Genomic DNA, 115,343 nt, shown 5'->3' on the forward strand with positions numbered 1-115,343 from the left:
GACCTTTGGCCAGTCTGGTGCTACAGATGTTTGCGCCATGGCAGGCACACTTAAGCCGCTGCTGACACCGACGCAAAACGTCATAATCGCACATAAAAACAGGAATTTAGCAGTATGCATAAGGGTGCCTTGGCTGTGTTAGCGCAATTTTGCCCTCCCTCTGGCGATTGCACAACCGCGTAAATACAATGCAACGCAAAAGAAAAGCGCGATCCATAAGACCGCGCTTTTCCGACCCCATATCGGGGCACTTCCCCCACCCAGAAGAAATCCTTCGGGTGCTGTTAAGGCAAACCGATTGCCTTATTAAGACTGTGACAGACCAAGATCACTGGTTACCAAATCGGCCCATTTATCGGGTTCACGCATATCGATGTTGCGCAATTCCGGGCGGCGCATCCGGGCCTTGTTAAACATTTGCAACCGATCACCGGGCGACATCCGGCGCAGACGCATCAAGGCCTTGCGTACTGCATCGTTGGCCGGTCCGGTCGGACGCTGGAAACTTTGTTCGACCACTTCAAGTCGGCGTTCAAGCCAGTTGCGGCTTGCCACAACCTGCTCGATCAGGGCTTTGAATTCGCGCACAACCGGGAAATGATCCATATTAAGGTGGGCAGTTGAAACCGCAGCCCGCCAGACTTGGCGCTCAACCCCTTGCAGATAGCGCCAGTAAATTTTCACCTTGGCGTCGATTTCCACTTTGGTTTGGTCCGGGCCGGGCAAATGCCGGGAAAGTTCGCTCAGTCCCCGGTGAAGTTCCTCGAAGCTCACCGGAAGATGCTGGCCATTAAACCGTTCGCGCACACTCAAAACAGCCGGGATCGCACCCCGTGCAGGACGATAGCGTCCTTGCCCGTGCAAATCGGCACGCAACCAATGTGGAATATCGCAATCGGCAATCAGGAAATCGATGATGTCCGTATGCCCGGTATGTCCGGGCAAGGGGGTCTGCGCATAGTCAGGCAGCCTGACATCAGGTCGAACGCTGGTCGTCTTTTCCATCGCGGCCTCCGAACTCTTTGATCGGTCTGCGTTCCCGCGCAGGCGATCCGAATGGGGTGCCCCGTCCCTCACAACTTATTAATAGTTGGTTAATAGAGATATGGTGCGTAAACGAAACGTTTCAACTGCCGATAATGTTCCCGTGGTAAATTTGTTGTGAGTCTGATGTGTGGTGGTATCCCTTAGGCACGGTCACCCAGATCGACCGAAACACTGTTGCGCCGTGGCTGCCACAAACCGCGCTCAATCGCTTCACGCAGGCGATCGCGGATATCGCGCAAGGCATCTGGATTGTGCTGATCAATAAAGTCCCGCACCGTCTCATCACCAAGATATGCGTCATAGACCAGATCAAAATGATGATCGGCCACACAGCGGGCAGTCGCCGCAAAGGCAAACAGATAATCAACCGTTGCAGCAATCTCGAACGCGCCCTTATAGCCGTGGCGCATCACCCCGTTGATCCATTTCGGATTGACCACGCGGGCCCGCACCACACGGGCGATTTCTTCTTCCAGGGTGCGGATTTTCGGGCTTTCGGGGCGAGAATGATCGCTGTGATACACCACCGGCTGCTTGCCCGACAGGCTGCGCACCGCTGATGTCATTCCACCTTCGAATTGATAATAATCATCCGAATCCAGAAGGTCATGCTCGCGGTTATCCTGATTATGGACAATCGCATCAACCTTCGACAATCGGGTTTCAAACAGCCCGCGCGCTGCCTCACCCTCGGCTCCGTTGCCATAGGCATAACTGCCCCACGCCAGATAGGCATCGGCAAGATCGTCTTCGTCTTCCCACAGTTTTTCGTCAATCATTGCCTGCAAACCGGCACCATAGGCCCCCGGTTTGGACCCAAACACCCGAAATGTCGCCTGTCGTTCGGCCTGTGCATCATCAAGCCCCTGATCGCGCAGTTTTTGCCTTTCCTGCGCGACCCGCGTGGCAATCGGATTGCTTTCGGCGGGTTCATCGGTCTGGGCCGCCACCGCACGCACCGCACTGTCAAACAGGTCAATCAAACCGGGGAACGCATCACGGAAAAACCCTGAAATCCGCAACGTCACATCGACACGTGGACGCCCCAAAACCGATGCTGGCATGATTTCAAACCCGGTCACACGGCGCGACGCACTATCCCACGTCGGGCGCACCCCCATAAGGGCCAAGGCCTGCGCAATATCATCACCGCCCGTACGCATATTGCTCGTCCCCCAGACCGAAAGCCCAAGGGCGGCGGGCCATTCGCCGTTATCCTGCACATGACGTTCGAGCAAAAGTTCGGCCGATTTCCACCCCAACTGCCACGCAGCTGGTGTCGGCACGGTGCGGGTATCAACCGAATAGAAATTCCGCCCGGTCGGTAAAACATCGGGCCGCCCACGGGTCGGTGCCCCCGATGGGCCGGGTTCGACAAACTTGCCCGCAAGCCCACGCAAAAGCCCCGACACCTCAGCATCGCCACAGCTGACAACAGCGGGTCGAATATTTGTTTCGATATCGGTTACAACGTCACACACCGCCGACCACAGCGGATCAGGCGTAACAGTGCCATTGACCAGATCACGCGCCAGAAGCTCAATCCGCTCCACCGTATCGCCGGTGGTTCGCCACGGCCCGACATCATCATAATGGGCCAAACTATCGGGTTTTATGCCCGGCCAGAATTCGGCGAAGGCACAATCAAGCGGATCAAACCCGGCATCGCCCAAAATATCCTTGGCAATCGCACGGTGAAGCGATGCCTTCGGTCCGCTGTCCGATCCACGCGGCAACCGCGCCAATGCCACCAAAAGATCGGTCAGAAGATCGCCTTCCGGGGCCTTGCCAAAAATATGCAAGCCATCGCGAATTTGAAGTTCTTTAAGCTCGCACAGATAGTTATCAAGTTTGGCCAGCGCACTTTGTTCGTCTTCGCCCGCCTCAATCCCGCAATCGCGGTCCAGCCCGATCTGAATGGCCAACTCAAGAATATCACGTTTCAGGAGCACCAACCGGCGCGGGTCAACGGCTGCGGCCTCAAAATACTCATCAACCAGTGCCTCAAGGTCTTTGAGCGGCCCATAACTTTCGGCCCGGGTTAACGGCGGGGTGAGATGATCAAGGATCACGGCCTGTGCGCGGCGTTTGGCCTGCGTGCCTTCGCCCGGATCATTGACGATGAACGGATAGAAATGCGGGGTCGGGCCAAACACCGCCTCGGGGAAGCATTCCTCGGACAAAGCCAGTGACTTACCCGGCAGCCATTCCATATTGCCGTGCTTGCCAAAATGAATGATCGCATCGACGCCAAATTCATGGCGCAACCAGATATAAAACGCGAAGTAGTTATGCGGCGGCACCAGATCGGGCGAGTGATAACTTTCGAGCGGATCAATGTTATAGCCGCGTGCGGGCTGCAACCCGACCACGACATTGCCCATCGGCAGGATCGACAGCGCAAAGCTATCCTGATCGGCGATATAAAACGGGTCTTTTGTCGGATCACCCCACGCATCAAGCACGTGCGCCTGAATGGAGGCCGGTAAGCCGTCAAATGCCGTTTGATAGGCCGCCCGCGAAAGCGTCACCCGAATTTCACGGTCCGCCAGCGTTTTGAAATCATTGGTCGGCCCGGCCTTGACTGCGTTGATCAAGGCATCGCCATCCGTCGGAATGTTTTCAAGCGCGTAGCCATCCGCCTGCATGGCACGCAGGGTTTCAATCATCCCGGCCGGCGTATCAAGCCCAACCCCGTTGCCTAGGCGAGCATCCTTGTTGGGATAGTTCGCCATCACCATCGCGACCTTGCGCGATGAGGCATCAAGTTGACGCAACCTGACCCAATTGGCCGCAAGTTGGGCGACAAATGCCACGCGGTCGCGCACCGGGATGTATTTCACCAAATCAATCTGGGTCAGCGGATCCTTGCCAGCCGACCCCTTGAACGACACCGCGCGCGATAAAATACGGCCATCCACTTCGGGCAGAGCGACATTCATCGCAATGTCGCGTGCGGCAAGGCCATTGACGCCGTCGCGCCAGCTTTCTTCACTGCCACCGGAAAGGACGAGTTGAAACACCGGTACATCGACCGCATCGAACGGCCCATTTTTTCGTTCTGATCCCGGAACAGAAATCGAGAATCCGGTGGTGTTCAGGACCAAATCTGCCGCTGTTTGCTCCAGCCAGTCACTGACAAGCGCACCCGCCGCCGGATCCTTGAGGCTGGAAACAAAAATCGGCAATGGATTCAGATGATTGTCCTGAAGTTCTTCAACCAGAGCATCAATGACATCAAGATTGGCAGCCTGCACCAATGACCGATAGAAAATAATCGGCGTAACTGGTTGATTTTCAACCCATTGTTGGCGGATTTCAGCCAAATCGACATGCGCATTTCCCGGCCAATATCCCCCGGCCTTGACCAGTGGGGCGGCGGGTTTCCACTGCCAGTTAACAGATGAATTCAACTTTTCATATATAAGACGAAGTAAATTCTCGGAATTTTGTGGCCCGCCTTCAATCAGATAGCGCCAGATATGCTGATAGTCGGCCCCCTTGACGGTCGAAAGCGACAGCAGCTCCGCATCGGGTTGATCATCCCCTGGTAATAGCAAAAGCGGAACGTCATTTGACCGGGCAAAGGCGACAAGCTGCTCGATGCCATACGCCCAATATCCCCGTCCGCCCAAAATGCGCACGATGATAAACTTGGCCTCGCACAACACATCTTCGACATACAAATCGACCGACATATTGTGACCAAGCTGCAAAAGGCTGGCCAGACGCAAGGACGGAACATCACCGCCAAATTCTGCTGTCAGTCGCCCTTGCGCGCCAGCAAAACACGCCAGTTCAGATTCTGCCGCCGACAGGATCACGACATCGCCGGGCTCCTGTCCAAGATCGACGGCTTCACTGCCGTCTGTCACCATTCCGGGCTGTGCTGCCAGCAAATGCATTGAGGTTTCCGTCTCTTTCTTTCGTGTCTGAATCTACTCAGACCGGGCCGAAGACCAACCCGAGGATCACGACCATCGGTATCCGCAATCCGCACGCATCCCCCGACGAGCCAAGCCAAGGCCGGGGAATGCGGGCTTCACGGCGTCATGCAGACGTGAAACACGGCCTTGCACCGATAGGACAAAACAGTGTTTCACGTGAAACAAAACAAGAACAAATGATCTTACGCCGCCTTGATCGCGGTTTCAATCGCCGCACGATCCAAGCCATGCAGGCCAATCACCACAAGTTCAGACCGGCGGTTTTCGCCGTCCGTCCACGGGCGGTCAAAGTACCGCTGGAACCGTTCGCCAACGCCTTGAACCACATGGCGCATCGGTTTGCCCGGCACATCCAAAAACCCCTTGATACGCAGCACATCAAACTGACGTACAACTTCAATCAAACGCTTTTCCAGAACCGCCGGATCGGTGACCGCATCAAGAGACACAACGAAGCTATCAAAATCATCATGGTCGTGTTCATGGCCATCATCATGATGGGACGGGCGGCTATCAAGATCATCCTCGGCCGCGGCACCCAGCCCCAGCAAAATGGCATTTTCAATGCGTGAATGATCGGTTGCGATAATTTTGACTGACGGGCGTTTCAGTTGGGCACGAATGTCGGCTTCAACCTTGGTCCGTTCGACGTCACTCAGAAGATCGGTTTTGTTGAGCACAACCATATCGGCGCAATGCAGCTGTTCTTCAAACAGTTCTTCAAGTGGGCTTTCGTGATCAAGGCTGTCATCAGCTTCGCGCTGAGCCTGAACCGCATGATGATCATGGGCAAACAGCCCGTCGCGCAGCGCCGCACCATCAAGAACGGCAACCACACCATCAACCGTCACACGCGATCTGATTTCTGGCCAGCTAAACGCTTTGACCAGTGGTTTTGGCAGGGCCAGACCAGATGTTTCAATCACGATGTGATCGGGTGGGGTCTCGCGGTCAATCAAGCCCTGAATGGTCGGCAGGAAATCATCGGCCACCGTGCAACAAATACAGCCATTTGCAAGCTCGACCACATCATCTTCGGCGCAGCCTTCAATGCCACAGCCATTGATGATGCCGCGATCAACACCAAGATCGCCAAATTCATTGATGATCAGTGCAATCCGTTTGCCATTGGCGTTTTCCAGCATGTTGCGGATCATGGTGGTTTTGCCTGCACCGAGAAAACCGGTAATCACAGTTGCCGGGATTTTACCCAATTGAGCCATTCTCAAATTCCTTAAATTTCAATTTTTTGTGGGGTTATTTGACCTGCATCGGAATGCCGGCAACCACCAGCGTTACCCTGCCTGCAAGTTCGGCCATACGTTGATGCAGCCGTCCGGCGTGATCGCGAAAGGCCCGCGCCATGGCATTTTCCGGCACGATCCCGAAACCGACCTCGTTTGACACAAAAACAACCGGAATGTCGAGGGTCGGAACCAGATCGCACAGATGATCAAATTCGGCCTCGATATCGCGGTCTTCAAGCATCAGATTGGTCAGCCATAAGGTCAGGCAATCAACCAGAACCGGCTGTGCGCCGGGCTGATTGCATGCGTGAAGGGCGGCACAAAGATCAAGTGGTTCCTCGATCGTGTGCCAAAGGTCGCCGCGTGTTTGTTTGTGAAGGTCGATGCGGTTGGTCATTTCCGCATCCCAGGCCCGTCCGGTGGCGATATAGGTTCCACCTCCGGCTTGTCCGGCCTGTGTAATGAGATTTTCGGCAAACCGGCTTTTGCCCGATCGGGCACCGCCAAGGATCAAATGTATCCCGGCAAGCGGTTCTGTATGGGTCATCGCGTTTTCCTCGCCATGGCCTCCCACCGAGGCCGGGTTGCGTCGCCACTACGCAAGATAGACAAGAATAGTGACACCTTCGGCTGGTTTCCTGGCTGCGGGCATGAAAGCCATCCGCCTTCCCGGTTTCCCGGTGGCTGGCGCAAATGCGCCCGGATCGCCCAACCCGATACAGTTGCGGGGGCAGCATCGGCATTTCACCGATTTCCCATCACCGAACGGTGCGCCGAACCTAACAGCTTTGCCTGTTCTGCCAAAGCGCTATCTCCGACCTAACCATAAGGTCAGTATTTGACAGAATTGCCTGCTTGAGACCCCCGGTCATTTAAGAGAACATAATATTATCACGCTGGAATGAGAGCCATAACAAGCGCCAGCCAGTGTGATGACCGGGGAAAAAAACAATCATAACCCGGTTGGTTGCAGTGACATGCAACTTGGAACTCTTGGGGTTAACTGGATATTTGCAAGATCAGATGGCAATTCATGCGCACCTACACAAAATCCGTGAACTAAAAACGCCAACCTGGATTACCTCATCACGCAAAGACATGTGGCTGGGGCTTCTTGAACGTTTGAACACGCAAGACAGAGCGTTTCATAGATTTCTTGATGACTACGCAACAGATGACGACATCACGCTCGCACGGCGCGATGTGCGTAATATCTTTGCGCAAGATGCCGCAACCGGCGTCATTGCGACCATTTTCTGGTCCCATGCGCGCGGGATGCGTGTGAATGCCTTATCACTCCTTGTCCGCGACCTTCCAACATTGATCACATTGATGTCGGTAGCCGATTTTCGCAATGATGAGTTAAATGAACTGCTGGCCCAGCCCGGCATTTCGGTCCCGACAGCAAGCAAAATGCTGTCTGCCTGTGGCAAAACCTATTGTGGTATGCCCGCTGCGATCATTGATGACACCATCATTCAGGTCATCGAAAACAGCACCTTTGCCAGTGATTTTCCCAACATTGCGGAACTGCGTAACAAATCACGCAGCCGCCCGGTCCCCTATTACGAGGCGTACCTTCGTGATGTGACCGCGCTTTGCGAAAAATACGACATTACCAGTGACATGATTGACCGTTATCTTGCCGAATATGCCTTGGGCAACACGTCGCAAAACGCGGAATTACAATCGGCATAGACATCCTACATGTCTTAGTAGCGCTGATTGACCGCCGTTACGCGCCAGCCGGGTTGATCAACACCGTCAATATATTCCAGTCGTGTTAGCCCAAGTGTATCGATGTGAAACGACAAGGCGGTTTCAAGCGATAGGCCAAGTGCATTGGCAAGCACCGCACGCACAGTCCCACCGTGGATCACGGCGACAATATCGCGTCCCGCCCAATAGCGGTTTAGCCGAGTGAAAATCGGCCCGACACGGGTAACAACATCAGAGAAACTTTCCCCGTTCGGCGGATGCTGACGGGCGAAATCCGTCCAGAATTTTGTTGTTTCGCCTTTGGGTAAATCATTCCAATGCTGCAATTCCCAAGCCCCGAAATGTTGCTCGGCAAGGGCTGTTTCGCGCGTTGGAAGGACGTCTTCGTCAATCAGTTCCTGCAATTTAAGGGCGGTATCAAGTGTGCGCGATAAATGGCTCGTCACCCAGACGGCATCTTTTGGCAAATGGCGGGCCAGAGCACGTAGTGCTTTTTCGTCTGACAAATCAACGGGCATGTCGCTTCGGCCATAGACCAGCCGCTCCGGGTTAAGAACCGGTGCATGACGGACCAGCCACCAGCGTGTTGTTTGACTTTTCATAGTTCCCCCACGGACTGCGTCTTTCTATCGGCCCGAAGATAACGACATCAGATACCTCTTAGATATTGCCCATCGTCGCGACAAATCCAATAGCGACAAACAGTTCAGCCACCATTTGTGTCGCCCCCAAGACATCCCCGGTTTGTCCGCCAATTTGCCATCTGGCGATCCCCCCCATCAAAGCCGTCGCCAGCATCGCAGCCACAACAACCGAAGCCATCACGACAGGCCCGGACAAAAGCCAAACAATCGCGATGGCAATCGCGACACCCAGCATCACATGACGCCATTTGGGTTGACCGGCATTCTTGCCAAGTCCGTTATCACGCGCCGGCGAAAGAACCGTCATTAAAACCGGCATCACACCGCGCGATGCCACCGCCATCACAAGCAAAAGCATAACCGCCTGCCCAGCGTCAGCAGCCCGCACCAGCAACGCAATGCGCAGCCCAAGACACAAGACAAGGGCCACCACGCCATATGTGCCAATACGGCTGTCACGCATGATTTCAAGTTTTCGAGCACGATCAAGCCCGCCACCAAAACCATCGGCGCAATCGGCCAGACCATCTTCATGCATCGCCCCGGTCAAAAGAACCAACGCAAGGACGGCGACAATGGCAAACACCACCGCACTTTCCGTCAAATAAGCTGCCAACTGGGCCGGTATGAGGGCAATACCTGCCAAAAACAGCCCAACCAGGGGCCAGCACCAGACCGACCGGGCAATCAGGGCCGGGCGAAAATCATTGATCCGGAAAACCGGCACCCGGCTGAGCAGCACGAGCGCACGAAAGAAATCAGACACCACCGGAATCTTACCTACAACAAAGGTGCTGTCTTCTGGTGGGTTTTCGGCGCCACCATCAGAACTTTGCATATTTGTTTCGTTTTGATTATGATCTTTAGATGCCGTCATTTTTCGATTTTCGATCTGGTGTTATGGTAACCATAGGCCTAGGTTGAGGCCTCAATTATTTAGAAGGTTTCGTTGTTGTCCAAGGACGGCGGATCAAAACACTTTTCACTGCCAGCTTAAGCTGTTTGTCCCCAAACGACAGCCTATCGCGAAACGTCCTAAGCAATTGGGCTCTCAACCTAATCTTTACCGTAACAGAAGCCAAGCGGAACACGCTTGACGCCACCGCCTGCCAGCCGGAGACCAACATGTTCAACCCGAAGCATCCGCCGCAAAACCTTGACGAAATCCGCGCCCTCCTTGCCGACCTGCCAGCAGCAGACAGTGAGGCACAGGCAGCCGTTTTGCAGCGTGAGCCAACTCTGACAAAACCGGCCGGATCGCTGGGACGGCTTGAAGATTTCAGCCTGTGGCTGGCGGGGTGGCAGGGAACGTCGCGCCCCAATATGTCGCGCCCGCGCGTTACCGTATTTGCCGGCAGCCATGGTGTCGTGACACAGGGTGTTTCGGCCTTTCCGGCCACGGTCAATCAGCAGATGGTTGAAAACTTTATCAATGGCGGGGCCGCAATCAACCAGATTTGCAAATCAGTTGATGCCGAACTGCGTGTGATGGAAGTGGCCCTTGAAATTCCCACCAATGATTTCAGCCAAGAACCCGCCATGGATGACGAAGGTTGTGCGGAAGCCATGGCGTTTGGCATGAGTGCGATTGAAAAGGGGCTCGATTTGTTTGTCCCCGGCGAAATGGGCATTGGCAACACCAGCTCGGCTGCGGCCATTGCGCACGCGCTGTATGGTGGTGAGGCTGCTGACTGGACCGGTCGGGGAACCGGAATTGATGACGAAACCCTGACCCGTAAAACCCGTGTTGTTGGTGATTCCATCATTCTGCATAAAAACCAGATGCATGACGGGCTTGATGTTCTGCGCTGTGTTGGTGGACGTGAAATTGCCGCCATGGCCGGGGCGATTATTGCCGCCCGTTTTGCGCGTGTGCCGGTTCTACTTGATGGATATGTGTCCTGTGCGGCGGCCGCCGTCTTGGCCGCCATCCGCCCCGATGCGCTTGATCACTGTCTGGTGGGCCATGTGTCGGCAGAGCCCGGCCACAGCCGCCTTATTGAAAAGCTGGGCAAGAAGGCGTTGATTGATTTCGGGATGCGCCTTGGCGAAGGATCGGGTGCCGCATTGGCGATCCCGCTTCTACGCGCGGCTGCGGAATGCCACAATAACATGGCGACCTTTGACAAGGCAGGCGTTGACGGCAAGGATTAGGACTTAAAGTCTGAACCCACTGCGCAAAGCCGAACATGCAAGACAATAGCACCGATTAAATCGGTGCTATTTTTTTGTCCGTTCGCTCATCAGGTGTTCAACATGGCGGCCCTGGAACATGGTGATATTGATCCCGTGACCAAATTTGATCGCCCGTTCATCATCACAGCGACACAGGATCACACGGGTATCTCCGGACTCGGCAACCGCATCACGCATGGCTGTTTTATGCTCGTCATCCATGCTTTCCATGTCCGTATCCCAGATCATTTTGATCATATCAACGCCAAGTTTGTTGCGGTTGATATAGGGCAGCGACAGGTGACTGATGCCGTCAATACAGATGCGATAGCCACGATCCCGGCAGAAATCACGCGCAAAGAAAAATGCCCCAAGATCAGCAAAAATATCGATCTTTTGTAGTTCCAGAACAATCGTGCCGCGCTGACCGGCCTTAACGTTACTATCGAACGTCAGAAAATCGGGGGATAACAGGGTCGATACATTCAAATTAATACTGACCGACCCGGTAACCGATGCATCATTGCTCCGCGTGAGCAATGACAGCATGCGACGATCAAGAATTTCGGTCAGATGCTGAAACAGCCAGCGGTTCGACAACACATTGACATCGGGCAGCAGGGTTTCCTGCAGGTCCTTAATCGAAATGAAGAGTTCGTGGAAAACCGGCGTCGGATTGGCATCCCCGACCACCGCACAAATCGCCTGACGGCGCATCAGATTTGATAAATCCGCACGCCGCAGGGATTCGTCAATTCGGCCAAGGATTTTGGGCGTTAACGGCATCCGATCATCACCATAATCGGGATGATCATTGTGACGTTCGGCGGCCTTGCTGACCACACGCGGACGATTGGCGTTTGAACGCACCAATGTCTGGGTCAGATGCAGGAAATCCTTATATTCCTGCCCGACATCGAAATAATCGGTAAAGGTTGCCGGTGCGCCACTTTCATCCTTGCCATCGCTGATCAGCGGATCATCGTTAAACAGGAATTTCAGCCGGAAAATGACCGCATTGACCTCATCCATCTCGGCGGCATCGAAAATGAAAATCAGATCCTGATTGGACAGGGTAAAGATGCGCCCGGTGACTTCAGGAACGATTTCTTCAAACGCGCCAATGGCCGTGCGAATATGATGGTCACGGCGGTTAAACGCCAACAATTTTGAAAAATGCACATGAATAGCCCCCACCCCTTCCTTACGCCGTTCAAGGCGTCGCACATAGTCGACGAGGAAGGCTTCAGGTGATGGAAGTGAGCTATCAGACATAAATGTGATGACCAGATTATTGTTTTGCCGGAAACGGGGCCGTTATCCTGTCCGTTTCATGATAGAGTCTGTCGATTAACATCTTATGTATTTATCATTCCCACCTATTGAAACCAAAGGTGAAAATCGAACAAAATCAGGCAGTGTCATGACAAAGATAAGTCGTAGCTTTCCACTATTCAAACTGATAGTTTCAGCCCGATTTGGCATTCATTGCCACATCATTTCTACAAGCTGATTGCCCAGCATCACTAGTCCCATATCTCAGGATTTGGAAAAAATGGATATCAAAGCCTTTTTCGATGCTGAATTTGACGAGCATCTTGATCTGGTCAACAAGACCCGCGAAGCAACCCGCGATGCATTTATCGAGTTGGTCGAGATTTGCACCGATGCCCTGAATGACGGCAACAAGTTGCTGTTTTTTGGCAATGGCGGATCAGCTGCGGACGCGCAGCATATCGCGACCGAATTTACGGTGCGCTATATTCATGACCGCCGTGCCCTTCCGGCGATTGCGTTGACGACCGATAGCTCTACATTGACGGCAATCGGCAATGATTTCGGGTTTGATCATTTGTTTTCGCGTCAGATTGAAGCACTTGGCAACCCTGATGACGTCGCGATTGGCATTTCGACATCGGGCAACAGCAAGAACGTCAATCTTGGCTTGGCCAAGGCGCGCGAGATGGGACTGGTTGCGACCGGCTGGACCGGCAAGACCGGCGGCGACATGGTTGATCTTTGCGATCCAATCATGATTGTGCCCAGCAATACCACCGCCCGTATTCAGGAAATGCACATTCAGATCGGTCAGATGCTGGTGGGCGCACTTGAGCATACCCTTGGTCTGGCCAAGAAATAATTCGACCCTTTCGCGATAACGACACAGCAAAGACATCAAAAATGACCGATCTCAGCCATCTGGCCCTTCAGGTTGAACAACTCACCAACGCCAAGGTGCTGTGTATCGGTGATGTCATGCTCGATCGGTTTGTCTATGGCTCGGTCAACCGCATTTCCCCCGAAGCCCCGATCCCGATCATTCGGGTCGAGCGCGAAAGTGCGATGCTGGGCGGGGCGGGCAATGTCGCGCGCAATGCCACCGCCCTTGGGGCGGCTGTGCAGTTCTTATCCCTGGTCGGTGATGACCTTCCCGGACGCGAAGTCATGGAATATGTCGCCAATGACGCCGGCGTTGAACCCTATATCCAGACAGAACGCAACCGCCCGACCACGATCAAAACCCGCTATATCGCCAGCGGACAGCAATTATTACGATCTGATAACGAAACCACATCGCCCATTGCAGCAGATACCATCAGCAACCTTTCCGCCCTTGCCGGTCAGCTGTCCCCTGACGTCGAAGCGATCATTCTGTCGGACTATGGCAAGGGTGTCTTGCATCCGGATGTTGTCGCAAGTGCAATCAATGCGGCCCGTGCGGCAGGCAAGCCGGTAATTGTTGACCCCAAAGGGACCGATTACAGCATCTATCGCGGGGCCACGGTTGTGACGCCAAACCGCGCCGAAGCACAGGCCGCCACGGGCATTGCCGTTAACAGCGACGAAGATGCCATTGCAGCCGCCACCAAAATCATCACCGATTGCGGCATTGATAACGTCCTTCTGACCAGAAGCCAGGACGGCATGACACTGGTGACCAAGGACGGTGAGGCCATTCATCTTCCGACCGAAGCGCGCGAAGTTTTTGATGTCTCAGGGGCCGGGGATACAGTTGTTGCCTGCCTTGCAGCGGCGATTGCGGCGGGATCGAGCCTTTCGGATGCGGCGCGCATTGCCAATGTGGCGGCAGGCATCGTGGTTGGTAAAATCGGCACGGCGATTGTCTACCCCGATGAGCTGATTTCCGCCCTGCATCATCATGACCTGATGATTGGGGAAGCCAAACTGATGCCGCTTGACCGTATGGTGGATCGTGCGGAACGTTGGCGGCGTAAGGGATATAAGGTCGGCTTTACCAATGGCTGCTTTGATCTTTTGCATCCCGGTCATCTCAGCTTGCTCAAACAGGCGCGTGCGGCCTGTGACCGGCTGATTGTCGGGCTTAATTCCGATGCATCGGTCAAACGGCTTAAGGGGGAAGCCCGCCCGGTTCAGTCCGAAGCGGCCCGTGCGGCTGTTCTGGGATCGCTTGAAACCATCAGTGGCGTGGTGATTTTTGGTGAAGACACCCCGGTTAACCTGATTTCGGCGATCAAACCCGACATTCTGGTCAAAGGGGCCGATTACACGATTGATAAGGTGGTCGGGGCCGAGATCGTTCAGGGGTATGGCGGCAAAGTCGTTTTGGCCAATCTGGAAGACGGTTTTTCAACCACATCGACCATTGCACGCATGAACAAGGGCAAGGACTGACCTTAAGCGTCATCCGGCCACGGCATCACGCGAAGATCCGGCCAGATGCTTTGCCATCTGGCGGTTTTGGCCTCATAGACCTGACGGATCGGCAAGACCGGGTTGGGGCTAATCGTGCCGCTTAAAACCGCATCCAGCCCAAACGGCGCATACAGACGATATCCGTCGGCATCTTTGCGCAGTCCGATGGCGGTTGTGCGATAGGCAAACCGGTCAATTCCGTCACTGGCGGCATTCACAACACCATATTCAATGCCGTACTTTTGGCGATACCAGATCGGCACGCGGGCCTGATTGCGCACTTCAATCCGGATTGGCAGGTCTGACAACAGCTCGGCAATCGCGGTAATGACGTTATCCTCGGCATCCCAACTGGTATCGGGATCGTAATAAAATAGGTCGTAATCAGCTATTTCGTTTTCCGCCGGACGATTGGTTGATACATTCCAGAGCGATTGCGCCAGACACCCGGCGGTCAGCCACCAATCATCAAACCCAAAATCACAAACCCGATCCAGAATGATGCGATTGAACCGGTTGCGCAAAACCAGATCAAGGAAGGTCTGCCCGTTCGCAACCTGATCGACTGGGACGCCGGTACTCATAGCACAACCCAAAGCGCCTTTAGCGCAACCGGCCATGCCGCATTGATTAGGCAAGATATTGTATAAAGCGAAAGAGCGCGGTCGATATCAGCTGCCGACGCATCGCGCCTGCCCGACCCGATATAGGGATCATCAACGACCTCATCACCATACTGGCGCGGCCCGGCAAGCGATAGACCGAGCGCCCCGGCAAAGGCAGCTTCCTGCCATCCAGCATTGGGGGATTTGTGTTTTTTGGCATCGCGCATCAATGTGTGCCATGCGGCCCGGCCACTGGTTTTTGAGCCCAGTGCGGCGGCCAGACAAATCACCACCCCGGCGACACGGGCCGGGATGAAATTAACCACATCATCAAGCCGGGCGGCAAAGCGACCGAAATACAAATAGCGGGCATTGCGGTGACCGATCATCGAATCAAGGGTATTGATCGCCTTATAGGCACACAGCCCGATGGGCCCACCGAGCACATACCAAAACAGCGGGGCGACCACGCCATCGGAAAAGTTTTCCGCACAGCTTTCAATCGCAGCCCGGCTGACCCCGGCCTCATCCAATGTGTCGGGATCGCGCCCGACAATCATCGATACCGCTGCACGCCCGCCCGAAAGCCCATCCTTTTTCAGCGCGACCGATACTGCCTTAACATGCTGATACAGTCCTTTTTGTGCGATCAAAACCGCCAGCAGGAAAACCTCGGCCGCATAAAAAACATCGCCGATGGCTGAAATCTGCGCAATAACGGCCCCAAACAGGCCCGCCGCACCGATCACCGCAAGGCTGGTGATCGTGCCGCGCACGATCAGGTCCATATTGCTGCGGTCAGACCGGTTCAGGCGTTTTTCGAACCAGCCAATCAGGTTCCCAACCCAGACAACCGGATGGGGCACCCGACGAAACAGCCAGGGAAAATCACCACAGATCGCATCCAACACCAGTGCCAGCACCAGTATTGTGAAAAGCGGGCCGGAAAATCCGGACGTTGGGATCAGAAAATCAGTAAGAAACGCATCCATGGCGGCAATGTGCGCGGTGACAGGCAAACCGTCAATCACAATGAGATTTTCGCATCATAACGGCCTGTAGCTACACCGCGATTTGCAAAATTTGGCTTAGCTTGCTAAAAGAAATTCATACAAAATGAATTTTCTTCATACTATAACTCACTGTCATTTTGATGATCCCGTGATGCGCCTTGTTCGTATCAAATTTAAGTAAAATAAATCCCAAGAGGCATTTCGCACACACAACATCTTTGGCATGCCGATGCATTCGCCACACAATAACTGGTATTTTTCGCAACCGACCCATCTTCGGCACATGTTATGTTACCTGCCGCTTGCATTCCGCAGGCCAATCGGTGAAAACGGGGGTGGCTTCGGGTACCGCGATTGCGAAACCGCATCGCGCAGCACCACCATCAGAGAGAGACAAAGGAGCAGCCTTTTATGTCCCCCAAAGGCGCAGTAATGATTTGCGGTCACGGTTCGCGCGACGAACGCGCGGTTTCACAGTTCAACGCCATGGTTGAAACGATGAAACAAACCCATCTGGCCGACTACGATGTCGAAAGCGGCTTTCTCGAATTTGCGCACCCGATCCTGCGCGATGGCTTTGAAAAGCTCAAAGCCATGGGCCATAAGAAGATTTATGCGCTTCCGGGCATGCTGTTTGCCGCTGGTCACGTCAAAAATGACCTGCCGAGCGAGGTCAATAATTTCGCCAATGAAAACCCAGATATCGACGTAAAATTTGGCCGCGATCTGGCGATTGATCCGAAATTGCTGAGTGCCGCCAAAGACCGCATCGAAGAAGCACTTGCCACGGCTGACGACAGCATCGCGCGCGAAGATACGCTTTTGATGGTTGTTGGTCGCGGCACGAACGACCCGGATGCCAATTCGAACGTCTATAAAGTCGCCCGGATGCTGCAAGAAGGTCTTGGTTTTGGCCGCACCGAAATCAGCTATTCCGGCGTCACCCATCCGCGGGTGAATGCCGGTCTGCGCGAAGCGATGAAACTGGGCTATAAACGCGTTGTCGTGTTTCCCTATTTCCTGTTTGCGGGCATTCTGATCGACCGGATTTATACCCACACCGACGAAGTTGCCGCCGAGTTTGGCGATGTCGAGTTCATCAAGGCCGGGTACCTCAAAGACCATCCGATGGTGCTGGCAAGTTTTGCCGAACGGTTGGCCGAGATCGATACCGGCGATAACAACATGAACTGCCAGCTGTGCAAATACCGCGAACAGATCATTGGCTATGAAGGCGATGTTGGCACGCCGCAGGTTGGCCATCATCACCATGTGATGGGGATCGGCACGGACGGTGGTCATGGTCACGGTCATGGGCACGGGCACGGACATCACCACCACGGTCATGGACATAGCCATGATCATGATCACGGGCACAGCCACGATCATGCCCATGACGACGCGAAATCGACCGGTTCATAACCGGTCGACACGACCACCTGAAAGGCGCGGCAATGTTTGACTATCTGCGTGATCCGCAGGAAATCTATGCCAAAAGCTTTGCCACCATCGAAGCCGAGGCCGACCTTGCCCGCTTTTCAGATGATCAGCGGCCCGTTGCCATACGCATTATTCATGCCTGCGGCATGGTCGAAATAGCCGATCAGATTGCCTTTGGCGGCGATGTCATTGCCAATGCCACCGATGCATTGCGGAACCGCAAACCGATCCTCTGTGATGCGGAAATGGTCCGGCATGGCATCATTTCGCGGCTGCTTCCGGCGGAAAACCCGGTTCTGTGCACCTTAAATGATGGCGATACCCATGGGCTGGCCCGTCAGATGGGCACAACCCGCTCCGCCGCCGCGGTTGAGGCGTGGGCCGATCATATCGAAGGTGCAATAATTGCTATTGGTAATGCGCCGACAGCACTTTTCCATCTGCTTGATGCCATTCATCATGGCCGCATGGCCAAACCAGCCGCGATTATTGGTATGCCCGTCGGGTTTGTCGGGGCGCGTGAAAGCAAGGATGCGCTGATTGAATATGCCGGAGACGTTCCGTTCATCACGCTGCGCGGGCGATTTGGCGGCAGTGCTGTGACCGCCGCCACCGTAAATGCCCTGGCGCGGCTGGCCCGCGATGACGGAGCAACACCGGATGGCACCCCAGGTCGCACGGCAGGGGTATCATCATGAACGAACAATCTCCGTTAAAAGGCCGCATCACGGTGATCGGCATTGGCGAAGATGGCTATGACGGCCTGTCGCCCATGGCGCGCAGCATCCTTGAAAATGCCCGGATCATATTTGGCGGTACGCGCCATATTGCCATGTTGCCCGGAACCAACACCGCAACCCAAAACAAATGGATCACCCCGTTTGAAGCCAATCTTCCGATGATTGAGGATTGCCTTGAACAAAACCCGGTGGTTCTGGCCAGTGGTGACCCGATGTATTTCGGGGTGGGCAATACGCTGATTAAATATTTCGGGACCGAACCAATATATGCCATTCCGGCACCATCAAGCATTTCACTGGCGGCATCGCGGCTGGGCTGGGCGTTGGCCGATTGTGACGTGATTACATTGCATGGCCGCGCCCCGGAAGGGATCCGGTCGCATTTGCGCCCGCACGGCAAGCTGATCGCGCTCAGTGCCGATGGATCGACCCCGGCCTTGGTCGCGGTGATGCTGTGCGAGGCAGGATTTGATCAAAGCCGCATGACGGTTTGCGAACGGCTTGGCGGATCAGAAGAACGCATCACCACCCAGACCGCCCAAACTTGGCAGTCCACCGCAACCTCGATGCCCGATGTCAAACCGGTTGATCCGTTAAACCTGATCATGATTGACCTTCAGGCTGGCCCAAAGGCCCGGCCGCTGCTCAAAGGACCGGGCTTGCCTGATGATGCCTTTATCCATGACGGCATGATCACCAAATCGGAAATCCGTGCGCAGACATTGTCATCATTGGCCCCGTTTGACGGTGGGGTATTGTGGGACATCGGGGCGGGATGTGGATCGGTTTCAATTGAATGGATGCGTATGGGCGGTGTTGCAGTCGCGATTGAGCGCGACGCAGAACGCTGTGCGATGATCGGCAAAAATGCCATTCGCCTTGGTGTCCCGGGCATTGCGGTTGAAGAAAAATCCATCGAAGAAGCCCTTCTGTTCGCAGATCGCCTTCCCGTTCCTGATGCCATTTTCATTGGTGGGGGCATTACCCATGACGGCCTGCTTGAGAAATGCTGGGATGTCTTGCCAGTACACGGACGGCTGGTCGCCAATACGGTGACGCTGGAAGGCGAAGAAAAATTATTACGTTTCTATAATAAAATGGGTGGCACGCTGTCGCGACTGTCGGTATCCCGACTGGTCCCGCGTGGCAATTTTAAGGGCTGGAGCAACCTTGCCCCCGTCACCCACTATGTCGGAGTAAAAGCATGAACCGTGCGGAACCATTATCCGCAAGCCCCCAAAGCCATCCGGTCACCGGAACGGCTTATGGTCTTGGCATCGGTCCGGGGGAGCCCGATCTGATCACGTTAAAAGCCTATAACATCCTGCAAAAGGCCGATGTGATTGCCTATCCCGCCCTTGAAGATGGCGTTAGTCTTGCCCGGCAAATCGTCGATACGCACATCCCAAAAGGCCGCACCGAAATTGCCATTCGCATCGAAATGGGCAAACCGGCTGATCCGATCTATGACGCGGCTGCGCTTGAAATTGGCCAGCATCTGGCGGCGGGTAAAACTGTCGCGGTTTTATGCGAAGGCGATCCGTTCTTCTACGGCAGTTTCATGTATCTGTATGGCCGTCTGGCCGATGCCGGGCATTCGGTTGAAACTGTCCCCGGTGTCAGTTCGATGATGGCCTGTGCCGCACAGCTTGGCGCCCCGCTTGCCGCCAAGAATGACGTTTTACAAGTCATCCCCGGACCACTGGATAAAGACCGCCTGCGCACGCAGCTTGGCAATACCGATGCCGCCGCAATCATCAAGCTTGGCCGTCATTTTACCAAAGTCCGCGATGTGATTAATGAGCTGGGCCTGACGGATCGGGCGCGCTATATCGAACGCGCCACCCTTGATAGCCAGAAAATGGTGCCATTGGCCGATCTTCCAGCCGATGCCACAGCCCCGTATTTTTCGATGATCCTGATCCACCGTCGCGGAGACGCATGGCGATGACTGCTCATAACAGCTCAAACACTCCGGTACCGGCCTTGCCGACCCATCCGATTGCCCCGATTGCGGTGATTTGCCTCACACAGCGTGCCCTTCCGATGGCAAAACGCATTGCCGCCAGCCTGCAGGGCGCGTCAGTTCATGGTCTGCGCACCCGGGTTTCGACCAAGGATGTCGATGTCGCCTTTGACGATACCATTGCGCATCTGCAACGAACATTTTCATCCGATCATGTGATCATTGGCGTCTGTGCATCGGGCATTCTGATCCGCGCACTCGCACCGCTTCTGGCCGGAAAGTGGCAAGATGCCGCCGTGCTTGCCGTTGATGAAGCCGGTAAAACCTTTATCCCGCTTTTGGGCGGACATCATGGCGGTAACCGGCTGGCGCGCGATTTGGCAGACCGCCTTGGTGGCATTGCGGCCATCACAACACCGGGCGATGCCATGCTGGGTCTGGCCCTTGATGAGCCGCCCAAGGGGTGGAAACTCGGCACGCCTGAAACGATCAAGCCCGCGACCGCCGCCCTTTTGGCCGGTGCATCCGCGCGTCTTGAGATTGAGGCTGGGTCCGGCGCATGGCTGACCAACAGTACCCTTCCTCAGTCTGAGGACGGCACCATCCTGATCACGGCAACCGCACGCGAAGGTGCCGATGATGACGCGATCAGTGATGTATCAGATACCGCCATTACATATCACCCGCCGGTCCTTGCGCTGGGTGTTGGATGTGAGCGCGGCTGTCCAATTGATGACTTGTATGATCTTGTCACGGAAACGCTGGCCGGGCAGTGTCTGAGCGTCAAGGCAATTGCCTGTGTCACCTCGATTGATCTTAAGGCCGACGAGGCGTGCGTCCATGAACTGGCCCGCCGCCTTGGTGTCCCGGCCCGGTTCTTTGATGCGCAAACGCTTGAGGCTGAGGCAGACCGGCTTGTCACCCCGTCTGATGTGGTCTTTGCCGAAACCGGCTGTCATGGTGTTGCCGAGGGTGCCGCGCTTGCGACCGTTGGTCCAAATGGCAAACTGATCGTTCCCAAACACAAAACCAAACGCGCGACCTGTGCGGTTGCCTTGTCACAAGATGACATCACACCTGAAACCGTGGGCAAAGCCCAGGGCAAGCTTTCGATTGTCGGCATTGGGCCGGGTCAAACCGGCTGGCGCAGCCCGGAAGCCTCCGACCTGATTGGCCGCGCATCCGATATTGTTGGCTATCAGATGTATCTTGATCTTCTGGGCCCGCTGATTGACGGCAAGGATTGCCATCATTCCGATTTGGGTGCCGAAGAAGCCCGCGCACGCCATGCGCTTGAACTCGCCGCAACCGGCAAGGACGTCGCACTGATCGGGTCGGGCGATGCCGGGATTTATGCGCTGGCAACATTGGTGTTTGAATTGCTTGATCGCGAAGACCGCAGTGACTGGAACCGGGTTGCAGTTCAGGTGTCACCGGGGATTTCCGCCCTTCAGGCAGCGGCATCGCGGATCGGGGCACCGCTGGGCCATGATTTCTGTGCGATTTCGCTATCGGACCTTCTGACCCCGCGCGACGATATCCTGCGCCGTCTTAAGGCCGCTGCCGAGGGCGACTTTGTGATTGCATTCTATAACCCGGTATCCAAACGTCGCCGCGATTTGCTGGCCAAGGCGCGCGATATCCTGCTCGACCACCGCAATGCGGATACGCCCGTGGTTCTGGGCCGTCAACTGGGCCGCCCGGATGAGGAAATTACGGTCGTTCCGCTTTCGAAACTAGAAGTCGATATGGTCGATATGCTGACCACAGTTCTGATCGGGTCCAGCAACAGCCGCCATATCACGCGCGGCGAAAACCAATGGGTCTATACCCCGCGCGGCTACGCCAAAAAGGGCCCGGATGCTGCCAATGCCCCGGTTTCAAGCAGCACGTCCACATCCAAAAACGACAAGGCAGAATAATGACCGTTCATTTTATTGGCGCTGGCCCCGGCGCCCCGGACCTGATCACGGTACGTGGTTTGCGGCTGATCGAAAAATGCCCGGTGTGTCTGTATGCCGGGTCGCTGGTGCCCGAAGAAATCGTCACATCGGCCCCGGAAGGTGCGCGCGTGGTTGATACCGCATCGATGCATCTTGATGAAATCATTGCCGAAATCGAAGCGGCCCACGCCAAGGGCCAGGATGTTGCGCGTGTTCATTCGGGCGATCCGTCGATTTATGGTGCAATCGCCGAACAGATCCGCCGACTGGATGATCTTGGCATTGCCTATGATATTACGCCGGGCGTTTCGGCCTATGCGGCCGTCGCAGCCGAAATCGGGGCAGAGCTGACCCTGCCCGATATTTCGCAAACCGTGATCCTGACGCGCACCGCCATGCGGTCATCAAGCATGCCAGACGGCGAAAGTCTCTCGGAACTTGGCAAATCGCGCGCAACACTGGCGGTGCATTTGTCGATCAACAATCTGGTCAATGTCGTGCGGGACCTGACGCCGCATTACGGCGCGGACTGCCCAGTGGTGATTGCCTATCGTGCGACATGGCCTGATCAGCAATATATCTTTGGCACGCTTGGCGATATCCGTGCCAAGGTCAAAGGCAGCGGCATTACCCGTACCGCCCTGATCATGGTGGGTGACGTTTTCGGGCGAAAAGACTTTACCGACTCCCGACTTTACGCCGCAGACCACACGCATGTTCTACGCCCGGCCAAGGCATAAGAAATCCGGGCGGGCACATGTCCGCCCGTTTTTTGCACAAAGCACCCAAGCACGAAGTTTATTTTTTGCGCAGAACCAACAATTTGCTGAAAAATATGTCATTTCAACCGTGAACATCCTTGACCGCCCCTTGCCCGGACGCCTTTAATCAAAAGGTAACTAAGGGAAGAGTGCATGTTCAATGAGATGAAGATGGACGACCAGATTCGCGAACCTTATCGCGCGTTGGTTGAATGGATGGAAGCAAGCGGCCCCGAGGTTCTTGAACAAAAGCGCCTCGAAGCCGAAACTCTGTTCCGCAAGATCGGGATTACATTTGCCGTTTACGGCGAAGGCGGCGATCCCGAACGGCTCATACCCTTTGATTTGATCCCGCGTATTTTTACCGCTGGCGAATGGCGTAAGCTTGAACGCGGTGTCAAACAGCGCGCGCGCGCGCTCAACACATTTTTGTATGACGTCTATCATAATGCGGAAATCATCAAGGCCGGGATCGTTCCGGCCGATCTGGTTTTCAAAAATGCGGCGTTTGAGCCCGCCGTGATTGGCATTGATCCACCGCGTAAGGTTTATAGCCATATTGTCGGTGTCGATATTGTGCGCACCGGGCCAGAAGATTTTTACGTTCTTGAAGACAACTGCCGCACACCATCTGGTGTGTCGTATATGCTCGAGAACCGCGAGATCATGATGCGCATGTTCCCGGATCTGTTCAAAAGCCTTCGGATCGAGCCGGTCGAAAGCTATCCCGACATGTTGCTCAAGACGCTCAAAAGCATTGCACCCGACAAATGTGATCGCGATCCCAATATTGTGGTCCTGACCCCCGGTGCAATGAACAGCGCGTATTATGAGCATTCCTTCCTGGCCGACCAAATGGGTGTCGAACTGGTCGAAGGACAGGATTTGTTTGTGTCCGACGGCCGTGTTTACATGCGCACCACACGCGGGCCGGAACGGGTTGATGTGATTTATCGCCGCATTGACGATGCCTATATCGATCCACTTTGTTTCCGCCCCGATTCAGTACTGGGTGTGCCGGGCCTGATGAATGTGTATCGATCGGGCGGGGTTGCCATTTGTTCGGCACCCGGAGCGGGTGTTGCTGATGACAAGGCGATCTATACCTATGTCCCCGATATGATCCGCTTTTACCTTGGTCAGGAACCGATCCTTAATAACGTGCCGACGTGGAAATGCGGCAAGCCTGATGATCTGAAATACGTGCTTGAAAACCTTGGTGAACTGGTGGTCAAGGAAGTCCACGGGTCAGGCGGCTATGGCATGCTGGTTGGCCCGGCATCGACCAAGGAAGAACAGGTTGCCTATGCCGAACGCATCAAGGCCGATCCGGGCGACTTCATTGCCCAGCCAACCCTTGCGTTGTCTGCCTGCCCGACATTTGTTGAAAGCGGCATTGCACCACGTCATGTCGATTTCAGGCCATTTTGTCTTGTTGGCGACAACATTCGTCTCGCACCGGGGGGATTGACCCGGGTTGCCATGCGCGAAGGGTCGCTTGTTGTGAACTCGTCACAGGGTGGCGGGGTCAAGGATACATGGATCATGACCGATTAAGGAAAAGGGGGTTTAGAGATGCTTAGTCGTACTGCTGACAACCTTTTCTGGTTGTCGAGATATGTTGAACGGGCTGAGAATATGGCCCGTCTGATGGAAATGGGCTATCGCATGGCGCTGATGCCTGCGGTCGGTGATGGCAATCGATCTGAATGGGAATCGGTTTTGTCGGCGTCGGGCTGCCATGCGGGATACGATCCCAACGCGCCGCTGCGCCAGGAAGAGGTTGCCAATTTCCTGATCTTTAGCCGGGAAAACCCGTCATCGATCATTAATTGCTTTGAAGCCGCAAGGGCCAGTGCGCGCGCCATGCGTACAGCCATTACCGCCGAAATGTGGGATGCTCTCAACAGTTCATTGATGGAGCTTCGCCGCCCATCAATGCACAATCTGGCCAAGAACGAACTTCCCGAGTTTATCGACTGGGTGAAAAAGCAGGGTGCGCTTTTCCGTGGATCAACAGATTCCACCATTTTGCGCAATGACGGCTATGACTTTATCCGTCTGGGCACCTTTATCGAGCGGGCTGATAACACCGCGCGTCTTCTGGATGTTAAATATTACGTTCTACTCCCTGAAACCAGCATGGTTGGCGACGGGGTTGATAACTATCAATGGACCACGGTCCTTCGTGCCGCATCGTCATTGCGCGCCTTTCACTGGGTGTATCGCGATGATTATTCGCCCTATCGCATTGCGCATTTCCTGATCCTTAATCCGTTCAGCCCGCGTTCGCTGGCCCATTGTGCCGAACAAATTACCCAGCACCTTGAAAGGCTGGCCCGTCATTACGGGCAACGCCACCCGGTTCATGGGCAGTCGGTCGAGATGTATTCAATGCTGACCCAAAGCGACATGGAAGAAATCTTCTCGACCGGGTTGCACGGTTTTCTCAGTGATTTTCAAGGGCGTAACCGCGCACTTTCGGCGGCAATTGCCGAAACCTACCATTTCGGGGGACAGTAAAATGCGCCTGACAGTCGAACATCACACCCATTATCGATATGAATCACCCGCGCGTCATGTGGTGCAAAGCCTGAAACTGACGCCGGCACAATTTGACGGACAAAAAATCCTGAACTGGTCGATCAAGGCGGAAGGCTGCCTGATCGGCTCTGAATTCACCGATGGAAATGGCGACATTATCAGCACACTGACCGTCGGCGGCCCGGTCGATGGTATTGATATTTTTGTTTCTGGCGAGGTTGAAACCACCGATACAGCAGGCGTTTTGCGCGGGCACAAGGAACGCGCCTTCCCGGACGTCTTCCTGCGCTCAACCCCGATGACGAAATCAAGTTCAGCCATTCGCAAACTGGCCGAAAAGGCCGCCAAAAAGACAAAAGACTCCTCACTTCTTGACCGCGCGCATGCCTTGGCCGATGCGGTTTCAGACGCGGTTGTCTTTGCACCGGGCACGACGGATGTGCACACCACGGCGGCGGATGCGCTGGCCGATGGTAAAGGGGTTTGTCAGGACCACGCGCATGTGCTGATTTCTGCGGCCCGTCATCTTGGCATCCCGGCGCGCTATGTTTCGGGATATCTGTTTGCCGATCTGCATGGCAAAGCCCACGAGGCATCGCATGCCTGGGCCGAGCTTCATTTACCTGAATTGGGCTGGGTCGGATTTGATGCGGCCAACCGATGCTGCCCAACAGATTATTATATTCGTCTGGGGTCTGGACTTGATGGGCAGGTGGCCACACCTATACGGGGCGTACATACTGGTGGTGCTAACGAGAATTTGGATGTAACAGTGGTCGTTGCGCAATCACAACAATAGCCGGACCCGTTAAGACATGACCTACTGCGTCGGTTTGATGCTGAAAGAAGGATTGGTTTTCCTTTCTGATACCCGCACGAATGCTGGCCTTGATAATATTTCACGCTATCGCAAGATGTTTACCTGGGAAGTTCCGGGTGACCGCGCGATTGTGGCACTTTCGGCTGGCAACCTTGCGATCACACAGGCCGTCATGAGCACATTGCATGAAGCCATTGATGATCCCGATACGAAGCCCGGCGATTGCATCCTTAGCGCGCCCAGCATGTTTTGTGTTGCCGAGCTTGTTGGTCAGGCGATGCAAAAAGTTCAGTTGAAATACCATGACACGCTTGAACAGCATCATGAAAGCAGTGCGGCCTCGATCATGATCGGCGGGCAGCGCAAGGGCGGCGATCAACGCCTGTTTCTGGTCTATGCCGCCGGAAACTTTATCGAGGCCACCGAGGACACGCCATACCTGCAAATTGGCGAGCATAAATACGGCAAACCGATCCTTGATCGTGTGATCACCCCGGACACCCCGATCCACGAAGGGGTTAAGGCTGCCTTGCTGTCGATGGACTCGACCCTGCGTTCGAACCTGTCGGTTGGCATGCCGCTTGACCTTGCCGTTCTGCCCGATGATGCATGTGAATTTTCAGAATTACGCCGGATCGAAGCCGAAGACCCCGGTTTTCATGCGCTGTCATCTGCCTGGTCAACGGCCCTGCGCGATGCCTTTGCCATGATGCCAGACGAACATAGCACCCCGTCAGACGACTAGAGCGTATTGCATTTAATCTGCGTCATTTTGTTTGTTTTTGGCGTGCCGTTTGGCACGGAACAAAGACGTGGAACATGCGCCCCGCCAATAAAATACCGGCGGGGAATTTGCATGCTCGACAAGTGCGTGCATGCAAATTATCTATAAAATCATGAAAAACGAATCCGACACCACGATCACCGGGCGCATCACCCGTGCCTTGGCCGACCGCATTATTTCTGGCGACATCGCGCCGGGCACCAAATTGCGTCAGGATCACTTTGCCGAGGAATTTGGCGCCAGCCACGTACCGGTCCGCGAAGCATTCAGGCGGCTCGAAGCGCAAGGGCTTGTCGTTAGCGAACCACGCCGGGGTGTCCGCGTTGCCAGCTTTGATATCGCCGAAGTGCGCGAAGTTGCTGAAATGCGCGCATCACTTGAAGTTCTGGCCCTGCGCCACGCAGCCCCGCACCTGACCAGCGCGATCCTTGACGAGGCAGAAGCCATCAACCGGGCCGGGGAAAATGCCCCGGATGTCCGGGCATGGGAAGAAGCCAACAAGGCCTTTCACCGCATCATTCTTGAACCGTGCAACATGCCACGTTTGATGGCGACGATTGACGACTTACATGCCGCAAGTGCGCGGTTCCTGTTTTCGGGATTTCGCATGGAATGGGAAGCCCCGACCGATCAGGATCACCGCGCCATTTTACGCGCCCTGCAGGAACATCAGTTTGATGTGGCGGCCGCGACCCTTGCCCGTCACGTCAAATGGATCGGCACCAAAACCGGGGCCAAACGACATATGCGCGCCCCTTCGTAAGCCAAAATTACCCAATTTTCTGGTCTGATGATTGGATGGATGCCACGACCGGCATCTGCCTGAGCCGTATTATGCGTAAATTTTGCATTTTTATAGATAATTTTTAACGTTTAAATTCAATTAGATAGATTTGATCCGACGAGTTACTCCACAAATTTCGCCGTTTAATGAATTTTGGGATTGATTTTAAGCACCAATGACGCCGTAATTAATAGATCAGATTCATTTTTATAGATAATTTTGAATTGCGGTCTTAAGGAGCACGTCATCATCATGGTAAATCCCGTTTCACATGCGACATCTGCACCATTGAACAATCCGGTTTTAGCCGGGGCAAAATACTGCCTGATGGTCGTGCTTGGCGTCGCCTTGATCACTGCAAGTGCCAAAACCACCGTGCCGTTCTGGCCCGTCCCGATGACCTTGCAAACCATGGCGATCATGGCAATTGCAGTCGCCACCGGCCCGCGCATCGCCGTTGCAACCATGCTGGCCTATCTGGCGGCGGGGGCAACCGGCTTACCCGTCTTTGCCGGAACGCCGGAACGCGGGATTGGCATTGCCTATATGATGGGCCCAACGGGTGGCTATCTGGCCGGATACCTGATTGCGGCGGGCTTTGTCGGCGCGCTTGCGCGTGGTCGCGGTGCGGTTGGGCGCTTTGTCGTGATGATGGCGGGCATGGTGCCGGTCTATCTTTTGGGGCTAGCAGGGCTTTCGGGTTTTGTCGCATCGGAAAAGGTTGTTGCGCTTGGCTTCACCCCATTCATTCTTGGCGACACCATCAAGATTGCGCTGGTGGCGCTTGGCGGTGCTGCGATCACGCGCCTGACCAAGCGTAAACCGTCAAACCGCGCTGACGCGGCCTGATCCCATGACAGCAGGATCAACCGATATGGCAACGGCCCACCGCACCCTTTGCGGCGATGCGCCCAAAACCTCATCCGATGCAGCGCGCCATGACTGGACGGTTGAGGCGGTTGAGGCGATTTATCGCAGCCCCCTTCTTGAACTGCTGGGCCGGGCCAATGCCGTGCATCGCATCCATCACGATCCGACGCATGTGCAAAAGGCCAGCCTGCTGTCAATCAAGACCGGCGGTTGCCCGGAAGACTGTGCTTATTGCCCGCAATCGGCCCACCACCGCGAGGTCATACTGGGCAAGGAACAGTTGATGGACCCGGCATCGGTCATTGAAATGGCAACCCGTGCGAAGGATGCAGGCGCGGATCGTTTCTGTATGGGGGCGGCATGGCGCCAAGTGCGCGACGGGGCCGCATTTGACGCGGTGCTTGAGATGGTGCGCGGTGTGCATGATCTTGGCATGGAGGCCTGTGTCACGTTGGGGATGCTCCGCCCCCATCACGCGCAACAGCTTAAACAGGCCGGACTGACCGCCTACAACCATAACCTTGATACCAGCCCGGAATTCTACGACCAGATCATCACCACGCGCACCTATCAGGATCGGCTTGATACGCTGGCCGCCGTGCGCAGCCACGGTATTGATTTGTGCTGTGGCGGGATCATTGGCATGGGTGAAACCATCCGTGACCGGGCATCAATGCTTCAGGTTCTGGCCAGGTTTTCGCCCCATCCCGAAAGTGTGCCGATCAACGCCCTTGTTCCAGTGGCGGGAACCCCACTTGCACATCGCGATCCGATTGATCCGCTGGAACTGGTGCGCATGGTTGCAACCGCACGCATCGTCATGCCGACATCGACCGTGCGTCTTTCCGCCGGGCGCACAGACCTTAACCGCGAAGCACAGATCATGTGCCTGATGGCCGGGGCCAATTCGGTGTTTTACGGTGAAAAGCTTTTGACCACACCCAATCCGGAAGAAGACAGCGACACCGCCCTTTTCAAGGCATTGGGTCCGATCGCGGCCTAAAACAGTTCAACCCCCGAACCCGTACCGCCCGTACGGGTTTCAATTGGCGAAGCTCCTTTAATCCGGGGGCTTCGCCATTTTTTTAATCGGCGGGTATCTATGGACAGGAAAAAGGGATCAGTTGGCTTCGGCCGTTTCGCGGGGCTGATAGATAAAGCCATGGGCCGGATAGATACGGCCAAAGGTGCCAAGCGTGTTCATCATGCGCACTTGCGACCAGTCATTATTGGGCGAAACGTCAACCACGGGCTGACGGTAATGGACTTTGCCGCGTGTGCGCGAATCACCACCCCAGTTGGCCTGATTTACCAATATCTTGCGATCATCAAGAATGGCCGAAACAACCGCAACATGGCCCAGTTTCAAACGTGATGTTTTACGCAAGGTCAGGACCGCACCAACTTGGGGCCGATGTCCACGTGCATAATTCTTGTTGCCAGCCTGCGCCCACCATGTCCAGGCATCACCATAAATCTCGATCCCCGAGACTTCACGGGCATAGGGCACGCATTGCAAAAACTTGCTGGTCGGGGCAAAGCTGTTGAGATGGGAGTTCGGCACGCTAACATTGGTCAGGAGCTGAACCGTATCACTGGGCATCGGCCCATCAGACCGGGAAACCGATTTTGCGGTGGTAAAGCATGCAGACAGCATCAAACACAATCCGACGATCCCGATCAGGCGCATCTCAGTTCCCCAAAAACATCACAATGAATGACCTTAGCCCGACAGGGTTTAAGTAATTGTTTATTGTTGCCCGTCATTGGCATGACATCGGCATTTAACGACGCGCGCCAATCTTGCCAATCCGATACAGCCGCCACAGGCCAATAAGGGCGGTACACAAGATCAAAACGCCTGACCCGCGCGCGGTATATTGAATGTTACCGGCCTCAGATATCGCGCCAAGCAACGTCCCACCCAGCGCCATGCCGCCAAAGCTGGTTGCGCTCCAGAAACTCATTACCCGACCGCGCAGCCGGTTATCAACGGTCAGTTGCAGGGCGGTTTGCGACCCCACCCCGACCAACGTCAAACCCCCACCGGTCAGTGCAACCAGAACAACTGCCATTTCGTACCATGGGGCAAATCCAAGCCCCAGCATCCCGACCGATGCGCCAAAGGCACCATAAATCGTAATGCGCTGATAATCGGCCGCGTTCGATCCGACCCGTGACAGGAAAAAGGTCGATGCCACCGCCCCGACACCGCCCGCAGATGCCAGCATGCCAAGCCCGGTGACACCACGTTCATAGACCGCCTCGGCAAAGACCGGCATCAGTTCGACCATGCCGGTTCCCACCAGCGACACAAAGCATGACAACGCCAATACAGACCGGATCATCGGATGGTGAATGGCATAACGCGCGCCATCGACAAGCGATGCCCAGATGCGCCGACTTTTGGCATCGGGCGCGCGGTCCATATGGATCGTCACCACCGAAATCACAAAGATCATTGGAAGGTAACTGAGCGCATTGATCATAAAGGCCGCACCCGTGCCCCATGTCGCAATCACAACCCCACCAACAGCCGGCCCCACCAGACGCGAAATATTGAAATTCATCGCCGCATAGGCCACGGCCCGGCTCATGAATTCGCGCTTTACAATCACCGGCACCAGTGACAGCCGCACCGGTGTCATTGCACTGCCCAGAATGCCCATGGATCCCGCCAGAACCACCATCCACGGCAGGCTCATCATGTCGGCATAGGACAAACCCATCAGAAGGAACGACACAGCCGCCTGCCCCAGATTGATCACCATGGCGGTACGGCGCAAATCAACCCGGTCGGCCATCACCCCGAAAATCGGACCAAGGAAAAACGCCGGTGCAAAATTCAATGCGGCAATTGTCCCGGTCCAGAATGCCGATCCGGTCAAAGACCATGCCAGCCATGACATGGCGATTTTCTGCACCCACAGGCCTTGGGTCGTGATGCATTGCCCAACCAGAAACAGGATAAAATTACGATCAGAAAAGATCGACTGCGGACGTGTATCGCCCGACGTGGAAACCACGCGCGTTGATGATGGCTCGGATTGATCGGGAGCAGGTGACGGCAAGGAGACTCCAATCGTCAAAAGACAGGCAGATCAGGTTTGGCAAGGACGCAAGGAGGGATGGCACAAAAGCGCCCAAGAAGTCGCACACCGCCAATGATCTATCACAAAGACGATAAGGGCGATTGCCCGATTATACGAAAGACATGCCAGATTGGCATTAATTCTTCGCAATTCATTTGTAGAATACCTTCCCAAAGCAGATCAAAGAACACATATCAAAATCGGGAAACCTGCCGGTCCAAACAGCAAGAAAGCCGGAGAACGTCCTCGAACAGCCATTGTGACAGCGCCGGGGTATCGCACCGAATGAACCAGTCTTTCCGCGAGATCGAACGCGAACAATTCGCTATTAATCCGAAAACGTGCGAGTGGACGCTGCGCGCGATGACCGCCCTTCGCGCCAATATCGACATCAATATCAAGATGCATGGTGCGCAAGACCATCTGGCACAGGGCGATATTTTCATGTTCAACCATTTCGCCCGGTTTGAAACCTTTATCCCGCAGTATCTGATCGCATTGGAAACCGGTGTTTATTGCCGCTCCATCGCTTCGGGCGAGTTTTTTGCGCAGGACAATACCTTTTCACGCTATCTGCGTGCGCTGGGCGGGGTGCCCAACAATTATGAACGGCTGTTGCCCTTTCTGGCCGAGGAAATCCTGCGCGGCGGCAAGGTCGTCGTCTTCCCCGAAGGCGGGATGGTCAAGGACCGGCGCGTCACGCTTAATGATCGCCCGCATCCCAAACGTCCCGATTACAGTGTCTATTCCCGATCCGCCGACGCCAGACGTGCCCACCATACCGGTGCCGCCCTTCTGGGACTTTGTATTGATGGCTTTAAAATCGGTTTGTCCGCGCTGATTGCCAAGGGCGATACGCGTGAACTTGCCCGCTGGGCTGATATTCTTGAGGTCGAAGAGGATGTTCTTCGCACCGTTTTGGCCAAACAAACCTTGATGTTTCCGGCCAACATTACCTTCCATCCGTTGCGTGTTGATCAAAACATCCTTGCCCGGGCGGCGGATATGTTTACTGGCGGGCTGAGCCCGAAAATGGCCGAAGAAATGATCATTGAAGGCAACCTGATGTTCAAACAGACCGATATGGACATCCGTCTGGGCGATCCGGTTGACCCGCGCGGTCAGTTTAACTGGCTTGATCGGCGGCTTCTGGCACGGCGCGTACAACGCGCGGGCAGCATTGATGATTTATTCAAACCGGCCAAAACCCTTGAAACCCTGCCAGACCGGGTTACGCAATATGCCCTGACGCGTCATATCGCGCCGCTTCGCGATCACTGCATGGCGGTGATGTATTCCAACCTGACGATCAACGTCAGTCATCTGGCGTCACGCCTGATTATGATGTGGCTTGATGACGGGGTCACGGAAGTCGATATCGAACATTTTGACCGCACGCTTTATCTAGCGATCAAAAACATCCAGCAGGTCGATACGGTTCATCTGCATCGCGGCATGCTGAACCCGGCCGATTATATCGGCATCTTTGATTTGAAGTGTCCGCAAATCCGGTTCTTTATCGACAGTGCGGTTCAACTGGGCCTGATTGAGCGCCGTGACGGAAAATACTGCTTCCTGGAGAAATTACAGGCCGAAGCCGGGTTTGATCAAATCCGCATGGACAACCCGATCATGGTTTATGCCAACGAAATGTCACCGATCCATGCGGTGTGGCAGGCACTTGAACGCGCGCGTGCCGAAGTTGATAACCTGACAGATCGCGACATTGCCCATCGCCAGTTCGATGATGAAATCCGGGCGTGGCAATGGAACCGCAAAAGATACGAAAAACGCAAGTACGATACGATCAATTCACAGGAAACGGCCACCGCCGACAGCCGCCCTTACTTGAACCTGCCCAACGGAAATGAGCATTTCACACTTGGCATTTTGCTGGTGCACGGGTTTCTGGCATCCCCGGCTGAACTTTATGAACTGGGCGAAAAATTTGCCGCACAGGGACATGCTGTCATGGGGGTACGGCTTGCCGGTCATGGGACATCGCCCCATGAATTACAAAGACGCAAATGGACCGATTGGCTGGCATCTGTGCGACGTGGCTATGACATTCTCGCACCGTTCTGCGACCAGATCATTATCGTCGGTTTTTCCACTGGCGGTGCACTGGCAGCAATCCATGCAAGTTCCCATCCTGAAAAACTGACCGCCTTGGTTCTGGCCGGAACACCGCTTAAGTTCCGCAATCGCAATCTGATGTTTGTGCCGTTGCTGTATGGTGCGAACAAGCTGATGGGCTGGATGCCATCGGCACAGGAAATGCTGAGTTTCCGAACAAACGAGTCGGAACATCCCGAGATCAATTACCGTAACATTCCCATCGGCGGATTGTATCAATTGCGCCAGGCGGTGGCGGAAATGCAGCGTTGCCTGCCCGATATTGAATGCCCGACCCTGATCTTGCAGGGTGATGGCGATCAGGTGGTTGATCCGGCCAGTGCACGCATGATCAAACGCCTTGCCACCGGAATAACCGATCTGGATGTGCAGATGCTGAAATCCGATCGCCATGGCATCCTCAATGAGGATATCGACAATGCGCAGGAACGCATCCTGCAATTCGTCGAACGTCATGTCGAAGCGTCACATCGCATGCCCAAGGCGATTTCGGCAGAATAGCGTCATGGCCTAGCCCGCCACGGCGGGAATAAACCCTCTCAGGTCTGTTTGGACATGGATGAATGTCAGTTGAATGGTGCAAGACACTTCGGCATCAGGGCTTGATATCTTTTGGGCGCCATTTGCGTCATTTGCACCATTGGAAACCTCGATCATCATCATTGCGCAACTTCCACCACCAAGGCATTCTATGCTCCGTTATCCCCACTAACATCGGGGCAAGCCCCATAAACGGAGCCCTCCATGAGCAGCTTTGGCGCAGAAGTTATCTGGACACGTTCGGCAACGGAAAAGTTTACCGACCGCCGGTATTCCCGCGGCCATGTCTGGCGATTTGATGGCGGGGTCGAAATCCCGGCGTCATCATCGCCGCATGTTGTGCCGTTGCCCTATTCGGTTGAGGAAAATGTCGACCCCGAAGAAGCCTATGTCGCCGCACTTTCGAGCTGCCACATGTTGTTCTTCCTGCATTTTGCGTCTGATAGCGGCCTTGTCGTTGACCGTTATGTCGATGCTGCCACCGGGGAAATGGCAAAGATCGATGGTAAAACCATGATCACCAAAGTTGCGCTTAAGCCAAGTGTGACCTATCTCGGCAACGCGCCGGACGCAGACCTTGAAGCCGACCTTCATCATCGCGCACATGAAGCCTGCTTTCTTGCCAATTCGGTCAAAACAGAAATCACGGTGACCCCGGTATCATAACCGGCACCACCGTGTATTCCTGACCTTAGGTATTCGGGCAATCAGCTGATCGGTTTTTGTGCGCATATGGCATAGCGATGCTGTGCGCCGCGCTCCAGCCCCTTGGCAAAGCTGATGTGTTTCTTTTGCGCGCTGTGGATTTGCTTGAGGTCGAAATCAACCGTGATCGGGTCAAACCCGGTTTGGCGGAGCATTGCTGAAACCTCATCGGAGCGTGCGCCACCCGAAAAATGCACGCGGGCCAGAATATCACGATGGGTTTTCATCTGTGGTGCCACCTCAGCCGCTTTGCGCAGACCAAGTGACTGCATGACATCGGCCATCGCCTTATTGAGCTTACTGGCCCAGGTTGATGAAACAAAATCACCATCGACCACCAACAGTTTTCCGCCCGGTTTAAGCACCCGGAACCATTCAACAAATGCTGCCGCCGGATCAACCAGCGTCCAAACCAGATGGCGTGTCACAATCACATCATAACTGTTGTCTGGCTCAAGCGTATTTTCCGCGTCGCCGAGCAGGAACTGGATATTTGAGCCACGCTGTTTTGATTTGGCGCGTGCCTTTTCAAGCATGGTTTCAGACCAATCAAGCCCGGTCACCGCAAACTCAAGATCATGCATCAGATGGCTGATCACAGCGGTCCCACTGGCAAGGTCAAGGGCGCGGCGACCATTCCCTTTTCCAATGTGACGTTCAAAAAGCGCATGCCACGCCGCCCGTTCCGTTTCAGAAAAGATTTCGTGACCGGGTTGTTCGTCAAAAGTCGCCGCACGCATCGACCAATATTCTTTGATCTCGTCACGCAGGGAGTAATTGCTGGCCTCATTCATGGTGTCTTTATGCCCTCAACAGCGGAAAACGCGAGATTTCCGCGATTTGTCTCGATCTCTCACAGATGTTCAAATTGCCATTTCGCAAATAAATCGCATTAGCATTGCGAAAAACATTGATTTGCATTCTCAATAACTGATAATCCCGCATCAGGGCAATCCTAAATGAGGGAACGGGAATGAAAATTTTTGGTGCAATTGCAGCGCTGACGATGTTGGTTGCGGGGTCTGTACAGGCCGCCGAATCGGTTAAAATTACCGACGTCGCCGGGCGGGAAGTTTCTGTAAACCTGCCGGTTGAACGCGTAATCCTTGGCGAAGGCCGCCTGATTTATGGGTTGGCAACGCTTGATAGCGAAGATCCTTTCGCCCGTGTTGTTGGCTGGCGCGATGACCTGAAAAAGGCCGACCCGCAAACCTATGACATCTATGCTGCGAAATATCCGCGCGTTGATGAGATTCCGACCTTTGGTGGCATGAAGGATGGCACGTTCGATGTCGAACAGGCGATCTCGCTGAAACCTGATGTCGTGATCATGAATCTCGAATCCAAAGGTGCCACCGAAGATGGCGGTTTTGATGAAAAACTCGCCGCCGTTGGCATTCCGCTGGTCTATATCGATTTTCGTGAAGCCCCGATCAAGAACACCGAAACCAGCATGAAAATTCTTGGGCAACTGACGGGAAAGGTTCAGAAAGCCGACGAATTCATCACCTTCCGCAGTGATCATATCAACGAAGTCACCGCACGGCTTGCCAAGGCAAATCCGGAAAAACCCAATGTCTTTATCGAACGTGCTGCGGGCTATTCCGAAGAATGCTGCATGTCGTTTGGCAACGAAAACTTCGGCAAAATGGTTGAAATGGCCGGCGGTATAAACATCGCTGCTGCGATCATTCCGGGCACATTTGGCACCATCAACCCCGAACAGGTTGTGGCATCAAACCCCGATCAGGTAATTGCAACGGGTGCCAGCTGGGAAGCCTATTCCCCCGGTGGAGCCTGGGTTGGACTTGGCCCGAATGCCGATATGGTTGAAGCCCATCGCAAACTTGTTGGCCTGACAGAACGCCCGGCCTTTACCGGCATCAAGGCCGTCGAAAACGGCAAGGTTCATGCGGTTTGGCACCAGTTCTATAACAGCCCCTATCAGTTCGTTGTTATCGAACAGATGGCCAAATGGCTGCACCCGGACCTGTTTGCCGATATCGACCCTGAAGCAACCTTCAAGGAACTTCACGACCGCTTCCTGCCGATTGATTATCAGCCGGGTTATTTCATCTCCATTAGCGATACCGTCACAAACTAATGACACCCAAACAAATATCTGTCGAAGCCGGGAGCGTGCACTACAAAGCACGCTCCTTGCGTCGTTTTTTGCTGCTGCTCGCGATGGGCGGGGCATTGTTTCTCTCGTTTGCTGTCGATCTGGCGACGGGACCGGCGAACTATCCGCTGTCTGATGTGATTGCCACCTTGCTTAATCCCGGGGCTGCAAGCGATCAGATGCGCGTGGTGATCTGGGAGATCCGCATGCCGGTTGCGCTAATGGCGCTAACTGTCGGGGCGGCCCTGTCGACGGCTGGTGCACAGATGCAAACCATCCTTGCCAACCCGCTTGCAAGCCCCTTTACGCTTGGCATTTCGGCCGCCGCCGGATTTGGCGCGGCCTTGGCTCTGGTGCTGGGCGTCGCGCTCGTGCCGTCCCTTGTTGAATTTATCATTCCGATCAATGCCTTCATCATGGCCATGGGCGCAGCACTGATCATTCATTTCTTTAGCCGTATGCGCGGTGTCACGGTCGAAACCATTGTTTTGCTGGGCATCGCACTGGTCTTTACCTTCAACGCGCTTCTGGCCCTATTGCAATATCTTGCCAGTGAGCAGGCGTTGGCTGCTGTTGTCTTCTGGACCATGGGTAGCTTGGTGAAAGCCACCTGGACCAAGGTTGCGGTCACTGCCGCCGCCGTTGCGATTGCCCTGCCGCTGTTTACCAAACAAGCATGGGCCTTAACCGCCCTTCGTCTGGGCGATGCCAAGGCAGAAAGTTTCGGCGTCAATGTTCAGGGTCTACGCCTGCGCACCATGCTGATCGTCAGCCTTCTGGCGGCAATCCCGGTATCGTTTGTTGGCACCATCGGCTTTATCGGGCTGGTTGGCCCGCATATCGCCCGCATGCTGGTGGGCGAAGACCAGCGCTTCTTCCTGCCCGCTTCGGTTCTGTGCGGGGCCTTGATCCTGTCGGCCACCTCGGTACTTTCCAAACTGCTGATCCCGGGTGCGATCTTGCCGATCGGGGTGATTACCGCCCTTGTCGGTGTGCCGTTCTTCTTCTCGTTGATTTTCGCAAGTCGGAGGAAATCATGGTAACGCTGCAACTTGAAAATATCGGAGCGCGGTATGGCAAGGTTCAGGTGGTTTCGGGTGTTACGACACCGTTGATCAAACCGGGCACTGTCACCGCCGTCATCGGCCCCAATGCAGCAGGTAAATCCAGCCTGTTCAAACGCATTGCGGGACTGGCCAAGGGGGAGGGCACGGTCGACACCGGGTCTGCGGCCAAACAGCGCAACACCATTTGCTATATGCCGCAGGATACTGGATCAACCGCCGTTTTATCGGTCTATGAGTCCGTCATTCTTGCCGCCAAGCAGGGATCAAGTTTACGCGTGCGTGATGATGAACTGACCCGCATTGATGGCATTCTTGCTGCCTTGCGCATTTCAGACCTGTCGGCGCGCAATCTGGGCGAACTCAGCGGCGGACAACGCCAATTGGTTGCCATCGCCCAGACACTGGTGCGGGACCCGAAAATCCTTCTGATGGATGAACCAACCTCGGCCCTTGATCTGCATCGCCAGATGGAGGTTCTGTCTTTCATGCGTGATATCGCCAAAGGGCAAAACATCATTGTCCTGATCGCCATTCACGATCTGAACCACGCGCTTCAATATTGCGATCAAGCCATGGCGATCCGCGATGGCCGCATGGTGGCTTTCGGCCCCTGTGCCGATGTCATCGACAGCGACCTGTTGCGCGATGTCTATCAGGTCGATGGCCATGTCGAATATAATTCGCTTGGTCATGCTCACGTTGTCTTGCGCGGCCCGCATGATGAAACCAACAGCCGCCATAGCACAGCCGTGATGCATAATCCCGTCTCGGACATGTCACTGGCTGCTCAATAAGCATTCGCGAGAATCTCTGCTGACACGGATACATGGACGTCAGGACAAAACACATCGTTCTGACGTCCATTCTACGCCCTGTACATTGAAGAGACTTGGTATTTATCAGCCCTGCAAGGCGTCCAAGCCATCCGCCACCATGACCGGATCAAATTCCGTGATCGTGTAATCGGCCAGATCATGTTGATGAAACGGATCACGGGTCAGTTCTTCTTCAAGTAGAGCCCGGTCGCCCTTGGCAAGGATCACCCCGCCATCACGCGGAATTTTGCGTCCGGACGCCAGAAACATCCCCTTGGCATAGGCTGATTTCAGCCATGCGATGTGCCCGTCAATATGGGCGTCCACTTCTTCAAGCGGGACTTTGTAGCTCAGCGAAACAACAAACATCTTTCGTCCAGTCCATTATCTTGGAAAACAAGGACGATCAACATACCCGAAAACCGTCAGATATGTGGATCAGGATGACGCTTCACCAACGCGCTCGATCAACCGTTCAATCCGCTGGGCATGGGCATTTTCAACCCGCGCCAGACTTTCAAACCACGCGGCAACGTCATCAAGGCCTTCTTCCCGCGCGATACGCGCCATTTCCGGATAGGTCTGATCGGCTTCAGCCCGTTCTAAGGCCAATGCCGCTTCCAGATTGAGCTTTGTCGTGCCCAATGCCTTGCCGGTCGTCGCATCACCGGTTTTTTCCAAAAATTCCAGATGTCCGAACGCATGACCAGTTTCCGCCTCGGCAGCGGCTCGGAACAGCTCGGCGGCGTCGGTATCGCCTTCGATATCAGCCTGCTGGGCGAAATAAAGGTATCGACGGTTGGTTTGTGCTTCTGCGGCAAAGGCTGCGCGCAGATTTTCCTCGGTACGTGTTCCCTTAAGCGCCATGTGCGCTGTCCTTATATTATTGTTCGCAAAGATCATTTGTGTGGATGCATGCGAAAGGTATCAAACAAAACAGGCGGCAAACCCTTACGGTTCTGCCACCCCTGTATTTGTCCTGAAATCGTTCTGCGTCAAGCAGCATCAAACCAATTTGCACCACCTGACGGCAGATTTCATCAGCCTGTCACCTTGTACCCAAATGCCGAAATTACCCCGCGACCAAGGTGCTGATCACAGCCAAACATACCGGGGCAATCAGGCCGCATTCCGTGTCGCTGAATTGCGTTTCAAGCGGAAAACAAGATCAACCGACTGCAGTTCCGTGCCGCGCGGCATGTTGGGAATACCGGCAATCTGAATGGATTCAGCGGGAATGTCTGACAGCATGCCGTCTTCTTCGCAGTAAAAATGATAATGCGGGGCGGTGTTGGTATCAAAATATGAACGGCCCGAATCAACCACGATCTCATTAAGCAAACCGGCATCGGTAAACTGGTGCAAAGTGTTATAGACCGTTGCCAATGACACCTTGATGGTGTTGGTCATCGCTTCGGAATGAATTTGCTCTGCTGTGATATGGCGATGGCCATCTTCAAACATCAGACGGGCCAGGGCCAGTCGCTGCCGGGTGGGGCGCAGATTGGCCTCTTTAAGGCGATTAAGTGCATTGGTGTATGGACGCCCGGTGGTGGCGGTACGCATGATCTTGCCCCTTCACTTTCCTGACGGGCCAATATTCATTTACGGCCCCGATCAATTCCAAGGCTACCTTAGGGAACCTCTGCGCGCGGTTCTTTGATTTTGATCAACTCCAATCACATCAATCCGCGGCATGCGCCCATAAAAAAGGGCCGGTGAAAAACCGGCCCTTTGAAATGATCTGACAGATCGGTGATCAGTCACCGGTCATGATGCGATCAACAAGCTGTTTGACGCTCGGAATGTTGCCGTTGGCATAGAACGGGTCTTCACCAAACTTGTAGGCATTATGGCCGGCAAACATCAGTTCGTTTTCAACCTTCGCACCGTGCGCAATGTTCTGAAGCGTTTTTTGAATACAGAAAGAACGCGGATCAGCCCGTTTGCCGGTCGTGCCACTGTGCTGTTCCCAGTTGGAGAACTGGCACTGTGACAAACAGCCCATGCAATCGATCTGGTCTTTCTTAACCGTCAATGCGCTTTCAGGTGTCAAAAACACCATGGTTTCATCCGGGGTCGGCATGCCTTCGGTGTATCCGGCATCAAGCCAGCCACGCACCTTATCGGCATCATCTTCGCGGACGTAAATCGGACGCCCACGACGGCCCAGCGGAATACCGACATGCAGGTCTGCTTCGGCAGTACGCGAATAGCGCACCTGACGATCAGACCGCTGATGCAGGTCTTCGAGGAAGGTGTTACGCACCGCCGAGCTATAGAAACCCGTCGGGCTGAATTTATGCAGCGATACATCGCCATCCTGAAGGCTGGTCAGGCGCTGTTTCCACTCGTCGGAAATCTCGCTTTCCTGAGTCAGAAGCGGACGGGTACCAAACTGGAAGGCCACCGGGGCAACTTCCGGATTGTCGATCCAGTCTTCAAAATCACGCAGGAACCAGACACCGCCAGCCATAATGATTGGCACATGGTTCAGGCCAACCGAATTCATGAATGTACGCAGGTCACGGACACGCGGGAACGGATCTTCGGGCACAAGCGGATCTTCGGAATTCGACAGACCGTTATGGCCACCGGCACGCCATGGATCTTCATAAACCACACCGCCCAGCCATTCCGGGGTCTTTTTATACGACCGCAGCCACAATGCGCGGAAAGCACGGGCCGAAGACACAATCGGATAATAGTGAACGCCATAGTGGGCTGAAATCTGGGCAATCTTGTAGGGCATGCCTGCACCACAGGTCACCCCGTGAATAAGGCCTTTGGCACCTTCAAGCACACCCTCAAGGATCGGCTCAGCGCCGCCCATTTCCCACAAAACGTTCATATGCAAACGGCCTTCGCCGTTCCGCATTTCGTGGGCAATCTGAGCCTGTGCAATGCCGCCGCGAATACCGTACGCAATCAGTTCCTGATGGCGGTCTCCGCGGGTTTTTCCTGCGTATTCGATCGGAACCATGTTGCCGTTCTCGTCATACGAGTCAGCATTCACAGCGGAAAAAGTCCCGATACCGCCGGCAGCGGCCCATGCGCCGGAACTTTTGCCCGTCGATACAGCGACGCCTTTGCCACCTTCGATAACTGGCAAGACTTCTTTACCCGACATGACGAGCGGATTAAGGGCTTTCAAGTTCGTCTCTCCCATTCGGCAATTTGCCAGCGACACCCCTGCATCGCTTTGACTGTCGGACGACGTTACATTTTTATCGTCGTCCGGCATCCAATTTGCTTATTCGGCGTCGCCTGCTTCGAGGTCTGCACCGGTTTCCTGGTCGACACGTTTCATCGACAGTTTGATCTTGCCGCGATCATCGAAACCGATGACTTTGACTTTAACTGCATCGCCTTCTTTCACGATATCCGAAACCTGTTTGACACGCTCAGGTGCCAGTTCGGAAATGTGAACAAGACCGTCGCGGGCGCCAAAGAAGTTTACGAAGGCACCAAAGTCGACAGCCTTAACGACCTTACCATCATAGATATGATCCAATTCAGGTTCTGCAACGATTGATTTGATCCAATCAACAGCTTGCTTGCCTTTTGCACCATCGGTATGTGCGACAGTGATCGAACCATCATCTTCGATATCGACTTTTGCGCCGGTCTCTTCGCAGATTTCGCGAATAACCTTACCGCCCGAACCGATGACATCACGAATTTTGTCTTTCGGGATCGAAAACTGGGTAATGGTCGGTGCATTGCCCGATACTTCACCACGTGCTTCCGGAAGCGCCTTGGACATTTCACCAAGGATATGCAAACGGCCGTCACGTGCCTGTTTCAGGGCGATCTGCATGATGTCTGCGGTCACCGAGGTGATCTTGATGTCCATCTGCAGCGAGGTGATGCCGTTTTCGGTACCAGCAACTTTAAAGTCCATGTCACCAAGGTGATCTTCATCACCCATAATGTCAGAAAGAACAGCAAAGTCGTCTGATTCCTTGATCAGGCCCATCGCAATACCCGCAACCGGACGTACCAGCGGAACACCGGCATCCATCATTGCAAGCGAGCTTGCACACACCGTCGCCATCGAAGACGAACCGTTTGACTCGGTAACTTCCGAAACAATACGGGTGGTGTACGGGAAGGTGTCTTTGGTCGGCATCAACGGATGCAGCGCACGCCATGCAAGTTTACCATGACCGATCTCACGACGGCCAGGCGACCCCATGCGGCCAGCTTCACCAACCGAGTACGGCGGGAAGTTGTAATGCAGCATGAAGCTTTCACGGTATTCACCGTCAAGCGCATCAACAATCTGCTCGTCCTGACCGGTACCAAGGGTAACAACAGCCAGTGCCTGCGTTTCACCACGGGTAAAGATCGCAGAACCATGCGAACGCGGCAGAACCGAAACTTCGCCCATGATCGAACGAACGTCAGCACCGCTACGGCCATCAATACGTTTGCCGGTTTTCAGGATCGCACCGCGAACGATGTCTTTTTCCAGATCCTTGATGATCGACGAAACTTTGCCTTTAAGCCCATCAGGAACTTCATCACCAAGTTTCTCGACGATTTCAGCTTTGGCAACCGAAATGGCAGCCGAACGTTCCTGTTTGACAACATGGCTATAAGCTTTGGTCAGGGCATCGGTGCCAAGACCAGCAACTTTTTCGACCAATGCGTCATAGCCTTCTGGCAGTTCAGCAATAGCGCGCGGCTCTTTGGCAGCGTCTTCAGCAAGATCGATGATCAGGTCAAGAACGCCCTGGAACTGATCGTGACCGAATTTAACTGCACCAAGCATGATTTCTTCGGACAGCTCGGATGCTTCGGACTCAACCATCATCACGCCATCGCGGGTACCCGCAACAACAAGATCAAGATCGCCTTCTTTAACCGAGTCGGTCGCCGGATTGAGGATGTACTCACCATCTGCATAACCAACGCGCGCAGCACCAATCGGACCGAGGAACGGCAGGCCAGAAATCGTCAGCGCAGCCGAGGTGCCGATCATGGCAACCACATCCGGGTCGTGTTCCATGTCGTGCGACAGAACGGTACAAACGATCTGGGTGTCGTTGCGATACAGCGGGTGGAACAGCGGGCGGATCGGACGGTCGATCAGACGCGAAACAAGCGTTTCTTTTTCCGAAGGACGGCCTTCACGTTTGAAGAAACCACCCGGGATTTTACCCGCGGCAAATGCTTTTTCCTGGTAGTTAACCGTCAGTGGGAAAAAGTCGACATCCGGGCGCGGCTGTTTGGCGCCAACGGCAGTACAAAGAACAACGGTCTCACCATAGGTGACCTTGACAGCGCCATCGGCCTGACGGGCGATTTTACCGGTTTCAAGGGTCAGAGTGGCGTTGCCCCACTGCATTTCCTTACGGACGACATTAAACATTATTTTCTCTTCCTCTTACAAACATCTGACGGACCCGTAATCATACACGAGTTCCGAACACATTAATTATGAGGCTTTGGTAACAGCTTCATAATTAATGGGTCCGGATTAAGCATCTGGTCGGCCCATCCGACCCTACTTCCCGTGTTCTGATCCATCAGAACAATAAAAAACGACGGCGGAGGTCACCCTCCGCCGTAGTTCGAAATCAGCGGCGAATACCGAGACGTGCAATGACGGCCTCGTAACGCGACTGGTCTTTGCGCTGCAGATACTTCAGCAGGCGACGACGCTGGCCGACCATCATGAGAAGACCACGACGGCTATGGAAGTCGTGTTTGTGTTCTTTCATGTGTTCGGTAAGGTTCTTGATCCGTTCGGTCAGGATTGAAACCTGGACTTCGGGGGAACCGGTGTCACCGTCTTTCTGAGCGTATTCTTTGATCAGCTCGGCTTTGCGTTCAGCAGTAATCGACATCAGGCATCCTTTCGCCTTTAGAGATTAAAAACACGTACGGGCCGAATTTCGCCACCACTTATCTCCGCCAACGCAACAGCGCGGTTATGGAGCATGGCACAGACGATTTCGTCCTGCACGACGGGGTTTTCGAGGGCACTTCGCTTTGCAACCGGCAACAGTCCTACGGACTGGCCAGATGAAAGGCGTTGCGCCTCGACTTCGGTCAGGGCCAGCGCCGGGATGTCGTCCAGCGCGGTCTCAACCGGAAGCATTTTCTTCAACACCTCTTCGGGGTCCATTTCGAGCAGATCCTGCAAGCGAATGGAATCACCCTCCGAAAACGGCCCCGCCGAAGTCCGGCGAAGCGCGGCGATATAGCCAACAGTACCAAGGCGCAGCGCAATATCGCGCGCCAAAGATCGCATATATGCCCCTTTGCCCGATATGACATCGAACACAGCATGATCGCGATCTGGCATATCGACCAGTCGAAGATCCTTGATCAGAATCGGACGTGGTTTTAACACCACCTCTTCATCGCGACGCGCAAGATCATAGGCACGCTTGCCGTTGACCTTGATCGCCGAAAACTTTGGCGGCACCTGCTGAATTTCACCCGTGAATTCATTCAGCACGGCCTTAATTTCGTCTGCGCTCGGACGATGATCAGACGTTTCGATAACGTCGCCTTCTGCATCATCCGTGCTGCGTGCTTCGCCGAACTTCAGCGTAACACGATAACTTTTGCTGCCATCCATGACATAAGCAACCGTTTTGGTTGCTTCGCCAAAGGCAATTGGCAACACACCAGACGCCAATGGGTCAAGTGTCCCGCCATGTCCGGCTTTGGCTGCATCTAACAGACGACGCACCTGATTGACCACGGTTGATGACGTGATCTCCAGAGGTTTGTCGACCGCCAACCAGCCATTAATGCTTTTACCGCGACGACGACGCGCCATCAGTCGTCCTCATTTTCCGGTTCGTTTGAACCACCATCCGCAAGATCCTGAGCAACGTGCGGATCGCGCAACAAAGCTCCGATATGGTCGGCGACATCAAAACTTTTGTCTTCGATAAATCGCAATGCTGGCACATATTTCATGTGAACCTTCTGGGCCACATGATTGCGCAGGTGACCCTTCTGGCGCGTCAGCGCCTTGAGCGAGGCTTCCGCCTCACCCCCGCCAAGCGGCGTGAAGGATACCATAGCATTGCGCATATCCGGTGAAAGACTGACACCCGTAATGGTGACCGGGCGACGGGTCAGTTCCGGTTCGTAAATATCGCCGCGTTCCAACGCCTGCGACAGCGCCTGGCGGATTTCTTCCGCCACTCGGAGCTGTCGCTGACTTGGTGCTTTGGCTGGTTGCTTCGCCATTTCAGATCCTCACCGCCTTACAGTTCGACGGCGATTTCCTCGTTTTCGAAGCACTCAATCATATCGCCTGCCTGCAGATCATTATACTTGGCGAACGACATGCCACATTCATAGCCCTCACGGACTTCTTTGACTTCGTCCTTGAAGCGACGCAGGGTCGACAGCTCGCCGGAGTGAATGACCACGTTGTCGCGCAAGAGACGCACACCTGCACCACGTTTGACGGTACCTTCGGTAACCATACAACCAGCGATCTTGTTGCCAGAGATGGTGAACAGGTCGCGGATTTCGGCGTAGCCCAGGAACTTCTCGCGAACTTCCGGCGACAGCATACCCGACAGCATCTTTTTAATGTCATCAGCAACATCATAGATGATCGAATAATACCGAATATCAACGTTATCACGACGCGACTGTTCGCGGGCCTGCTGGTTTGCACGCACGTTAAAGCCGATGATCAGCGCATTCGATGCACGGGCAAGTGTGACATCCGACTCGTTAATTCCACCAACGCCGCTGTGCAGGACACGAACCGAGACTTCTTCGTTACCAAGCTTCTGCAAGGTCCCGATAAGCGCCTCGACCGACCCCTGAACGTCACCCTTGATGACAATCGGAAGTTCTTTAACTTCACCGCTCTGCGCGAACATGTTCTCAAGTGCGGATTTCTTCATCGCCGCAGCCTGCGTTTCGCGGATACGACGCTGACGGAAATCAGAAACTTCACGTGCTTTTGCTTCGTTTTCAACAACCACGAAGTCATCACCCGCTGCTGGAACACCGTTCAGGCCAGTGACCTCAACCGGCATGCCCGGAATGGCATCGACAACACGGTTACCGTGATCATCAACCAGCGCACGAACACGGCCCCATTCTGCACCCGTGACAAAGATATCACCGGTTTTCAGGGTCCCGCGCTGAACCAGAACGGTTGCGACCGGACCACGGCCTTTTTCCATACGTGCTTCGACAACAACGCCATCGGCAACACGTTTGGGGTTGGCTTTAAGGTCAAGAACCTCAGACTGCAGCAGAATGGCTTCTTCAAGTTCGGTAAGGCCAAGACGCTGTTTGGCCGAAACCTCGACAGCCTGAACGTCACCGCCCATTTCCTCGACCACAACTTCATGCTGAAGCAGCTGGGTTTTAACCCTTGAGGCATCGGCACCCGGTTTGTCGATCTTGTTGATCGCAATAATCATCGGAACACCGGCTGCCTTGGCATGGCTGATGGCCTCGATCGTTTGCGGCATGACCGAGTCGTCGGCTGCAACAACAAGAACAACGATATCGGTAACCTTCGCACCGCGCGAACGCATTTCGGTAAATGCCGCGTGGCCCGGGGTATCAATAAAGGTGATTTTCGCACCGGTTGCCATGGTGACCTGATAGGCCCCAATGTGCTGGGTAATACCACCGGCTTCGCCACCGGCGACATCGGTTGCACGCAGCGCATCAAGCAAAGAGGTTTTACCATGGTCAACGTGGCCCATAACGGTCACGACCGGCGGACGACCAATCAGATTGTCGTCATTTTCATCAACCGATACCAGCGATTCTTCAATATCAGCATCTGAAACACGCTTCATGTTATGGCCGAATTCTTCTACCACAAGCTGGGCGGTATCTGGATCAAGGCTCTGGTTGATGGTCGCCATAACGCCCATGCCCATCAGGGACTTGATCACGTCAGCTGCACGTTCGGCCATACGGTTGGCAAGTTCCTGAACAGTAATGACGTCAGGAACGACCACATCACGCACGACTTTCTCCTTAGGTTTCTGCGGGCCCTGAGCACGGGCCTTGGCTTTGGCCTGCTGGCGTTTGATCGATGCCATTGAACGACGACGACCACTTTCGTCACCGCTCATGGCATTGTTGATCGACAGTTTGCCACGGCGACGGCCATCATCGGTTTTGGCGCGCGCAGCCCCACCCTTTGCTTCTTCTTCGGCACGCTTGCGTGCTGCCAAACGAGCATTTTCCTCGTCGATTTCCTTGCGGCTTTTAGTCTTGGCAGCAGCAGGGGCCGTACGACGACGCTCTTCAGGAACCAGCGGTTCGGCCGGTTCACCAGGCATGATTTCTTCAGCTGCTTTTGGCTTACCAACCGGTTTTGGTTTGGAAGGTTTGCCTTTGGCTGTTGATGCCGCAATCGACTTTTCAACGTCTTCGACAGACATCGAGCCATCTTTAACCGGAGCATCTTCTGCTTTGTCAGCAGCTTCTGCCGCTTTGGCTTCTTCTGCCTTGCGGGCGTCTTCTTCGACCTTGCGCGCAGCTTCTTCGCGTGCACGCACCTCGGCATCCGCTTCATCCTGCTTGCGGCGCTCTTCAGCAGCCTTCAAAGCAGCCATGCGGGTTGCACGCTCACTGTTGGTCAGATTGCCCTGATCTTCAACAACCGGACGCTTTTTTACTTCTTTAACCGGTTCCTTTTTAGCTTCCGGTGCCGATTTGGCTTCCGGTGCTTCTGGCGCCGCCTGTGGCTCCTCGGCAACGAAATCCTTTTTCACTTCACGGAAGCGACCGGATTCGTTCTTTTCGAATGTCCGCTTCTTGCGCACTTCGACGGTCACAGATTTTGACCGTCCATGTGAGAAGTTTTGGCGAACCTGCCCTGCCTCGACCGTCTTGCTCAATTCAAGTTTCGATCTGTTGAGGCTCAGCGGTTTCTTCTCCTGATCGCGATCACTCATAATCCGTCCAACTTCCTCATTTCCTGCGGGATCGACTTCACATGTCGACCCTGTCCTGTCCGTCCGGCGCACGCCTGTTGTCAGACTGCGCGAAATCCTTCAAGCCGCTTCAAGGAGCGACCCAGCCGTTTGGCCAGGCCTCCTGGCGCAACGGCCACATGTACTGCTTTTTCACGACCAAAAGCCGCGCCGATTTCAGCAGCGTTCAGAACGGAATAAATCGGCAGATCCCGGGCCTTGGCCTCGATCTTGGATTTTCCGTCTGCAGCACCATCGCGTGCTGCCAATATCAGAGCCGCACCCTCAGCAATTTGGGCACGTGCTTTTTCAAACCCGGCAACGGCTTGACCGGCACGTCGTGCAAGCGACAACAGATCAAGACATTTCTGCGTTAGCAGCTGCTCGATCCGGTCAGCAAGCTCGGGGTCGATCACGACTTTTTGCCGCGCTGCCCGGGCAAAGGCATTCTTTGCACAGGCGGTATTTATCACATCCCGCGACGGGCACAACCATAATCCCCGTCCCGGCAACCGTTCCTCAAGATCGGGAACAACCGAACCATCTGGTCCGATTACAACCCTGAGAAGATCTTCCTTGGCCCGGACCTCGCCGGTGACAATGCACCGGCGTTCCGGAACCTCGGCTACCTTGCCGCCTTTGCGATGCGACATGGCGTCCTCCGATCGGCCTTAGGCCTGTTCGCTTTCAACTGCTTCGTCAGCAGTCTCAACGGTCTCTTCTTCAAGACCTTCGAACCAGCCAAGCTTGCGACGGGCTTCCATGATCATGTCGTTCGCCTGATCCATGGTGATATTGTCGGCATCGCCGGCAAATTCGATCAGCTCGTCACTTGCCAGATCGGCGAAATCTTCAAGGTTTTTAACCTCGTTCTCGCCAAGACGCACAACAACTGCCAGCGACAGGCCGTTAAATTCGACCAGATCGTCAGCAACCTTAAGTTCTTCGCGGCGTTTCTGAAGACGTTCAGCTTCGTCCGACAGGAAGGTCCGTGCACGGGTACGAAGTTCCTCGGCGATTTCTTCTTCGAAACCTTCGATTTCTGCCAGCTCGGCCAACGGCACATAGCCAACTTCCTCGATCGAGGTAAAGCCTTCGGCGACCAGGAGATGGGCGATAACTTCATCAACATCAAGTGCCTTGATGAACATTTCCGCACGCTTGCGCGCTTCTTCCTGACGACGTTCGCTTTCGTCTTCTTCGGTCAGAATATCGATATCCCAACCGGTCAGCTGAGACGCCAGACGCACGTTCTGACCACGACGGCCAATGGCAAGGCTCAGCTGATCATCCGGCACGACGACTTCGATACGATTGGTTTCTTCATCCAGAACAACCTTGGTGACCTCGGCAGGCGCCAATGCGTTCACAACAAAGGTTGCCGGGTCTTCCGACCACTGAATGATATCGATTTTTTCGCCCTGCAATTCGGCAACAACCGCCTGCACACGCGAACCGCGCATACCGACACAGGCACCGACCGGATCGATCGAGGTGTCTGACGACTGAACCGAGATTTTAGCGCGCGAACCCGGATCACGGGCCACCGATTTGATTTCGATAATACCGTCGTAGATTTCCGGTACTTCCTGGGCAAAAAGTTTGGCCATGAAAGCAGGATGGGTCCGCGACAGGAAGATTTGCGGGCCGCGCTGTTCGCGGCGCACATCCAGGATCACCGCACGAACGCGATCGCCTTGACGTACTGTTTCACGCGGGATCAGCTCTTCGCGGCGCAGGATGGCCTCGGCACGGCCGATATCAACCAGAACGTTGCCAAATTCAACACGCTTGACCAAGCCATTGATGACTTCGTCGGCACGATCTTTGTATTCTTCGAACTGACGTTCACGCTCTGCGTCGCGCACTTTCTGAACGATAACCTGTTTGGCGGTCTGTGCAGCGATACGACCAAAATCAATCGGCGGCAGCGGATCAATCAGGAATTCACCCAGATTGATGTTTTCATCACGGATACGCGCCTGTTCGAGCGACATCTGCGTAAAATCGTTTTCGATGTCATCGGTGACTTCAACGAAACGTGCGAGTTTGATCTCGCCGGTTTTACGGTCGATATGGGCACGGATGTCATGTTCATGGCCATATCTGGAGCGGCCAGCCTTCTGAATGGCCTGCTCCATTGCGCCAAGAACTTCATCACGATCAATGCCCTTTTCACGGGCAACGGCATCAGCAACTTGCAAAAGTTCCGGCCGTGGCATTCCCGAAGTGGCTTCCATATCCAACCTCTATTCTGCGGTGTCGTCAGTCCGGCGTTGGCCGGTGACATGCGCGATCAATTCATCCGTCAACACCAATTTCGACTTCGCGATATCGGCCAGCGGCAACAAGACACGTTCGCCATCAACAATCAGGGCGACCGCATTATCTTCAATCCCATCCAGCAAACCGCTGAAACGGCGACGACCATTTTGGGCCATCGTCAGTTCGACCTTTGCCTCAAACCCCTTCCACACTTCAAAATGCGGTGCACGGGTTAAAGGACGGTCGATACCCGGGGAACTGACTTCAAGGTGATACGCACCTGAAATCGGGTCCTCGACATCCATAAGGGCAGAAACAGTACGGCTGATTTCGGCGCATTCAGTAACATTGATGCTGCCTTTGGCGTCCGCACGATCTGCCATGATCTGCAGGATATTGTGGTCCTGTCCGGTCATGGAGACGCGGACAAGTTCAAAACCCAGCGCGTTGATCGACGGTTCAATAATTTCCGTGACCTTCGCCATCAACGGGTCTTTTAACTGCTGTCCAATCAGTTCGGCCATATAGCGATGCCATACCCCAAAATGCACAAAAGAGCGGGCGCAAGGCCCACTCTTTGTCCGGTTTTACAAAAAGCTTGGCGGCTTTATACAGCCGGTTTGCGCAGAAATCAAGTCGGGATACCCACCAGCAGAGCCTTTCAACCTTGGGATTGCGTGTCAGCCGTGCGCGCGGCCTCGACCATCAGCAGATTACGGAAAAATTCAAAGGCCGCACAGGCACCATCGCGAACCATCTCATCTTCATTCTTTCCAAGTGCCAAGCTATTGACCTGATCGACAAATTCACGCCAATGACGCCCCCGGCCATCTGCATGTGCTGCCAGATGACGCGCCCCGAAATCAGCAGTAAGACCGATCCCCGCAGCCGCCTTTAACAAAAAGGCAGCACCCAGCGATGATCCTTCACAAACATAAAGCCAGCCAACACGCGCCATTCCGATCTGCGCTATATCTTGGCGACTCCTGAAATCAGGAACCTCACATCCCATGTCGGCAATATCCTTTGACACAGCAGCATATCGGCTTCGATCTGCCAGCCCCGGCATCAGTTGGTTCAGGTCATCGGCCACATAAAGCGGCCGCATTGCACGATGAAATATATATTGCAGCCGAAGAAACCGGGTATAGTTTTCCCGACTGTCAAAGGGTGCCATTGCCATCACCATATCATCAACACTCTGATGGTCGGTCCGCGTTGATTGTTTCAGCTCAGCCAATCGCGTCGGCTGGCCTCGCATCGTCTCTGGTTGTGATATCTCGTTCACGTCAAAGCCCCTCGTGACTGTTCTATTTGCCTAAACTGGCTGCTGGTAAACAGCCCATAGAATCTGAAACGATCCGGACCACGCGATATCTGAACGCCGCAATGCTTTCCTGTGACATCGGGATGTTAATCCTCTCGAAAGGCACGCGCGAACTGATCCGACAAAGGTTTAAAAAGATAACTCAGCGCAGAACGTTCTCCGGTTGCCAAAAAGGTTTCAACAGGCATGCCTGGGACAAGCTCCTGCCCATCAAGTTTGGCAAGTTCACCAGCCCCAATACGCACGCGCACCACATAATAACTCTCCCCCGTCAGCTCATCGCGATCCAACTCGGCGGAAATCCGCGACACTTCCCCAGACAATTCCGGCGTTGTCCGCTGGTTAAACGCAGTAAAGCGTAGCATCGCGGTTTGACCAGGCATGACCTGTTCGATATCACGCGGATTAACATGCGCTTCGATCACCAGTTCATCGCGGTCAGGCACAATCCCCATGATCCGATCACCACCGGCAACAACACCGCCCACCGTATGAACAGCCATCTGATAAACCGTCCCATCATAGGGGGCACGAATGTCAATCCGGCGCAGTTGATCATTAAGCGCAATCTGGCGTTGCTGTAATTCGGCAAGCTGCTGATCAATATCGGTCAGTTCGGACAGAACGTCTGTCTGACGGTCACGATCAAGTTGCAAAATCTGCATTTCAGTTTCGGAAATCTGCATATGGGTCGCCGCAATTTGCGCAGTCAGTTCACCATGAGTCCCGTCGAGACTAGCCCGCTCCCTGCGTAACGCCGCTACCCGCGTAATCGGAACAAGTTGCTTGGCATACAGCATCTCTAACCCGCCTAGTTCATCAACAATGTGCCTGCGTTCCTCTTCATTTGCTGATTTCTGTGCCGTTAATCCGACGATTGTTTCGGAAAGCTGGGCCAGTTTTTGCGCAAGCTGTTGTTTTTCACCTTCAAGGCTGCTGCGCCGTGCCGCAAACAGGCGTTTTTCGGCACTTACCAATTCAGAAAGCTTGGCATCCTGCTGTCGACTTTTAAAAGCATCCGGCAGGGACAGCTCATCATTTACATCGCGTTCTGCGACCAGACGCATCCGACGCGCTTGAAAGGCATCAAGCTGGGATTCGACAATGCCAAGACTGGCACGCGCCATTGTATCATCGAGCCGGATCAAAAGATCACCGGCCTTAACCTGATCACCGTCATGGACGTGAATTTCACCAACGATGCCACCATCGGCATGCTGGACATCCTTGACGTTGCTTTCGACCACCATTTTACCAGATGCCACCACGGCCCCGGAAAGCTGGGCAAGAAACAGCCACACCATCAAACCTGCCATCAAGGCAAAGACAATCCCGCCGCCCCAAAACATATGCTTTCTTAATGCCAGTTGTGCCGCAGATAGACCCGTCTGTTGCCGGCCTGCTGCCGAGGGGGATACGGACATCGCACGCACAGATGAAACACCGATCATGCTGTTTCTCCTACCTGTCGGACGGTTTTGCGCAAGATGTCATCGCGCGCACCAAAGGCGACCTGACGTCCGTCCTGAATAATGGTTGTCAGGTTAACCGTCGCCAGTGCACCGGGACGATGCGCTATCAAAACAACAATGGCACCACGTTCACGCGCATCGCGGACTGCCTGCAAAAGCGACTGTTCACCCGCGCTATCAAGATTGGAATTGGGCTCATCAAGCACGATCAGGAACGGATCTCCAAATAGGGCGCGTGCCAAACCAATCCTTTGACGCTGCCCCCCTGACAGAACCACACCACCGGCCCCGACTTTGGTGTCATAACCATTGGGCAGGGACTGGATCAGGTCATGCACACCCGCAGACCGGGCCGCCGAAACGATATCTTCGGATCTGGCATCAGGGATAAGCCGGGCAATGTTGCGGGCAACCGTGTCGTCAAACAGTTCAACATCTTGTGGCAAATACCCGACATGACGCCCCAGCCGTTCAGGATCCCAATGTGATAATTCAGCCCCGTCAATGCGGATGGAACCTCCCCGAATGGTGCCAATGCCGACCATTGCCCGCCCAAGAGTCGATTTTCCCGATCCGCTGGGACCAATGATCCCCAAACCATCTCCGGCCTTAAGCACCAGATCATTAACCCGCAACAATACTTTTTGGGCATGTACAGACTCCCCACCCGACGTTGCCACTACAAGATTTGAGATTGTCAGACCTTGCGTTGGCGCAGGCAACTGCATGCGTTCGGAATGAGCGTCCTGTTTACTGAGAATGTGATCCAGGCGGGTGCGCGCTTGTCGGGCTGCGACAAACCCCCGCCAATTGGCAATGGCCTGCTCGACCGGTGAGAGTGCGCGTGCGGTCAGGATTGATGCAGCCACCATGGCACCGGGCGTGACTTCCTGCCGGATCGCAAGATAGGCCCCAAGGGCAAGCACAATGGATTGCAACGCAAGCCGAATGACCTTGATATAAGCCGAAAATGTTGAATTAACGTCGCCAACGACGGTGTTTTCCCTCAAGTAGCGATCATTTTGCTGACCCCATTGGTGCCGAAAAGCCCCCAACATCCCCATCGCCCGAATGGCTTCGGCGTTACGGCACCCTGCTTCGACCAGATTGCTTCGCACGACTGTTTGCGCATTCATGTGCGCGACCTTCTTACGGGTCACCAGTTCACTGACAAATGTCAGCGTTATTAAAACAATCCCGCCGACCAACGCCAATATGCCAAGCCAAGGGTGGAAAACAAAAACAATCCCCAGAAAAAGCGGCATCCACGGCAGATCACAAATCGCAATAGGACCGGCCCCACCAAGGAATTGGCGAATTTGATCAAGGTCATTGAGTGGCTGCGCCGTTTCCCGACCATTGCGCAAGCGAATGGTAAGCGTCTGTTCCAATGCCTTTGGCCCAATCTGCTCATCAACCCGCCAGCCAATCCGCACCAGCATGCGGGCGCGCAGGGCATCCACACCGCCCAGAAACAAATAAAGACCGATCACAAGACCAATCAACGCCAGAAGGGTCGGGACACTCTGACTGGCCAGCACACGATCATATACCTGAAGCATAAAAAGCGGGCCCGTCAGCATCAGCAGGTTTGAGACACCGCTCAATCCTGCGACAACCCAGAACACACGGCGCAAAGATGCAATCGCGGATCCAATTGGCGATTGGGACGCACCATGCGCAGTGTTTTGGGGGGACATTTTGCCAAACACGTTTTTTATATTCCAAAGATGTTTTATGTTGGGGTGGGTGCCGCTGTTACGCGGCACCCTGCATCAAGACTTTGCGCCCGTTCCGCTGCTTGTGGGACGGGCCGTTTTGTTAAACGAAGTCAGTTGCGTCGATATCGGTGTAATCAACACCGGTCAGCGTGACCGTGCCATTGGCATGGGAGATCAGCGCATTGCCGCTGCCATCATCGGCAACAGTGACCGAGGCATAATCGATATCAAGAAGATCGGTACCGTCGGTAAAATCGGTCACGGTGTCGTCACCGAAATCTGCTGACGTATCGAATTCGAAGGTATCCGCACCGCCATTGCCGGTCAGAACATCATCACCGGCCCAGCCGCCGATGACGTCATCACCAGTGCTGCCGTTGATTTCGACACCTTCAGATGCAAAGACCGACTGCAGTTCCGAACTATCACCACTGAAAAGCCCGGTCAGAACCGTACCGGTTTCACTCGAACTCAAAGCAAGCCCGGAAATATCGACGCTCGAATCGCTCAGATAGTAATCACCATTGGCATCCTGAGCCTTGGTTTCACCGAACGAAAGCTGATCAAGATTACCAACGATCTCATGCGTACTGATGTCATAGCTGAAATCGGTGCCACTGTTGGATGAGGCCAGGAAACCGCCCGTATAGCTCGAACCGCTGTCTTCATCGCTCAAATAATATTGTTCGCCCTGAAACAAACCGTTGCCATTCAGGAACTCACCATAGTTGAACAGACCCTTGGAAAAGTTTGCATCAAAGTCTGAAAGCATACCTTTGAAGTCCACACCGTTTCCTGATCCATCTGCATTCAGATCAATCGTGATCGTCATTTCGGAATCTCCTCGTTGTTTGTCACCCCAACCATTGAAGCAACAAACATGAGAATGACTCTTAGTTTCATAATGAGTCAATATGTTTTTTTGTTTAAAAACAATTAGTTAATAGGAAGCACCAAAACACCGGCCAGGGAATTTCCTGACCGGTTAATGCCATTTAAATTGCCTTGTGACCTAGAAATTACCGCTTAAAGTCACAATCGCCGTCCGTCCCGGTGCAGCCGCATATGTTCCCCCTGATCCCTGAACGTAAGCTTCATCAAGCATGTTGTTCACCGCAAATCGCAGCGAGACATTCTCGTTGACTTCATAGGAGCTGTAGAAGTCGAACACACGATACTTGAAATACTCGCCGACCGACGTTGACAGTGTTGCATGGCCAATATTGTCTTGCGGGTACACAAATGTCGCGCGCATCCCCATGACCAGATCTTGATCAAACAACCTGAAACCGCCATCAAGTGTGTATTTTCGTTTTGGCGGTGCATAAACACCATTAAGGCTGGATGCAGATCCATATTGATCTGCGACCGAAAGGGCTGCTGCGGAGTATGTGGTATCAAGGATGTAGGGGTCATAAGTCCCCTTAAGGTCCATGTCCGAGGTCGTCAGTGTTCCACCGAGAAAATACTCACCGCCATCATAGGCCATCTCAAGTTCGGTACCGTGGATATAGACTGGGTCGGACAGGTTCACCATACCAGCCGCCTGATAGGTCCCGGTCAAACTGGCCAGAAGAAGCGATGGAGTCGGCACATAGCCCATGGTGATGTAGTTATCCACCGTGGTACGATAATAAGCAACTTTGGCCCGGAAACCGTCGCCTTGTTGCAAAACATTGTCGAATTTGAAATTCGCACCAATTTCCTGTGTACGCGACTCTTCAGCCTTAAGATTAGCATTTGAGAAAAAGGAAAGCGGTACACCGCCAAGATGCGAACCTTTCAACATCGTCTCCATCACAGTCGGAGCACGAAAGTTTTCACGATAATTGGCGAACAACTGGATACCATTGACAGGTGTAATGCCGAAACCGAATGACGGGGAAACCTTGTCTTGGACCAAGTCAATATCAAGAGACGCATCATTGTCAGTCGCACATTGATTTGCCGAGCCAAAGAAATTTGGAACCGCTTCACACCAGTAAGAATCTCCATCCAGAGCAAACCGGTCATAGCGAACACCTGCGCTCAGCTCAAACAGATCATTCCAGCCATATGTTCCCGTTAGATAGCCGCCGTAGACATCCCGCTGACCGGCAGGCGTATTGCCTTCAACTTGATAAGGAAGGTCGCCTGAACCACCTAAATCTTCGACTTCCGAACGTGTTGTGGCTTTGTCGTGGAAAAACTCGGTCCCATAGCCTAAACCAAATTCACTAAGCCCATCTCCAAACCGGGTCAGATCAAATTCGCTACGGTTCGCGATATCGCCGCCCGCTGTGTCCACTGTAAAAAGATTGGTGTAAGGATCATGCTCGATCGCGCCTGCCGCGCTGTAGCGGGCGGGCCGATACTGACTGTTTTCGGTGCGCGTCCAGAACAGATTGGTATCAAGATTCACCAAATCCGTTTCCGGGTTCCAGTTATGCTTAGCTGTTAAAGTGTCGGTCTTGGTCTCATTGAAGTCTGTTTTTTCGTTCGCGATGTCATTGGTTTTGGCATAGTTGCTTTTTGATCCGACATATCCAAGATTGAGCTCCTGATCTTCGGTCAAATAGATATTTGCCTTAACCAATCCAGACGTCTGACGCAGAAAAGTGTAGTCGGAACGGGAACTGTCTCGATCGTGGTATGTTCCGTTGCCGGTAACAAACAAACCGGGATTATGTGTACCAGCCCGATAATTCCCTATCACCTTACGGCTGATGGTTGCCGAAACATCAAGTTTCGGTGAAATCCGTGCACCGGCGGATGCGTCACCAGCAAAATCGTAGCTGTTGGTACCGTGACTAATATTGACCTTGCCGCCCCAATCCTCATCATCATCAAGGATATCATTGGTATTCAGTGTCCGCATGGTCACAATACCGGCTGAACTCCCCGCACCACCATTTTGATTAAGGTTAGATTTTTCAATCTCAACTTCTGCCAAAAGTGCTGGATCAAGATAGACGCGCGATGAAGCACCGTGAGAGGCTTGGTTATAGTTCTGTCGTGCCCCGTCGATATTAACGTTTACCCGGCCCATTTCCTGCTGACCGCGGACATTGACGGTCAATCCCGGATCACGGGCATCGTTTGAAATGTCGACACCGGCAACTTGATTGAAAATGTCGCGTGCTTCCCGCACAGGGGATTTGCGCATGCTTTCCTGCGTAATCACGGCAATCGACCCAGGTGTTTCATAAACCTCATCAGGAACGCCGTTTGGGCCCAGATTACGAATTGCTGCCGTTACCGTGATTGGCTCTGTGATATTTGCCGAACTCTGCGCATTGTCCTGCTGTGGATTTGCAATCGAGATGGTGCTTTGGTTGATCACACTCCATGCCAAACCGCTTTGGCGAAGCAAAATATCGAGCGCGCTCGCAGTGGTCATATCACCATTCACACCGGCGCTTGTGGCGCCATCAGGCAGCACACCGTCAAACACAACATCCACGCCGGAAATACGCGAAAAAACAACCAACGCACTGCTTAATGACTGTGCTTCGATATCAAAGCGATGTTGCCCAGCCTGCAATCGAGCCGGTCCAGTATCAGCCTGTGCCAGTTCCGGTCCCTCTCGCGTTTGCAGTAAACTTTCATTTTTGGACTGCGCCTGGGCAACGGCAAAACCCGGCGCAGACATCACGATACCAGCACTCAATATTGCGGCCACGACCAGATGCGAACGCCCCAATGATGTTGTTGCCCCAAGCAAATTTTTATTCATCGTGCTGCACACACGACCCACCCCGTCGGAAGGCATATTCAATTTCTCCTGATTTCTCAGAAATGCAAATGCGTCGCATTCATTTCCTGTTACTTTCTGAGACGAAGAAGAAAATCAGTTATCTGAAATTAAATGATTTATTATGAAAATAATTTTCATTCTCATTTAATTTCAGAGGCTATCCATTGCATGCGGGAAGGTTTTCCAGGGAATTATGCGGCGCGAACAACCGTAAGATAGTCGGTGAATTGATCGACCTTTATCGACAAAACTGTCGAAAGCGCATCCAGAACATGCCGTGACCGGTCGAGATCAACGACAATTGTTACCTTGCGCGATTTCAAGGCGTCTCCAAGGATGACGATCTTGCCATCTTGCCAGCGTTCAAGAATATTGACGACGTCGTCAAGACGCTCGCCAATAAACACAAGTTGTCCATTCCGCCAGGCAAGCGCATTGCCGACATTGACCTTTCTTGGATCGCTGACCCAACCATCGCCATATCGAACTTCCTGCCCGGCCTGAACCGGCTTCATGGTTCCGCCAGCCCGTAAGACAAGACCATTTTGCTCGGCGATCACGGTTGTCGTGCCAGCGTAGTTTGCCACATCAAACCTGCCGCCTTCCGACCAAGTGGCTCCGCCAGTCGCGGCAACAAAAAAGTTTGTCCCTGCAACTCGATGGTCAAACCAGGCCTCACCATGATGAATGGCGACGCCTGAAACACCCTGTTTCGCAACAAGTGACAAGGACGTATCGCTGGCAAGCATCGCTTTAACACCGCCCGGTAGAACCATTTCGCGGCGCTCACCACTGGCTGTTCTGATGTCTGCCAAGGGATGGAACCGATGCGCAGTCCATCCAGCGCCGACAACCATAGCGGCAATTGTGCCCCCCAGAAATGCCCGACGGCCAAGATTTCTGTTGGCGTCAATTTGCAAACTGGAACTACCATTCCACAAACGTTCAATTTCATCGAAAGCATGAAGGTGACTCGGATCTTCGGCGACCCAGCGCGCAAAAGCTTTTCGGTCATTTTCCGTTTCACTGCCATCAAGAAGCAACGCAAACCAATAAGCGGCCTGATCGCTCACGGTTCTTGGCATGGTGTCAAAATGTGTTTCCGGGATCATATCGGCATCGCCGTTCTTTATAAAACTCCCCCGCAAAGACGCAAATATACGCTTTGATGTGCGGGACCTGATAATGAGACGAGCGGGATTTGAGGATTTCTGATCTGGCGATCATTTTTCTTATGGTTTTTCCATCGCCTCTTTGACAACGCCTAAGGCCTTGACCATCCGACTGAACGCCGTTTGGGTCGGAATCCCCAACTGCTCGCCAATCTGGACATATGTTTTGCCTTCGACACGGGCCAAAATAAAGACATCACGCAATGGTCGGGGCAGGGACTCAAGCACCTTTTGAAGGTGACGCAGCTCCTGACGAGACCAGGCAATCTGTTCCGGAGACGGGGCGTCGTCGGCGATGACTTCAAACGCCAGTTCAGAATCCTGCACAAAGGTCAGAATGCGTTCGCGTCTGAAATGGTCAATGACAAGATTGTTGGCAGTTCGATAAAGATATGATTGCGCAAAACATTGCTCAGGCAGGCTCGGTGTTGCAACAACCCGAACAAAAGTATCCTGCACAATATCATCGGCAAGATGCCACGATATCCTGCGCTGCCTCACAAAATGTAACAAGCGCCCGCGATAGGTTCTGAACAGATTATTGACATCCCAGTGCGTCACGGTCTGGACCTTTGGAATTGACCAGCAGCCACAGAAATCCCGTAACATTGGAATGTGGGCATGCGGTAACGTCAAGCAAGTTGAATGCTCTACTTATCGCATATGAAAATCATTCTCAATGAAAATTTGCAACTTTTGATACAGATGACCCACGCTCATTCCCAGTAAAGGCCAGAAAATCACATTTTACTTATTCTGGAAGATCAGACGCAAGGCAGCAAAGAGCCTAAAGCATACTATGCCGCGCGTGGCTTACGCCGGAATCGCAGATAGTTGCATTTCTTGCCCTGACGCAGCGCCTTTTGCTCATAGCGGGTTTTCACCCAGTCTTCGGGTGGTGTGCGCCAGTCATCGGCACCTTCGGCCAGCCATTCAAAATCGGGATGGTTGTGCATGTGTTGCAACGTCCAGGAGATATATTGCATATCGTCACTGGCAACCCGGAACTCGGCACCGTCTTTAAGCAGACGCGCCAGCAGGGCCAAGTTTTTCGGGCCGATAAAGCGGCGTTCGGAATGGCGCTTTTTGGGCCACGGATCGGGAAACAGCAAAAACGCCCGATCAAAGCACGCATCAACAAGCTTATAGAGCAACGGGCGCGAGTCATCGGCGATGATCCGCACATTGGTCAGGCCACGCTCATCAATATGACGGACAAGACTGCCCACACCATCCAAAAACGGTTCAGCGCCAATAATACCGACATTCGGGTTGGCTTGCGCCTGACCCGCCAGATGCTCACCACCCCCAAAGCCGATTTCCAGCCACACCTGATCGGGCGTGTCATCGAAGTAGCTGTTGGGATCAACACCGTTCTGATCAGGATAGCCAATGCCAAACTTGGGCATCAGTCTATCAAGAAGCACACGCCGCGTATCCTTAAGCGGCCGGCTGCCACGGCGGCCATAAAAGTTCGGGCGGTCCGGTGTCGGGATGGGTCGGTTACTGTTGCGCATTATCTTGTCTGTCAGAACGGAAACGAAAAAGTTCGAAGCATTAAAATCAAACGGGCGGCTCCAAAACCGTTCGGAGCCGCCCGCGTCATATCATGTCAGGCAATTTTAGCAAATCGCCCTTTTGCAATGCTGTTGCCTAGGCGCCAAATGCCGACTTGAGATCACCGACCAGATCGGTACGTTCCCAAGAGAACCCGCCGTCTTCGGTTGGCTTACGACCAAAGTGACCATAGGCAGAAGACGGGGTATAGATCGGCTTGCACAGCGCAAGATGTTCTCGAATGCCGCGCGGGCTCAAATCCATCAATTGACGCAGAACACTGCCCAGTTTGATCTCATCGACATTACCCGTGCCGTGGTTGTTGACATACAACGCCAACGGCTTGGATACGCCAATCGCATACGCAACCTGGATGGTGCATTTTTCTGCCAAACCAGCAGCAACCACGTTTTTCGCAAGGTAACGCGCAGCATAGGCCGCAGAACGGTCAACCTTCGTCGGATCTTTACCCGAGAATGCGCCACCACCATGCGGAGCAGCACCACCGTAGGTATCCACAATGATTTTACGACCGGTCAAACCGGCGTCACCATCAGGACCACCAATAACAAAACGGCCCGTCGGGTTGATGTAAATCTCGTCTTCTGCTGGCAACCAGCCACTTGGCAGGGCTGCTTCGACATAGGGCAGAACCAGCGCACGAACGTCGTCCTGGCTCAGGCCATCAGCATGCTGGGTCGACACCACAACCGAGGTCGCACCAACCGGTTTGCCATCGACATAGCGAAGCGTCACCTGGCTTTTGGCGTCCGGGCCAAACTGGGCTGCGACGCCAGAATGACGATCTTCCGCCATGGCACGCAGAATGCGGTGCGAAAACTGGATCGGGGCGGGCATCAATTCATCGGTTTCGTTACATGCGTAACCAAACATGATGCCCTGGTCACCCGCGCCAAGATCTTTTTCGCCAGATGAATCAACACCTTGTGCAATATCCACCGACTGCTCATGTACATGGCACTCGATCTCGGCGGTTTTCCAATGGAAACCTTCCTGCTCATAACCGATGGCGCGAATGGAATCGCGGGCCTTTTCGATCATGACTTCCTTGGTCACACTTTCAGGACCGCGGGTTTCGCCCGCCAGCACCACACGGTTGGTGGTCGCAAGCGTTTCAACGGCAACACGCGAATCTTCGTCTGCGGCCAAAAATGCATCAACAATGGAATCGGAAATGCGGTCACAAACCTTGTCAGGGTGACCCTCAGAAACGGATTCGCTGGTAAAAAGATATTCGGAAAGTGACATTAAGACCTTCTCCGGTAATGGGTTTCCAAAACTGGACCGGAGGGCTCTCAATACATGTCTGTATCGATAGCGCCCACTTAGCCTTTTTTTGTGTGGTGGCAAGCGGTCCAAATCCGTCCACAATCTGCAAGCTTTGTTGAAGCTGCATGACGCTTTTGCCTGATGATCTTTTTAAGGTCAAGCATCATTGACGCAAAAACGTAACCGGAAAATTGCATCGCGTGCATGCGATCCGGGGCTACAAAGAAAAAGACGCATTCCCGATGACTTTGGAATGCGTCCTTGAATTTGGGCAGGTTGTCAGATCGACTTACTTCTGGTCAGGCTCGACCGCGGCAATTGTGCCCATCGATTTGACCAGTTCAAAGACTTTCTTGCGCTGGTTCGGATCAGTAATCCGGTAGTAGGCACGCACAAGTTCGAGCGTTTCACGCCGGTTCATCGGATCATTGTCAAACGGGTCCGGGCTTTCGGACATCTCGCGGCGCTCGTGAACCGATTTCGACGAGATTTCATCGGGCATATCATCAAAGAAGAACGATACCGGCACTTCAAGAACACGCGACAGATCATAAAGGCGCGACGCCCCGACACGGTTCGCACCACGTTCGTATTTCTGAACTTGCTGGAAGGTCAACCCAATGGCTTCGCCCAGTTTTTCCTGGCTCATCCCCAGCAGCGTTCTGCGCAACCGAACGCGTGCACCAACATGAATATCAACAGGATTGGGTTTGCCATTGGCAGTCCGGCCACGACCGCGCCCACGCGTATTTTTTACTATCGTGTTTTCATCCTTAGGCGACATGTGCCTTTTTCCTTCTCTCACTCCGACCTACCCGTCTTTATTTAGATGGGACAATCTCTAGACGGTTCGGTGCTTTAGACAGCCGCTTAAAGGGATTTTAAAAACCGATTATATCCCATAACGAGAACGGCGAGGAAGGCAACAATACCGTAAAATAGAATATCACGCCACAAAGAATATACTGTTGTATGGTTTTGATTGCTCAAAAGGGGGTGCACCAAGATATTACTTGTACTTAAGGGCAGTTCCGCAAGTTTTCGGCCATAAGGACCATACATAATTGATACGCCAGTATAGGCCGCCCGGATCAGTGGCAGGCCTTCTTCGACGGATCTAAAGCGCGCTGCCGCCAGATGTTGATAGGGACCGGCACTCTTGCCAAACCAACCATCATTGGTGACATTCAAAAGCCATTCTGGGCGATTTGCATCATCAACAACCGCACCGGGGAAAATCACCTCATAACAAATCAAGGGTGAAAAACTCGGAATCCCAGGCACTTCGAGTGTTTTGGGCCCCGGACCAGCGGAGAAATCTGTCCGTCCGGCGGTTAATTTGGGAAATGGCAGGATGGACCGAAACGGCACATATTCGCCAAAAGGCACAAGGTGGAATTTATCGAAACTGGCTACGATATCACCACTGGAATCAACAACCTGAACGGCGTTCCAGACCTTGTATTCGTCTGTATCACGCGGATAGGTCCGCGGTGCACCGGTAATCAGGATATCATCCGGCCCCAAAACATCGGCCATTTGCGATCGCGCCACAGGTTGATCTTCAACAAAAAACGTCGCCGCGGTTTCCGGCCAAATCACAATGCGCTTTTGCGCCGGATCCATGCCTGCAGGCCTGCGTGACATATCAATTAATTTGGTAAAATGCTGGCGTTGCAAATCAGGGCGCCATTTATCACGCTGCGCGATATTGGGCTGAACAATCTGAACCACCGGCACATCGGGATCAATCTGCGCTATTTTATCCGTTTGGACAGGCCCCACCAGCGAAAGACGTAAGGCTCCACCACCCCAAAGGGCAACTGCGATCAAAACCCCGGCAAGGGCCGCTAACCGACCGCGTTTTCCCGCAATGACAGCCGCAGGTAACGTCGCAAAAAGCGCGGTTACCACCGATAGACCATACACACCGACAACCGACGCAAATTGCATTGGTGCCGCATCAACTGCCCAAATATGCGCCAGCAAGTTCCACGGGAAACCGGTCAGGATATGGCCGCGCAGATATTCCGCCACCGCCCAGAAAACGGCCAAAAGCACAGCACGGCGCACCAATCCGTCGGTCAAACGCCAACTGGCCCAAACAGCCAGCATCGGGAAAATCGCAAGCCCGCCGCCAAGCCCCAGCAGAGCAAACGGGATCATCCAGCCATAAATTTCCGGCTGAACCAGAAAGGCATGGCTGACCCAGTAAAAACCAGCAGCAAAATGCCCTGTTCCAAACCACCAACCCGCTGAAAGTGCCCCCTTGTTGCACCGAACCCCTTCAAGGCTCCAGAGCAGCACGGCAAAACAAACCGGCAATACCGGGATCACAAAAAAGGGCGGCAGCGCCAATACCGCAACCGCCCCGGATATCAACCAGACAAAACGCCTGCGCCAGCCAGACAAGCCAGCAAGGCGTGCCGCCACAGTGTTAATCATCCGTTTTTTCCTGATTAGAAGTGCCATCACCGGGCACAAGCGTGTCACGACGCACCATATGAATGCGCAATCTGCGAATGCGGCGCGGATCAGCTTCAAGCACTTCGAACTGAATTCCAGTGGGATGTTCGATCAACTCGCCGCGCGCCGGAACCCGACCCGCCAGAGAGAACACAAGCCCGCCAAGGGTGTCGATATCTTCGTCTTCTTCATCATCAAGCAACCCAAAACCCAGCTTTTCTTCAAGGTCTTCGACCTCAAACCGGGCATCGGCGATATAGCACCCGTCAGACAGGCGGATCAGTTTCGGCGCCTGATCAACGTCATGTTCGTCATCAATCTCGCCGACGATTTCCTCGACAAGGTCTTCAATCGTAATCAGGCCATCAATGCCGCCAAACTCGTCAACCACCAACGCCATATGCGTGCGCGACAGCCGCATTTCCGACAACAGATCAAGCACACGAATGGCAGGAGATACAAACAACACCCGGCGGACGAGGGCATTCAGGCTGTATTCACGCCCAGCTGCAACACAGCCCAGCACATCCTTGATATGCACCATGCCGGCAATTTCATCGAGTGTATCGCCATAAACCGGCAGACGCGAATGCGCCTTTTTGACCATCACTTCAACCAGCGCATCAAGCGTAATGGTCTTGGATACAGCAACGATATCGGCACGCGGGATCATAACATCCTCGGCCGTCATATCGCGCAATGCGATGATATTTTCAAACAGGGACCGTTCATGAAGCGAGACGGGCTCGTCATCTTCTTCGGTCCGCTCGGCCAGCTCTTCGAGCGTATCGCTCAAAGATGCCTCACCGTTGCGTGGCTTACGCTTCAACCCAAGGGCCGAGGCCACATTCCCCCACAAGGAGCCGCCGTCGGCTTCCTGACTGATCTCCTCGCCGATGCGAGGGCGCATACTCTCGTGGTCGTCGTCGCGTTGACTACTGTCGTTCATTGGTCGGGTTCGAAATCCTTTAAATCAAACAAGCTGTTCAAACAGGTTCATCTTCAATCGGCTCATAGGGATCATCAATGCCAAGTCGGGCAAGAATTTGACGTTCAAGGTCTTCCATCTCTTCGGCTTCATCATCAACCATATGATCGTAACCGACAAGATGCAGCGTACCGTGAACGGCGAGATGAACCAGATGATTTTTCAGGGACTTTTTTTGCTCGATCGCTTCGCGCGCACATGTTTCGCGCGCAATGACAATATCCCCAAGCAAAAGCGGCATATCAGGCGCCATCATAAACGCCGCCGCATCATCGGCACTTTCAAGAGCAGCAAAGGACAAAACGTTGGTCGGTTTGTCCTTATCACGGTAATCGCGGTTCAAAATACGCACCGCAGCATCATCGGACAGACGCACACCAATCTCAACCATCGGAGCAACCGACAATAAGGACGCCCCGTCGCCTTCATCGGGGGTACCATCCGTTGCAACAGCGTCATCGTCCCAAAGCGCACCATCGGTCAACGCCCCATCAAGGGCGGCAACAATCGCCGCTTCAATCGCGTCAATTTCGGCCTTTTCCCAAGCACCGGCCTCAACGTCGAGATCAAGATCAAGCGGTGCTGTCATTTTCCGCGCCCTTGTCTGCACCATCCTTGTTGCCGCGATAGCCTTTTTTAAGCCGGTCGCGCAGAGCATCCATCTCGTCATAGGCCTGGACGATCTTGGTCACCAGATGGTGGCGCACAACGTCGCGCTGATCAAACTTGATCGTCGCAACACCCTTAACGTCGCCAATGGTTTCAAGCGCATCACGCAAACCCGATTTTGTGCCATCAGGCAAATCGACCTGCGTCATATCACCGGTCACCACCATGCGCGATCCTTCACCCAAACGGGTCAGAAACATTTTCATCTGCATCGGGGTGGTGTTTTGTGCTTCGTCAAGAATGACAAAGGCATTCCCAAGTGTACGACCGCGCATAAAGGCCAGCGGAGCGACTTCAATCTCGCCACTTTCCATACGCTTGACCACAACATCGCCCGGAAGCGTGTCGTGCAAGGCGTCATACAGCGGACGCAGATACGGATCGACCTTGTCTTTCAAATCGCCCGGTAAAAAGCCAAGACGTTCGCCCGCCTCAACTGCGGGACGCGACAAGATGATGCGATCAACCTGACCAAGGATAAAGGCCTGAACCGCCATCGCCACCGCCAGATAGGTCTTGCCCGTACCGGCCGGACCGATGCCAAAGATCAGTTCGTTATCAAGGATCGCCTCGACATAGTCTTTCTGACGTTTCGACCGTGGTGAAATGCGGCGTTTCTTGGTCTGAATGGTCAGACGCGATCCGCCAAACATATCCTTGGTCTGGCCGTTCCACGGATCTGTATCATCAGGCTCGGACAAACGAATGGCACCATCGACGGTTTCAACATCAATCAAATCAACTTCCTTGTCGCGCAGACGGGCATACAGCTGAGCCAGTACCTTTTTGGCCTGAGCAACTTTTTGCGCGTCCCCGACAAGCGTCACGACCAAGCCACGGCTCGATACCTGCACCCCGGTACCTTCGGAAAGGCGGGTCAGGTTTTCGGCCTGTGATCCATAGAGCAACTGCGCAAGCGCGTTGTCTGAAAACTCAATCTGGTCCTGGTCTTTGGTCGGGGTCTTTTTGGGTGCCGCTTTTTTGGTCACCGTCTTTTTAGCTGCGACTTTAGGTTTGGTGGTTTTAGCCGAGGTGCCGCTCACGCAACGTTCCTTTCAGAATCCTGATCTTTGCCCGTAACCGGGGTATCGACCAGCTCACCGCCCAGTGAATTGGGCCGTGCTTCAGTAATTTTCAATCGAACGATCTGGCCCAGTGCTGTCTCTGGCAAACCACTGACATGGACCGGCTGCATATAGGGGCTTTTGCCCACCAGCTGACCTTCCAGCTTGCCAAACCGTTCCAGCAGAACGTCCATTTCCTTGCCAACACAGTTGTGGTTAAAGGCAAGCTGCTGTTCGGCCAGCAACGCCTGTAACCGCATGATGCGTTCGGTTTTAACCTTTTCAGGGACTTGCAATTCCATCGCCGATGCCGGGGTTCCCGGACGCGGGCTATATTTAAAACTGAACGCCTGAATAAAGGTAATTTCGCGCACAATATCCATCGTGTCTTCGAAATCCTTGTCCGATTCGCCGGGGAATCCAACAATAAAGTCCGATGATAACGCCAGATCCGGGCAGGCGTCTTTGAGCCGCGCCACAACGTCGCGATAGTCGGCAACATCATGCTTGCGGTTCATGGCCTGCAACACGCGATCGGATCCCGCCTGTACTGGCAAATGCAAGAACGGCATTACTTTTGGCAGATCACGGTGGGCCGAAATCAGATCGTCATCAACGTCACGCGGATGCGATGTGGTGTAGCGAATACGATCAAGACCGTCGATGTCAGACAGTTCCCGCAACAATCGGCCAAGCGTCCATTCCCCGCCATCGGGTGCGGCACCGTGATAAGCGTTTACATTCTGACCCAACAGCGTGATTTCGCGCGTGCCTTGCGCCGCAATCTGGCGAGCTTCATTGATCACATCCATGCCCGGACGCGAATATTCCGCCCCACGGGTATAGGGCACGACACAAAACGTGCAGAATTTATCGCAGCCTTCCTGAATGGCCAGAAATGCGGAATAGCCATGCTTGGAAACCTGTTCGGGCAGGTGGTCAAACTTTTCTTCGGCCGGGAAATCGGTATCAATGATGCGATCGCGCCCCTTGGCACGGTTTGCCCGTGCGACCATTTCGGGCAACCGATGATAAGTCTGCGGACCAAACACCATATCGACAATGGGTTCGCGGCGCATAAGCTCCGCCCCTTCGGCCTGCGCGACACAGCCCGCAACCGCGACAATCATCTTGTCGCCGCCATTGGCTTCCTTGGCTTCTTTGTGTTTGCGCACACGCCCCAGATCGGAAAAGACCTTTTCAGCCGCCTTTTCACGGATATGGCAGGTGTTAAGGATCACCATGTCGGCGTCCTTTGCACTGTCGACCGACTGGTATCCCAGTGGCGCCAAGACATCCTGCATGCGCTGACTGTCATAGACATTCATCTGACAGCCATAGGTTTTTACAAAAAGTTTCTTCGGTTCAGTCACGCCAGATCCGTTTCGCTCTCTCAAACGCCAAAAAGCGGCGTGACGAAGTCACACCGCAAAGGGTTCGGACTTGTTCCCAAGACCGCAATGATAGATCAGATGTATTTAGAGACCCGACGCAAAATCGCAAGGTGCGTAAAATCAGTCAACTTTCTGCGACACAGCAGGCCATGCCAGTCTGATCCATTAACGAACATTCGATACCACGGCGACATGCTGAGTCAAACACATCAAACAAACTCACCGTGTTTTTTAGAAGTTTTCTTAAATATTCCGGCAATATCGACGGCTATAGCCACCTTGGCGAAACACTCAGGCACCAAACTGTCGGTCTGGACCAAACAGACGAAAATCTTCGCAAATAATCGCCAGCGGTGAAAACCCAACCAGCTCACCAGACAGATCACTGTCAATTAACTGGACCGGTACTCCTTGATGGATACCGCGCAATGCGGCCTGATGTCCCTGGGCAACCTTGGCTTCGCACATCCGGGCCAGTTCCTTGCGCGATCCGGCGGCATCTGCAAGCGTCACCGGCGGATGCACCACAATTTCAACCGTCACCTTGCCAAGGGCCATAAACTGCCACAAGTGCGGTGCCAGATCCATATCCCCATACCAGGAATAGAAAGCCCGTAGATCACGACCAATCGGCGCACCGTCAAGACGGGTGGCCGCGATTGAAACCGGTTGGAACTTTACCTGTGATCCATCCGGAAGAGTGCGTTCAGCCGCCGCAAACAAAGTGGATTTAAACGGCAGAACCCGGTTGCCATCATTGCTGGTTCCTTCGGGAAACAGGATCAGCTTATCGCCATTATTTAACCGTTCACTCAGCTGGTCGTTCTGATCACGTGATCGTACGGCTCGGCGTTCAACAAAGGTTGAGCGCGACAGTTTGGCCAACAGGCCAAACACCGGCCAGCTGGCCACCTCGGTTTTGGCAATAAAGCTTGCCCGGGTCAGGGCCCCCAAAACCGGGATATCAAGGTATGATGCATGGTTGGCAACAATCACGCCCGGCCCATCCATCAAATCACCGCCCGATACCCGAACCTCGATATGAAGGATCCGCAGGCACAGCGCGTGATAAACGCGCGGTAATTGTTCTGCCAATCGCATATTACATGCGATGGCCACCATCTGGACTGGCAGCAACACCAGTGTCAAAAGCATATAGGCCGTCAGCCGGATAGCGGCACACACATAGCAGTTCACGATACCCTCGCGGTGCGTTCGTAATGCTTGTAATAGCGATCGGTTACCTTTTCGGTTGGCAACACGATGCAGATGTCAGTGGTGTTGAACTGATGATCAATCACCGCCCCGTCGCCGACAAAACCGCCAAGGCGAAGATACCCCTTAATCAGCGGCGGCAAGTCACGCAGTGCCTGACGCTGATCAATGCCACCGATTTCGGCACGCATCATCGTCTCGTACCGTTCTTCGATGGCACGGGGGCGCATGTCTTCAGGGGCGAGGTGATTGTGATGCAGATAGGTCAGCACATCGCTAAAGGCGTCCGGGTCGGTCCCGTGGAAGGATGCACAGCCAAACATCAATTTGATATCGTACTTAAACACATAGGCGGCAATGCCCTGCCAAAGAAGCTGCAACGTTGGCATGGTGCGGTAATCGGCCTCAACGCAAGACCGGCCCAGCTCCATGATTTCGCCGGTTTCCTTAACCGCATTGAGCATGCTTTCGATGTGGTATTCATCCGCACTGTAAAAACCGCCATGTTCGTTGGCAACCGACTGGCGCAACAAACGATACGTTCCAACAACCGCGTCAGTACCCGTACCACGACCATGATCAAGAACCAGCAGGTGATCGCACAACGGATCGTAATGATCAAAATCACGCTGTTGTGCTGCCATTTCATCGCTTGGCTGCGCACCGCGCTCTTCATAGAAAACCTTGTAACGAAGTTTCTGGCTGGCAAGAATTTCGTCTACATTCTCGGCGAGGCGTACCTCAAGCCGCTGAGGCTGTCTTTCGTCGCGCATTGCAACACCCTTTCGTTCATCTGCGCGGATTTTGCGCAAGATTTGCGTGAAGGGCGAGTGAAGGGTTTGTGAATAAAGCGTAACAAAAATATGAAGGCCATCTGCTCGAATTGAACAGATGGCCAAAATTTTGTCTTTGTTAAGCGCAGTTGAACTTAACTTTTATTTATCGTCTTTCGAAGGAACACCATAAAGTTCAAGACGATGACCGACCAGTCGGTAGCCAAGCTCGTTGGCAATCTCTTCCTGAAGCTTTTCAATTTTGTCGTTCGAAAACTCGATAACATCACCCGACCGCATGTCGATCAGATGATCGTGATGCTCTTCGGTCAGTTCTTCATACCGCGCACGACCATCACCGAAATCATGTTTTTCGAGGATATTCGCCTCTTCAAAAAGACGAACGGTACGGTAAACAGTGGCAATCGAAATCTTCGGATCAATCTCGGTCGCACGGCGATAGACCAGCTCCACATCGGGGTGGTCTTCGGACTCTGACAGCACACGGGCGATAACCCGGCGTTGGCCTGTCATTTTAAGGCCCGAGTCGATGCATTTTTGCTCGATGGTTGATTCTGCAAGCATTGTCTTGTTCTCGTTTCCGGTTCCGCCTGTCCCCAAGCCGGGATGTCCCAGCCTTTGCTCTCTTGTGGCTCAATATCGAAAAATCTGCCACATATCGCAAGGTCGAATTCGCGTTTATTTCCAGATCACAGGCCAGATCATAGGGTATGACATAAAATCTGCGTCTTCCTGTGGCCCCTTGCCACCTGCGCTGCGAGACGCTACTTCATCATCGCACCTGCCAGGAGACAATCATGGACAATCCCGCCCCCGATCAGAAAATCGACATCACCAAGGATGTCTGTCCGATGACCTTTGTGCGCACCCGCCTCAAACTTGAAACCATGGCCACTGGCCAGGTTCTGGAGGTAACTCTTCGCACCGGCGAACCGTTGAAAAACGTTCCACGTTCGGTGAAAGAAATGGGTGACGACGTCATCGATCTGGTCGAAATCGCGGATATGCCCGGGACATATCGACTGACAATCCGCAAAGGATAATCAACTTTCAAGCCCGAATGAGGGCTTACCGTACAACAGGTTGAACATCAAGACCACACTAATCATGTGGGTATACAATATTAAAATGCGATCAACTTGCATGTCATGTTTTCCCCACCCGGCATGGACGCAAAAACCAGCAAATCAATCAGTCACGTACCAGATGATGTTCAAGCACCAAGGCATCGACCTTCTGCCCATCGCGCCTGTCATAGTATCTTTTACGACGGCCAATTTCGGCAAAGCCAAACCCGCGATACAGCCTTAACGCCGGCTCATTATCAATTGCGACTTCAAGTAGCATGCGCGTCACATCATCTGCGCGAAGGCGTTTTTCAACCCCGCTCAGCAGCTTTTTACCGACACCCAACCCACGTGCCGACGGCGTGACAACGATTGTATTGATTTCCGCTTCGTCCAGAACCGCCTGCACCAACACAAATCCCAACGGGATATCAGCCCCATTGCGGGCATTGTCACCGGGCTGAAATGCCAACAATCCAAACGCACCGGGCACATCGAGTAACCGCGTGATCGCATCCGCGTCCCAGCAATCATCAAACCCCTGTTCGTGCAAAGCCGCCGCAACCGACGCAAAAGCCCCGGTCAAAGCCACCAACTCGATGGCTTTTGGTTTTTTTGACGGGGAGGAATTATTGGCATGATCCGATCCCGCACGACCCGGTGCTGGACCGTTTGGTGATGTGCGGGTCATTTCTTTTTCTGCGGTCCCTGATCTTCGATCCGGCGTGCATCGGGTGCGCGCAAATACATCGGAACCGGGGCAAGGTTTTCACCACTTTCCCAACGCGACGCGGCAATCAGTGCAACATTACCTGCGCGCGGTAAACTATGGGCCGTGCAATCATAAAACGCATCTGGCGCATGGGCAGCAGCAGTTAACAAACGCGGTGTTGCATCCCCGGCCAAAATCGTATCGCCGGGTGGTGCCATCATCAGAGCCTGACGCGGGGCAACACATTCAGGCGTGCTCAGCGGTCTTTTTTTGCCATCAAAGGCCTGCGCAAAAATCTCGTTTCGCTTGCTATCAAGGGCGACCAGAATATTGCGCCCCTGCTGATCACGTTCAGACACGCCGTATGCCACGGCTTCGAGCGAACTCACCCCGACCACCGGGATTTTGCGTGCAAGACCAAGGGCACGTGCGGTCGCCAGACCAATGCGCATTCCGGTAAAGGCGCCCGGACCAACCGTAACCGCGATGCCATCAACCGCATCAAAGCCGATGCCCGCTTTTTCAAGGCTTTCAGCGATGAAGCTCATCAGGTGCTCGGCCTGTCCGCGCTCCATATTGGCAAAAAGTTCGCCTTTGACCTCACCATTGATCAAAACAGCCGTCGTCAGCGACGTTGAGGCAGTATCAATTGCCAAAAGCGTCGGGCCGGATTTCTCCGCTAATTGTGATGCGGTTTGCGATGCAGCGTGATCTGCGCTATCTGAAGAACGCGACTGACCCGTCAGCATCTTTTTTATGTAATCGGTGAACGACAAGAACAGGGGGCCTCCGGCGATGGCGCTGGTCGAAATTACGCCACAAGAATATGATGTCGAAATTGATATCGTCTATGCCACGGATCGTAACTTCACCGGGGTTCCGATATATACACGACCTGCCTGCTATCTTCATGCGGATGCGGCAAAATGCCTGAAAAAGGCATCCGCCATGGCACGTCGTCAGGGGTTGAAGCTTCGCATTCTTGATGCGTTCCGCCCTCAGGAAGCACAACGCGCCCTGTGGAACCATTCGCCCAACCCCGATTTCGTCGCCAACCCGGATTTCGGATCGCCACATGGTCGTGGTGTTGCCATTGATCTAACCCTGATTGATCAAAACGGCAAGGAACTGGATATGGGGGCAGGGTTTGATGAAATGCATGACCGGTCCTATCACGGCTCGGATTTGATTTCCAAAACCGCCGAAGCCAACCGTTTTATCCTGCTGGGCATCATGGTCAGTGCCGGGTTCGAGTTTTATGACCACGAATGGTGGCACTATCAATTGCCCAACGCCGCATCGAAGTACCCGGTGATGTCAGATAGCGCCCTTGGTAACCCCATGATGGCCCGCTAGGCCAATACAGGCGCGAAGTGCTTTCCGAGCGGTCAGGCCTGCAACAACGCCTGACCACTTTGTGGATCAAACAGCGACATCCGGGCCCCATCGATAAGAATTCTGGTATCCGAACCTGATCTGAAAACCTGTTCAGGACCGCATCTTGCCGTGATTTCCGATCCTGCAACGGCAAGTCGAACATACTGATCCGGCCCGGTCGGTTCGGCCAGCAACACCCGCGATGCGATCCCGGCATCATCAAACAAAAGATGTTCGGGCCGGGCCCCCAGCGTTATTGGTTGCCCTATAAGGTTGCGTGCCTCGGTCGGGACGTCGACCAGCGGCAATTGGCCTGCTCCGCTGTCAAAGACGATATCCGAACCATCCTGTAACATTTTGCCAGAGATAAAATTCATCGTCGGAGCACCAACAAAGCTGGCGACAAAATGGTTGGCTGGTCGACGATAGACGTTTTCAGGCGTGTCCGCCTGCTGAATTCTGCCCTTTTCAAGCACCACAACCTTGGTCGCGAGGGTCATCGCTTCGATCTGGTCGTGGGTGACATAGACAATCGTTCGTCCCAGTCGTTCATGCAGACGTTTCAATTCAACGCGCATATCCGCACGCAGCTTGGCATCAAGGTTTGAAAGCGGCTCATCAAACAGAAACACCGACGGTTCGCGAACCAGTGCGCGCCCGATCGCCACGCGCTGTTGCTGCCCGCCCGAAAGCTGAGATGGTTTGCGATCCAGAAGCGGCGTGATTTGAAGAAGTTCACCAACATCGGCAACCCGCTTTTCAATTTCATCCTTGCGCATGCCGCCCATTTTAAGGCCAAAGCCGATATTCTTGCGCACCGACATGGTCGGATAAAGGGCATAGGACTGAAACACCATCGCGATATCGCGCTCGTCCGGCTCCAGTTCGGTTACATTGCGCCCGCCAATATGAATTTCTCCACCCGTGGTCGGTTCCAACCCGGCAATCATGTTCAGCAATGTCGATTTGCCACACCCTGAAGGGCCCAACAGCACCACAAAATCACCGTCCGTGATTTCAAGGTTGATGTTTTCCATCACTGTCAGTCCGGCATACGCCTTGGTTACGTTGCGAAGTTCAACACCATTCATTCTGGTTACCCTTTCACCGCACCTGCGGCAATTCCGCGCACAAACAGCCGCCCCGACAATAGATAAACCGCAAGCGTTGGCAGGGCTGTCAGCATGGTTGCAGCCATATCGACATTATATTCCTTCTCGCCGAACTGCGATCCGACAAGGTTGTTAAGTGCGACGGTCATCGGTTGACCCGATCGCCCGCCAAAGGTCAGACCCAACAGAAAATCATTCCAGATATAGGTGAACTGCAAAATCATCGCGACACCCAGAATAGGCAACGAAAGCGGTAACATCACGTGCCAGAACAATCGCCAGAATCCCGCCCCGTCGATCCGTGCTGCTTTCAACAAATCCTCTGGAACGGTTTTAAAGAAGTTGCGAAACATCATGGTGGTAAAGGCAACGCCCCAGATGACATGCACCAAGATCAACCCGGGTATGGACCCAAATATGCCAAGCTCGCGGATCATGATGATCAAGGGATAAAGGGTCACCTGCGGGGGAATGAACATACCAACCAGAAGGGCCGCAAACATCACATTGGCCCATTTCATTTTCCACGCCGCCAGCGCATAACCCGTAATGGCCCCGAGCCCGACCGACAGGATCAGCGCCGGAATCACGATCTTGACCGAGGTAAGAAATGACGATGAAAGCCCGCCGCATTGATCACCAAGCGCCTGACTGCAATCGCCAAACCAGGCCTTGCCCCAAGCCGCAAATCCGGGATCGGCGGGCAGGGCAAAGATGCTGCCATTACGGATCTCATCCATCGATTTTAACGACGTTGAAATCATGATGAAAACCGGCGCCATGATCATGATGGCGGCAAGAATGAGCAGCCCATAAAGGGCAAGTCGATTATAACGCATGCTCAATGCCCCCGCCCGCCGCGCTCTTTTTTGAGCTCGAAGTAAATATAGGGCGAAATAACCGCGATCACGGTACACAACAGGACAAACGCACCCGCCGCGCCAAGACCAAGTTCCTGCCGGTTAAGAATATGATCAACCACGAACCGCGCCGGCAAATCAGATGAAAATCCCGGCCCGCCACCGGTCAGTGCAACAACAAGGTCAAACGCCTTCATGACAATCGCACTCATCAGGATAAATACCGTGAAGAAGACGGTGCGCAGCATCGGGGTAATGATGTGCAGATAGACCCGCCATACCGGAATGCCATCAACACGCGATGCCTTCCAGATGTTCGGATCGATATTTCGAAGCCCGGCAAGAAACAGTGCCATGCACAATCCAACCTGTTGCCAGATACCAGCAATTGCCAGCGTATAGATCGCGCGGTCCGGCCGGACGATCCAGTTGAACTCGAAACTGTCCCAACCCAGCGCACGTACGGCTTCCTGCAAACCCAGTCCCGGGTTCATCACCCATTGCCAGATCACGCCCGTCACGATGAATGACATCGAAAGAGGCAACATGAAAATGGTGCGGTACATGCCTTCGGCCTTGACCCGGCGATCAATCAAGATCGCCAGCAAATAGCCAAACACCATGCAGCCACCAATGAACAGAAACCCGTGGATCGCCAGATTCTGCATCGACGTCCACCAGCGTTCATTGGCAAACAACCGAACATACTGGTCAAACCCGGTAAATTTATAGACCGGCAACAAACGTGACCGCGTCAGCGAAATCACAAAAGTCCAGATAATGAATCCGTAAAAACAGACAATCGTAATGGTCATGGCAGGGATAAGCGCCATTCTGGCGGTCCATTGCGGACGCCAGCGCCGCCTGCCTGTCTTCTGGATCGCATCGTTCTCAACTGAACGCTGCAACACACCTTGTGCCGGATCGGCCATAAACATTCTCGCTTCTTTGTAAAGGTGCCGCTGCACCCGCCTTAGCGGTCACGCAGCAGCACATCCCTGCAAAGTATTGCGCAGTCCCAAACCTTACTTGGCGTAGGAAATTGCTTCGTGGAATTGTTCCTGACCCTCTTTCGGGCTCATGTCAGCACTGTTCCAGAAATTGGAGATGCTGTCATCAATCGCACCCGAAACGGCACTTGGCACCCCGAACAGACCGGTACTAACCAGATGGGTCTTTTTGTCCTGAAGGGTTTTGATGGCCGTTTGCGCACAAGAATCAAAGCTGTCTGAGGGCACATCCAGACGCGCAGGGATCGATCCCTTTTTCATGTTAAAGGCAATCTGCACATCTGGCTCCAGCATGACTTGCGCCATTTTTTCCTGTGCGGGGGTTGCGTCTTCGCCGTCCATTGCCGAAAAGGCAAAGGCATCCACAGTCATGATATAGGCGGTATCAACAGCAGGTGCGAAGGCGCAACCAACCGTGGTGCCCGGCTCGATCCCCGCGGCAATGATTTCGCCCTTGGCCCAGTCACCCATGAACTGGAAAGCCGCATCGCCCTTGATCACCATATTGGTTGCTTCGTTCCAATTCCGGCCCGGACTTGATTCATCGACAAAGGGTTTAAGCGCGGCAAAGGTTTCAAACACCTGATGCATGGTGTCGGATTCCAGAAGGTCATCATCAAGCGTGCTGTAAAGATCGGCATAGAATTCACGTCCGCCAACACCCAAAAGTACACTGTTGAACATGATGCGTTCCTGCCAGGGCTGCCCACCCAGACCAATCGGTGTTACGCCAGCCGCCTTGAGCTTCTCGGCCGCCGCGATAAAGTCATCCCAGCTTGTCGGCACATCAATGCCGGCGTCTTCAAGCACAGCCTTGTTATAGAACATCCAGTTTTCACCATGGATGTTGATTGGGGCGGCGATGTAGTTACCGTCATATTTTGCCGCCTTGACGATCAAAGGCGGCAATTTTTCATCCCAGTTTTCTTCATCGGCAACCTTGCCAACATTGGCCAGAAGGCCCTGATCGGCAAGTTCACGCAATTGTTGACCGATGGAGAACTGAAACACCGCAGCCGGATCACCGCCAAGCATACGGTTCACGGCTGCTGCACGGGCGTTACTGCCCCCGGCAATCGGGGTATCAACCCATGTGCCACCTTTGGCCTCAAACGCCTTGCGCACTTCGGCAAGGGCGGCCTGTTCACTGCCGGACGTCCACCAATGCAGGACTTCTGCCGTCTGGGCATGAATCGCACCGGCAGATACACCGACGCTCAGAAATGCCGCGCATGCTGCGGCTGTGGAAAATTTCTTCATAACGGATGTTCCTCCCTAATAGGGTACGTTCAATGCCGACTTCTTGATGGTCGAAAATTCGTAACGTTTCGATTTTTTTGATAAGCGCTTTATTCGCTCTTGTCAATCAACAAAACCCGCCCATAATAGGGACAAAATGAAACATCGGTATTTTTTTGCCGATTTTTTCGAAACGTTACGATTCTGGGCGTACTCAACAATGGCTCCCGGAACAGGGCAAGGAAGCGAACATGACCAAATCATTTCCCGACGGTTTCCGCTGGGGTGTCTCAACATCCAGTTATCAGATTGAAGGCGGTGCCAAAAATGACGGGCGCGGTGCCACCATCTGGGACACCTATTGCGCAACACCGGGCCGCGTTGCCAATGGCGACAACGGAAGCATTGCCTGCGATCATTACCATCGCTGGGCAGAGGACCTTGATCTGATCAAGGACCTTGGCGCCAAACATTACCGCTTTTCAGTCATGTGGCCGCGCGTCTTGCCCGAAGGAACCGGCAGGGTAAACGAAGCAGGCATTGATTTTTACAGCCGCCTGATTGACGGCATGCTTGAACGCGGCATTGAACCATGGTTGTGCCTGTATCACTGGGACCTGCCCCAAGCGCTTCAGGACCGAGGCGGCTGGACAAACCGCGACATTGTTGACTGGTTTGGGGATTATACCGAACTTCTTGCATCCCGGCTCGGCGACAGGGTGAAATCCTGGGTAACATTTAATGAACCCAATGTGGTTGCCTGGGTCGGTCATGAAGAAGGTCGGCACGCGCCGGGCATTGTTGACCCGCGCGCAGCCATGCGAACCGCTCATCATTTAAATTTATGCCATGCGCGCGCCACCAAGATCATCAAAGGCCATTTCCCCGAAGCCCCGGTTGGATTCGTTTTGCCGATGCATAAAGGCTATACATTGCCAGAGCGCCGGGAACAGGACGCACATCTGGTCGATCTGTTTGAAGCAAAATGGAACGGCGCGTTCCTTGATCCGGTCTATTATGGCCGTTACCCGGAGCTGATTTTGGACCGGATGGAACCCCACATTCGGGACGGCGACCTTGAAGCCATAAAAACCGAGATCGATTTTCAGGGCGTAAATCAGTATTTCCCAAGCTATATCGAAGCCGCAAGCGACAAGGCCTGGCCGTTTAAACATGCCGAACCACCAAAATATTTCCGTCGCACCGAAATGGGGTGGGCAATTGATGGCGATTGTTTTTATCGCACGCTGAAAATCTTGCAAAACGACTATGGTAACCCGCCGGTCTTTGTCACGGAAAATGGCGGGGCCTTTATCGACCTGCCTGACGCAAATGGTAAAATCGACGATCAGGATCGCATTGCCTATCACAATGAATATCTCTCGGCCGCTTTACGCGCCATGAAAGAAGGCGCCAATCTTCAGGGATATATGCCTTGGTCTTTGCTCGACAATTTCGAATGGGCGTATGGCTATCAAAAGCGGTTTGGCTTGGTGCATGTCGATTACACCACCCAAAAACGCACCCCAAAGGCGTCCTTTGAGTTCATGCGCAATGTGATCAAAAGCAACGCATTGCCTTAACCATGGCCGGGCGATTAGATTGTCCGCCACGATACCGCTCGCCACGATCACAAGAACGGACCTGCATATGCCCGCCTCGCGCCCGAACCTTCGCACGATTGCCGAACATCTTGGCCTGTCGGTTACGACAGTTTCACGTGCGCTCAAAGACGGGCCCGAGGTCAAACCCGGCACAGTGGCCAAGGTAAAGGCCGCAGCCGAACAAATCGGGTATCAGCCCGATGCGCGCGGCGTCATGCTGCGCACGGGCAAAACCATGCAGGTCTGTTCAATCCTGTATTCCCCGGAAGTTGGCGATTACGGCGATCCGGGGTTTCTGGCACAGGTCGAAAGCCTGGCGCAGGGATTGGAGGCGGACCGCTATTCGCTGGTGGTTCTGGCGCAAACCAGTAACAAAGATCCGCTTGAACCCGTCATTCGCGTCCACACCCAACGCATGGCCGATGCGGTGGTCTTTTCGCGCACCACATCCCAGGACAGCCGGGCAAAATATTGCCTGCAACATGATTTTCCATTTGTCAGTTTTGGCCGGACCGAACTTTTAACCCCGCATGCCTTTGTCGATCACGATGATGAACAGGCCGCCTATGACGCCGTCAAACGCCTGATCGCGGATGGCCACCGCAAAATCGGCATGATTGATCCACCGGAAAACCTGACCTTTTTTGGGTATCGCAAACAGGGTGCGCGCCGCGCAATGACAGAAGCCGGACTTGATCCCGAAAGCCTGATCTGGATGCGCTCCGATGTATCCGTGCGCGCCGCCCGCGATGCTACCACGGCACTGTTTCGCACCCAACGCGATGCCACCGCAATTGTCTGTGCCAGCCAAATGACCATGATCGGCGCACTCGAAGCCCTGATGGAACTGAACATGGACACCATCCGTGACGGGATCGGGGTTGTCGGATTTGGCGGCATGCCATTCCGCATGCTGTCAAAACAAAAACTGGCCTACTACTACCAGCCACAACGGCATGTGGGTGAAGTCCTTGCGCGTCATTTACACGATCTGATGGTCGGCGTGCCCGCTCAGGAACTGCAAACACTTTTGCCTTATCGACGCATTGATGATCTTGCCGCCTTCCGCGAGGGGGAGGATTTTTAAAGTCCGGCGCCCGAACCATCCTCGCTAGTCGCGTGCGGCATCCTTGTCGCTGATCAGGCGCACCAGCATCCGTTCAACCGGTTTAAGCACAATCAGAACAAACAGGGCCAAGACCGTGGCGATGATCACGATGTGCCACGCAGCAAGCGCACAGGCAATGCCAAGGGCGGCGGTGATCCAAACCGTTGCCGCCGTTGTCAGACCGGAAACCGTCATGCTTTTGGGCTGACGCATGATCACGCCAGCACCGATAAAGCCAATGCCGGTCAAAACACCCTGCAACAAGCCCTGCACAACGCGTGAAAGCGCATCAGGATGGTCAATCAGATCCTGAAAATGTACCGCAACGACCGACACAACAGCCGCCCCCAGACTGACAAGCGCCAAGGTCCGCATGCCGGTCGGCTTGCCGTTCACATCGCGGTTAAGCCCGATGATCATGCCAATCACCGTCGCCGCACACAGCCGCAGCACCATATCGATGACGCCAATATCAAAATATTTCTCGGCCGTCGCAAAATAGGGAAGGTCGGTCAGCATAAAACAGGATCCGCACAGTTTCAGGAATTCCCAAAACGCGGCACGTTCGAACAATGTTCCGACCCCGCGCATATGGAGCCGGTGTTCAGGATCAGATTTTCTTACCCGGCCCCACCATATCATTGCCCGGCAAAGCACCGCCGTCCATGTCACCTGCTTCTGCCATCAACCAGTCAAAGAACAGGGATATCCGCGGATCACGGTCGGGTGGATCAAGGGTAATCAACACATAATCGTAGCCAGTCGGGGCCATGCCAAGCGGGGAAATAAGACGCCCCGCTTTTAAATCGTCATACACCAGCGGCAAGGGACCAATCGCCGTACCAAGCCGGTTCACAGCCGCCTGAAGCGCAAAAAAGAAATGATCGAAATACTGTTCGCTGGCGGCGGTGGCTTCATTGCCACTGGCGCGCTTCCAAACCTCCCACGCATCCGGTCGGGTCCGGGCATGTAGCCAGCGGGCATTGGACAGATTTCCCGCAAGAATTGTTTCCCAGCAATCCGGATCACACACCGGCCCGGCATGTTCGGCCCAAAGACGGGTGGTGATGTACTGTTCTGAAATACCGTAATCCGCCCGCCGGATCGCCACGTCACAGCCATCGGCCAATAAATCCACCGGCCCACCGGCAAGGCGCAGGTCAATATTCAAGTCCGGGTTGGCTTCGCGAAATCTCCCCAAACGCGGCATCAGCCAGCGCATGGCAAGGCTGGGCTCGCACGATACCGTCAGGATCGGCGATGCTCCGTCATGACGGTGAATATCCTCAACCGCGCCATCAAGTCCGTTAAGGGCCGCACTGGTAGCCTTTAACAACCGTTCGCCCGCCGCGGTTAACCAGACCCGCCGGTTTCGCCGCACGAACAGCTCAACCCCCAATCGGTCTTCGATCTGGGCCACCGCCCGGCTGATTGCCCCGTGGGTCAGATGCAATTCTTCTGCGGCGCGCGAAAAGCTTTGATGACGCGCCGCTGCCTCAAAGGCGGGCAGGGCGGCAAGCGGCGGCAGATGCCGTTTTCTGTGAATATTACTCACAATAAATCCCGGTATTTTTCGATTTAATGGCCTTTGAAACAGTTTGATACTGATTTTACGCACAGATCAAGCCCCATCAAAGGACCGTTCCGTCATGCCCGACATCACCGCCGATATCCGATCCATGGAAATCATAGCCGTTGGCATCATCACCGTGCTTGCCGTAATCAGCCCCGGCCCCGATTTCGCCATGGTCACCCGCATCGCCCTTACCCGTGGCAGGCGCGCCGGGGTTTTCTGTGCCATTGGGATTGGCAGCGGCGTTTCAGTTCACCTTGCCTATACCCTGATTGGTCTGGGGGTTCTGTTTGCCAGTAATATCTGGGTGCTTAACAGCCTGCGCTATCTGGGGGCGGCTTATTTGATCTGGCTTGGTTTATCGGCCCTGTGGCCTGATATCCGCAAACTTCTTGGCCGCGCCAAAGCCGCCAATACCATGGATGTTAGCGCTAACATGGCAGCTTCCCAACCATCAGGAACGTCGGCACCGGGTACAGATCAAACCCGGAACGGGTCGGCCTTCTGGGTCGGGTTTGCCTGCAATGCGCTGAACCCCAAAACGATGCTGTTTATCGTTTCCCTGTTCAGTCAGGTGATTTCGCCCGACACACCCATCATCCAGGAAATCGGATACGGCATTTATATCGCCGTCTGTCACATGTTCTGGTTCGGGTTGGTGGCGGTCGCATTGACCTTACCCGCCGTGCAGGCCCGCATTTCTGCAATCAAAATCTGGATCGAACGGGCCGTTGGTTTGTGTCTGGCCGGGCTTGGCATCAAGCTTCTGGCCAGCTGAGATCAGATAAACAGCATCTCGCCATTTTGTTTGGCGTCGTTAAGGAATGTCACAACACCGCCGGTCTCAATCGAAAGCTCATCTCGGGTAGCTTGATCTTCAAGGCCCAATGCGCGCAAGCCCATTTCACAGACCATGAATTTGCCATCCAGTGATGCACAGGCGCTCAGCAATTCTTCGAATGTGCCGATCCCGCGCGTCGCATAGGACAAATCGATTGAAGTCGCGGTGGCCCCTTGGGCATCCGTGCGCAAATGTCGCCATCCGGACGGGGCCAAAAGCGCACGGCTGGCTTCCATGGTGAAAAACAGCGTGACTTCGCGGCCTGTGGCAAGGGCAGACGATGCCATTACGAGTGCGTAATGAACTTTTTCAAAGCTGCCGGAAAATACCACCAGCGACAGTTTCTTTGGACTTTCGGTCTCAGTGTTCATGGATCGACAGGTCCTTGATCGTGGCGTTTTGTGAACAAAGCGGGCAGCCCGGATCGCGGGGCACCTTGATTTTACGATAGGCCGCCGACAGCGCATCGACAATCAACAACTGACCCGAAAGCCCATCGCCAATGCCCATCAGTTCTTTAAGAACTTCGGTGGCCTGCATCCCGCCGATCATCCCAACCACCGATCCCAAAACGCCACCTTGCGCGCAGGACGGAATGGCGTCCTCGGGCGGGGGCGCATGATAAATACAGCGATAACATGGATGGGGCGCACCCAGATGGGCCTTGAATGTCGAAACCTGCCCGTCAAATCGCAATGCTGCGCCTGACACCAGCGTCTTGCCCGCCAAGTAGCAAGCGTCATTAAGCAAAAACCGCGTCTCGAAATTATCTGACCCATCGGCAATCACATCATAATCGCCAATCAAATCCATAACGTTGCCCGCATCAAGCCGGGTGTTATGGGCATGCACGGTGATTTCCGGGTTCATATCGGCCATGGTTGATTTTGCACTGTCAACCTTGGGCGTTCCGATATCGCGCATACCATGCGCGATCTGGCGTTGCAGGTTGGAAAGTTCCACCGTGTCGGCATCAACAATGCCAATCGTGCCAACCCCGGCTGCGGCCAAATACATCGCAAGCGGGGAGCCAAGCCCACCGGCCCCGACAATCAGCACGCGCCCCCGTTTAAGCATCATCTGCCCGGTGCCACCGACCTCTTTAAGGACAATGTGGCGGGCATAGCGCTGCACTTCATTTTCGTTGAAGTCAAAATCAGTCACGCGGGCGGGTTTCCTGTCAGATCAAATGCAACAGAGTAAAATCTCTGACTTCTGGATATAGCGTGGCGATCCCATCACTCAAGCAAAAGATTTGTTTTTCCCTGAACCACTGTCTTTTTCACAACCTGTTTCAGGGCGACACACACCAATACTTAGGCACATACCTAAATATTCTTGACGTAGCCCTGAAACTCAGTTTACTAAGGCACATGCCTTATCATTCAGACCCCCTTGATCTTGCGTTTCACGCCCTTAGCGACCCGACCCGCCGTGCGGTGGTCTCGCGGCTTGCCAGCGGTGAGGCGTCCGTAAGCGACTTGGCCGCGCCTTTCAACATGGCGCTACCGTCATTCACCCAGCACCTCAAAGTACTTGAGGAGTGCGGCCTGATCGCCAGTGAGAAGCGCGGGCGCAGCCGTTGGTGCCAACTGGTGCCAGAACGTTTCAACGAGGCGGCAGTCTGGATGGAGGCGGAGCGTCGACGCTGGGCCGAACGGCTGGATCGACTGGAACTTCATCTGGACAATCAGGAAGAAGGATGATGGACGATATGAAAAATCCGATTGAGACTTGGTCGCTGGACCGCGAGATCGTGCTGGCAAAGCTGCTGAACCATCCGCGCGACAAGGTCTTCGCTGCCTGGACGAACCCCGAGGCGCTGGCGAAATGGTATGGCCCAGAAGGCCTTGATATCGAAACCAAGGAGGCCGACATCCGCGAAGGCGGGGTGTGGCGGTTCGACATGGTCGGCACGTTCGAAGGCAAACCACAGCGCTTTGAAAACCATGTGCGCTTTCTGGAAATCATACCGAACGAGCGGATCGTCATGGACTATGGCACGCCCGATCCCAACGACCCTGAACGGTTCCGCATGACAGTGACTTTCGACGCGCAAAGCGACGGCAAAACTGTGGTGACGTTGCGCCAACTCCATCCGACCCGCGAACGACGCTTGGCGGTCATTGGCTTCGGCGCGGTGGAATACGGCTTGCAAACGCTCGACGGTCTTGCCGTCTGGCTCGACGGCTGAGCCTTGGTTGATCAGATTGGCAAGTGGTGGTGTGCACAACATCCTCAATAAAGAAAGGCCCGAAGCATATGCTCCGGGCCTTTTTTCCGACTGTCATTTAAGACAAACGCCTTATTGCAGACCGTCAAACAGTGGGGTCGACAGATAACGTTCGGCAAAGCTTGGAATGATGATGACAATGCGTTTGCCAGCATTTTCCGGCTTCTGACCAAGTTCAATCGCTGCCGCAACTGCCGCACCTGACGAAATGCCGGTTGGCAGGCCTTCGATGGCGGCCAGTTTGCGCGCCGTGGCAAAAGCGGTTTCATTGCCAATGGTCATTACGGTATCGATAAGATCTTTATTCAGGTTGCCCGGAATGAACCCGGCGCCAATGCCCTGAATTTTATGCGGTCCCGGTGCACCACCGGAAATAACCGGGCTGTCTTCCGGTTCGACGGCAACGATCTGAATGTTCGGGTTATGCTTTTTCAATACGTCAGCAACACCGGTCAGCGTGCCGCCAGTGCCCACACCCGAGACAAAGATATCAACGTTGCCGTCGGTATCTTTGAGAATTTCCTGCGCGGTGGTGTTGCGGTGAACTTCCGGGTTGGCCGGATTATCAAACTGCTGCAACATGATCGCACCATCAATCTCGGCCACCAGTTCTTCAGCACGGGCAACCGCGCCTTTCATGCCCTTGGCTGCCGGGGTCAGATCAATCTTTGCCCCCAGAAGCATCAGCATCTTGCGCCGTTCAATCGACATGCTTTCGGGCATGGTCAGAATAAGGTTGTAGCCCTTGGCCGCTGCCACAAATGCCAGCGCAATACCGGTATTGCCCGAGGTCGGCTCAACCAGGGTGGCACCCGGTTTGATCTTGCCAGACTTCTCGGCGGTTTCAATCATTGCCAGACCGATACGATCCTTGACCGATGCCAGCGGGTTGAAGAATTCAAGCTTGCCGATCAGATCCGCTTTTACGCCTTCTGCTTCTGCCAGACGCGAAAGGCGAACCAGCGGCGTTGCACCGATGGTGTCGATAATGCTGTCGTAAATCTTACCGCGAAACTCAGTCATGTTTTCCTCGCACTATTTTGTATTTTACCATCATGCACATACTCAATTTGTATTTAAACCGCTATTGCCCCGTGTCAAATGGGCTTTGGCGATTTGTACAGGATATGGCGTTTGATGGCGTACCCGTTGCCTGTAGATTTTAACGAACCGCAGCGGTTTCTTGTTGATTTAAGATACAATACACCACCGTCAGTTCAGAAGACTAAATAATGAAATCGGGGGATTCTTCGATCCCGCTGCGCAAACCGGCATCCCGTGCCCGATTGCACAAATCCTCGACCGTGATTTTCGCCAGTTGTACCATCATTTCATCTTGCAACTCGCGCCATAATGGCCGGACGACTTCCTTGCCAAGCGGCGATCCTGCCGGATCTTCAATCGGGTCATCGGATGTTTCCATCGCACGGATCACCGACACAATATCAGAAAGCGTGATGCGACGGCGTTCGCGCGCCAATCGATACCCACCGCGCGGGCCGCGTACACCCACCAGAATGTCAGCCCGGACAAGCTGTTGCAATGTCTGTTCAAGATAGCGTTTCGGGATGCCCTGACGCGCGGTGATATCGCGGCTTTGTACCGGTTCACCCGCCGCGTTATAGGCAATATCGACAACCGCCTCGATCGCAAACAGCATTTTCTTAGAAAGCTTTAACATCTTTTCTCGCTACTCCCCTTGTGGCCCCGACATCCCCCCAGATGCCATCTGGACCTGATTTCGACAGAGCATTCTTTGCATTACCCGCTGGTTCCAGCGGACCGTTCAAGCAGATACCGCACCCTTGGTACCAGTTGACCCAAATCCACCCGATCCACGCGCCGTTTCATCCAGATCATCAACCGCCTGCCACGCCACCTGTGTCACCGGTGCGACAACAAGCTGTGCGATGCGCATGCCGCGTTCAATTTCAAATGCCGCATCCCCGTGATTGATCAAAATGACTTTAATCTCACCACGGTAATCGGCATCAATCGTACCCGGGCTGTTGAGCACCGTGACACCATTTTTCGCCGCCAAGCCTGATCGCGGGCGGACTTGTGCTTCAAATCCGACAGGAAGCGCAATCGCAATACCTGTTTCAATCATTGCCCGTTTGCCCGGCGCAATCACCTGAACACCGTCAATCGCCGCCTGCAAATCGACGGCCGCCGACTGTGCCGTTGCATAATCGGGCAGCGGCAAATCCGCACCGTGAGGAAGTCGTTTCAAATTGACGGTCAAGCGCGTCATGGTTCTTCCTTGTCTTTTGTATCGCCGCCCCCGAAAGGGTCTAGTGGCATGGCAGTATGCTGATCACCTGTGCGCAAGCATCAGGCAAAATGGTCAATGATGCGCGCAGTCAGCATCCGGGCAACGCCGGTTTTGCTTTGACGTGGCCAGCGTTCATCGGTTTTTTCATCATCATCGGTAATCAGGCAGATTTCGTTCTGATCGCCACCAAAAGTCCCGGTATCGGGCGCAACATCGTTGGCCAGAATCCAGTCACAGCCCTTTCGCGTCCGTTTGGCGCGCGCATGCTCGGCAACATTTTGCGTTTCGGCCGCAAAACCGATCACAAGGGCCGGGCGGGTGGGGCCGGACGCACTGATGGTTGCCAGAATATCAGGATTTTCCAAAAGCTTCAGATCAGCGATCACGCCTGATCCGTCTTTTTTCATCTTCTGGTCCGCCGCATCTGCGGCACGCCAATCGGCAACAGCGGCGGCAAAAACCGCAATATCAGCCGGAAGCGCGTTTGTCACCGCCGCCAGCATCTCGCGCGCGGTTTCAACCCGCACCAAAGTAACCCCAGCCGGATCAGGAAGCGAAACCGGGCCGGACACCAGCGTCACATCAGCCCCCGCCTGCGCCAGAGATTCGGCAATCGCATGCCCCTGTTTGCCCGATGACCGGTTGGCAATAAAGCGCACCGGGTCAATCGGCTCAAAGGTCGGACCGCTGGTGACAATCGCCTTTTTGCCCAAAAGCGGCTTGGGCGCGTCAGCCGCCTCAAGGAAATCAAGCACGCTGGCAATGATTTCGGCTGGTTCAGCCAGACGCCCGGACCCAAATTCGCCACACGCCAGATCACCAGAAGACGGCCCAACACGCAAAATACCCCGGCTTTCAAGGGTTGCAATATTGGCCTGTGTCGCAGGATGGTTCCACATTTCAACATTCATCGCCGGTGCAATCATCACCGGCTTGTTGGTCGCAAGCAGGGCCGTGGTTGCCAGATCACCGGCCTGTCCGGTGGCCATTTTCGCCAGAATATCCGCACTTGCCGGAGCGACCAGAACAAGGTCCGCCTCACGCGACAATCGGATATGGCCCATTTCCGCCTCGTCGGTCAGGGAGAACAAATCCTGATAGACCTTGTTTTCCGTAAGTGCTGCAACCGACAACGGGGTGACAAACTGCGCACCGCCTTTTGTCAGGACCGCGCGAATGTTAATATCGCGGTCGCGCAACCGACGGATCACCTCAAGAACCTTATAGGCAGCAATGCCGCCCGAGATGATCAGAAGGATATTCTTTCCTGTGAGAGCACGTGGCACTGTGGTTACCAACTATTTACGGTTAAGAAGTGTGGTTAACCTACATTGTCGCATGATCACGTGCAAGCACCCAAAAAACGCAATGAAAAACGCCGCAAATCCGTTTGAATCTGCGGCGTTAAAACGATGCGTTCGCGATGATGGCGTTTATGGGACGGTATAAAGCATCCCGAACCACTGCCACCGTGATTGCGCGCCAAGGGCGGTGCAATTAATCCGCCAGCGACCAGACGCCACCGGACCATCCATGCGAATTTCGATCCGCTCATCGCCAAGCCGGCTCATGGTTGCCTGCCCATCAGACGGATAGCATGACACGTTTGGCGCAGGCTCCTTTAACGTAAAGCCAAAGGCTGGCGGGTTTCGTGTCAGGGTATAGTCGCCCGGTGTCACGTCGCTCACCCGCAACGGCAAAGAATTTGCCGCCAGGCTAAAGCGTTCCATCGCACCATAATGCTCGTTAAGGGCAAAACGCGGCAGATACATGAAATCTGACTCGTCGCTCATCGCACCACTTTGCTGACCAAACGCCGCCTTGTACCCGGCGTCCGTGACCGCCTTGATCACGTCATCATTTGCCTCACCGTAAGGATAAGCAAAGATTTCCGGGACAAAGCCGAGTTCTTCTTTAAACCGCTCTGCCGAATGGTCAAGTTCGGCTTTGACTTCATCAATCGGAAGGTCGGGCAAATGGGAATGATGCTGGCTATGCCCGCCAATCGTCGCCCCGTCGCGCACCATTTCGCGCACCATGTCCCAGGTCATATAATTGGAATAACCTGCGTCGATCTGCTCGCTTGAAACAAACACGGTAAATGGCATGTTGTTTTTACGAAAAACCGGCCATGCCAGCTCATAGACAGAACGATAGGCATCATCAATCGTGATCCCGATTGTCCGGTCGGGCAATCCGCCGCCGCCTTGAAGGGCGGCCACAATCTCGGGCACGCCCAGCACGGTGTAATTGCCGTTGGTCAGTTCCTTGATCTGGGCATCGAACTGCTCGGTGGTGATGTTGGTCGACGGGTAATCATTTTCGCCAAAGCGATGATACATGAAAACCACGGCCGATTTCGCATCACCGGTCGGTGTTTTGGCCGTCATTGCGTCATTGGTCGTTGTCGCCGCGGCATCATTTACATCGGCATTCGCCTGATCGGTCGTCACAGTTTCGGTCGGCACCGACTCCGCGCTAGAATTTGTTGTCTGATCGTCAGCTGATTGCGCCAGTACATGACCGGCACCAAATGTCAGTCCGACGGCGAATGAAATACCAACCACCACACTGCGCAGCATGGACATGGAAGTCATCCGTGTCGACGCGGTGGCCAATGCGTGCCCTTTGGCGTCAAATGTCATTTCTATTTCCAGTATTCTGCGAACCACTCCTCGTGGCGGACACCTGGTTCATGGCACCTCGCCCCAACATTGTGACCTCCGGCCACAGGAAGCGTCCCGTTTTTCGAGATCATCTTTCATATGAAAATACCAGTGAACCACTTGTTTTTCCACATTTCATATGGATAGGGCATGCACGGTTGCGAATTGTCCCTGTATGCTTAACTTTATGAAAGAGTCCTAACCCCCATCCAAATTGAGAGGTTCCATGCTTGATTCCACTGCACTTGATCTTCTGTTTCACGGCGCGCGCACCCATACCCAATGGCTGGACCGCGATGTTGATACCGACCTTCTCAAACAGGCGTGGGATCTGGCCGTGATGGGACCAACCAGTGCCAATTGCGAACCAATGCGGATCAGTTTTGTAAAATCCCCTGACGCCAAGGCACGGCTTAAACCCTGCCTTGCTGCCGGTAATGTTGATAAAACCATGGCCGCACCGGTCACCGCCATCATTGCCCATGACATGGAATTTTATGAAAAACTGCCCGATCTGTTCCCCCATACCGATGCCCGGTCATGGTTTGCCGGAAAGGATGATGCGATTAAAACAACGGCGTTTCGCAATGGGTCGCTTCAGGCGGGCTATTTCATTCTGGCTCTGCGCGGTCTTGGGCTTGATTGCGGCCCCATGTCGGGCTTTGACAATGCAAAACTGGACACGGAATTTTTTGCCAATACCCCGGTTAAAAGCAATTTCCTGATCAATATCGGTTACGGCGATGCAGCCAAACTGCATGAACGCAGCCCGCGTCTAAGCTTCGATCAGGGTGCCCGTATCCTTTAAGGACACAGCGACACCTCACAACGGGCAATCGTTGCCATCCGTTCCTGCGTCTGCGGTCTTTTTCAGGATCGCAGACGTTTTTTTTCAATTGCTTCATGACCTTGAAAACTGTCATCAAACTTTTATTTGATCTTTACCAGCGTATAACCATTTTAGGTCCACTTTTAGACCTGCGTACAGTAACAGGTCATCATACCTTCTCAACAGGAGCGTCAATTGGGTTTCAGCCAATTGTTACTTACGGCTTTGGCCGTTGCCTTTCCAGCAGGCATTGTATTCGTCGTCCTTGCGGCGATGGAACTGCTTGGCTGGGGCACGGCAGTCGTCGCCGCGACGCTTTCCTGGTTGGGAATTGCTGCGATACTGCGCATCTATTTTGGCGATTTGCGCCGGGTTGCCCGCTACGCCACCGATCTGCGCGACCGGTTCCGGGGAACACCGCCACAGCATCTTTCCTTTAGCGCGGCGTCTGAACTCTCATCGCTTTATACCCAGATCGCCAGTGCGTTTCGCGAACGTATTTCACATCTGGAAACCCAGACCAGCACCGATGCCGAAATCCTTGATCACCTGCCCAATCCGGTGGTGATGGTCAACCGGCACCGGGTTGTTACCGGGTTCAACCAGGCTGCACGTGGGTTGTTTCATAATCTTGAAACCGGGCGCGATCTCACGCGTTTTATCCGTGATCCGATCCTTCTGGACGCGTTTGATGATGTTGCCAACGAACGCGAAACCATGAAGCATGCCGAGTTCATTCTGGCCAGTGATGCACACCGTCATTTTGACGTGCTGACCGCACGCCTGCCCGCAGCAACCGGCGACCGAAATTTTGTTCTCAGCTTTTCCGATCTGACCGAGCTTCGCAAACTTGAACAGATGCGTGCCGATTTCGCCACCGATGCCGGCCATGAATTGCGCACACCGCTTTCAGTACTGCTGGGCTTTATCGAAACGCTTGAAGGTCCGGCCAAAGATGATCCGGATGCCCTTGCACAATTCTTGCCTGTGATGCGCGATCAAGGCCTGCGCATGCAGCATCTGATCGAAGATTTGCTGTCGCTGGCGCGGATCGAGTTGAACGAACATACCCCGCCGTCCGAGGATTGCGACGTTGGTAAAATCATTGGCAAGGTTGCTGAAACCCTTGCGATGAAAGCCGATGCCAAGGGCATGAAGATCCGCGTTGATCATGCGCTTGATAACACCGAAATCGTCGGCGACGAAAAGGAACTGACACAGGTGTTTGTCAATCTGGTCGAAAACGCCATCAAATACGGTCATCCCGATACCGATGTCGAAGTTTCGATTACCTTGGCCAAAACCCCACCCGGTGCGCTGGCCCGGTTCCGCCATGACCGTATCATGGCCGTCGCCATCCGCGACCATTCCGACGGCATCGCACGCGAACACCTGCCGCGCCTGACCGAACGGTTTTACCGGGTTGATACCGCCCGCTCACGTGCGGTTGGCGGAACGGGCCTTGGTCTGGCCATTGTTAAACATCTGGTGCAACGCCACCGCGGCACCATGATCATCGACAGCGAACAGGGCGTTGGGTCGGTCTTTACCGTCTATCTGCCGGCCAAGGCCAACAACAATATCCGCAAATTGCACAGCGCCTGACCCGTTCAGACAAAAAGGCCAGCACCGAAATGCTGGCCTTTTTTAATGTAAGTCGTTTTCTTATTCGTTTCGGCTACAGAATAAACTTCGAAAGATCGGTATCTTTCGACAGCTCTTCGACCTGCTCCCGGACATAGGCGCCATCGACTTTGAACGTCTCGCCCGCCCGATCGGTCGCGGTAAAGCTGATATCATCCAGTAGCTTTTCAAGCACCGTATGCAGGCGGCGTGCGCCGATGTTTTCGACCGCCTCATTCACACTGGCCGAAATGCGGGCAATTTCATCAATCGCATCATCGCTAAAGTCCAGTGTGACGTCTTCGGTCTTCATCAACGCAATATACTGCTTGATCAGGGAGGCTTCCGGCTCCATCAGGATGCGACGGAAATCGCCTTCGGTAAGCGCCTTGAGCTCCACCCGGATCGGCAAACGACCCTGCAATTCCGGCAGAAGGTCCGATGGCTTTGCCAGATGGAACGCGCCCGAACAGATAAACAGGATATGGTCGGTTTTGACCGTCCCGTGTTTGGTTGAAACGTTGGTGCCTTCGATCAGCGGCAACAAATCACGCTGCACGCCTTCGCGCGACACATCGCCGCCACGTTCCGACCGCGCGGTGATTTTATCGATCTCATCAAGGAATACGATGCCGTTCTGCTCGACATTATCAATCGCCTCGGCAGTAACCTTGTCATTATCAAGCAGCTTGTCGCCTTCTTCATCAATCAGACGCTCAAAGGCTTCTGTGACAGTCATGCGTTTGGGCTTGGTATTGCCGCCAAAGGCCTTACCGAACATGTCGTTCAGGTTCATCATGCCCATCTGGGCACCGGGCATGCCCGGAATATCGATGGTCGGCATCGAAGACGAACTGCTTTCCTGAACGTTGATTTCGATTTCCTTGTCCTGCAATTCGCCTTCACGCAGCATCTTACGGAATTTCTGGCGGGTATCAGCCGACGCGTTTTCACCCACCAAACCATCAAGAATACGTTCCTCGGCCTGCATTTCTGCCTTGGCCCGGACCTTTTTGCGCATGGCCTCACGGGTCAGATCAAGCGACACCTCGACCAGATCACGCACAATCTGTTCAACATCACGCCCGACATAACCGACTTCGGTGAATTTGGTGGCTTCGATCTTGATGAACGGTGCATCGGCAAGCTTTGCCAGACGGCGCGCAATTTCGGTTTTACCCACCCCGGTCGGGCCGATCATCAGGATGTTTTTAGGCAGAACTTCATTGCGCATGGTGTCGTCAAGCTGCTGCCGACGCCAGCGATTGCGCATCGCAATGGCAACCGCGCGTTTGGCTTCTTTCTGACCGATAATGTGGCGATCCAGTTCGGAAACCGTCTCGCGCGGGCTGTAATTCTGGGTCATTTTGGTGTTCCGTGTTGTTATTGCGACGGATGCGTGATCAGGGCCCGAAACGGCGCCCTGCCTATTTCGCATCCTCGATTTTTTCGAGCGTGACACTGCCATTGGTATAGACGCAAATCTCACCGGCAATCTTCATCGCCTTACGTGCGATTTCCTCGGCGGTCATGTCCTGATCCATCAGCGCACGGGCAGCAGACAAGGCATAATTTCCGCCCGATCCGATGGCGATAATGCCGTCTTCAGGTTCCAAAACATCACCCTGACCAGTCAAAACCAGCGAAATGTCGCGATCAGCCACCGCCATCATGGCTTCAAGCTTGCGCAAATAGCGATCTGTGCGCCAATCCTTGGCCAGTTCAACACAGGCACGCATGGTTTGGCCCGGATGACGGTCCAGTTTGGCTTCAAGACGCTCAAGCAGGGTGAAGGCATCCGCCGTCGCCCCGGCGAAACCGACAATGATGTCACCTTTCTGGCCAATCCGGCGGACCTTGCGGGCATTGCCCTTGATCACGGTCTGGCCCAGCGACACCTGACCATCACCGGCCACCACGACTTCATTCCCCTTGCGCACAGACAGGATCGTCGTGCCGTGCCAGCTTTGTTGTTCGCTCATGAATTATCCTTGAATATCATCCAATGCTTCGACCAAGAGTTAGCACGCACAACCGCCCGGTCAAGGGCCAAGGCCGATCATAGGGTTTTGTCGAATGGCAAATACTGTTTCAACGCCAAGACCCATAAAAAATTCAAGGCACAGTGCGCTAACTTGCTTTAGGCTTATGCCACAAAAGAATTTCAAAGAATGCAGGACCCAAACCCATGAGCAGCACCGATCTGACCCAATCCCATCTTGGCAAATGCATCCTTGCGGGGCAGGGAAAAATCAAGGCGGATCTGGTCCTGCGCAATATCGGGTTGCTCGATGTCATCACCGGTAACGTCACTGTGACCGACATCGCAATCCTTGGCGACCGCATCGTCGGTACCCATGACAGTTATGCTGGCGAGACCGAGATCGATTGCACCGGAAAATTCGCCGTTCCGGGCTTTATAGATACCCATCTGCATATCGAAAGCTCATTGGTCACCCCGCTTGAATTTGACCGCTGTGTCTTGCCACACGGTGTGACCACGGTTCTGTGTGACCCGCACGAAATCGCCAATGTTCTCGGTGCTGACGGGATTAAGTACTTCCTTGAATGTGCTGAACAGTCGGTGATGGACATCCGGGTCAACCTGTCATCCTGCGTTCCGGCCACCGCCTTTGAAACGGCGGGCGCACGGCTTGAAATCGAAGATCTTCTGCCGTTCCGCGATCATGAAAAGGTCGTCGGGCTGGCTGAAATGATGAACTATCCCGGCGTGCTCAACCTTGATCCGGGCATCATGGCCAAGCTCGAAGCCTTTCAGGATGGGCATATTGATGGCCATGCGCCGCTGGTGCGCGGGCTTGATTTGAACGGCTATATGGCCGCTGGCATCCGCACCGATCACGAAGCAACATCGGCCGACGAAGCGCGCGAAAAACTTGCCAAGGGCATGGCGATCCTGATCCGCGAAGGATCAGTCTCCAAGGACCTCGAAGCACTGGCCGAGATTTTGGATGAAAACAGCTCTAGCTTCGTGGCCCTGTGTACCGATGACCGCAATCCGCTTGATATCGGCGAAGAAGGCCATCTTGATAGTCTGGTGCGCCGCCTGATCGGACATTTGAAAGCCCGCAATTGCCCGATCCATCATGCCTATCGCGCGGCATCTCATTCCGCTGCGCGCATTTTTGGCCTGCGCGATCGCGGTTTGATCGGCCCGGGCTGGCGGGCCGATATCGCCATTCTCGATGATCTTGATACCTGCGATGTTAGCGCTGTCATCGCCGCGGGCCGCCGTGTCACCAACGATCTGTTTGCCAAGCGCAAAACCATCGACCCAGTCGGCCTGTCATCCATGAAGGCCACCCCCGTTGATGCGGCCGCATTTGCCTGCGACCCCAAACCGGGCCAAAACCAGACCCCGGTGATTAAAGTCAAACCGGGCTTGATCCTGACCTTCCGCGACGAAGCCACCCTTGAAATTGGCGAAAATGGCCTCAAACCCGATCTGGATAACGACGTGATCAAGGTCGCGGTCGTCGAACGCCACGGCATCAATGGCAATATCGGCAGAAGCTTTGTACGCGGCTTTGGCCTTAAACGCGGTGCGATTGCTTCCTCGGTCGGGCATGACAGCCACAACATCACTGTGGTCGGTGCAAATGATGCTGACATGGCGGCTGCGGTCAATCGCCTGATTGAAATGGGCGGCGGCTTTGCCGTTGCCGATAACGGCAAAGTCACGGCTGAACTGCCGTTGCCGGTCGCAGGCCTCATGAGCCTTGAGCCGTTCGAGGTGGTCGAAAAAGACCTGATTACGCTGCGCGCAGCGGCCAAGGATTTGGGCTGTGTGCTGCCCGAACCCTTCCTTCAGGTCGCGTTCCTCGCCCTCCCGGTCATCCCGCATCTCAAAATGACCGATCGCGGCCTGTTTGATGTCGATAAGTTCGATTTTGTTTGAGGGTTTTGCGGTGAAGACCGCTTTAATCACCGCAAAATTTGCGGCAAATATGCTTGCCTTCACCGCAATCTCTGCTGCTCACACCCTTAATTACTACTAACAACCAAGCGAAGCTTTGGTTTCTTGAGCTCTGTTGGTGTTTCCAATCCGTGCATTTTTGCAAACTCAGCAGGAAGCGTTTTAAAAGCTTCTGCTAGCTCCTCAAGCGAGTATCCAAGATCATGCATGTGCATATCGACTAGATCACCACTAAGCTTCGGAAAATCGAATTCGATATCAAACTCTTCCGGTTCACGGGTTCTATAGCCGCAAAAGCTCATTTTTTTCCATAGCGACACAGCTTCGTCACCAGACAACGTACCCAAACTCTTGCCACGATAAATAAGAGCTGACATCGCAGCACCCCACTTCAGCTTAAGTAAGCCCAAATAGGGTAAAGTCAGTTTCTTTCTCAGGTCTGGTAAAACCCCAGCCCGAGGCATCAAGAGTTCCGCAGCAAACTCATTTGCTTCCTTTTCCATCTCCTCCGAAGGATACGGATGCAAAACAACGTGACCATATTCATGCGCTAGACTAAAACGTAACCGGTCAGCTGGACGATTCTTGTTTAGCAAAACAACTGGCTGCATACCTACAGGGCGAAGCGTCAGACCATCAATATCTGCATCACCAAAATCGCTGAATATTACAATTACGCCAGTAGCCTCAACGTACTTCGCGAGGTTCTCAATTGGCCCTTTGTCAAGCTGCCAAGATTGACGAACTTTTTCAGCTGCTTCAGACGCACTACTCACTGCTTCTGCAAAATCGGCAGCACCATTCCGGTCACTAACAATTTCGAACTGAAGAAGTTTAAATTGGGGCTCCAGTTCAATCGCATCTAGCATACGGCGAAGCTGCATTACATAATGGTTCGCCATAGCAACGACTGCATCCTGATCTTTGACGGAGACAGAAGCTTTTTTTCTGAAGGCAGCACCGTGCAAGCTAATTGGGCGACGATAGAGCGGCTCCTGCTCAAAGAAGAAAGCGGACGGGAATCCCAAAACACGCGCTATCGATTGGATTTCCTCCATAGACAGCGCGTCTCTAGTGCCATTTTCAATACGTGAAATCGCAGCTTGCGGAACACGTGATTCATTGGCGAGTTCTGTTTGGGTTTTTCGCCTTCTCTTACGAGCTAGGAGCAGCATTCCTCCGTTTATTTGCTTTCCGGGCATGTTTATTAGCCTCTCCCAAGGCACGTTCTCTAATTTTCAACGCAGACCCAACTTCTGGCATTTTCTGCGGTTGGACTGGGGCAGATTGCGCAACATAGCTTTCATCAGCCTTAAACAACTGAATGCTTCGTCGGTCAACACCATCCGAAAATACAAGATGAAGGCTTTCCACTGCAGTTCGCACACCGTTCAAGTGATAAGCTAAGAAGAGCAACAACCTTTTTGGTGCAACAACATCAAACCCTTGAAATCTCGGCTCCACAGCAACGTCTTCCGAAGCGTATTGATGTTTTTTCTTGCGAGTGCCTCCTTGAGGACCAGCATTATGTAGTTCAAGACATACAGAACGCTCTTCGCCTTCAATCTCGACCTTCGCTACAATCTTGTTTCCTGGCCCGACAACATCTTTGATCAACTTGAAACCCTCAGAACCTAGTTCTGAGGCGGCAAATGCACTGGGAAGAGAGGAGTGCAGAGCATTCCCAACTGCCGCCCGGTCATCCAAATCAAAATGCTCGGTTTGCGCCAATCCTCTAAGAGTAACCTTGAACTGCTCGGCCAAATGCCAAAGCTTATTTTCAAGTTGGTCTGCTAGAGCTTTTAGTATGTCTTGTCGATCCACTACATCACCTAACACCATTGAATATTGCGATCCGATAGTTAACAAATGCCTGATTTTTTTAATTATGTCAATTTTTATTCAAAAAATATTCACTCTCTGAATATTTCTATTCCGACGATCATAGTTCAATACAAAAAAGAAACACTGATACGCGAAATGCGGTAACGTCCTAACACTGGCATTTGCGCCAGTTTGTTGCTACATACGTCCCAACATATGCATCCCTATCTGCAGGAAAGGAGCTTTGCATGCGCAAGGCCCGCGTTGAGCGTAATACAAACGAAACCCAGATCACGGTTGAGCTGAACCTTGACGGTACCGGCGTTTATGACGTCGAAACTGGCGTTGGCTTCCTTGATCACATGCTCGAACAGCTTTCACGCCACAGCCTGATGGACCTTAAGGTCCGGGCCAAGGGCGACCTGCATATTGATTTCCATCACACCACCGAAGATACCGGGATTGCCATTGGCGAAGCCTTTGCCAAAGCACTTGGCGATAAAAAGGGCATCAACCGGTATGGCAGTTGCCTGTTGCCGATGGATGAGGCGCTGACTCGTGTCGCGCTTGATATTTCAAGCCGCCCGTATCTGATCTGGAATGTCGATTTTAACCGCGACAAGATCGGCGATATGGATACCGAGCTGTTTCGCGAATGGTTCCAGGGCTTTGCCCAGGCCGGCGGCATTACGCTGCATGTCGAGAACCTCTATGGCGAGAACAATCACCATATCGTCGAAAGTGCCTATAAGGCGCTGGCACGGTCGCTGCGTGTGGCAATTGAAATTGATCCGCGCAAATCCGATGCCATTCCGTCGACCAAGGGCACACTTGGTGGATCACTTTGATCTGACGTGATCTGATCACATAAAGATCGGGAGTATACCGGTGGGACATTGGTGCCACCGGGACCAGAAAATCGGTTTTCGATGCAGGTTTACACAGTCCATATCCATCCCGGCGATGCCGACCCGATGGAAAACGCCATCCTGATCCGCGAAGGGTTCAATTTCTGGGCCTTTCTGCTGTCGGGGCTTTGGGCGTTGTATCATCGTCTGTGGCTTGGCTTTTTCGCAATTGTCGCGGTGTCGTTGGCGTCCGGCCTCTTGGTCCGGCTGTTTAACGGCGGGCCGGAAATGGACTTTGCGTTGGCCCTGTTGACCGGCATCGGCTTTGGCCTGATTGGCAATGACCTCAGGCGCCGCAAGCTTGCCGCCAAGGGCTGGAAAATGGTCGATATCGTGGCCGGTAAAACCTACTCTGATGCCGAATATCGCTGCTTTGCCAATCTTGGCAGCCAACGGATCAGAACAGCCCACCTTGGCACCGCGCAATTGGCATCACCGCCGCAAACTGTTGTCTCCACCCCCTCAACCGGGAGCCCATCCTACCCATGAGTGTTGCGATTATTGATTACGGCTCAGGCAATTTGCGTTCGGCTGCCAAGGCATTTGAGCGCGCCGCCCGTGAAACCGGATTTTCCGACGATATCATTGTCACCAATGACCCTGAAAAAGTCCGCAGCGCCAGCCATATCGTGCTTCCGGGTGTTGGCGCCTATGCCGATTGCCGGGCCGGGCTTGATGCGGTGACCGGCATGGTCGATGTGCTGAACGAACAGGTGATTAAGGGCGGCAAGCCGTTCTTTGGCATCTGTGTTGGCATGCAGTTGATGTCGTCTGTCGGGCGCGAATTTGTCACCACCGATGGCCTTGACTGGATCAAGGGCGAAGTGGTTGCGATTGAGCCAAACGACCCGACCCTTAAAATCCCGCATATGGGCTGGAACGAGCTTGTTCTTGATCCCGCCGGGAAGGCACACCCGGTGATGAACGGTATTTCGGATGGCGATCACGCCTATTTCGTACATAGCTATCACATGCATGTCGCCAACCCGGCCGAACGGCTGGCATCGGTGTCGTATGGCGGCGATTTAACTGCAATGATTGGACGCGACAATATGGTCGGCACCCAGTTCCACCCGGAAAAAAGCCAGCAAACCGGCCTTACCATCATTGGGAATTTCCTGGGATGGAAACCATGATCGCACCAAGTGATACCATTCAGGATGGCGTCATGGCCGAACATGTCACCCAGCTTTCGGCGGGGGATCTGTCCGACATCGTTGATGCCTGCACGCAGGCCATTATCGAAGGCGGCGGCTTTGGCTGGCTGACCCCACCAGATCGCCCGGATATGGAAAAATACTGGCGTGGCGTTTTGCTGATGCCTGGGCGCAACTTGTTTGTTTCGCGCGTTGATGGCGTGATTTCCGGCGCGGCACAGCTGATCGAAACCCCGGCCAACCTCGAAGCACAGCGCCATTCCGCACAGATTTCCGGCCATTTCGTTGCCCCATGGGCGCGCGGGCGCGGCAATGGCAAGGCGATTGTGCGTGGCATCGAATATTTCGCCCGTGAAGCTGGCTACAGCGTTTTGAAACTGGACCTTCGCGAAACCCAGACTGCCGCCATCGCGCTTTATAATGGGCTGGGATACGTCCGTTGGGGGATCAATCCCTATTACGCGATGATCGACGGCAAGATGGTCGAAGGCTATTACTACACCAAGAAAATACAGGACACCGAGCAGTGAATCTTTATCCCGCAATTGACCTCAAAGACGGTGCCTGCGTTCGCCTTTTGCGCGGCGACATGGACAAGGCGACCGTGTTTAACGATAACCCCGGCGCACAGGCCGGTGAATTTGTCGCCGCCGGGTGTCACTGGGTCCATATTGTTGATCTAAACGGCGCCTTTGCCGGGGAACCGGTCAATGGGGCAGCGGTTGATTCCATTCTGGCCGCCGTTGATGGCAAAGCCAGCACTCAGCTTGGTGGCGGTATCCGCACCATGGAAACCGTGGATTACTGGCTGAACAAGGGCATTACCCGCGTTATCCTTGGCACCGTGGCGCTGCGCAATCCTGATTTCGTCAAGGAAGCCTGTGCCAAATGGCCGGGCCGGGTGGCTGTCGGCATTGATGCGCGCGACGGTTATGTCGCGGTCGAAGGCTGGGCTGAAACATCCGAAGTCACCGCCCTTGAACTGGCGCAAAAGTTTGAAGATTGCGGCGTTGCCGCCATCATCTTTACCGACATCGACCGCGATGGTGCGATGGGCGGACCCAATATCGAAAGCACCGTGGCACTGGCGTCGGCCATCTCGACCCCGGTGATTGTGTCGGGCGGGGTATCATCGCTTGATGATCTGATTGCGGTCAAGGCCCACACCGATGCCGGTATTGATGGCGCGATTTCCGGACGTGCCCTTTATGATGGGCGCATTGACCTTACCGCGGCCATTGCGGCCTTGTCCTAACGATACACACAGGAAACCGACCATGCTGAAAACCCGTGTCATTCCCTGTCTTGATGTTAAGGACGGCCGCGTTGTCAAAGGTGTCAATTTCGTTGATCTGATTGATGCCGGCGATCCGGTCGAACAGGCGCGTATTTACGATGCCGAAGGTGCCGACGAGCTGTGCTTCCTTGATATCACAGCATCCAGTGACAACCGCGACACCATCTTTGACGTGGTCGCGCGCACCGCAGAAGCCTGCTTTATGCCGGTCACCGTCGGCGGCGGGGTAAGGTCGCTTGATGATATTCGCAAATTGCTTCTGGCCGGGGCCGATAAAGTTTCGATCAATACCGCCGCGGTCAAAAACCCCGATTTCGTTCGCGAAGCCGCCCGCAAGTTCGGATCGCAATGCATTGTCGTTTCGATTGATGCCAAATCAACCGGCCCGGACAAATTTGAAATCTTTACCCATGGCGGGCGCGAAGCCACCGGGATCGACGCCGTTTCGTTTGCAAAACAAATGACTGAATATGGCGCGGGCGAACTTCTGGTCACCTCGATGGACCGCGATGGCACACAGTCGGGCTTTAACATCCCACTGACCAAAACCATTGCCGACAGTGTGCATGTGCCCGTGATTGCCTCGGGCGGGGTCGGAACCCTTGATCATATGGTCGAAGGGGTGCGTGATGCCCATGCATCGGCGGTTTTGGCCGCATCCATCTTCCATTTTGGCACCTATCGCATCCGCGAGGTCAAAGACCACATGAAGGCGGCGGGCATCCCCGTGCGTGAGGAGTAGAAAATGCCAAACCCGCAAGATCAACATATCCTTGATGCGCTTTATGCCACCGTGGCCGCGCGCAAGGGTGCCGACCCCGACACCAGCTACACCGCCAAGCTATTTGCCAGAGGCACGGCCAAAATCGCCCAGAAAGTCGGCGAAGAAGGCGTTGAAACCGTCATTGCCGCATTGGCCGAAACCCCGGAAAAAGTCGCGTCCGAAAGTGCCGATCTTCTCTATCACCTCATGGTGCTCTGGGCCGATCAGGGTGTGAAACCACAAGATGTCTGGAACATTCTGGCCGAACGTCAGGGCATTTCAGGCATTGCCGAGAAAGCCGCACGCGCCGACGACTAGGCCAGTTTACGGCGCCATCATCTGTGCAATCGCAGCTCCATCATACCGTCATGCCCGCGCAGGCGGGCATCCAGCGTGCCGCACCGGACCTCGCCGGGACGGACAGCACAGCAAAACAGCCATCATTTTCTGAAAATCCAAATTGCACCCAAAGCAAAGCCTGTTCAATATGGCAGCCATAAACCAAATCTAGCGATCAGGAGCCCCCAATGGCCGTCAAACCCTATGACCCGGAAAACATCTTTGCCAAAATCCTGCGCGGCGACATCCCGTGCAGCAAGGTCTTTGAAGACGACCATGTGCTGGCCTTCAACGACATCGCGCCACAGGCCCCGACCCATGTGCTGGTGATCCCAAAAGGCCCATACACGTCCTATGACGATTTCGCCACCCATGCATCGGATGCCGAAATCATCGCCTATACCCGCGCGATTGGAAAAATTTCGGCGGCTGCCGGTGTGAATGAGGACGGCTACCGCCTGATCGCCAACACCCGCGAACACGGCCGTCAGGACGTCCCGCACCTGCATGTGCATATCCTGGGCGGTGAAAAGCTACCGCTGATGTTACCCAAGGCATAAACACCTGAAAAATCATGCAAAAGGCAGGGCACCGCTGCGCGACCCTGCCTTTTTTATCCCTGCAACAAAACGCATTTTCCAACCATGACCGCACTCACCCCGACAGCATCTGAAATCTTTGCCGCCCTGCCCGGCGACTGGACGCTTGAACGCGATCTGGGGGATGTCGGCCAGTTTGTTGGGGATGTGACGTTCCATATGGCCGAGCCGGACAAACCCAATGTCCTGCGCTATCGCGAGGAAGGGTTTCTGACCCGCACCGATGGTCAACGGTTTGATGGTTACCGCGAATATGATTTTGTGCTGCATGAAAGCCCGGCCTCAATCGAACTTCTGTTTCGCGATCCGCTCAGCTTTGGCAATCGCTATGTGATGCTGCACTTTGGCGAAGATGCCGACGAAGGGCTTTGTGCACGCGACATTCATCCGTGCGGGGATGATTTTTACCATCACTGCATGATCTGGCGTGATGCCAATCATTTCGAAACAAAAATAAAAATCACAGGCCCGAAGAAAGACCATTTTCTGCACAGCATCTATCGCCGTAAATCTGGCACCTGATTCCGCAATAAATGCACCTATTTCCAATTGGTTAGGGCGATCCGAGGGCACCGGACCCCATCGCAGCTTCGCGCAAGACCCAATCGCGAAAGGCGCGGGCTTCTGGCCGGTCCAGCCGGTTCTCCGGCGTGATCAGGTAGTAAGCACCATCACTTTGCAAGGTCGCGTCACAGACGATTTCAAGCCCACCCTCGGCCAACGGCCCTTCGATCAGGACACGCGGCAAAAGCGCCAAGCCCATGCCCGCCTTGGCGGCCTCAATCAGCATAAAGAAATGCTCAAACCCCGGTCCCGGCGCCCCGGTGATGGCAACCCCATGCGCCAATCCCCAATCATGCCACGCCTTGGGCCGGGTGGTATGGACCAACCGTGGATGATCGGAAATCAGGGCTGCAAGGTCGCCTTTCCGATCCGGCGTGACATATCCCGGTTTGGCGACAACCACCTGAATTTCATCAAGAATCTTATCAGATTTCAGCCCCGGCCAAGTCCCATTGCCAAAATACAGCCCAACATCCAAAAGCCGACTGCCAAGCTCGGGGCTGCGGTCCGGGGTGGCGAAATTAAGCGCCAGGGTTTCGATCACCGGGCGAATATCCGGATATTCGTTTTGAAAGCGGTTTAATCGTGGGATCAGCCACGCACTGGCGATGGTATGCAATGCCCCGATCACCAGTTTACGTTCCCCCGTCCCATGGGTGACCAGATCAAGGGTTGCGGCTTCAATCTCGTCGAGCGCCCTTCGCAATGTCGGTAAATAGGCCCGTCCAGCATCCCGCAAAGTAAGTTTCGGCCCATTACGATCAAACAGCGCCATGCCAAGGCTGGCCTCAAGGTTGGCGACCTGCTGACTGACAGCCCCGGCTGTCACCGATAATTCATGCGCCGCACGGGCAAAACTGCCCAACCGGGCGGCTGCCTCAAACGCGCGCAGCGCATTGAGCGGCGGGGTGGTCGGACGCAGCGCCATATCAATAGATTTCCTGATGCTAAATGCAGAACTTCTGATTTTACCGGCAGTATTATGCTGGTTTAGACTGTTTCAAACAACACAGCATTAGATAATCTTAGGAGAATCCCATGTCCTTACCCCCGTTCCATCTGGCCTTCCCGATCAAATCCATCGCCGACACCCGCGCGTTTTACATTGATATACTGGGCTGTGACGAAGGTCGCTCGACCGAGGCGTGGATTGATTTTGATTTCTTTGGTCATCAGCTGTCCGCCCATGTCCGGTCTGAGGCCGGGCAAAACGCCGGGTCGGGCACGGTCGATGGCGATGCGGTGCCAATCCCGCATTTTGGCGCGGTTCTGGAATGGGACGTCTGGCATGGTCTGGCCGAGCGCCTGAAAAACGCCGGGGTAACATTCCTGCTGGAACCGAAAATCCGCTTTGCCGGTGAACCGGGCGAGCAGGGGACGTTTTTTGTTGAGGACCCGGCGGGAAATGGCGTGGAATTCAAAACATTCCGCGACCCGGCGATGATCTTTGCCCATTGATCTCGGGGGACGGTACAATCATCGAGGCATCCCCACGCCGAACGGTTGACCAACGTCCTTAACTGCTGCCATCAATAGACGTGCTGGAAAACACACCGGAACGCTTTGCGATCTGGCGCGTTTATATTGATGGACCCCCAAAAACCGGCACCCTCATTTGTCACCGCATCAGGAGAAAGCCCCATGCCAACCAATACTGCCGCGCCCAATATCCTTATTTCCGCCGCGGGCGAAGACGCCGATTGGAAAAAGGCGCTGGTTGAACGGCTGCCTGATGCCAATATCGTCACGGGCGACGACAATTACGATTCCGCAACGATTGACTTTGCCCTGTTCTGGAAACAGCCGCAGGGACTGATCAAAAACCTGACCAACCTTAAAGCGATCTTTTCGCTGGGGGCCGGGGTCGATCATGTTGTCTCATCGCCAAGTCTGCCGAAAAACATCCCGGTCATCCGGCTTGAAGATGCGGGGATGGCCGATCAGATGGTGCAATATCATCTGTATGCGGCCCTTCATTTCATGCGTGATTTTGATGTCTATAGCGCCCAGCAGGCCAAGGCCAACTGGACCCAGCATGACGTCGCACGCATTTCAAAATGCCGGGTTGGTGTCATGGGGCTGGGCGCCCTGGGCGCGGCCGTTGCCACCGCGCTTTCGAACCTTGGCTTTGGCGTTTCAGGTTGGAGCCGCTCGATGAAGGCGATTGAGGGCATCACCACCTTTGCCGGTGAGGATGCCTTTGACGAATTTCTGGGCGAGGCCGATATTCTGATCTGCCTTCTGCCGCGCACGCCGGAAACCGAGGGATTGCTTAACAGCGAAACCCTGTCGCATCTGCCAAAGGGGGCTGCGATCATTAATGCCGCACGCGGTGCGATGATCAATGAGGCCGACTTGCTGCGTGCGATTGATACAGGGCATCTGCGCGGTGCGTTTTTGGATGTTGCCGTTACCGAGCCGCTGCCCGAAAGTCATCCGTTCTGGGATCATCCGAAAATCCGCATCACCCCGCATATTGCCGCGGCGACCCGGGTTGAGGAATCGGCCGATCAGATTGCGCAAAACATTGATCGCATGGCACGTGGTGAGACGCCAACCGGCCTTGTCGATCGTCAAAGTGGCTACTAAACGCGCGGATAGATGAATTGACTTGCCGGGCGGGGTGCTTTCTGGGAAGAAACAGCACCCCGCCCGTTTTACCTCATAGGACACCCCATGTCGGCCAAAACCTTTGTCGCCCTTCGTGTTGACTGCGATGCCCAGACGGCTTTTGACGTGTTTACCAACGAGATTGATCTTTGGTGGAAGCAAGGCCCGCGCAACCGGCTGATTGGCAATCGCCCCGGCGTCATGCAATTTGGCGAGCGCGATAATGGCACGCGGTTTTTACAGGAAGTCGATAAACGTCGTCCCGATTTCGTGGTCGAGGCGGGCAAAGTGATCCATTGGGACCCGGCCAAACGGCTGGCATTTGAATGGCGCTGGCCAACAGCAGACCGCAAAGAACCTGTCACCCATGTTGATATCCGCTTTGCGCAATCTGGTGACGCCACGCGCCTGACCCTGACCCATAGCGGGCTTGAGGCATTATCCGCGGCCCACCCGGCACGCAATGGCCTGAATGACAACCGGTTCAAGCCAATGATGACCCATTACTGGCAAGCCCATCTGGTTTCATTGCGAAATCGCATCAAACAGCTTTCCGCCCATGAAGGCCCGGCGTAATCTTTGTGGGTTAGATATCCGCCTCGGCCAGAATATTGGCCACCCAATCGACAAACACCCGCACCCTGACTGAAAGCTGACGGTTTTGCGGATACAGGATGCTGACCGGCATCGGATCGGGCGGAAATTCGGGCAGGATATCCACCAACCGCCCGGCTTTAAGATCATCAGCAACCCGATAGCGCGGCACCTGAACCAAACCAAGCCCGGCATAGGCGCACGCCGCATAGCTATCCGCGCTGGTGACCGAAATGCTGGCCGGAAGCATCATCTGGCGCACCGTGCCATTGACTGTGAAATCAAGCGGGATCGGCTTGTCATCGGCACCTGACAGAAAGCACACCATCGTATGGCCCTGGGTTTTCAGGTCTTCAAGCGTTTCGGGCATGCCCGTGCGGGCGATATAATCCGGGCTGGCAACGGTTGCCTCACGCAAGATGGCAAGCCGTCGTGCAATCATTGACGAATCTGACAATCCGCCACTGCGCACCACGCAATCAAATCCCTCATGCACCAGATCGACAAACCGGTCACCGTCACTAATCATCAGATCGATACAGGGATAGCGTTCCAGAAACTCCGGCAGACGCGGAATGATAAATTTGCGCGCCAGCGTGCCTTGTAAATTCACCCGCAAAAGCCCGCGCGGATCCGTCCGGCGAAAGATACCATCGGCTTCTTCAAGCTCGGCCAGAATATCGACACACCGCCGGTAATAGGCCTCGCCATCGAGTGTCGGCACCACGGTGCGCGTCGTACGATCAAGCAACCGGGTCCGCAGACGCGCTTCAAGGCGCTGGATAGAATTGGTCATGGTCGCACGCGGGATCAAAAGATCCCCGGCCGCCTTGGTAAAGCTTTTGCGCTCCACCACCCGGACGAAATTGCGCATTTCCTCAAACCGGTCCATCGCCATGTCTCATTGTTATCAAAATTCGAACAGTCAATTCGAATATAGCGCAATTATCCCAAATGTCATCTCGGTCATAGTGAGCCCATCGCGCTTACATGCACATCCACCAAGGAGAAATTTCATGTCTGCCATGGAAAACAGAACCGCCATCATCACCGGCGCATCACGCGGCATTGGTGTCGCCCTTGCCAAACGATTGGCCGCAGATGGCTTTGCTGTCGTGATCAATTACGCCAATTCTGCCGCCGCCGCCGAAGAATTGGCCGAAAGCCTGAAATCTGATGGGCACAAGGCCCTCGCGGTGAAGGCCGATATCGCCCGACCAGACGCCGTCACCGCCCTGTTTGACAAAACCATTGCCGAATTTGGCGGGGTGGATGTCATTGTCAATAATGCTGGTGTGATGACCACACAGCCGATTGCCGAGATGAGTGACGCAACCTTTGATGCGATGATGGACATCAATGTACGCGGCACATTCAACATGCTCCGCGAAGGGGCGAAACACCTGCGCGATCATGGCCGGGTGATCAATTTTTCAACCACGGCCCTTCATCTGAAATTGCCGGGCTATGCGGTCTATAACGCCACCAAGGCGGCGGTTGAGGCCATGACAGCGGTCTATGCCAAGGAACTGCGCGGCCGTCAGATCACGGTCAATGCTGTGGCCCCGGGCCCGGTTGCAACCGAACTGTTCCTGAATGGCAAAACCGATGAGCAAATCGCCCAGTTTTCCAAAATGCCCCCACTTGAACGACTTGGACAGCCCGACGATATCGCCGGGGTGGTTTCCTTCCTGGCTGGGAAGGACTCTGGCTGGGTTGATGGTCAAACCCTGCGCGCCAATGGTGGGTTGGCGTAACTCAAACATCGCCTACCCCTGAAACCGGTCTGGCATCAGGTTATCGCAGGTGATTTCCCCCACCCCCGCACCTGCGTTTGGTCTGATGCCCGATTTGGTTGAATGCTGGGCCGTTATGATGCCGCCGCGTGGTTTCACCGGCGGCATCATTGCTGTTTTAACCAAGCCCCCATCGCGAAAAACGATATCAAATATCCTGTTGTATCTGTCCATTGACCGGGTTTTGCAGCATGATGGCCCGCAAACACCCGCACCAGACGCCACCACCCAAGAGAACCCCGATGATCAACAGCCCCACGCCGACCGAAATCACTTTCCGACCGGCCACCCGCGATGATCTGCCCGCCATCGTTGCGCTTCTGGCCGATGACGAAAAGGGCAAAACCCGCGAAGAATGCACCGATCCTTTACCCGATGCCTATTACGCCGCCTTTGACGCCATGACATCGCAATCGACCGCAGCCCTGCCCAACCAGTACCTTCTGGCCTGCCAAGGCGATGATATTGTTGGATGTTTGCAGTTAACCCTGATTGCCGGATTGTCGCGACGCGGGCAATTGCGTGCGCAGATCGAAGGGGTGCGGGTATCAAGCCGCCATCGCGGTCAAAAGATCGGTGAAAAGCTGATTTTAGAATCTATTTCGATATCGAAATTACTTGGCGCTGTCCTGATACAGTTCACCACCGATAAAACCCGTAAGGATGCCCATCGGTTTTATGAACGGCTTGGCTTTGTTGCCAGCCACGAAGGCATGAAAATGGCGCTCGACCCGGCGTCATCATAAAAATATCATCCCAAAACTGATCGATTTTGCCTTTGTCCAACCATGTTGTTGGTCAAATCTGGTAGTCTGACCATGACGATCTTGGTAAAACACACAGACGGAGGTTCACCATGAATTTATCCGACTTGCAGGAAATGGCCCGTAATCGCGGATTTTCCCATGTTTTCAGTGCATCGGGCGCCCTTGTCACATGTGACGGGAAACAGGCGAAGTATCATGCCGATGACCTGACCATCATCGATTCCAGATCCGTCGATGCCGGCACCGATCCCGGTGATGATGCCACCCTTTACATGATCGAGGCCAATGACGGCACACGCGGCATGCTGATTGTCCCTGACAGCTTCCACACCGATGCCGACAAGGCGGATCTGATCGATCATTTACGGCGAAAGCATTCCTGATCTCTGGAACAAGTTGTCTGGTCTGGCGTTTTCTCTATATCGAACAAATTGCGTTTCAGGAGGACCAAATGACCTTGGCTGATCTTCAGGCAAATGCCAAAGAACACGGTTTCGAACATCATTTCATGTGTGAAGACGATGGTGCACGCAGCGACGGCACCGGCCACCTTTACCAACCTCATGAATTACGTCTGGTGCATTCCAACAGCACCGATAACGGCACCGATCCCGGCGATGACGCCACCCTTTACATGATCGAGGCCAATGACGGCACCAAAGGCGTGATGATCATCCCCAACAGCTTCCACGCTGATCCGCAAGAAGCCCGTTTGATTGATGTTCTGCGTAAAAATCGACAGGAAAACGCCTCGTAACCTTAAGAAATGGTCACAAGGCTCACGATCTTGTGTCACCGCGACAGCGTGCAATTTCGCAAAATGAACACAAATAAACACCTGTCGCGACATAAAAGGTCAATAGCTAAGGCTCAGGACCTAGACTAACCATAAACACACCGTATCGAGGCAGACACGCACATGTCGGATCTTTTGCCGTTTTTTCGGGCCTGGGTAACCGATCCCAGACGGGTTTCGGCCATTTCGCCATCCAGCCCCGCACTCGCGCAGTTGATCACATCCGAAGTCGTCCCCGGTCAAGGCCCGGTTCTTGAACTGGGGCCGGGCACCGGGGTCTTTACCCGTGAGCTGCTTAAACGCGGACTACCCGAAAATGATCTGACCCTGATCGAAGCGGGACCGTATTTTTCCCGTCTGTTGTCGGACCGTCATCCCGATGCCCGCATCTTACAAATGGATGCCACCCGGCTGGCAAAGGCCGGTCTTTATGCCCCTAGCACGCTTGCCACCGTCATTAGCGGCCTGCCGCTTTTGTCGATGAAACCGCGCCAGATCATGGGAATACTGACCGGTACTTTTGGTTATTTGCGCGATGATGGTGCGTTTTACCAGTTCACTTATGGCCCGCGCTGTCCCGTCCCCTCGGCCATTCTCGGTCGTCTTGGTTTGCGCGCCACGCGCATTGGAACCACCGTGCGCAACATGCCGCCCTCATCAGTTTACAAGATTGAACGGCTTCAGCGCGCCCGCGCCTTGCAATCTGCATAAGCGTTATATTTCATTCACTTAACAATCAAAAACGCCCCAGAACCCAACGGGTTTAACATCGGGTGGCGCATTTTGCGCGCATATCACCCTTGACAGAGCTTCTTCTGATATAGATAGTTCGGTAACTGAACGAATTAAATAAACCAAACAATAATCAGATCAATCAGGAGAGGTCGGTGAGCGAATCCTTGCGCATTTCCCGGAAGTTTTCCCAACGTGCCGTGATGGAGGTCATCGTCCAGAATGGCCCGATTTCACGCGCATCCATCGCCAAACAAACCGGGCTTTCCAAACAAACAATTTCGGAAATCGTCCGTCAGCTTGAAGAAGCCGGCTGGGTACAGGAAACCGGGCGCACCACCGGCCATGTCGGACGTACCGCTGTTACCTATGAATTGATCCCCGATGCGGCCTTTATCGCCGCTGTGGACCTTGGCGGGACAAAGGTCCAGGTCGCCATTGCCGATCTCGCCTGTCAGGTTTTTGCCGAACAAGTCGCCCAAACCGATCCGCGTGGCGGACAGCATCTGATTGATCAGATTGCCGAGCTGTGCTGGCAGGCCGCCGATTCCCAGAAGATCGATCGCAACCGCATTCGCCTTGCGGTCATTGGCGTACCAGGTGCCCCCGACCCCAAGAGTGGCAAGGTGTTGCTCGCCCCCAATATTGCCGGATTTGAGGACATGGATGTCTTTAGCGCCTTTGAAAAGGCGTTCGGCTTTGATGTCATGCTTGAAAATGACGTCAATCTGGCGGTTCTTGGTGAAAACTGGCTCGGCGAAGGTCAGGGGATTGATAATCTGGCCTTTATCGCGCTTGGCACCGGCATTGGCAGTGGCCTGATGGTCAATGGTGAACTGGTACGTGGGGCGGGAAACGCCGCCGGTGAACTGGGTTTCCTGCCATTTGGCGCCGATCCGTTCGATACGGAATCCATTCGGGCGGGGGCCTATGAACGCATTGTTGCCTCTGTCGGCATGATGCAGCGTTACACGGCCCTGACCGGGCGCGATGTCAAAGTCCCGGCGATCTTTGATGCCGCCAATGACGGCGAAGATGCTGCCAATCAGGTTCTTGATGAAACGGCTCGCTACCTTGCATTCGGGGTCGGTGCGATCACAGCCATCGCCAACCCGGAAAAAATTATCATTGGCGGATCAATTGGCAACCGCCCGGAAATGATTGCCCGCACGCAAAAATTCCTGCCGCAAATCATGCCCCAACCCATCACAATCGTGCCCAGCAGCCTGCATCAGCGTGCGGCCATCGTCGGTGCCGCCGCCATCGGACTTGGTCATCTGCATAACACCTTTTTCGGGGCGGATGCCCCCGACGGGCGCATTTCCCTGCCGCCTGCCAGCAGTGTTTCCCTTAAGGGGGCAAGCACATGACCAAAACCAACGATCTGCACAGCAAACTGGCGGCCTTGCTGGACCGCGAAGATGCGCTTGATCTGTTTCGCGGCGCCATTGGTGCGCAAAGCATTACCGGCAACGAAGCCAATTTCGTCGCCTATCTGTCCAAACAGATGACCAACCGCGGGGTCGAAGCCATCACCACCGCCGAATTTGAACCCGGTCGCCCAAACATCTGGGGTGAACGCAAAGGTGTTGGCGAAGGAAACACTTCGAAATCGAAACGACTTTTGTTCATCGGCCATACCGATACGGTTCATGTCGATGGCTGGCGCGATCACTGGAAGGGGACTGAGCGCGAAGATCCCTTTGGTGCGCCGTTGATTGATGGCGAAATCTGGGGCCGGGGATCGGGCGACCTTAAGGCCGGGATTTGCGCATCGCTTGCCGCACTCAGTCTGCTGGATGCGGCGGGTATCAAACTTAAAAACGATCTGGCTTTTGCCTATGTCGGCGATGAAGAAAGCGGCCAGCCCGGATCGGGTATTTCCGCCGGGATCAAGGATTACACTCACCGCATTGCCGCAGGTGAAATCGCCAAGCCCGACTTTACCGTTTATGTCGAACCAACCCGTCTGGCGGTCTATCCGGCCCAGATCGGCTTTTACATTGCCGACATCAAAATCACCGGTAAATCGGCCTATTTTGGTGTACCAGAACTGGGCAAGGACGCACTCAAAGCCGCCCATTCCGTGATGTCCGCCCTTTGGAACCATTCCGATGATCTAAAATCACGCGGCCATCATGACCTGATCGGCGAAGGCTTCCTTCTGATCACCGGATTGACCGGCGGCGGTTTCATTGCGGTACCGGAAGAATGCAAACTTTCGCTAATCCGTAAATTGCTGCCCGGCGAAAGCCTTGATGACGC

Annotated in this window: 115 protein-coding genes, 1 pseudogene and 1 riboswitch (2 of these 117 cut by a window edge); of the genes and pseudogenes, 51 read left to right on the plus strand and 65 right to left on the minus strand. The window is 54.2% G+C overall.

The genetic code is table 11. The features are described 5' to 3' along the window. The 5 genes from COO92_RS08010 to cobU form a co-directional block, all read right to left on the minus strand. On the minus strand, positions 1 to 120 hold the beginning of the coding sequence (locus tag COO92_RS08010; protein ID WP_101301250.1) for an endo alpha-1,4 polygalactosaminidase. The gene continues 720 nt to the left of window position 1, outside the view; 120 of the gene's 840 nt are visible here — the first part of the coding sequence; it begins with the start codon at positions 118 to 120; its stop codon lies off the left edge, out of view. A gap of 186 nt (positions 121 to 306) precedes the next feature. Continuing rightward, entirely contained in the window at positions 307 to 1,005 is a 699-nt protein-coding gene (locus COO92_RS08015; protein ID WP_101301252.1) for a hypothetical protein, read from the minus strand. A 182-nt stretch (positions 1,006 to 1,187) separates the two neighbouring features. Next, entirely contained in the window at positions 1,188 to 4,952 is a 3,765-nt protein-coding gene (gene cobN / locus COO92_RS08020) for a cobaltochelatase subunit CobN (protein ID WP_101301253.1), read from the minus strand. A gap of 224 nt (positions 4,953 to 5,176) precedes the next feature. After that, positions 5,177 to 6,217 carry a cobalamin biosynthesis protein CobW gene (gene cobW / locus COO92_RS08025; RefSeq protein ID WP_101301255.1) on the minus strand — a complete coding sequence of 347 codons (1,041 nt, stop codon included), beginning with the start codon at positions 6,215 to 6,217 and terminating at the stop codon, positions 5,177 to 5,179. 34 nt (positions 6,218 to 6,251) lie between these two features. Further along, positions 6,252 to 6,788: a bifunctional adenosylcobinamide kinase/adenosylcobinamide-phosphate guanylyltransferase gene (cobU, locus tag COO92_RS08030; protein WP_101301257.1), complete on the minus strand. Its 537-nt coding sequence runs from the start codon at positions 6,786 to 6,788 to the stop codon at positions 6,252 to 6,254. A gap of 64 nt (positions 6,789 to 6,852) precedes the next feature. Then, a riboswitch (cobalamin riboswitch) is annotated at positions 6,853 to 7,034 on the minus strand. A gap of 230 nt (positions 7,035 to 7,264) precedes the next feature. Here cobU and COO92_RS08035 point away from each other — a divergent pair. Beyond that, entirely contained in the window at positions 7,265 to 7,939 is a 675-nt protein-coding gene (locus COO92_RS08035; RefSeq protein ID WP_101301258.1) for a hypothetical protein, read from the plus strand. 14 nt (positions 7,940 to 7,953) lie between these two features. Here COO92_RS08035 and COO92_RS08040 read toward each other — a convergent pair whose 3' ends face one another. Both COO92_RS08040 and cobS read right to left on the minus strand, forming a co-directional pair. Then, a complete protein-coding gene (locus COO92_RS08040; RefSeq protein WP_101301260.1) occupies positions 7,954 to 8,562 on the minus strand; it encodes a histidine phosphatase family protein in 609 nt (202 codons plus the stop codon). Positions 8,563 to 8,620: 58 nt separating this feature from the next. Then, on the minus strand, positions 8,621 to 9,442 hold the full coding sequence (gene cobS, locus COO92_RS08045; protein WP_240626363.1) for an adenosylcobinamide-GDP ribazoletransferase: 822 nt from the start codon (positions 9,440 to 9,442) through the stop codon (positions 8,621 to 8,623). Between the two features lie 287 nt (positions 9,443 to 9,729). On the opposite strand from cobS, the gene cobT reads away from it, so the two are divergent. Further along, positions 9,730 to 10,758, plus strand: coding sequence for a nicotinate-nucleotide--dimethylbenzimidazole phosphoribosyltransferase (cobT, locus tag COO92_RS08050; RefSeq protein ID WP_101301264.1), 1,029 nt, complete (start codon positions 9,730 to 9,732; stop codon positions 10,756 to 10,758). A 66-nt stretch (positions 10,759 to 10,824) separates the two neighbouring features. On the opposite strand, the gene COO92_RS08055 is transcribed toward cobT, so the two are convergent. Beyond that, positions 10,825 to 12,054: an EAL domain-containing protein gene (locus tag COO92_RS08055; protein WP_022733784.1), complete on the minus strand. Its 1,230-nt coding sequence runs from the start codon at positions 12,052 to 12,054 to the stop codon at positions 10,825 to 10,827. Positions 12,055 to 12,334: 280 nt separating this feature from the next. Between COO92_RS08055 and COO92_RS08060 the strand changes: the two genes are divergently transcribed. Further along, the gene (locus COO92_RS08060; RefSeq protein WP_101301266.1) at positions 12,335 to 12,919 is read left to right on the plus strand and encodes a D-sedoheptulose 7-phosphate isomerase; all 585 of its coding nucleotides are present in this window, start codon (positions 12,335 to 12,337) and stop codon (positions 12,917 to 12,919) included. A gap of 41 nt (positions 12,920 to 12,960) precedes the next feature. Beyond that, complete coding sequence (rfaE1, locus tag COO92_RS08065) at positions 12,961 to 14,433, plus strand: D-glycero-beta-D-manno-heptose-7-phosphate kinase (RefSeq protein ID WP_101301268.1); 1,473 nt, start codon at positions 12,961 to 12,963, stop codon at positions 14,431 to 14,433. Between the two features lie 2 nt (positions 14,434 to 14,435). Here rfaE1 and COO92_RS08070 read toward each other — a convergent pair whose 3' ends face one another. Continuing rightward, complete coding sequence (locus COO92_RS08070) at positions 14,436 to 15,038, minus strand: nucleotidyltransferase family protein (RefSeq protein ID WP_101301270.1); 603 nt, start codon at positions 15,036 to 15,038, stop codon at positions 14,436 to 14,438. Beyond that, positions 15,035 to 16,051, minus strand: a complete 1,017-nt coding sequence (cbiB, locus tag COO92_RS08075) for an adenosylcobinamide-phosphate synthase CbiB (RefSeq protein ID WP_101301738.1) — start codon at positions 16,049 to 16,051, stop codon at positions 15,035 to 15,037. The genes COO92_RS08070 and cbiB overlap by 4 nt, the downstream gene beginning before the upstream one ends. A 432-nt stretch (positions 16,052 to 16,483) precedes the next feature. Here cbiB and COO92_RS08080 point away from each other — a divergent pair, with 432 nt between their 5' ends. The 13 genes from COO92_RS08080 to bioB all read left to right on the plus strand — a co-directional run bounded on the left by COO92_RS08080 (position 16,484) and on the right by bioB (position 29,727). Further along, entirely contained in the window at positions 16,484 to 17,494 is a 1,011-nt protein-coding gene (locus COO92_RS08080) for a sirohydrochlorin chelatase (RefSeq protein ID WP_101301272.1), read from the plus strand. Positions 17,495 to 17,526: 32 nt separating this feature from the next. Next, a complete protein-coding gene (locus COO92_RS08085; protein WP_101301273.1) occupies positions 17,527 to 18,210 on the plus strand; it encodes a precorrin-8X methylmutase in 684 nt (227 codons plus the stop codon). Then, on the plus strand, positions 18,207 to 19,460 hold the full coding sequence (gene cbiE, locus COO92_RS08090) for a precorrin-6y C5,15-methyltransferase (decarboxylating) subunit CbiE (protein ID WP_101301275.1): 1,254 nt from the start codon (positions 18,207 to 18,209) through the stop codon (positions 19,458 to 19,460). Before COO92_RS08085 ends, cbiE begins: the two co-directional genes overlap by 4 nt. After that, complete coding sequence (cobI, locus tag COO92_RS08095) at positions 19,457 to 20,203, plus strand: precorrin-2 C(20)-methyltransferase (protein WP_022733776.1); 747 nt, start codon at positions 19,457 to 19,459, stop codon at positions 20,201 to 20,203. Before cbiE ends, cobI begins: the two co-directional genes overlap by 4 nt. Continuing rightward, positions 20,200 to 22,140: a precorrin-3B C(17)-methyltransferase gene (gene cobJ / locus COO92_RS08100; protein ID WP_338063609.1), complete on the plus strand. Its 1,941-nt coding sequence runs from the start codon at positions 20,200 to 20,202 to the stop codon at positions 22,138 to 22,140. Before cobI ends, cobJ begins: the two co-directional genes overlap by 4 nt. Next, positions 22,140 to 22,901 carry a precorrin-4 C(11)-methyltransferase gene (cobM, locus tag COO92_RS08105; protein ID WP_101301278.1) on the plus strand — a complete coding sequence of 254 codons (762 nt, stop codon included), beginning with the start codon at positions 22,140 to 22,142 and terminating at the stop codon, positions 22,899 to 22,901. Before cobJ ends, cobM begins: the two co-directional genes overlap by 1 nt. 174 nt (positions 22,902 to 23,075) lie before the next feature. Next, positions 23,076 to 24,479: a circularly permuted type 2 ATP-grasp protein gene (locus COO92_RS08110; RefSeq protein ID WP_101301279.1), complete on the plus strand. Its 1,404-nt coding sequence runs from the start codon at positions 23,076 to 23,078 to the stop codon at positions 24,477 to 24,479. Between the two features lie 18 nt (positions 24,480 to 24,497). Next, positions 24,498 to 25,445, plus strand: a complete 948-nt coding sequence (locus tag COO92_RS08115) for an alpha-E domain-containing protein (protein WP_101301281.1) — start codon at positions 24,498 to 24,500, stop codon at positions 25,443 to 25,445. Position 25,446: 1 nt separating this feature from the next. Next, positions 25,447 to 26,265: a transglutaminase family protein gene (locus COO92_RS08120; RefSeq protein ID WP_101301283.1), complete on the plus strand. Its 819-nt coding sequence runs from the start codon at positions 25,447 to 25,449 to the stop codon at positions 26,263 to 26,265. Between the two features lie 16 nt (positions 26,266 to 26,281). Next, a complete protein-coding gene (locus COO92_RS08125) occupies positions 26,282 to 27,031 on the plus strand; it encodes a proteasome-type protease (RefSeq protein WP_101301285.1) in 750 nt (249 codons plus the stop codon). Positions 27,032 to 27,161: 130 nt separating this feature from the next. After that, positions 27,162 to 27,833 (plus strand): GntR family transcriptional regulator, encoded by a 672-nt coding sequence (locus COO92_RS08130; protein WP_240626365.1) that lies wholly within the window; start codon positions 27,162 to 27,164, stop codon positions 27,831 to 27,833. 273 nt (positions 27,834 to 28,106) lie between these two features. After that, positions 28,107 to 28,703 (plus strand): biotin transporter BioY, encoded by a 597-nt coding sequence (locus tag COO92_RS08135; protein WP_101301287.1) that lies wholly within the window; start codon positions 28,107 to 28,109, stop codon positions 28,701 to 28,703. Positions 28,704 to 28,707: 4 nt separating this feature from the next. Beyond that, on the plus strand, positions 28,708 to 29,727 hold the full coding sequence (gene bioB, locus COO92_RS08140) for a biotin synthase BioB (RefSeq protein ID WP_165792302.1): 1,020 nt from the start codon (positions 28,708 to 28,710) through the stop codon (positions 29,725 to 29,727). 117 nt (positions 29,728 to 29,844) lie between these two features. Here the strand turns inward: bioB and COO92_RS08145 are convergent, their stop codons facing one another. Continuing rightward, positions 29,845 to 30,414 carry a CHAP domain-containing protein gene (locus COO92_RS08145; RefSeq protein WP_101301290.1) on the minus strand — a complete coding sequence of 190 codons (570 nt, stop codon included), beginning with the start codon at positions 30,412 to 30,414 and terminating at the stop codon, positions 29,845 to 29,847. A 94-nt stretch (positions 30,415 to 30,508) separates the two neighbouring features. Further along, positions 30,509 to 31,795 (minus strand): MFS transporter, encoded by a 1,287-nt coding sequence (locus tag COO92_RS08150; protein WP_240626366.1) that lies wholly within the window; start codon positions 31,793 to 31,795, stop codon positions 30,509 to 30,511. A 306-nt stretch (positions 31,796 to 32,101) separates the two neighbouring features. Here COO92_RS08150 and COO92_RS08155 point away from each other — a divergent pair, with 306 nt between their 5' ends. Together COO92_RS08155 and COO92_RS08160 are read left to right on the plus strand one after the other, a co-directional pair. After that, positions 32,102 to 34,453, plus strand: a complete 2,352-nt coding sequence (locus COO92_RS08155) for an alpha/beta hydrolase (RefSeq protein ID WP_101301293.1) — start codon at positions 32,102 to 32,104, stop codon at positions 34,451 to 34,453. 243 nt (positions 34,454 to 34,696) lie between these two features. Beyond that, the gene (locus COO92_RS08160) at positions 34,697 to 35,158 is read left to right on the plus strand and encodes an OsmC family protein (RefSeq protein WP_101301294.1); all 462 of its coding nucleotides are present in this window, start codon (positions 34,697 to 34,699) and stop codon (positions 35,156 to 35,158) included. A gap of 41 nt (positions 35,159 to 35,199) precedes the next feature. On the opposite strand, the gene COO92_RS08165 is transcribed toward COO92_RS08160, so the two are convergent. Next, positions 35,200 to 35,991: a class I SAM-dependent methyltransferase gene (locus COO92_RS08165; protein WP_101301296.1), complete on the minus strand. Its 792-nt coding sequence runs from the start codon at positions 35,989 to 35,991 to the stop codon at positions 35,200 to 35,202. Positions 35,992 to 36,170: 179 nt separating this feature from the next. On the opposite strand from COO92_RS08165, the gene COO92_RS08170 reads away from it, so the two are divergent. Genes COO92_RS08170 through COO92_RS08180 form a run of 3 tightly spaced genes read left to right on the plus strand, consistent with a single transcriptional unit; the run spans position 36,171 to position 39,180 of the window. Then, the gene (locus COO92_RS08170; protein WP_101301298.1) at positions 36,171 to 37,301 is read left to right on the plus strand and encodes an ABC transporter substrate-binding protein; all 1,131 of its coding nucleotides are present in this window, start codon (positions 36,171 to 36,173) and stop codon (positions 37,299 to 37,301) included. Between the two features lie 35 nt (positions 37,302 to 37,336). Continuing rightward, the gene (locus COO92_RS08175; protein WP_240626367.1) at positions 37,337 to 38,362 is read left to right on the plus strand and encodes a FecCD family ABC transporter permease; all 1,026 of its coding nucleotides are present in this window, start codon (positions 37,337 to 37,339) and stop codon (positions 38,360 to 38,362) included. Then, positions 38,356 to 39,180: an ABC transporter ATP-binding protein gene (locus COO92_RS08180; RefSeq protein ID WP_022733758.1), complete on the plus strand. Its 825-nt coding sequence runs from the start codon at positions 38,356 to 38,358 to the stop codon at positions 39,178 to 39,180. Before COO92_RS08175 ends, COO92_RS08180 begins: the two co-directional genes overlap by 7 nt. A 105-nt stretch (positions 39,181 to 39,285) precedes the next feature. Here the strand turns inward: COO92_RS08180 and COO92_RS08185 are convergent, their stop codons facing one another. From COO92_RS08185 to COO92_RS08330, 31 genes and pseudogenes are all read right to left on the minus strand, one after another. Beyond that, positions 39,286 to 39,570, minus strand: coding sequence for a YciI family protein (locus tag COO92_RS08185; RefSeq protein WP_101301301.1), 285 nt, complete (start codon positions 39,568 to 39,570; stop codon positions 39,286 to 39,288). Positions 39,571 to 39,639: 69 nt separating this feature from the next. Further along, positions 39,640 to 40,068 (minus strand): rubrerythrin family protein, encoded by a 429-nt coding sequence (locus COO92_RS08190; RefSeq protein ID WP_022733756.1) that lies wholly within the window; start codon positions 40,066 to 40,068, stop codon positions 39,640 to 39,642. A gap of 252 nt (positions 40,069 to 40,320) precedes the next feature. Further along, entirely contained in the window at positions 40,321 to 40,767 is a 447-nt protein-coding gene (gene irrA, locus COO92_RS08195) for an iron response transcriptional regulator IrrA (protein ID WP_022733755.1), read from the minus strand. A 193-nt stretch (positions 40,768 to 40,960) separates the two neighbouring features. Then, positions 40,961 to 42,355, minus strand: a complete 1,395-nt coding sequence (locus COO92_RS08200) for an NAD(P)H-dependent flavin oxidoreductase (RefSeq protein ID WP_101301742.1) — start codon at positions 42,353 to 42,355, stop codon at positions 40,961 to 40,963. Between the two features lie 99 nt (positions 42,356 to 42,454). Beyond that, on the minus strand, positions 42,455 to 44,578 hold the full coding sequence (gene pnp, locus COO92_RS08205) for a polyribonucleotide nucleotidyltransferase (RefSeq protein ID WP_101301303.1): 2,124 nt from the start codon (positions 44,576 to 44,578) through the stop codon (positions 42,455 to 42,457). 208 nt (positions 44,579 to 44,786) lie between these two features. Next, entirely contained in the window at positions 44,787 to 45,056 is a 270-nt protein-coding gene (gene rpsO, locus COO92_RS08210) for a 30S ribosomal protein S15 (protein WP_101301305.1), read from the minus strand. Between the two features lie 17 nt (positions 45,057 to 45,073). Further along, positions 45,074 to 46,000: a tRNA pseudouridine(55) synthase TruB gene (gene truB / locus COO92_RS08215; protein ID WP_022733751.1), complete on the minus strand. Its 927-nt coding sequence runs from the start codon at positions 45,998 to 46,000 to the stop codon at positions 45,074 to 45,076. Beyond that, positions 46,000 to 46,419, minus strand: a complete 420-nt coding sequence (rbfA, locus tag COO92_RS08220; RefSeq protein ID WP_022733750.1) for a 30S ribosome-binding factor RbfA — start codon at positions 46,417 to 46,419, stop codon at positions 46,000 to 46,002. Before rbfA ends, truB begins: the two co-directional genes overlap by 1 nt. 17 nt (positions 46,420 to 46,436) lie before the next feature. Continuing rightward, positions 46,437 to 49,118 carry a translation initiation factor IF-2 gene (gene infB / locus COO92_RS08225; RefSeq protein WP_101301307.1) on the minus strand — a complete coding sequence of 894 codons (2,682 nt, stop codon included), beginning with the start codon at positions 49,116 to 49,118 and terminating at the stop codon, positions 46,437 to 46,439. Between the two features lie 80 nt (positions 49,119 to 49,198). Further along, a complete protein-coding gene (locus COO92_RS08230; RefSeq protein WP_022733748.1) occupies positions 49,199 to 49,789 on the minus strand; it encodes an RNA-binding protein in 591 nt (196 codons plus the stop codon). 18 nt (positions 49,790 to 49,807) lie between these two features. Continuing rightward, on the minus strand, positions 49,808 to 51,376 hold the full coding sequence (gene nusA, locus COO92_RS08235) for a transcription termination factor NusA (protein ID WP_028791761.1): 1,569 nt from the start codon (positions 51,374 to 51,376) through the stop codon (positions 49,808 to 49,810). A 9-nt stretch (positions 51,377 to 51,385) separates the two neighbouring features. Further along, positions 51,386 to 51,925 carry a ribosome maturation factor RimP gene (gene rimP, locus COO92_RS08240; RefSeq protein WP_022733746.1) on the minus strand — a complete coding sequence of 180 codons (540 nt, stop codon included), beginning with the start codon at positions 51,923 to 51,925 and terminating at the stop codon, positions 51,386 to 51,388. A gap of 137 nt (positions 51,926 to 52,062) precedes the next feature. Continuing rightward, positions 52,063 to 52,689, minus strand: coding sequence for a biliverdin-producing heme oxygenase (locus COO92_RS08245; protein WP_240626368.1), 627 nt, complete (start codon positions 52,687 to 52,689; stop codon positions 52,063 to 52,065). A 125-nt stretch (positions 52,690 to 52,814) separates the two neighbouring features. Beyond that, entirely contained in the window at positions 52,815 to 54,179 is a 1,365-nt protein-coding gene (locus COO92_RS08250) for an HlyD family type I secretion periplasmic adaptor subunit (protein ID WP_240626369.1), read from the minus strand. Further along, entirely contained in the window at positions 54,176 to 55,900 is a 1,725-nt protein-coding gene (locus COO92_RS08255) for a type I secretion system permease/ATPase (protein WP_101301746.1), read from the minus strand. The genes COO92_RS08250 and COO92_RS08255 overlap by 4 nt, the downstream gene beginning before the upstream one ends. A gap of 121 nt (positions 55,901 to 56,021) precedes the next feature. Next, positions 56,022 to 56,753 (minus strand): calcium-binding protein, encoded by a 732-nt coding sequence (locus COO92_RS08260; protein ID WP_101301310.1) that lies wholly within the window; start codon positions 56,751 to 56,753, stop codon positions 56,022 to 56,024. A gap of 180 nt (positions 56,754 to 56,933) precedes the next feature. After that, positions 56,934 to 59,636 (minus strand): TonB-dependent receptor, encoded by a 2,703-nt coding sequence (locus COO92_RS08265; RefSeq protein WP_240626370.1) that lies wholly within the window; start codon positions 59,634 to 59,636, stop codon positions 56,934 to 56,936. 212 nt (positions 59,637 to 59,848) lie between these two features. Then, positions 59,849 to 60,472: a FecR family protein gene (locus tag COO92_RS08270; protein ID WP_240626393.1), complete on the minus strand. Its 624-nt coding sequence runs from the start codon at positions 60,470 to 60,472 to the stop codon at positions 59,849 to 59,851. Positions 60,473 to 60,655: 183 nt separating this feature from the next. Continuing rightward, positions 60,656 to 60,769: pseudogene (locus tag COO92_RS22255) on the minus strand (FecR/PupR family sigma factor regulator); the annotation flags it as partial. 120 nt (positions 60,770 to 60,889) lie between these two features. After that, positions 60,890 to 61,438 carry an RNA polymerase sigma factor gene (locus COO92_RS08275; RefSeq protein ID WP_101301316.1) on the minus strand — a complete coding sequence of 183 codons (549 nt, stop codon included), beginning with the start codon at positions 61,436 to 61,438 and terminating at the stop codon, positions 60,890 to 60,892. Between the two features lie 188 nt (positions 61,439 to 61,626). Next, entirely contained in the window at positions 61,627 to 62,346 is a 720-nt protein-coding gene (gene trmB, locus COO92_RS08280; protein ID WP_101301318.1) for a tRNA (guanosine(46)-N7)-methyltransferase TrmB, read from the minus strand. A gap of 136 nt (positions 62,347 to 62,482) precedes the next feature. Next, positions 62,483 to 63,655 carry a methionine adenosyltransferase gene (gene metK, locus COO92_RS08285; RefSeq protein ID WP_101301319.1) on the minus strand — a complete coding sequence of 391 codons (1,173 nt, stop codon included), beginning with the start codon at positions 63,653 to 63,655 and terminating at the stop codon, positions 62,483 to 62,485. Positions 63,656 to 63,965: 310 nt separating this feature from the next. Next, on the minus strand, positions 63,966 to 64,460 hold the full coding sequence (locus COO92_RS08290) for a helix-turn-helix domain-containing protein (protein WP_206186379.1): 495 nt from the start codon (positions 64,458 to 64,460) through the stop codon (positions 63,966 to 63,968). A gap of 86 nt (positions 64,461 to 64,546) precedes the next feature. Next, positions 64,547 to 66,121: an apolipoprotein N-acyltransferase gene (lnt, locus tag COO92_RS08295; RefSeq protein ID WP_101301320.1), complete on the minus strand. Its 1,575-nt coding sequence runs from the start codon at positions 66,119 to 66,121 to the stop codon at positions 64,547 to 64,549. Next, on the minus strand, positions 66,114 to 67,052 hold the full coding sequence (locus COO92_RS08300) for a hemolysin family protein (RefSeq protein WP_022733741.1): 939 nt from the start codon (positions 67,050 to 67,052) through the stop codon (positions 66,114 to 66,116). Before COO92_RS08300 ends, lnt begins: the two co-directional genes overlap by 8 nt. Positions 67,053 to 67,128: 76 nt before the next feature. Continuing rightward, positions 67,129 to 67,719, minus strand: a complete 591-nt coding sequence (gene ybeY / locus COO92_RS08305) for an rRNA maturation RNase YbeY (RefSeq protein ID WP_240626371.1) — start codon at positions 67,717 to 67,719, stop codon at positions 67,129 to 67,131. After that, on the minus strand, positions 67,703 to 68,788 hold the full coding sequence (locus COO92_RS08310) for a PhoH family protein (RefSeq protein ID WP_101301749.1): 1,086 nt from the start codon (positions 68,786 to 68,788) through the stop codon (positions 67,703 to 67,705). Before COO92_RS08310 ends, ybeY begins: the two co-directional genes overlap by 17 nt. Positions 68,789 to 68,838: 50 nt before the next feature. Continuing rightward, a complete protein-coding gene (gene miaB, locus COO92_RS08315; RefSeq protein WP_022733738.1) occupies positions 68,839 to 70,236 on the minus strand; it encodes a tRNA (N6-isopentenyl adenosine(37)-C2)-methylthiotransferase MiaB in 1,398 nt (465 codons plus the stop codon). Positions 70,237 to 70,548: 312 nt separating this feature from the next. Then, complete coding sequence (locus COO92_RS08320; protein WP_101301321.1) at positions 70,549 to 71,454, minus strand: lysophospholipid acyltransferase family protein; 906 nt, start codon at positions 71,452 to 71,454, stop codon at positions 70,549 to 70,551. Then, positions 71,451 to 72,245: a GNAT family N-acetyltransferase gene (locus COO92_RS08325; RefSeq protein WP_101301753.1), complete on the minus strand. Its 795-nt coding sequence runs from the start codon at positions 72,243 to 72,245 to the stop codon at positions 71,451 to 71,453. The genes COO92_RS08320 and COO92_RS08325 overlap by 4 nt, the downstream gene beginning before the upstream one ends. A gap of 162 nt (positions 72,246 to 72,407) precedes the next feature. Continuing rightward, positions 72,408 to 72,830, minus strand: coding sequence for a Fur family transcriptional regulator (locus COO92_RS08330; RefSeq protein ID WP_022733735.1), 423 nt, complete (start codon positions 72,828 to 72,830; stop codon positions 72,408 to 72,410). A 233-nt stretch (positions 72,831 to 73,063) separates the two neighbouring features. On the opposite strand from COO92_RS08330, the gene COO92_RS08335 reads away from it, so the two are divergent. Next, positions 73,064 to 73,309, plus strand: a complete 246-nt coding sequence (locus tag COO92_RS08335) for a sulfurtransferase TusA family protein (protein WP_101301322.1) — start codon at positions 73,064 to 73,066, stop codon at positions 73,307 to 73,309. Positions 73,310 to 73,457: 148 nt separating this feature from the next. Here COO92_RS08335 and COO92_RS08340 read toward each other — a convergent pair whose 3' ends face one another. Together COO92_RS08340 and tsaB are read right to left on the minus strand one after the other, a co-directional pair. Then, on the minus strand, positions 73,458 to 74,024 hold the full coding sequence (locus COO92_RS08340; RefSeq protein WP_101301323.1) for a GNAT family N-acetyltransferase: 567 nt from the start codon (positions 74,022 to 74,024) through the stop codon (positions 73,458 to 73,460). Next, complete coding sequence (tsaB, locus tag COO92_RS08345; protein ID WP_101301324.1) at positions 74,021 to 74,821, minus strand: tRNA (adenosine(37)-N6)-threonylcarbamoyltransferase complex dimerization subunit type 1 TsaB; 801 nt, start codon at positions 74,819 to 74,821, stop codon at positions 74,021 to 74,023. Before tsaB ends, COO92_RS08340 begins: the two co-directional genes overlap by 4 nt. Positions 74,822 to 74,840: 19 nt before the next feature. Here tsaB and ddpX point away from each other — a divergent pair, with 19 nt between their 5' ends. Next, on the plus strand, positions 74,841 to 75,401 hold the full coding sequence (gene ddpX, locus COO92_RS08350) for a D-alanyl-D-alanine dipeptidase (RefSeq protein WP_101301326.1): 561 nt from the start codon (positions 74,841 to 74,843) through the stop codon (positions 75,399 to 75,401). A gap of 32 nt (positions 75,402 to 75,433) precedes the next feature. Here ddpX and COO92_RS08355 read toward each other — a convergent pair whose 3' ends face one another. The 4 genes from COO92_RS08355 to COO92_RS08370 form a co-directional block, all read right to left on the minus strand. Then, entirely contained in the window at positions 75,434 to 76,513 is a 1,080-nt protein-coding gene (locus COO92_RS08355) for an ABC transporter ATP-binding protein (RefSeq protein WP_101301327.1), read from the minus strand. A 5-nt stretch (positions 76,514 to 76,518) separates the two neighbouring features. Further along, positions 76,519 to 77,373, minus strand: coding sequence for a carbohydrate ABC transporter permease (locus tag COO92_RS08360; protein WP_051146036.1), 855 nt, complete (start codon positions 77,371 to 77,373; stop codon positions 76,519 to 76,521). A 2-nt stretch (positions 77,374 to 77,375) separates the two neighbouring features. Next, positions 77,376 to 78,332, minus strand: a complete 957-nt coding sequence (locus tag COO92_RS08365) for a carbohydrate ABC transporter permease (RefSeq protein ID WP_022733727.1) — start codon at positions 78,330 to 78,332, stop codon at positions 77,376 to 77,378. A gap of 87 nt (positions 78,333 to 78,419) precedes the next feature. After that, positions 78,420 to 79,664: an ABC transporter substrate-binding protein gene (locus tag COO92_RS08370; RefSeq protein WP_101301328.1), complete on the minus strand. Its 1,245-nt coding sequence runs from the start codon at positions 79,662 to 79,664 to the stop codon at positions 78,420 to 78,422. A 230-nt stretch (positions 79,665 to 79,894) separates the two neighbouring features. On the opposite strand from COO92_RS08370, the gene COO92_RS08375 reads away from it, so the two are divergent. Together COO92_RS08375 and COO92_RS08380 are read left to right on the plus strand one after the other, a co-directional pair. After that, positions 79,895 to 81,226: a GH1 family beta-glucosidase gene (locus COO92_RS08375; protein ID WP_101301329.1), complete on the plus strand. Its 1,332-nt coding sequence runs from the start codon at positions 79,895 to 79,897 to the stop codon at positions 81,224 to 81,226. Positions 81,227 to 81,293: 67 nt separating this feature from the next. Continuing rightward, the gene (locus COO92_RS08380) at positions 81,294 to 82,334 is read left to right on the plus strand and encodes a LacI family DNA-binding transcriptional regulator (RefSeq protein WP_101301331.1); all 1,041 of its coding nucleotides are present in this window, start codon (positions 81,294 to 81,296) and stop codon (positions 82,332 to 82,334) included. Between the two features lie 24 nt (positions 82,335 to 82,358). Here COO92_RS08380 and COO92_RS08385 read toward each other — a convergent pair whose 3' ends face one another. Both COO92_RS08385 and COO92_RS08390 read right to left on the minus strand, forming a co-directional pair. Then, positions 82,359 to 82,874, minus strand: a complete 516-nt coding sequence (locus COO92_RS08385) for an MgtC/SapB family protein (RefSeq protein WP_033369133.1) — start codon at positions 82,872 to 82,874, stop codon at positions 82,359 to 82,361. A 91-nt stretch (positions 82,875 to 82,965) separates the two neighbouring features. Further along, the gene (locus COO92_RS08390; protein ID WP_101301332.1) at positions 82,966 to 83,910 is read right to left on the minus strand and encodes a LysR substrate-binding domain-containing protein; all 945 of its coding nucleotides are present in this window, start codon (positions 83,908 to 83,910) and stop codon (positions 82,966 to 82,968) included. Positions 83,911 to 84,004: 94 nt separating this feature from the next. On the opposite strand from COO92_RS08390, the gene COO92_RS08395 reads away from it, so the two are divergent. Further along, positions 84,005 to 84,706 (plus strand): LysE family translocator, encoded by a 702-nt coding sequence (locus COO92_RS08395; RefSeq protein ID WP_101301334.1) that lies wholly within the window; start codon positions 84,005 to 84,007, stop codon positions 84,704 to 84,706. A gap of 2 nt (positions 84,707 to 84,708) precedes the next feature. On the opposite strand, the gene COO92_RS08400 is transcribed toward COO92_RS08395, so the two are convergent. Continuing rightward, positions 84,709 to 85,140 carry a DsrE family protein gene (locus COO92_RS08400; RefSeq protein ID WP_022733719.1) on the minus strand — a complete coding sequence of 144 codons (432 nt, stop codon included), beginning with the start codon at positions 85,138 to 85,140 and terminating at the stop codon, positions 84,709 to 84,711. Further along, the gene (locus COO92_RS08405) at positions 85,130 to 85,933 is read right to left on the minus strand and encodes a HesA/MoeB/ThiF family protein (RefSeq protein WP_101301336.1); all 804 of its coding nucleotides are present in this window, start codon (positions 85,931 to 85,933) and stop codon (positions 85,130 to 85,132) included. Before COO92_RS08405 ends, COO92_RS08400 begins: the two co-directional genes overlap by 11 nt. A gap of 209 nt (positions 85,934 to 86,142) precedes the next feature. Here COO92_RS08405 and COO92_RS08410 point away from each other — a divergent pair, with 209 nt between their 5' ends. Together COO92_RS08410 and COO92_RS08415 are read left to right on the plus strand one after the other, a co-directional pair. Beyond that, on the plus strand, positions 86,143 to 86,475 hold the full coding sequence (locus COO92_RS08410; protein ID WP_101301337.1) for an ArsR/SmtB family transcription factor: 333 nt from the start codon (positions 86,143 to 86,145) through the stop codon (positions 86,473 to 86,475). Beyond that, entirely contained in the window at positions 86,472 to 86,963 is a 492-nt protein-coding gene (locus COO92_RS08415) for an SRPBCC family protein (RefSeq protein WP_206186380.1), read from the plus strand. The genes COO92_RS08410 and COO92_RS08415 overlap by 4 nt, the downstream gene beginning before the upstream one ends. Positions 86,964 to 87,074: 111 nt before the next feature. Here COO92_RS08415 and cysK read toward each other — a convergent pair whose 3' ends face one another. The 5 genes from cysK to COO92_RS08440 all read right to left on the minus strand — a co-directional run bounded on the left by cysK (position 87,075) and on the right by COO92_RS08440 (position 91,865). Further along, complete coding sequence (gene cysK / locus COO92_RS08420; protein WP_022733715.1) at positions 87,075 to 88,025, minus strand: cysteine synthase A; 951 nt, start codon at positions 88,023 to 88,025, stop codon at positions 87,075 to 87,077. Between the two features lie 202 nt (positions 88,026 to 88,227). Further along, positions 88,228 to 88,683, minus strand: coding sequence for an RrF2 family transcriptional regulator (locus COO92_RS08425; RefSeq protein ID WP_022733714.1), 456 nt, complete (start codon positions 88,681 to 88,683; stop codon positions 88,228 to 88,230). Between the two features lie 105 nt (positions 88,684 to 88,788). Then, entirely contained in the window at positions 88,789 to 89,256 is a 468-nt protein-coding gene (gene dut / locus COO92_RS08430; protein ID WP_101301339.1) for a dUTP diphosphatase, read from the minus strand. 80 nt (positions 89,257 to 89,336) lie between these two features. Next, complete coding sequence (gene coaBC / locus COO92_RS08435; protein WP_101301341.1) at positions 89,337 to 90,563, minus strand: bifunctional phosphopantothenoylcysteine decarboxylase/phosphopantothenate--cysteine ligase CoaBC; 1,227 nt, start codon at positions 90,561 to 90,563, stop codon at positions 89,337 to 89,339. A 147-nt stretch (positions 90,564 to 90,710) separates the two neighbouring features. Further along, positions 90,711 to 91,865, minus strand: a complete 1,155-nt coding sequence (locus COO92_RS08440) for a polysaccharide deacetylase family protein (RefSeq protein WP_240626373.1) — start codon at positions 91,863 to 91,865, stop codon at positions 90,711 to 90,713. Positions 91,866 to 92,169: 304 nt separating this feature from the next. Between COO92_RS08440 and COO92_RS08445 the strand changes: the two genes are divergently transcribed. Both COO92_RS08445 and COO92_RS08450 read left to right on the plus strand, forming a co-directional pair. Further along, positions 92,170 to 92,751: a malonic semialdehyde reductase gene (locus tag COO92_RS08445; RefSeq protein WP_101301344.1), complete on the plus strand. Its 582-nt coding sequence runs from the start codon at positions 92,170 to 92,172 to the stop codon at positions 92,749 to 92,751. 216 nt (positions 92,752 to 92,967) lie between these two features. Next, complete coding sequence (locus COO92_RS08450) at positions 92,968 to 94,377, plus strand: ATP-binding protein (RefSeq protein WP_101301346.1); 1,410 nt, start codon at positions 92,968 to 92,970, stop codon at positions 94,375 to 94,377. 73 nt (positions 94,378 to 94,450) lie between these two features. Here the strand turns inward: COO92_RS08450 and hslU are convergent, their stop codons facing one another. Both hslU and hslV read right to left on the minus strand, forming a co-directional pair. Continuing rightward, positions 94,451 to 95,761: an ATP-dependent protease ATPase subunit HslU gene (hslU, locus tag COO92_RS08455; RefSeq protein WP_022733708.1), complete on the minus strand. Its 1,311-nt coding sequence runs from the start codon at positions 95,759 to 95,761 to the stop codon at positions 94,451 to 94,453. Positions 95,762 to 95,822: 61 nt separating this feature from the next. Further along, positions 95,823 to 96,377 (minus strand): ATP-dependent protease subunit HslV, encoded by a 555-nt coding sequence (gene hslV, locus COO92_RS08460; protein ID WP_022733707.1) that lies wholly within the window; start codon positions 96,375 to 96,377, stop codon positions 95,823 to 95,825. Positions 96,378 to 96,583: 206 nt separating this feature from the next. Between hslV and ade the strand changes: the two genes are divergently transcribed. Further along, positions 96,584 to 98,314 carry an adenine deaminase gene (gene ade, locus COO92_RS08465; protein ID WP_101301348.1) on the plus strand — a complete coding sequence of 577 codons (1,731 nt, stop codon included), beginning with the start codon at positions 96,584 to 96,586 and terminating at the stop codon, positions 98,312 to 98,314. Between the two features lie 86 nt (positions 98,315 to 98,400). Here ade and COO92_RS08470 read toward each other — a convergent pair whose 3' ends face one another. Both COO92_RS08470 and COO92_RS08475 read right to left on the minus strand, forming a co-directional pair. After that, positions 98,401 to 99,534 carry a helix-turn-helix domain-containing protein gene (locus COO92_RS08470; protein ID WP_101301349.1) on the minus strand — a complete coding sequence of 378 codons (1,134 nt, stop codon included), beginning with the start codon at positions 99,532 to 99,534 and terminating at the stop codon, positions 98,401 to 98,403. Then, positions 99,488 to 100,156 carry a hypothetical protein gene (locus COO92_RS08475; RefSeq protein WP_165792303.1) on the minus strand — a complete coding sequence of 223 codons (669 nt, stop codon included), beginning with the start codon at positions 100,154 to 100,156 and terminating at the stop codon, positions 99,488 to 99,490. Before COO92_RS08475 ends, COO92_RS08470 begins: the two co-directional genes overlap by 47 nt. 248 nt (positions 100,157 to 100,404) lie before the next feature. Here COO92_RS08475 and hisB point away from each other — a divergent pair, with 248 nt between their 5' ends. From hisB to COO92_RS08520, 9 genes are all read left to right on the plus strand, one after another. Further along, positions 100,405 to 101,004 carry an imidazoleglycerol-phosphate dehydratase HisB gene (gene hisB / locus COO92_RS08480; RefSeq protein ID WP_101301353.1) on the plus strand — a complete coding sequence of 200 codons (600 nt, stop codon included), beginning with the start codon at positions 100,405 to 100,407 and terminating at the stop codon, positions 101,002 to 101,004. 81 nt (positions 101,005 to 101,085) lie between these two features. Further along, a complete protein-coding gene (locus COO92_RS08485) occupies positions 101,086 to 101,553 on the plus strand; it encodes a DUF2628 domain-containing protein (RefSeq protein ID WP_101301354.1) in 468 nt (155 codons plus the stop codon). Then, positions 101,550 to 102,200, plus strand: a complete 651-nt coding sequence (gene hisH, locus COO92_RS08490) for an imidazole glycerol phosphate synthase subunit HisH (protein ID WP_101301356.1) — start codon at positions 101,550 to 101,552, stop codon at positions 102,198 to 102,200. The genes COO92_RS08485 and hisH overlap by 4 nt, the downstream gene beginning before the upstream one ends. Further along, positions 102,197 to 102,751 carry a GNAT family N-acetyltransferase gene (locus COO92_RS08495; protein ID WP_240626374.1) on the plus strand — a complete coding sequence of 185 codons (555 nt, stop codon included), beginning with the start codon at positions 102,197 to 102,199 and terminating at the stop codon, positions 102,749 to 102,751. Before hisH ends, COO92_RS08495 begins: the two co-directional genes overlap by 4 nt. Next, positions 102,748 to 103,476, plus strand: coding sequence for a 1-(5-phosphoribosyl)-5-[(5-phosphoribosylamino)methylideneamino]imidazole-4-carboxamide isomerase (gene hisA / locus COO92_RS08500; protein ID WP_101301359.1), 729 nt, complete (start codon positions 102,748 to 102,750; stop codon positions 103,474 to 103,476). The genes COO92_RS08495 and hisA overlap by 4 nt, the downstream gene beginning before the upstream one ends. A gap of 22 nt (positions 103,477 to 103,498) precedes the next feature. Further along, positions 103,499 to 104,260, plus strand: a complete 762-nt coding sequence (gene hisF / locus COO92_RS08505; protein WP_022733700.1) for an imidazole glycerol phosphate synthase subunit HisF — start codon at positions 103,499 to 103,501, stop codon at positions 104,258 to 104,260. Between the two features lie 3 nt (positions 104,261 to 104,263). Continuing rightward, positions 104,264 to 104,599, plus strand: coding sequence for a phosphoribosyl-ATP diphosphatase (locus COO92_RS08510; RefSeq protein WP_101301361.1), 336 nt, complete (start codon positions 104,264 to 104,266; stop codon positions 104,597 to 104,599). 209 nt (positions 104,600 to 104,808) lie between these two features. Continuing rightward, positions 104,809 to 105,180 (plus strand): histidine triad nucleotide-binding protein, encoded by a 372-nt coding sequence (locus COO92_RS08515; RefSeq protein WP_101301363.1) that lies wholly within the window; start codon positions 104,809 to 104,811, stop codon positions 105,178 to 105,180. Between the two features lie 84 nt (positions 105,181 to 105,264). Then, the gene (locus tag COO92_RS08520; RefSeq protein WP_240626375.1) at positions 105,265 to 105,741 is read left to right on the plus strand and encodes a DUF6314 family protein; all 477 of its coding nucleotides are present in this window, start codon (positions 105,265 to 105,267) and stop codon (positions 105,739 to 105,741) included. A gap of 31 nt (positions 105,742 to 105,772) precedes the next feature. On the opposite strand, the gene COO92_RS08525 is transcribed toward COO92_RS08520, so the two are convergent. After that, positions 105,773 to 106,711, minus strand: a complete 939-nt coding sequence (locus COO92_RS08525; RefSeq protein ID WP_101301364.1) for a LysR substrate-binding domain-containing protein — start codon at positions 106,709 to 106,711, stop codon at positions 105,773 to 105,775. A gap of 110 nt (positions 106,712 to 106,821) precedes the next feature. Between COO92_RS08525 and COO92_RS08530 the strand changes: the two genes are divergently transcribed. From COO92_RS08530 to COO92_RS08540, 3 genes are all read left to right on the plus strand, one after another. Next, the gene (locus COO92_RS08530) at positions 106,822 to 107,241 is read left to right on the plus strand and encodes a VOC family protein (RefSeq protein WP_022733694.1); all 420 of its coding nucleotides are present in this window, start codon (positions 106,822 to 106,824) and stop codon (positions 107,239 to 107,241) included. 183 nt (positions 107,242 to 107,424) lie between these two features. Then, positions 107,425 to 108,372, plus strand: coding sequence for a 2-hydroxyacid dehydrogenase (locus COO92_RS08535; RefSeq protein WP_101301366.1), 948 nt, complete (start codon positions 107,425 to 107,427; stop codon positions 108,370 to 108,372). 87 nt (positions 108,373 to 108,459) lie between these two features. Further along, positions 108,460 to 108,969: an SRPBCC domain-containing protein gene (locus COO92_RS08540; RefSeq protein WP_022733692.1), complete on the plus strand. Its 510-nt coding sequence runs from the start codon at positions 108,460 to 108,462 to the stop codon at positions 108,967 to 108,969. Positions 108,970 to 108,979: 10 nt separating this feature from the next. Here the strand turns inward: COO92_RS08540 and COO92_RS08545 are convergent, their stop codons facing one another. Then, positions 108,980 to 109,879 (minus strand): LysR family transcriptional regulator, encoded by a 900-nt coding sequence (locus COO92_RS08545; RefSeq protein WP_101301368.1) that lies wholly within the window; start codon positions 109,877 to 109,879, stop codon positions 108,980 to 108,982. A 124-nt stretch (positions 109,880 to 110,003) separates the two neighbouring features. On the opposite strand from COO92_RS08545, the gene COO92_RS08550 reads away from it, so the two are divergent. From COO92_RS08550 to COO92_RS08585, 7 genes are all read left to right on the plus strand, one after another. Then, on the plus strand, positions 110,004 to 110,744 hold the full coding sequence (locus tag COO92_RS08550; RefSeq protein ID WP_101301369.1) for an SDR family oxidoreductase: 741 nt from the start codon (positions 110,004 to 110,006) through the stop codon (positions 110,742 to 110,744). A gap of 281 nt (positions 110,745 to 111,025) precedes the next feature. After that, complete coding sequence (locus COO92_RS08560; protein WP_101301373.1) at positions 111,026 to 111,529, plus strand: GNAT family N-acetyltransferase; 504 nt, start codon at positions 111,026 to 111,028, stop codon at positions 111,527 to 111,529. Between the two features lie 110 nt (positions 111,530 to 111,639). Then, positions 111,640 to 111,933 (plus strand): phosphoribosylpyrophosphate synthetase, encoded by a 294-nt coding sequence (locus COO92_RS08565; RefSeq protein ID WP_101301375.1) that lies wholly within the window; start codon positions 111,640 to 111,642, stop codon positions 111,931 to 111,933. 68 nt (positions 111,934 to 112,001) lie between these two features. Beyond that, positions 112,002 to 112,307 (plus strand): hypothetical protein, encoded by a 306-nt coding sequence (locus COO92_RS08570; RefSeq protein WP_022733686.1) that lies wholly within the window; start codon positions 112,002 to 112,004, stop codon positions 112,305 to 112,307. A 162-nt stretch (positions 112,308 to 112,469) separates the two neighbouring features. Continuing rightward, the gene (locus COO92_RS08575) at positions 112,470 to 113,057 is read left to right on the plus strand and encodes a class I SAM-dependent methyltransferase (protein ID WP_101301377.1); all 588 of its coding nucleotides are present in this window, start codon (positions 112,470 to 112,472) and stop codon (positions 113,055 to 113,057) included. A gap of 176 nt (positions 113,058 to 113,233) precedes the next feature. Beyond that, positions 113,234 to 114,448: an ROK family transcriptional regulator gene (locus COO92_RS08580; protein ID WP_101301378.1), complete on the plus strand. Its 1,215-nt coding sequence runs from the start codon at positions 113,234 to 113,236 to the stop codon at positions 114,446 to 114,448. Beyond that, positions 114,445 to 115,343: the 5' portion of a M20 family metallopeptidase gene (locus COO92_RS08585; protein ID WP_101301380.1), read on the plus strand. The gene runs 376 nt beyond the window's last position; only the first 899 of its 1,275 coding nucleotides appear in the window; its start codon is at positions 114,445 to 114,447; its stop codon lies beyond the right edge, outside the window. Before COO92_RS08580 ends, COO92_RS08585 begins: the two co-directional genes overlap by 4 nt.

Source organism: Thalassospira lohafexi (assembly GCF_002844275.1).
Classification (GTDB): domain Bacteria; phylum Pseudomonadota; class Alphaproteobacteria; order Rhodospirillales; family Thalassospiraceae; genus Thalassospira; species Thalassospira lohafexi.

Excerpts from the sequence above, each read along its gene's own strand:
- COO92_RS08015 (WP_101301252.1), bottom strand. The coding sequence starts at position 1,005 with ATGGAAAAGACGACCAGCGTTCGACCTGATGTCAGGCTGCCTGACTAT.
- cobN (WP_101301253.1), bottom strand. The coding sequence starts at position 4,952 with ATGCATTTGCTGGCAGCACAGCCCGGAATGGTGACAGACGGCAGTGAA.
- cobW (WP_101301255.1), bottom strand. The coding sequence starts at position 6,217 with ATGGCTCAATTGGGTAAAATCCCGGCAACTGTGATTACCGGTTTTCTC.
- cobU (WP_101301257.1), bottom strand. The coding sequence starts at position 6,788 with ATGACCCATACAGAACCGCTTGCCGGGATACATTTGATCCTTGGCGGT.
- COO92_RS08035 (WP_101301258.1), top strand. The coding sequence starts at position 7,265 with ATGGCAATTCATGCGCACCTACACAAAATCCGTGAACTAAAAACGCCA.
- COO92_RS08040 (WP_101301260.1), bottom strand. The coding sequence starts at position 8,562 with ATGAAAAGTCAAACAACACGCTGGTGGCTGGTCCGTCATGCACCGGTT.
- cobS (WP_240626363.1), bottom strand. The coding sequence starts at position 9,442 with ATGCAAAGTTCTGATGGTGGCGCCGAAAACCCACCAGAAGACAGCACC.
- cobT (WP_101301264.1), top strand. The coding sequence starts at position 9,730 with ATGTTCAACCCGAAGCATCCGCCGCAAAACCTTGACGAAATCCGCGCC.
- COO92_RS08055 (WP_022733784.1), bottom strand. The coding sequence starts at position 12,054 with ATGTCTGATAGCTCACTTCCATCACCTGAAGCCTTCCTCGTCGACTAT.
- COO92_RS08060 (WP_101301266.1), top strand. The coding sequence starts at position 12,335 with ATGGATATCAAAGCCTTTTTCGATGCTGAATTTGACGAGCATCTTGAT.
- rfaE1 (WP_101301268.1), top strand. The coding sequence starts at position 12,961 with ATGACCGATCTCAGCCATCTGGCCCTTCAGGTTGAACAACTCACCAAC.
- COO92_RS08070 (WP_101301270.1), bottom strand. The coding sequence starts at position 15,038 with ATGAGTACCGGCGTCCCAGTCGATCAGGTTGCGAACGGGCAGACCTTC.
- cbiB (WP_101301738.1), bottom strand. The coding sequence starts at position 16,051 with ATGGATGCGTTTCTTACTGATTTTCTGATCCCAACGTCCGGATTTTCC.
- COO92_RS08080 (WP_101301272.1), top strand. The coding sequence starts at position 16,484 with ATGTCCCCCAAAGGCGCAGTAATGATTTGCGGTCACGGTTCGCGCGAC.
- COO92_RS08085 (WP_101301273.1), top strand. The coding sequence starts at position 17,527 with ATGTTTGACTATCTGCGTGATCCGCAGGAAATCTATGCCAAAAGCTTT.
- cbiE (WP_101301275.1), top strand. The coding sequence starts at position 18,207 with ATGAACGAACAATCTCCGTTAAAAGGCCGCATCACGGTGATCGGCATT.
- cobI (WP_022733776.1), top strand. The coding sequence starts at position 19,457 with ATGAACCGTGCGGAACCATTATCCGCAAGCCCCCAAAGCCATCCGGTC.
- cobJ (WP_338063609.1), top strand. The coding sequence starts at position 20,200 with ATGACTGCTCATAACAGCTCAAACACTCCGGTACCGGCCTTGCCGACC.
- cobM (WP_101301278.1), top strand. The coding sequence starts at position 22,140 with ATGACCGTTCATTTTATTGGCGCTGGCCCCGGCGCCCCGGACCTGATC.
- COO92_RS08110 (WP_101301279.1), top strand. The coding sequence starts at position 23,076 with ATGTTCAATGAGATGAAGATGGACGACCAGATTCGCGAACCTTATCGC.
- COO92_RS08115 (WP_101301281.1), top strand. The coding sequence starts at position 24,498 with ATGCTTAGTCGTACTGCTGACAACCTTTTCTGGTTGTCGAGATATGTT.
- COO92_RS08120 (WP_101301283.1), top strand. The coding sequence starts at position 25,447 with ATGCGCCTGACAGTCGAACATCACACCCATTATCGATATGAATCACCC.
- COO92_RS08125 (WP_101301285.1), top strand. The coding sequence starts at position 26,282 with ATGACCTACTGCGTCGGTTTGATGCTGAAAGAAGGATTGGTTTTCCTT.
- COO92_RS08130 (WP_240626365.1), top strand. The coding sequence starts at position 27,162 with ATGCAAATTATCTATAAAATCATGAAAAACGAATCCGACACCACGATC.
- COO92_RS08135 (WP_101301287.1), top strand. The coding sequence starts at position 28,107 with ATGGTAAATCCCGTTTCACATGCGACATCTGCACCATTGAACAATCCG.
- bioB (WP_165792302.1), top strand. The coding sequence starts at position 28,708 with ATGACAGCAGGATCAACCGATATGGCAACGGCCCACCGCACCCTTTGC.
- COO92_RS08145 (WP_101301290.1), bottom strand. The coding sequence starts at position 30,414 with ATGCGCCTGATCGGGATCGTCGGATTGTGTTTGATGCTGTCTGCATGC.
- COO92_RS08155 (WP_101301293.1), top strand. The coding sequence starts at position 32,102 with ATGAACCAGTCTTTCCGCGAGATCGAACGCGAACAATTCGCTATTAAT.
- COO92_RS08160 (WP_101301294.1), top strand. The coding sequence starts at position 34,697 with ATGAGCAGCTTTGGCGCAGAAGTTATCTGGACACGTTCGGCAACGGAA.
- COO92_RS08165 (WP_101301296.1), bottom strand. The coding sequence starts at position 35,991 with ATGAATGAGGCCAGCAATTACTCCCTGCGTGACGAGATCAAAGAATAT.
- COO92_RS08170 (WP_101301298.1), top strand. The coding sequence starts at position 36,171 with ATGAAAATTTTTGGTGCAATTGCAGCGCTGACGATGTTGGTTGCGGGG.
- COO92_RS08180 (WP_022733758.1), top strand. The coding sequence starts at position 38,356 with ATGGTAACGCTGCAACTTGAAAATATCGGAGCGCGGTATGGCAAGGTT.
- COO92_RS08185 (WP_101301301.1), bottom strand. The coding sequence starts at position 39,570 with ATGTTTGTTGTTTCGCTGAGCTACAAAGTCCCGCTTGAAGAAGTGGAC.
- COO92_RS08190 (WP_022733756.1), bottom strand. The coding sequence starts at position 40,068 with ATGGCGCTTAAGGGAACACGTACCGAGGAAAATCTGCGCGCAGCCTTT.
- irrA (WP_022733755.1), bottom strand. The coding sequence starts at position 40,767 with ATGCGTACCGCCACCACCGGGCGTCCATACACCAATGCACTTAATCGC.
- pnp (WP_101301303.1), bottom strand. The coding sequence starts at position 44,578 with ATGTTTAATGTCGTCCGTAAGGAAATGCAGTGGGGCAACGCCACTCTG.
- rpsO (WP_101301305.1), bottom strand. The coding sequence starts at position 45,056 with ATGTCGATTACTGCTGAACGCAAAGCCGAGCTGATCAAAGAATACGCT.
- truB (WP_022733751.1), bottom strand. The coding sequence starts at position 46,000 with ATGGCGCGTCGTCGTCGCGGTAAAAGCATTAATGGCTGGTTGGCGGTC.
- rbfA (WP_022733750.1), bottom strand. The coding sequence starts at position 46,419 with ATGGCGAAGCAACCAGCCAAAGCACCAAGTCAGCGACAGCTCCGAGTG.
- infB (WP_101301307.1), bottom strand. The coding sequence starts at position 49,118 with ATGAGTGATCGCGATCAGGAGAAGAAACCGCTGAGCCTCAACAGATCG.
- COO92_RS08230 (WP_022733748.1), bottom strand. The coding sequence starts at position 49,789 with ATGTCGCATCGCAAAGGCGGCAAGGTAGCCGAGGTTCCGGAACGCCGG.
- nusA (WP_028791761.1), bottom strand. The coding sequence starts at position 51,376 with ATGGAAGCCACTTCGGGAATGCCACGGCCGGAACTTTTGCAAGTTGCT.
- rimP (WP_022733746.1), bottom strand. The coding sequence starts at position 51,925 with ATGGCCGAACTGATTGGACAGCAGTTAAAAGACCCGTTGATGGCGAAG.
- COO92_RS08250 (WP_240626369.1), bottom strand. The coding sequence starts at position 54,179 with ATGATCGGTGTTTCATCTGTGCGTGCGATGTCCGTATCCCCCTCGGCA.
- COO92_RS08255 (WP_101301746.1), bottom strand. The coding sequence starts at position 55,900 with ATGTCCCCCCAAAACACTGCGCATGGTGCGTCCCAATCGCCAATTGGA.
- COO92_RS08260 (WP_101301310.1), bottom strand. The coding sequence starts at position 56,753 with ATGACGATCACGATTGATCTGAATGCAGATGGATCAGGAAACGGTGTG.
- COO92_RS08265 (WP_240626370.1), bottom strand. The coding sequence starts at position 59,636 with ATGAATAAAAATTTGCTTGGGGCAACAACATCATTGGGGCGTTCGCAT.
- COO92_RS08275 (WP_101301316.1), bottom strand. The coding sequence starts at position 61,438 with ATGTTACGGGATTTCTGTGGCTGCTGGTCAATTCCAAAGGTCCAGACC.
- trmB (WP_101301318.1), bottom strand. The coding sequence starts at position 62,346 with ATGCGCAACAGTAACCGACCCATCCCGACACCGGACCGCCCGAACTTT.
- metK (WP_101301319.1), bottom strand. The coding sequence starts at position 63,655 with ATGTCACTTTCCGAATATCTTTTTACCAGCGAATCCGTTTCTGAGGGT.
- COO92_RS08290 (WP_206186379.1), bottom strand. The coding sequence starts at position 64,460 with ATGTCGCCTAAGGATGAAAACACGATAGTAAAAAATACGCGTGGGCGC.
- lnt (WP_101301320.1), bottom strand. The coding sequence starts at position 66,121 with ATGATTAACACTGTGGCGGCACGCCTTGCTGGCTTGTCTGGCTGGCGC.
- COO92_RS08300 (WP_022733741.1), bottom strand. The coding sequence starts at position 67,052 with ATGCGCCCTCGCATCGGCGAGGAGATCAGTCAGGAAGCCGACGGCGGC.
- ybeY (WP_240626371.1), bottom strand. The coding sequence starts at position 67,719 with ATGACAGCACCGCTTGATCTTGATCTCGACGTTGAGGCCGGTGCTTGG.
- COO92_RS08325 (WP_101301753.1), bottom strand. The coding sequence starts at position 72,245 with ATGCGCGACGAAAGACAGCCTCAGCGGCTTGAGGTACGCCTCGCCGAG.
- COO92_RS08330 (WP_022733735.1), bottom strand. The coding sequence starts at position 72,830 with ATGCTTGCAGAATCAACCATCGAGCAAAAATGCATCGACTCGGGCCTT.
- COO92_RS08335 (WP_101301322.1), top strand. The coding sequence starts at position 73,064 with ATGGACAATCCCGCCCCCGATCAGAAAATCGACATCACCAAGGATGTC.
- COO92_RS08340 (WP_101301323.1), bottom strand. The coding sequence starts at position 74,024 with ATGACCCGCACATCACCAAACGGTCCAGCACCGGGTCGTGCGGGATCG.
- ddpX (WP_101301326.1), top strand. The coding sequence starts at position 74,841 with ATGGCGCTGGTCGAAATTACGCCACAAGAATATGATGTCGAAATTGAT.
- COO92_RS08355 (WP_101301327.1), bottom strand. The coding sequence starts at position 76,513 with ATGAATGGTGTTGAACTTCGCAACGTAACCAAGGCGTATGCCGGACTG.
- COO92_RS08360 (WP_051146036.1), bottom strand. The coding sequence starts at position 77,373 with ATGCGTTATAATCGACTTGCCCTTTATGGGCTGCTCATTCTTGCCGCC.
- COO92_RS08365 (WP_022733727.1), bottom strand. The coding sequence starts at position 78,332 with ATGTTTATGGCCGATCCGGCACAAGGTGTGTTGCAGCGTTCAGTTGAG.
- COO92_RS08370 (WP_101301328.1), bottom strand. The coding sequence starts at position 79,664 with ATGAAGAAATTTTCCACAGCCGCAGCATGCGCGGCATTTCTGAGCGTC.
- COO92_RS08375 (WP_101301329.1), top strand. The coding sequence starts at position 79,895 with ATGACCAAATCATTTCCCGACGGTTTCCGCTGGGGTGTCTCAACATCC.
- COO92_RS08380 (WP_101301331.1), top strand. The coding sequence starts at position 81,294 with ATGCCCGCCTCGCGCCCGAACCTTCGCACGATTGCCGAACATCTTGGC.
- COO92_RS08385 (WP_033369133.1), bottom strand. The coding sequence starts at position 82,874 with ATGCTGACCGACCTTCCCTATTTTGCGACGGCCGAGAAATATTTTGAT.
- COO92_RS08395 (WP_101301334.1), top strand. The coding sequence starts at position 84,005 with ATGCCCGACATCACCGCCGATATCCGATCCATGGAAATCATAGCCGTT.
- COO92_RS08400 (WP_022733719.1), bottom strand. The coding sequence starts at position 85,140 with ATGAACACTGAGACCGAAAGTCCAAAGAAACTGTCGCTGGTGGTATTT.
- COO92_RS08410 (WP_101301337.1), top strand. The coding sequence starts at position 86,143 with ATGCCTTATCATTCAGACCCCCTTGATCTTGCGTTTCACGCCCTTAGC.
- COO92_RS08415 (WP_206186380.1), top strand. The coding sequence starts at position 86,472 with ATGATGGACGATATGAAAAATCCGATTGAGACTTGGTCGCTGGACCGC.
- cysK (WP_022733715.1), bottom strand. The coding sequence starts at position 88,025 with ATGACTGAGTTTCGCGGTAAGATTTACGACAGCATTATCGACACCATC.
- COO92_RS08425 (WP_022733714.1), bottom strand. The coding sequence starts at position 88,683 with ATGTTAAAGCTTTCTAAGAAAATGCTGTTTGCGATCGAGGCGGTTGTC.
- dut (WP_101301339.1), bottom strand. The coding sequence starts at position 89,256 with ATGACGCGCTTGACCGTCAATTTGAAACGACTTCCTCACGGTGCGGAT.
- COO92_RS08440 (WP_240626373.1), bottom strand. The coding sequence starts at position 91,865 with ATGTCCATGCTGCGCAGTGTGGTGGTTGGTATTTCATTCGCCGTCGGA.
- COO92_RS08445 (WP_101301344.1), top strand. The coding sequence starts at position 92,170 with ATGCTTGATTCCACTGCACTTGATCTTCTGTTTCACGGCGCGCGCACC.
- hslU (WP_022733708.1), bottom strand. The coding sequence starts at position 95,761 with ATGACCCAGAATTACAGCCCGCGCGAGACGGTTTCCGAACTGGATCGC.
- hslV (WP_022733707.1), bottom strand. The coding sequence starts at position 96,377 with ATGAGCGAACAACAAAGCTGGCACGGCACGACGATCCTGTCTGTGCGC.
- ade (WP_101301348.1), top strand. The coding sequence starts at position 96,584 with ATGAGCAGCACCGATCTGACCCAATCCCATCTTGGCAAATGCATCCTT.
- COO92_RS08470 (WP_101301349.1), bottom strand. The coding sequence starts at position 99,534 with ATGCCCGGAAAGCAAATAAACGGAGGAATGCTGCTCCTAGCTCGTAAG.
- hisB (WP_101301353.1), top strand. The coding sequence starts at position 100,405 with ATGCGCAAGGCCCGCGTTGAGCGTAATACAAACGAAACCCAGATCACG.
- COO92_RS08485 (WP_101301354.1), top strand. The coding sequence starts at position 101,086 with ATGCAGGTTTACACAGTCCATATCCATCCCGGCGATGCCGACCCGATG.
- hisH (WP_101301356.1), top strand. The coding sequence starts at position 101,550 with ATGAGTGTTGCGATTATTGATTACGGCTCAGGCAATTTGCGTTCGGCT.
- COO92_RS08495 (WP_240626374.1), top strand. The coding sequence starts at position 102,197 with ATGATCGCACCAAGTGATACCATTCAGGATGGCGTCATGGCCGAACAT.
- hisF (WP_022733700.1), top strand. The coding sequence starts at position 103,499 with ATGCTGAAAACCCGTGTCATTCCCTGTCTTGATGTTAAGGACGGCCGC.
- COO92_RS08510 (WP_101301361.1), top strand. The coding sequence starts at position 104,264 with ATGCCAAACCCGCAAGATCAACATATCCTTGATGCGCTTTATGCCACC.
- COO92_RS08515 (WP_101301363.1), top strand. The coding sequence starts at position 104,809 with ATGGCCGTCAAACCCTATGACCCGGAAAACATCTTTGCCAAAATCCTG.
- COO92_RS08520 (WP_240626375.1), top strand. The coding sequence starts at position 105,265 with ATGACCGCACTCACCCCGACAGCATCTGAAATCTTTGCCGCCCTGCCC.
- COO92_RS08525 (WP_101301364.1), bottom strand. The coding sequence starts at position 106,711 with ATGGCGCTGCGTCCGACCACCCCGCCGCTCAATGCGCTGCGCGCGTTT.
- COO92_RS08530 (WP_022733694.1), top strand. The coding sequence starts at position 106,822 with ATGTCCTTACCCCCGTTCCATCTGGCCTTCCCGATCAAATCCATCGCC.
- COO92_RS08535 (WP_101301366.1), top strand. The coding sequence starts at position 107,425 with ATGCCAACCAATACTGCCGCGCCCAATATCCTTATTTCCGCCGCGGGC.
- COO92_RS08540 (WP_022733692.1), top strand. The coding sequence starts at position 108,460 with ATGTCGGCCAAAACCTTTGTCGCCCTTCGTGTTGACTGCGATGCCCAG.
- COO92_RS08545 (WP_101301368.1), bottom strand. The coding sequence starts at position 109,879 with ATGGACCGGTTTGAGGAAATGCGCAATTTCGTCCGGGTGGTGGAGCGC.
- COO92_RS08550 (WP_101301369.1), top strand. The coding sequence starts at position 110,004 with ATGTCTGCCATGGAAAACAGAACCGCCATCATCACCGGCGCATCACGC.
- COO92_RS08560 (WP_101301373.1), top strand. The coding sequence starts at position 111,026 with ATGATCAACAGCCCCACGCCGACCGAAATCACTTTCCGACCGGCCACC.
- COO92_RS08565 (WP_101301375.1), top strand. The coding sequence starts at position 111,640 with ATGAATTTATCCGACTTGCAGGAAATGGCCCGTAATCGCGGATTTTCC.
- COO92_RS08570 (WP_022733686.1), top strand. The coding sequence starts at position 112,002 with ATGACCTTGGCTGATCTTCAGGCAAATGCCAAAGAACACGGTTTCGAA.
- COO92_RS08575 (WP_101301377.1), top strand. The coding sequence starts at position 112,470 with ATGTCGGATCTTTTGCCGTTTTTTCGGGCCTGGGTAACCGATCCCAGA.